At 37.2% G+C, this 91,417-nt stretch carries 79 protein-coding genes, 1 tRNA gene, 3 rRNA genes, 2 pseudogenes and 4 riboswitches; of the genes and pseudogenes, 70 read left to right on the forward strand and 15 right to left on the reverse strand.

The features are described 5' to 3' along the window. From FC748_RS20580 to tsaD, 8 genes are all read left to right on the forward strand, one after another. Positions 1-117 (forward strand): 23S ribosomal RNA (locus FC748_RS20580); the annotation flags it as partial. 185 nt (positions 118-302) lie between these two features. Further along, positions 303-418: ribosomal RNA gene (gene rrf / locus FC748_RS20585) — 5S ribosomal RNA — on the forward strand. 137 nt (positions 419-555) lie between these two features. After that, positions 556-631 (forward strand) — tRNA-Asp (locus FC748_RS20590). 210 nt (positions 632-841) lie between these two features. Next, the gene (locus FC748_RS20595) at positions 842-1,171 is read left to right on the forward strand and encodes a hypothetical protein (protein ID WP_024363923.1); all 330 of its coding nucleotides are present in this window, start codon (positions 842-844) and stop codon (positions 1,169-1,171) included. A 112-nt stretch (positions 1,172-1,283) separates the two neighbouring features. After that, positions 1,284-1,736, forward strand: coding sequence for a tRNA (adenosine(37)-N6)-threonylcarbamoyltransferase complex ATPase subunit type 1 TsaE (tsaE, locus tag FC748_RS20600; RefSeq protein WP_024363924.1), 453 nt, complete (start codon positions 1,284-1,286; stop codon positions 1,734-1,736). Next, complete coding sequence (tsaB, locus tag FC748_RS20605; RefSeq protein ID WP_108031197.1) at positions 1,733-2,443, forward strand: tRNA (adenosine(37)-N6)-threonylcarbamoyltransferase complex dimerization subunit type 1 TsaB; 711 nt, start codon at positions 1,733-1,735, stop codon at positions 2,441-2,443. The genes tsaE and tsaB overlap by 4 nt, the downstream gene beginning before the upstream one ends. Continuing rightward, positions 2,433-2,885, forward strand: coding sequence for a ribosomal protein S18-alanine N-acetyltransferase (rimI, locus tag FC748_RS20610; protein ID WP_024363926.1), 453 nt, complete (start codon positions 2,433-2,435; stop codon positions 2,883-2,885). The genes tsaB and rimI overlap by 11 nt, the downstream gene beginning before the upstream one ends. Then, positions 2,885-3,904: a tRNA (adenosine(37)-N6)-threonylcarbamoyltransferase complex transferase subunit TsaD gene (gene tsaD / locus FC748_RS20615; protein WP_029747360.1), complete on the forward strand. Its 1,020-nt coding sequence runs from the start codon at positions 2,885-2,887 to the stop codon at positions 3,902-3,904. The genes rimI and tsaD overlap by 1 nt, the downstream gene beginning before the upstream one ends. 644 nt (positions 3,905-4,548) lie before the next feature. Here tsaD and FC748_RS20620 read toward each other — a convergent pair. Beyond that, entirely contained in the window at positions 4,549-6,492 is a 1,944-nt protein-coding gene (locus FC748_RS20620; protein WP_108031199.1) for an ABC transporter ATP-binding protein, read from the reverse strand. A 295-nt stretch (positions 6,493-6,787) separates the two neighbouring features. Here FC748_RS20620 and FC748_RS20625 point away from each other — a divergent pair, with 295 nt between their 5' ends. From FC748_RS20625 to tatC, 3 genes are all read left to right on the forward strand, one after another. After that, entirely contained in the window at positions 6,788-7,423 is a 636-nt protein-coding gene (locus FC748_RS20625; RefSeq protein WP_024363929.1) for a redox-sensing transcriptional repressor Rex, read from the forward strand. 116 nt (positions 7,424-7,539) lie between these two features. Continuing rightward, a complete protein-coding gene (locus FC748_RS20630; protein ID WP_024363930.1) occupies positions 7,540-7,755 on the forward strand; it encodes a twin-arginine translocase TatA/TatE family subunit in 216 nt (71 codons plus the stop codon). Between the two features lie 20 nt (positions 7,756-7,775). Next, entirely contained in the window at positions 7,776-8,597 is an 822-nt protein-coding gene (tatC, locus tag FC748_RS20635; protein ID WP_024363931.1) for a twin-arginine translocase subunit TatC, read from the forward strand. A 38-nt stretch (positions 8,598-8,635) separates the two neighbouring features. Here the strand turns inward: tatC and FC748_RS20640 are convergent, their stop codons facing one another. Continuing rightward, positions 8,636-9,400, reverse strand: coding sequence for a CPBP family intramembrane glutamic endopeptidase (locus FC748_RS20640; protein WP_024363932.1), 765 nt, complete (start codon positions 9,398-9,400; stop codon positions 8,636-8,638). A gap of 173 nt (positions 9,401-9,573) precedes the next feature. Here FC748_RS20640 and groES point away from each other — a divergent pair, with 173 nt between their 5' ends. From groES to FC748_RS20670, 5 genes are all read left to right on the forward strand, one after another. Next, positions 9,574-9,858 (forward strand): co-chaperone GroES, encoded by a 285-nt coding sequence (groES, locus tag FC748_RS20645; protein ID WP_024363933.1) that lies wholly within the window; start codon positions 9,574-9,576, stop codon positions 9,856-9,858. Between the two features lie 56 nt (positions 9,859-9,914). Beyond that, a complete protein-coding gene (gene groL, locus FC748_RS20650; protein ID WP_024363934.1) occupies positions 9,915-11,549 on the forward strand; it encodes a chaperonin GroEL in 1,635 nt (544 codons plus the stop codon). A 269-nt stretch (positions 11,550-11,818) separates the two neighbouring features. Next, a complete protein-coding gene (locus FC748_RS20655; RefSeq protein ID WP_024363935.1) occupies positions 11,819-12,505 on the forward strand; it encodes a response regulator transcription factor in 687 nt (228 codons plus the stop codon). After that, complete coding sequence (locus tag FC748_RS20660) at positions 12,492-14,543, forward strand: HAMP domain-containing sensor histidine kinase (RefSeq protein WP_227665385.1); 2,052 nt, start codon at positions 12,492-12,494, stop codon at positions 14,541-14,543. Before FC748_RS20655 ends, FC748_RS20660 begins: the two co-directional genes overlap by 14 nt. A 728-nt stretch (positions 14,544-15,271) precedes the next feature. Beyond that, positions 15,272-16,750 carry an MDR family MFS transporter gene (locus tag FC748_RS20670; RefSeq protein WP_108031201.1) on the forward strand — a complete coding sequence of 493 codons (1,479 nt, stop codon included), beginning with the start codon at positions 15,272-15,274 and terminating at the stop codon, positions 16,748-16,750. 177 nt (positions 16,751-16,927) lie between these two features. Here FC748_RS20670 and FC748_RS20675 read toward each other — a convergent pair whose 3' ends face one another. The 4 genes from FC748_RS20675 to FC748_RS20690 all read right to left on the reverse strand — a co-directional run bounded on the left by FC748_RS20675 (position 16,928) and on the right by FC748_RS20690 (position 24,012). Further along, positions 16,928-17,683 (reverse strand): GNAT family N-acetyltransferase, encoded by a 756-nt coding sequence (locus tag FC748_RS20675; RefSeq protein ID WP_025220692.1) that lies wholly within the window; start codon positions 17,681-17,683, stop codon positions 16,928-16,930. Positions 17,684-17,919: 236 nt separating this feature from the next. Continuing rightward, on the reverse strand, positions 17,920-21,096 hold the full coding sequence (locus tag FC748_RS20680; protein WP_025220691.1) for a non-ribosomal peptide synthetase family protein: 3,177 nt from the start codon (positions 21,094-21,096) through the stop codon (positions 17,920-17,922). A 184-nt stretch (positions 21,097-21,280) separates the two neighbouring features. After that, entirely contained in the window at positions 21,281-23,029 is a 1,749-nt protein-coding gene (locus FC748_RS20685; protein ID WP_024363940.1) for a methyl-accepting chemotaxis protein, read from the reverse strand. Between the two features lie 503 nt (positions 23,030-23,532). After that, on the reverse strand, positions 23,533-24,012 hold the full coding sequence (locus tag FC748_RS20690) for a hypothetical protein (protein ID WP_108031203.1): 480 nt from the start codon (positions 24,010-24,012) through the stop codon (positions 23,533-23,535). A 170-nt stretch (positions 24,013-24,182) separates the two neighbouring features. Between FC748_RS20690 and FC748_RS20695 the strand changes: the two genes are divergently transcribed. From FC748_RS20695 to FC748_RS20760, 14 genes are all read left to right on the forward strand, one after another. Continuing rightward, a complete protein-coding gene (locus FC748_RS20695) occupies positions 24,183-25,520 on the forward strand; it encodes an AAA family ATPase (RefSeq protein WP_025220689.1) in 1,338 nt (445 codons plus the stop codon). Next, positions 25,513-26,247, forward strand: coding sequence for a hypothetical protein (locus FC748_RS20700; RefSeq protein ID WP_024363943.1), 735 nt, complete (start codon positions 25,513-25,515; stop codon positions 26,245-26,247). The genes FC748_RS20695 and FC748_RS20700 overlap by 8 nt, the downstream gene beginning before the upstream one ends. 326 nt (positions 26,248-26,573) lie before the next feature. After that, positions 26,574-27,083 carry an RNA polymerase sigma factor gene (locus tag FC748_RS20705; RefSeq protein ID WP_167492705.1) on the forward strand — a complete coding sequence of 170 codons (510 nt, stop codon included), beginning with the start codon at positions 26,574-26,576 and terminating at the stop codon, positions 27,081-27,083. Then, positions 27,083-27,487, forward strand: coding sequence for a hypothetical protein (locus FC748_RS20710; protein WP_108031207.1), 405 nt, complete (start codon positions 27,083-27,085; stop codon positions 27,485-27,487). Before FC748_RS20705 ends, FC748_RS20710 begins: the two co-directional genes overlap by 1 nt. Positions 27,488-27,625: 138 nt before the next feature. Beyond that, entirely contained in the window at positions 27,626-28,180 is a 555-nt protein-coding gene (locus FC748_RS20715; protein WP_024363946.1) for a hypothetical protein, read from the forward strand. Positions 28,181-28,481: 301 nt separating this feature from the next. After that, entirely contained in the window at positions 28,482-29,771 is a 1,290-nt protein-coding gene (locus FC748_RS20720; protein WP_238600230.1) for a glycoside hydrolase family 18 protein, read from the forward strand. 125 nt (positions 29,772-29,896) lie between these two features. Next, positions 29,897-32,125 carry a YcdB/YcdC domain-containing protein gene (locus tag FC748_RS20725; RefSeq protein WP_108031208.1) on the forward strand — a complete coding sequence of 743 codons (2,229 nt, stop codon included), beginning with the start codon at positions 29,897-29,899 and terminating at the stop codon, positions 32,123-32,125. A 133-nt stretch (positions 32,126-32,258) separates the two neighbouring features. Then, complete coding sequence (locus FC748_RS20730) at positions 32,259-32,726, forward strand: YusW family protein (protein WP_024363949.1); 468 nt, start codon at positions 32,259-32,261, stop codon at positions 32,724-32,726. Between the two features lie 195 nt (positions 32,727-32,921). Continuing rightward, a complete protein-coding gene (locus FC748_RS20735; RefSeq protein ID WP_024363950.1) occupies positions 32,922-33,356 on the forward strand; it encodes a MarR family winged helix-turn-helix transcriptional regulator in 435 nt (144 codons plus the stop codon). A gap of 51 nt (positions 33,357-33,407) precedes the next feature. Next, positions 33,408-34,391, forward strand: coding sequence for a ring-cleaving dioxygenase (locus tag FC748_RS20740; protein ID WP_025220684.1), 984 nt, complete (start codon positions 33,408-33,410; stop codon positions 34,389-34,391). 110 nt (positions 34,392-34,501) lie between these two features. Next, positions 34,502-35,119, forward strand: coding sequence for a nitroreductase family protein (locus FC748_RS20745; protein ID WP_108031210.1), 618 nt, complete (start codon positions 34,502-34,504; stop codon positions 35,117-35,119). A gap of 63 nt (positions 35,120-35,182) precedes the next feature. After that, positions 35,183-35,725 carry an NADPH-dependent FMN reductase gene (locus FC748_RS20750; protein WP_024363953.1) on the forward strand — a complete coding sequence of 181 codons (543 nt, stop codon included), beginning with the start codon at positions 35,183-35,185 and terminating at the stop codon, positions 35,723-35,725. 291 nt (positions 35,726-36,016) lie between these two features. Further along, on the forward strand, positions 36,017-37,381 hold the full coding sequence (locus FC748_RS20755) for a sensor histidine kinase (RefSeq protein WP_108031212.1): 1,365 nt from the start codon (positions 36,017-36,019) through the stop codon (positions 37,379-37,381). 6 nt (positions 37,382-37,387) lie between these two features. Beyond that, positions 37,388-38,080 carry a response regulator transcription factor gene (locus tag FC748_RS20760; RefSeq protein ID WP_108031214.1) on the forward strand — a complete coding sequence of 231 codons (693 nt, stop codon included), beginning with the start codon at positions 37,388-37,390 and terminating at the stop codon, positions 38,078-38,080. 317 nt (positions 38,081-38,397) lie between these two features. On the opposite strand, the gene FC748_RS20765 is transcribed toward FC748_RS20760, so the two are convergent. Further along, positions 38,398-39,012: a YdhK family protein gene (locus FC748_RS20765; protein ID WP_108031215.1), complete on the reverse strand. Its 615-nt coding sequence runs from the start codon at positions 39,010-39,012 to the stop codon at positions 38,398-38,400. Positions 39,013-39,164: 152 nt separating this feature from the next. Further along, positions 39,165-39,358: riboswitch (cobalamin riboswitch) on the forward strand. A 148-nt stretch (positions 39,359-39,506) separates the two neighbouring features. Between FC748_RS20765 and FC748_RS20770 the strand changes: the two genes are divergently transcribed. The 5 genes from FC748_RS20770 (at position 39,507) to FC748_RS20790 (ending at position 44,576) form a co-directional block, all read left to right on the forward strand. Next, the gene (locus FC748_RS20770) at positions 39,507-40,553 is read left to right on the forward strand and encodes a FecCD family ABC transporter permease (protein WP_108031217.1); all 1,047 of its coding nucleotides are present in this window, start codon (positions 39,507-39,509) and stop codon (positions 40,551-40,553) included. A 5-nt stretch (positions 40,554-40,558) separates the two neighbouring features. Beyond that, positions 40,559-41,356 (forward strand): ABC transporter ATP-binding protein, encoded by a 798-nt coding sequence (locus FC748_RS20775; RefSeq protein WP_108031265.1) that lies wholly within the window; start codon positions 40,559-40,561, stop codon positions 41,354-41,356. A gap of 86 nt (positions 41,357-41,442) precedes the next feature. After that, a complete protein-coding gene (locus FC748_RS20780) occupies positions 41,443-41,613 on the forward strand; it encodes a hypothetical protein (RefSeq protein ID WP_193768823.1) in 171 nt (56 codons plus the stop codon). Between the two features lie 117 nt (positions 41,614-41,730). Next, complete coding sequence (locus FC748_RS20785) at positions 41,731-42,852, forward strand: endonuclease Q family protein (protein ID WP_238600231.1); 1,122 nt, start codon at positions 41,731-41,733, stop codon at positions 42,850-42,852. A gap of 104 nt (positions 42,853-42,956) precedes the next feature. Next, complete coding sequence (locus FC748_RS20790) at positions 42,957-44,576, forward strand: S-layer homology domain-containing protein (protein WP_108031223.1); 1,620 nt, start codon at positions 42,957-42,959, stop codon at positions 44,574-44,576. Between the two features lie 259 nt (positions 44,577-44,835). On the opposite strand, the gene FC748_RS20795 is transcribed toward FC748_RS20790, so the two are convergent. Further along, complete coding sequence (locus tag FC748_RS20795; protein WP_024363960.1) at positions 44,836-45,123, reverse strand: DUF2653 family protein; 288 nt, start codon at positions 45,121-45,123, stop codon at positions 44,836-44,838. After that, positions 45,111-45,587 (reverse strand): hypothetical protein, encoded by a 477-nt coding sequence (locus FC748_RS20800; RefSeq protein ID WP_024363961.1) that lies wholly within the window; start codon positions 45,585-45,587, stop codon positions 45,111-45,113. The genes FC748_RS20795 and FC748_RS20800 overlap by 13 nt, the downstream gene beginning before the upstream one ends. Positions 45,588-45,772: 185 nt before the next feature. Here FC748_RS20800 and FC748_RS20805 point away from each other — a divergent pair, with 185 nt between their 5' ends. The 11 genes from FC748_RS20805 to FC748_RS20855 all read left to right on the forward strand — a co-directional run bounded on the left by FC748_RS20805 (position 45,773) and on the right by FC748_RS20855 (position 61,902). After that, complete coding sequence (locus FC748_RS20805) at positions 45,773-46,786, forward strand: YdcF family protein (protein WP_024363962.1); 1,014 nt, start codon at positions 45,773-45,775, stop codon at positions 46,784-46,786. A 73-nt stretch (positions 46,787-46,859) separates the two neighbouring features. Continuing rightward, on the forward strand, positions 46,860-48,146 hold the full coding sequence (locus FC748_RS20810) for an SEL1-like repeat protein (RefSeq protein WP_024363963.1): 1,287 nt from the start codon (positions 46,860-46,862) through the stop codon (positions 48,144-48,146). 677 nt (positions 48,147-48,823) lie between these two features. Then, on the forward strand, positions 48,824-50,113 hold the full coding sequence (locus tag FC748_RS20815) for a globin-coupled sensor protein (protein ID WP_108031225.1): 1,290 nt from the start codon (positions 48,824-48,826) through the stop codon (positions 50,111-50,113). 155 nt (positions 50,114-50,268) lie between these two features. Beyond that, on the forward strand, positions 50,269-51,663 hold the full coding sequence (gene hemG / locus FC748_RS20820; RefSeq protein ID WP_108031227.1) for a protoporphyrinogen oxidase: 1,395 nt from the start codon (positions 50,269-50,271) through the stop codon (positions 51,661-51,663). Positions 51,664-51,782: 119 nt separating this feature from the next. Beyond that, positions 51,783-51,882, forward strand: a riboswitch (SAM riboswitch). An 89-nt stretch (positions 51,883-51,971) separates the two neighbouring features. Next, on the forward strand, positions 51,972-53,819 hold the full coding sequence (locus FC748_RS20825) for a bifunctional homocysteine S-methyltransferase/methylenetetrahydrofolate reductase (RefSeq protein WP_024363966.1): 1,848 nt from the start codon (positions 51,972-51,974) through the stop codon (positions 53,817-53,819). Continuing rightward, positions 53,812-57,243, forward strand: a complete 3,432-nt coding sequence (gene metH, locus FC748_RS20830; RefSeq protein ID WP_024363967.1) for a methionine synthase — start codon at positions 53,812-53,814, stop codon at positions 57,241-57,243. Before FC748_RS20825 ends, metH begins: the two co-directional genes overlap by 8 nt. Before the next feature lie 216 nt (positions 57,244-57,459). Continuing rightward, the gene (locus tag FC748_RS20835; protein WP_025220674.1) at positions 57,460-57,960 is read left to right on the forward strand and encodes a GNAT family N-acetyltransferase; all 501 of its coding nucleotides are present in this window, start codon (positions 57,460-57,462) and stop codon (positions 57,958-57,960) included. A 193-nt stretch (positions 57,961-58,153) separates the two neighbouring features. After that, positions 58,154-59,185, forward strand: a complete 1,032-nt coding sequence (gene desA / locus FC748_RS20840; protein ID WP_024363969.1) for a Delta(5) desaturase DesA — start codon at positions 58,154-58,156, stop codon at positions 59,183-59,185. Positions 59,186-59,332: 147 nt separating this feature from the next. Continuing rightward, positions 59,333-60,478 (forward strand): sensor histidine kinase, encoded by a 1,146-nt coding sequence (locus FC748_RS20845; protein ID WP_024363970.1) that lies wholly within the window; start codon positions 59,333-59,335, stop codon positions 60,476-60,478. Between the two features lie 16 nt (positions 60,479-60,494). Next, the gene (locus FC748_RS20850; RefSeq protein ID WP_103978022.1) at positions 60,495-61,100 is read left to right on the forward strand and encodes a response regulator transcription factor; all 606 of its coding nucleotides are present in this window, start codon (positions 60,495-60,497) and stop codon (positions 61,098-61,100) included. A gap of 85 nt (positions 61,101-61,185) precedes the next feature. Next, positions 61,186-61,902 (forward strand): 3-ketoacyl-ACP reductase, encoded by a 717-nt coding sequence (locus tag FC748_RS20855; protein WP_024363972.1) that lies wholly within the window; start codon positions 61,186-61,188, stop codon positions 61,900-61,902. Positions 61,903-62,179: 277 nt separating this feature from the next. Here the strand turns inward: FC748_RS20855 and FC748_RS20860 are convergent, their stop codons facing one another. The 3 genes from FC748_RS20860 to FC748_RS20870 all read right to left on the reverse strand — a co-directional run bounded on the left by FC748_RS20860 (position 62,180) and on the right by FC748_RS20870 (position 64,710). Next, positions 62,180-63,154 carry a proline dehydrogenase family protein gene (locus FC748_RS20860; RefSeq protein ID WP_024363973.1) on the reverse strand — a complete coding sequence of 325 codons (975 nt, stop codon included), beginning with the start codon at positions 63,152-63,154 and terminating at the stop codon, positions 62,180-62,182. Between the two features lie 75 nt (positions 63,155-63,229). After that, positions 63,230-63,982, reverse strand: coding sequence for an ABC transporter permease (locus FC748_RS20865; protein WP_024363974.1), 753 nt, complete (start codon positions 63,980-63,982; stop codon positions 63,230-63,232). Then, a complete protein-coding gene (locus FC748_RS20870; protein WP_024363975.1) occupies positions 63,979-64,710 on the reverse strand; it encodes an ABC transporter ATP-binding protein in 732 nt (243 codons plus the stop codon). Before FC748_RS20870 ends, FC748_RS20865 begins: the two co-directional genes overlap by 4 nt. A 119-nt stretch (positions 64,711-64,829) precedes the next feature. On the opposite strand from FC748_RS20870, the gene FC748_RS20875 reads away from it, so the two are divergent. Then, on the forward strand, positions 64,830-65,330 hold the full coding sequence (locus FC748_RS20875) for a methylated-DNA--[protein]-cysteine S-methyltransferase (RefSeq protein WP_025220671.1): 501 nt from the start codon (positions 64,830-64,832) through the stop codon (positions 65,328-65,330). A 93-nt stretch (positions 65,331-65,423) separates the two neighbouring features. Here FC748_RS20875 and FC748_RS20880 read toward each other — a convergent pair whose 3' ends face one another. Then, a complete protein-coding gene (locus FC748_RS20880) occupies positions 65,424-66,719 on the reverse strand; it encodes an ammonium transporter (protein ID WP_108031229.1) in 1,296 nt (431 codons plus the stop codon). 13 nt (positions 66,720-66,732) lie between these two features. Further along, positions 66,733-67,074 carry a P-II family nitrogen regulator gene (locus tag FC748_RS20885; protein WP_024363978.1) on the reverse strand — a complete coding sequence of 114 codons (342 nt, stop codon included), beginning with the start codon at positions 67,072-67,074 and terminating at the stop codon, positions 66,733-66,735. Between the two features lie 311 nt (positions 67,075-67,385). On the opposite strand from FC748_RS20885, the gene FC748_RS20890 reads away from it, so the two are divergent. The 16 genes from FC748_RS20890 (at position 67,386) to FC748_RS20965 (ending at position 84,842) form a co-directional block, all read left to right on the forward strand. Next, positions 67,386-68,855, forward strand: a complete 1,470-nt coding sequence (locus tag FC748_RS20890) for a nicotinate phosphoribosyltransferase (RefSeq protein ID WP_108031231.1) — start codon at positions 67,386-67,388, stop codon at positions 68,853-68,855. A 15-nt stretch (positions 68,856-68,870) separates the two neighbouring features. Beyond that, positions 68,871-69,695, forward strand: a complete 825-nt coding sequence (gene nadE, locus FC748_RS20895) for an NAD(+) synthase (protein WP_108031233.1) — start codon at positions 68,871-68,873, stop codon at positions 69,693-69,695. 155 nt (positions 69,696-69,850) lie between these two features. Further along, positions 69,851-70,171, forward strand: a complete 321-nt coding sequence (locus FC748_RS20900) for a hypothetical protein (RefSeq protein ID WP_024363981.1) — start codon at positions 69,851-69,853, stop codon at positions 70,169-70,171. Positions 70,172-70,498: 327 nt separating this feature from the next. Then, entirely contained in the window at positions 70,499-71,143 is a 645-nt protein-coding gene (locus FC748_RS20905; RefSeq protein WP_024363982.1) for a nitrous oxide reductase accessory protein NosL, read from the forward strand. A gap of 60 nt (positions 71,144-71,203) precedes the next feature. Continuing rightward, a complete protein-coding gene (locus FC748_RS20910) occupies positions 71,204-72,472 on the forward strand; it encodes a right-handed parallel beta-helix repeat-containing protein (RefSeq protein ID WP_238600229.1) in 1,269 nt (422 codons plus the stop codon). Then, positions 72,469-72,921, forward strand: coding sequence for a nitrous oxide reductase accessory protein NosL (locus tag FC748_RS20915; RefSeq protein ID WP_024363984.1), 453 nt, complete (start codon positions 72,469-72,471; stop codon positions 72,919-72,921). The genes FC748_RS20910 and FC748_RS20915 overlap by 4 nt, the downstream gene beginning before the upstream one ends. After that, complete coding sequence (locus FC748_RS20920; RefSeq protein WP_227665474.1) at positions 72,921-73,730, forward strand: ABC transporter permease; 810 nt, start codon at positions 72,921-72,923, stop codon at positions 73,728-73,730. Before FC748_RS20915 ends, FC748_RS20920 begins: the two co-directional genes overlap by 1 nt. After that, entirely contained in the window at positions 73,730-74,407 is a 678-nt protein-coding gene (locus FC748_RS20925; RefSeq protein ID WP_025220668.1) for an ABC transporter ATP-binding protein, read from the forward strand. The genes FC748_RS20920 and FC748_RS20925 overlap by 1 nt, the downstream gene beginning before the upstream one ends. Before the next feature lie 218 nt (positions 74,408-74,625). After that, entirely contained in the window at positions 74,626-75,570 is a 945-nt protein-coding gene (locus FC748_RS20930) for an AAA family ATPase (protein ID WP_108031237.1), read from the forward strand. Beyond that, positions 75,567-76,748: a DUF58 domain-containing protein gene (locus tag FC748_RS20935; protein ID WP_108031239.1), complete on the forward strand. Its 1,182-nt coding sequence runs from the start codon at positions 75,567-75,569 to the stop codon at positions 76,746-76,748. Before FC748_RS20930 ends, FC748_RS20935 begins: the two co-directional genes overlap by 4 nt. Then, positions 76,745-78,952 (forward strand): transglutaminase TgpA family protein, encoded by a 2,208-nt coding sequence (locus FC748_RS20940; protein WP_108031241.1) that lies wholly within the window; start codon positions 76,745-76,747, stop codon positions 78,950-78,952. The genes FC748_RS20935 and FC748_RS20940 overlap by 4 nt, the downstream gene beginning before the upstream one ends. A 35-nt stretch (positions 78,953-78,987) precedes the next feature. Then, positions 78,988-79,089, forward strand: a riboswitch (purine riboswitch). Between the two features lie 155 nt (positions 79,090-79,244). After that, complete coding sequence (gene guaA, locus FC748_RS20945; protein ID WP_024363990.1) at positions 79,245-80,798, forward strand: glutamine-hydrolyzing GMP synthase; 1,554 nt, start codon at positions 79,245-79,247, stop codon at positions 80,796-80,798. Positions 80,799-80,949: 151 nt separating this feature from the next. Further along, entirely contained in the window at positions 80,950-81,879 is a 930-nt protein-coding gene (locus tag FC748_RS20950; protein WP_108031243.1) for a tyrosine-type recombinase/integrase, read from the forward strand. Between the two features lie 105 nt (positions 81,880-81,984). Next, positions 81,985-82,515, forward strand: coding sequence for a hypothetical protein (locus FC748_RS20955; protein WP_108031245.1), 531 nt, complete (start codon positions 81,985-81,987; stop codon positions 82,513-82,515). A gap of 175 nt (positions 82,516-82,690) precedes the next feature. Then, complete coding sequence (locus FC748_RS20960) at positions 82,691-83,878, forward strand: hypothetical protein (RefSeq protein WP_108031247.1); 1,188 nt, start codon at positions 82,691-82,693, stop codon at positions 83,876-83,878. Positions 83,879-83,981: 103 nt separating this feature from the next. Further along, complete coding sequence (locus tag FC748_RS20965; protein WP_108031249.1) at positions 83,982-84,842, forward strand: RNA helicase; 861 nt, start codon at positions 83,982-83,984, stop codon at positions 84,840-84,842. Between the two features lie 256 nt (positions 84,843-85,098). Here the strand turns inward: FC748_RS20965 and FC748_RS20970 are convergent, their stop codons facing one another. Then, positions 85,099-85,818, reverse strand: coding sequence for a hypothetical protein (locus FC748_RS20970; protein ID WP_108031251.1), 720 nt, complete (start codon positions 85,816-85,818; stop codon positions 85,099-85,101). A gap of 35 nt (positions 85,819-85,853) precedes the next feature. On the opposite strand from FC748_RS20970, the pseudogene FC748_RS20975 reads away from it, so the two are divergent. From FC748_RS20975 to FC748_RS21005, 7 genes and pseudogenes are all read left to right on the forward strand, one after another. Continuing rightward, positions 85,854-86,273 (forward strand): annotated as a pseudogene (locus FC748_RS20975) (tyrosine-type recombinase/integrase); the annotation flags it as partial. A 72-nt stretch (positions 86,274-86,345) separates the two neighbouring features. Further along, entirely contained in the window at positions 86,346-86,978 is a 633-nt protein-coding gene (locus FC748_RS20980; protein ID WP_108031255.1) for a hypothetical protein, read from the forward strand. Positions 86,979-87,459: 481 nt separating this feature from the next. Then, positions 87,460-87,537: pseudogene (locus tag FC748_RS20985) on the forward strand (GMP synthase (glutamine-hydrolyzing)); the annotation flags it as partial. A 190-nt stretch (positions 87,538-87,727) separates the two neighbouring features. Continuing rightward, entirely contained in the window at positions 87,728-88,396 is a 669-nt protein-coding gene (locus FC748_RS20990) for an MOSC domain-containing protein (RefSeq protein WP_108031257.1), read from the forward strand. Positions 88,397-88,942: 546 nt separating this feature from the next. Then, entirely contained in the window at positions 88,943-89,245 is a 303-nt protein-coding gene (locus FC748_RS22590; RefSeq protein WP_420798356.1) for a CPBP family intramembrane glutamic endopeptidase, read from the forward strand. Positions 89,246-89,402: 157 nt separating this feature from the next. Then, positions 89,403-89,504: riboswitch (purine riboswitch) on the forward strand. Positions 89,505-89,634: 130 nt separating this feature from the next. After that, positions 89,635-90,939, forward strand: a complete 1,305-nt coding sequence (locus tag FC748_RS21000; protein ID WP_108031261.1) for an NCS2 family permease — start codon at positions 89,635-89,637, stop codon at positions 90,937-90,939. A 411-nt stretch (positions 90,940-91,350) separates the two neighbouring features. After that, a 16S ribosomal RNA gene (locus tag FC748_RS21005) occupies positions 91,351-91,417 on the forward strand; the annotation flags it as partial.

A 91,417-nucleotide genomic window follows, 5' to 3' on the forward strand; every position in this document is an offset into this window, starting at 1 on the left:
ATTTCCCATTACGCAAGTAAGTAAGATCCCTCAAAGACGATGAGGTAGATAGGTTCGAGGTGGAAGTGTGGTGACACATGGAGCTGACGAATACTAATCGATCGAGGACTTAACCAAAAAGTTTGAAACATTCAATGCACCGTTTATCCAGTTTTGAAAGAACAACCTTTCATAAAAGGGTTTCAAGATACGAGTAGTTCGCGGAAGCGATTGAGAGAAGGAAGGAGCGTACGTCTGTACGTGACTGACTGAACGAATGAAGCTGACAAAGAAATACGATGTATATTGAAAGCCGTAAATAGTCTAGTGATGATGGCAAAGAGGTCACACCCGTTCCCATACCGAACACGGAAGTTAAGCTCTTTAGCGCCGATGGTAGTTGGGGGATTCCCCCTGTGAGAGTAGGACGTCGCTAGGCAATTCAAACAGTTCGCCTTGTGCTGGCTGTTTTTTTATTGCCAGATTAGAGGTATTCTTTACTATTTTTTAATAAGTAAATAAAAATAGTATTGTAATTTTATATTTTTTGTGTTATATTTATAAATGTCTTAAAGAGGTCCCGTGGTGTAGCGGTTAACATGCCTGCCTGTCACGCAGGAGATCGCCGGTTCGATCCCGGTCGGGACCGCCATTTATATGAAATTACAGTTCTTATGATTTTTATTAATCATAAGGGCTTTTTTATTTGAGTGCGTATGAAATCGCCAATAAACCGAGAGAAATCGCCAATAAAACAATGGAATCAGTAGCTTCATGAAAATAGAGGATACTAAAAGATATGCACTAAATCGTTGTCCAGTGCATATGTATAGACAGTATGAGTTTTTGCAAGGACGGAGGTATGTCCATAGCTTTTCGTTTCGGTATCTATTGGTTAATCTTTATACTTAAGGTTGCTTGTGGAGTACCCATTATTGATATTGAGGAATCAAATTCATATCATTGGCAAAAAAATATGAATGAACATGAATTTGCGCAACTGAAACAAGGTATGACGTATATGGATGTAGTTAAAATTGCTGGTGGGGACGCTAGTGAGATGATTGAAAGTAATTATTATCGTTGGAATGATGAAATCCTTATGACACAAGCCTACATAATTCAATTTAAAGATGATAAATTAGTAAATAAAGAGGTTATTGCTGTAAAGGGATATTCAACAAGAGAGTAGACACGTCTTCAATCAGAAGGACGTGTTTATTTTTTTGAAATTCACTGGATGCTTTGAACATTTGCTTGTGTTTCGGTAAACTAGAAGTAATGAGCTAGGAGAGGACATAGAGATGATATTTGAAAAAATAATGAATTCACTAGAGGATACAGAACGCTTTGCCATTAAGTTAGCAAATTTACTGATGGCTCAAGATACAATTACATTAGAAGGGGATTTAGGGGCTGGGAAAACCACATTTACAAAGGCATTAGCAAAAGGGCTAGGAGTAACAAGAACGGTTAATAGCCCTACTTTTACTATTGTAAAACAATATGAGGGACGTTTACCTTTTAATCATTTAGATGTATATCGCTTGGCAGAAAGCGATGAGGATCTTGGCTGGGATGAGCTATTTTACGGTGATGCGGTATCTGTTGTTGAGTGGGCCCATTTAATTGAACAGGATTTACCAAAGGAACGTTTAGGAATTGAAATATATCGTATTGGTGAAAACGAAAGACGATTTGTGTTAATGCCTTATGGAAAGAGATACGAGGCACTATGTGAGGAGCTAATGAGATGATTTGGTTGGGAATTGAAACAGCTAATGCGCCACTTTCTGTTGCAGTTGTAAAGGACGGAAAAGTGATGGCCGAGGTTGTACAAAATATAAAATTAACGCATTCTGCAGGAGCCATGCCAGCAATTGAAACGATACTAGCAAATGTAGGTGTAAAGCCAAATGAACTAGATGCAATTGCTGTATCAGAAGGACCTGGATCTTATACAGGCGTGCGCATTGGTGTAACGCTTGCTAAAACATTAGCGTGGACGCTTCAAAAGCCATTAGTCGGTGTTTCAAGCTTAAAAGTTTTAGCAGCAAATGCAGCACTTTTTGATGGACTAATTTGTCCTATCTTTGATGCACGTCGGGGCAATGTATATACTGCTGTTTATAAAGGGACAAAACTGGATGTTGTTATAGAAGACTATCATGATCATATAGAGGCACTGTTAACACGTTTGGAGGCTTTAAACACGCCTATACTATTTGTAGGGGCTGATGTCGATGTATTTTGGGATAAAATTGTTGAAGTACTTGGAGTAAACGCGTGTCGTGCAGCTCTTCATGAGGACTTGCCACGAGCTAGTGCAGCCATTCTTTTAGCGAGCGCAGAAGAGCTACCGAGTATCGAGGCAGTTCACCATTTTACTCCGCAATATAAACGCATTGCTGAGGCTGAAGCGAATTGGTTAAAGGAGCAAAAGGAGAAGACACATGAGCAGTAATATCGTATATCGTAAAATGGTGTCAGAGGATGTTCCAGCGGTATATGCGATTGAGCTTGCTACATTTCCTACACCATGGACATTGGATTCTTTTTACTATGAGATGCATGAAAATCAATATGCACACTATGTTTTAGCAGTAGATGAAAACAATACTATAATTGGTTTTTGTGGCATGTGGATGGTTATAGATGCGGCGCAAATAACCAATGTGGCTGTTTTAGAGACGGCTCGTGGACAAGGAATCGGAGAAGGCTTAATGCGGGAAGCGATGCGTATTGCACGTGAGCATGGAATGGACGTGATGAGCCTAGAGGTACGTGAAACCAATACTGTGGCGCAAAACCTTTACCGCAAGCTAGCATTTCAAGATGGTGGCATACGCAAAGGATACTATACAGATAACGGGGAGGATGCCCTAGTCATGTGGGTGAATTTATAATGGAAAATCGAGTTATATTAGCAATTGAATCGAGCTGTGATGAAACAGCAGCCGCGATTATTCGTAATGGTTCTGAAATTGTTTCAAATGTGGTAGCTTCACAAATTGAAAGCCATAAGCGATTTGGTGGTGTTGTACCAGAAATTGCATCACGCCATCATGTCGAACAAATTACTATTGTTATTGAAGAGGCGTTAAAACAAGCGAATATGAAGCCCTCTGACTTAGATGCAGTAGCTGTTACAGAAGGACCTGGTCTTGTAGGAGCACTTTTAATTGGCATTAATGCTGCAAAGGCGTTTGCCTTTGCCAATAATATACCGATTTTAGGTGTGCATCATATTGCTGGACATATTTATGCTAACGCACTTGTTCAACCGATGGAATTTCCACTTCTAGCCCTTGTTGTGTCAGGGGGACATACAGAGCTTGTTTATATGAAAGAGCATGGTTCGTTTGAAGTGATTGGCGAAACACGAGATGATGCAGCAGGTGAAGCATACGACAAAGTTGCACGCGTGCTAGGCTTACCATATCCTGGAGGTCCTCGTATAGATCAGTTAGCACATGAAGGGCAAGAAGCCGTTGCTTTTCCTCGTGTATGGCTTGAAGAAGGCTCGTATGATTTTAGCTTTAGTGGCTTAAAATCGGCAGTTATTAACTATAAGCACAATATGGATCAACGTGGTGAAGAAATATCACCAACTGCAGTTGCAAAGGGCTTTCAGGAAAGTGTAGTGGAAGTTCTAACAGCTAAAACATTGCGTGCAGCGCGGGAGTATAATGTTAAACAAGTCATTGCAGCTGGTGGAGTAGCTGCGAATAAAGGACTGCGCACATCCCTTGAAACGGTTTTTGCAAAAGAGGGAATTCCATTTTTTGTACCGCCATTGAAATTGTGTACAGACAATGCAGCAATGATTGGAGCAGCCGCAACACCAATGTTTGAAGCTGGTATTCGTGGAAATATGATGATGAATGGTCGCCCAGGTATGGAATTAAAATCGTGGGTTGACTAAGAGATTGAAAGAGGAGGCTCAAGTTATTCGAGCATCCTCTTTTTTTACGTATAAAATCTTGAATATTGTAAGAAAATATATACTTATAATAGAAAAAGAATAGTTGACAAATTTTTCAGAAAATTATCCACAGAACGTGTGAAAAAAACATGTGAAAAAACTGCGAACATTCGTACTTATGCACAAAATGTGGATAACTTGTGCATAAGTTGTGATTATTCTATATATAGTAGCGTATTTTACACAAAACTATGTGGATTAAATAATTTGAAATTGTGGACAGTGTGGAAAAGTCTGTTGATATGTTGATATTACTAGTTTTATAGTGTGAATAAAGTTGTGGGCATTTTTTGTCGAAAAATAGCACTTGACCAATATATATGAAAAATAAAGGCGAGTAAAGAAAAAAGCCATATGACAAGCATATGGCTAAATGTTCCATGTACTAAAACAATTCTGAAAATTATGAGGAAAAATCCACGGCAGAACGTAAGACGAAGGAATTCCGCGCGATAGCGAGGGTTGCGGCTTACGTGTGTGCCCGCGGAAAGCGAAGTGGATTTTTAAGATTTAGGAGCTTATATTATGCAAGGTATTTATGTTTAGTGCCAAGTACTTAAAAGATTATACAGTTGCTATACGATTTACAAAATAATATTTTCTAATTCTTCATTTAGCTCAAGCCATTCCATTTCAATGACTTCGTGTTGTTCTTTAACAGTAGCTAACTCATTTTGTAGTTGTGTAATTTTCTCATGGTCTGTGAAAATTTCAGAATCGCAAAGTGCTTCTTCTAAACGAGCAATTTCTACTGAAGCTTTTTGCATGTTGACTTCTAGCTCTTCAATAGTTCTTCTAATTTGGCGTTCACGCTTTTTTGCCTCTTTATCAATTGTTGAAGTAGAGGTCTTTTCAGATGCTGTTGATTGTAGTTGTGACTGAGAAGCTGCTTTCATTTGAGCAATTTCGTAAAGCTCCTGTTTTTTCTCAAGATAATAATCATAATCACCTAAATACTCAAAAGAACCTTCTCCAGATAGCTCAACAACTTTGGTAGCAATTCGGTTAATGAAATAACGGTCATGTGATACGAAAAGGAGCGTTCCAGGATAATCAATTAGGGCATTTTCTAGCACCTCTTTACTATCCAAATCTAAATGGTTGGTAGGCTCATCGAGAATTAAGAAATTCGCTTTTTGCATCATTAACTTTGCCAATGCCAGTCGAGCTTTCTCACCACCAGATAAAGAGTTTACCGTTTTATCCACATCTTCGCCGCTGAATAAAAAGCGACCAAGTACAGTGCGAATATCTTTTTCATTCATTAATGGCCATTCATCCCATAGTTCCTTTAAAACGCTCTTGTTGCTAGATAGTTTCGCCTGTTCTTGATCGTAATAGCCAATTTGCACATTAGTACCATAGCGGATTTCCCCTGCAAGTGGGGACAAATCTTTTACTATGGTTTTTAATAATGTGGATTTGCCCACCCCGTTTGGTCCGACTAATGCGATGCGATCTTCACGAAAAGTTCGTAGTGTTATGCCACTAGAAATTTGCTTGTCACCGTAGCCAACAGCTAAGGCATCAATAGAAAGTACATCATTTCCACTTTGCCGTTCAATTGTAAAACCGAAGCTAGCGGACTTTTCATCTCCTTCAGGGGAGTCCATCCATTCTGTGCGTTCAAGCATTTTGCGTCGGCTTTGTGCCATTTTGGTCGTCGAGGCACGGGCAATATTTTTTTGAATAAAATCCTCTAGCTTGGCTTTCTCATCTTGTTGGCGTTCAAACATTTTCATATCGCGCTCATAGTTTTTGGCTTTTTCATCTAAATAGGCACTATAGTTGCCTGTATATTTTGTGACGCGATGGCGAGATACTTCATAGACGATAGAAACAACTTGATCTAAGAAATAACGGTCATGGGAAACAATTAAAATAGCGCCTTCATAGCCTTTTAAATAATTCTCTAACCAAGATAGCGTTTCAATATCTAAATGGTTGGTAGGCTCATCGAGAACTAATAAATCGGGCTTGCTTAGTAGCAGCTTAGCAAGAGCTAGACGAGTTCGCTGGCCCCCTGACAAGGAGCTAATTGGTTTTTCATAATCCTCTGGGTAAAATTGCATTCCATGAAGAACAGAGCGTGTATCAGACTCGTACTGATAGCCACCTGCATCTTTAAAATCATGTTGTAATTGGTCATATTCGGACATTATCTTTGTATACATGTCAGAGTTATCATAAACGGCTGGATTAGCCATTTGTTGTTCAAGGGAACGTAATGCTTTTTCTTGTGAAAGAAGCGGTTCGAAAATTGTCATCATTTCGTCCCAAATTGACAACGTAGAATTTAGTCCAGCATGTTGTTCCAAATAGCCGACTTGTACACCTTTTGGAATGATAATATCGCCAGCATCATATGACAATTGACCAGCAATGATTTTTAGTAAAGTGGATTTACCAGCACCGTTACGTCCTACTAATGCGACACGATCACGATGTTGAACTTCTAGTTTTACGCCACTTAAAATTTCATCGGCAATAAAGGATTTATATAGTTGATTGACTTGTAATACAATCATTCTTGACACCTCAATTCATTCTTAGTGTAAATGATGAGGGATTTGCTTGCAATGTCAGTGCTTTACTTATTCCAAGCTGTCATGTAAGATTGAAACGATTTCTCTTTAGTTAGTGGCGTAAAAAACGCCGTTAACTAAAGGGAAATCCACCAGTGGATGTCACAGATTACCGCATAAGCTTGGAAAATATCTGGACGCAATTACACAGTGATGTAATTGATTTGTATAAGCATGTTTCAAAAGAATATTCAAATGCACTTCTGTGGATTTGATGTGTTTATAAGGAGGAAAAAGTTTGAAACAAGAAGTGAAAATTCCACAAGCCACAACTAAAAGACTTCCTCTTTACTATCGATTTATCCAAAACTTTGCGCAAGAAGGAATGGAACGTATTTCATCGAAGGAATTGAGCGAAGCGATGAAAATCGACTCTGCAACGATTCGTCGTGATTTCTCTTATTTTGGTGCGCTTGGGAAAAAGGGATATGGCTACGATGTACAACATCTATTGACATTTTTTAGTCAAACACTAGATCAGCATGAAACAACAAAAGTAGCATTAATCGGTGTGGGGAACTTAGGTAATGCCTTTTTAAAGTATAATTTCCAGAAAAATCATAATACGCACATTGTGGTGGCATTTGATTCGAAGGCGCCTAAGGAAGGGAAAATGATCAGCAATATTCCTGTGTATCATCCCGATTTACTAGAAGAAAAGTATGCTGAATACGGGGCAGACCTAGCTATTTTAACAGTATCTTCACGCTCTGCTCAGAAGATGGCAGATCGCTTAGCTGCAATGGACGCAAAAGGTATTTTAAACTTTACACCAGAGCGAATTACTGTACCCGATTCTATGAAATTATTAACAATAGATTTATCAGTTGAATTGCAAGCGCTTATTTATTTAATAAGAAATAGCGATAAATAAGTGCATTCACAATTTTGTAAACAGTTACAATTGATGGCGTTCAAACTATCTAAATAAATTCGCCAAACCTAAAAATTTAAGTTAAAATGATATATATATAAGAGGAGGTGGCTGTAATGGTTGTGCACTTAAGTGCTATTACACCAGTTGGCCTAGTTATTATCGGTGTGGTTGCAATTTTAATTTTCGGACCAAAGAAATTACCAGAGCTAGGTAAAGCTATGGGTTCTACACTTCGCGAATTTAAAAATGCAACAAAAGGTCTAGCTGATGACGATGATGATGCAAAAAAGAAAGTAATTGAACATAAAGAAAATGATAACGTTAAGTAAGTTAAGGATGTCAATTTAATATGAATCCAAGAGAATTAACTGTTACAGAGCATTTAGTAGAACTAAGAAAACGGCTCTTTATTTGTGCTGTTTTCTTTGTTATTGCACTTATTGTTGGCTTTTATCTAGCTGAACCAATTATTAAATATATTCAATATAGTAAAGAAGCAGAGCAACTAACTTTAAACGCGTTTAATGTGACCGATCCTCTTGTTATTTACCTACAAGTGACGGTTTTTGTAGCGTTCGTTTTAAGTTCACCATTGCTTCTTCATCAAATTTGGTTGTTTATTACGCCAGGTTTACATGAGACAGAACGTAAGGCTACTTTAAAATATATTCCTTATTCGTTTATTCTATTTATAGCAGGTGCATCATTTTCTTATTTTGTGTTGTTCCCATATGTTATGCATTTTATGATGGGCTTATCTGCAGATTTAGAAATCAAACAAACAATAGGAATTAACGCATATTTTTCATTTTTGTTTCGCCTAGTTATGCCTTTCGGAATCGTTTTTCAGTTACCTGTTGTAACGTTATTTTTAGCACGTTTAGGTATATTAAATCCTGAATTAATGGTGAAGTTCAGAAAATATGCATATTTCGTGTTAGTTGTGATAGCGGTATTCCTTGCACCACCCGACTTTATTTCAAATGTTATTGTAGCAATTCCGCTATTTGTAATTTATGAGATTAGTATTATTATAGCGCGCAGGGGCTATCGTAAATTTTTACAAGCTGAAGCAATGCAGTTAGAGGAAGAACGGATAGCAGCAGAACGTGAGCAAGTGGAGCGTTTGTTAGCTGAGCAAAAACGACAAATAGAAGAAATGAATGACTAATTTAAAAAGCTGGATGTGATGACCACATCCAGCTTTTTTTATTGCATTTTTTGCAGTTCTTGTAAAAACTTTTGCAACGGTTCAGCGTTTAATTGGATAAGCGTTACAAAGCCATTTAGCATAATGTGCGCGATAATTGATGTCCATATCCGTTTTGTTTTGTGGTATAGGAAAGCAAAGATCAAACCACAAATGGTATACAACAGGATGTGTGAAAAATCAAAATGAATCAGTGCGAAGAAAATAGCACTAACAATGGCCGCCACCCAGAAATTCGTCGTTTGAACAAGTGAGCCGAAAATAACGCGACGGAAGACAAATTCCTCTAAAATGGGACCAAAGACAACAATCGCTAAAATGGCAATGGGTGCACCTTTAGCTATCGCTACGATATCAGCAGTGTTTTGTGAGCCACCCTCGATTCCAAAAACAGCCATTTCAATAGCCGCTCCAATCATTTGACCGAAGAATACAAGGAAGAAACCTAAAACTCCCCACATAATTGTAAGCGGGATAGACTCTTTTTTACCTTGATAGACATCCCAAAACGTTTTATCGCGAGTGGTTAAAATCAAACTTATAATCAATGCAATCGCAAAACTGAGTGCGATATACCAGCCTTGTGTGATAGGAGCTGCTTGTTCGTGAGATAAGCCTGTTGTATTCATCACGAATTGATGGAACGGTAAAAGCAACCATCTACCTGATACTTGCATGATAATGTAAACGATTAAAACGTAAAGTGCAGTTTTTTTATGCTGAACGCTTTTTAGAGAATTATTCACAGTCAAAATCCTTTCCATTCATAAGCTTCCTTTCTATTGTAGAGGAATATGGAAAGAAAACAAAATTTTTCGAAGTTCTCGCTTGCAAAAAAAGAATTGATTGATTATCATAATAAATGTATTAGCACTCGTTGATATAGAGTGCTAATAAACTTTCAACTAATATTTAAATTAATAGGAGGTTGTTTTACTTGTTAAGACCACTAGGAGATCGTATTGTCATCGAACTAATCGAGGTAGAAGAAAAATCTGCATTTGGGATTGTACTACCAGACTCTGCAAAAGAAAAACCGCAAGAAGGTAAAGTAGTAGCAGTTGGGACAGGTCGTGTTTTAGAAAACGGACAACGTGTAGAGCTTGACGTTAAAGTTGACGACCACATTATTTTCTCTAAATACGCAGGTACAGAAGTTAAATATGAAGGCAATGAATACTTAATCTTACGCGAAAGCGATATTCTTGCAATTATTGGATAATTATTATTATATGAATCAAGCTTAACGAATATTCCATTTCAGGAGGGTAAATTCAAATGGCAAAAGACATTAAATTCTCAGAAGAAGCTCGTTCATTAATGCTTCAAGGTGTAGATAAATTAGCAAACGCAGTGAAAGTGACATTAGGTCCTAAAGGTCGTAATGTCGTGTTAGAAAAAAAATTCGGCTCACCATTAATTACAAATGATGGTGTAACAATTGCAAAAGAAATTGAACTTGAAAATCCATACGAAAACATGGGTGCAAAATTAGTAGCAGAAGTTGCTTCTAAAACAAATGAAATTGCTGGTGATGGTACAACGACTGCAACAGTTCTTGCTCAAGCCATTATCCGTGAAGGTTTGAAAAACGTAACAGCTGGTGCAAACCCTGTTGGCATCCGTAAAGGGATTGACAAAGCGGTAGCAGCAGCGCTGACAGAATTACACAGCATTTCTCGTCCGGTAAGCAACAAAGAAGAGATTGCACAAGTTGCGGCAATTTCAGCAGCAGACGACGAAGTAGGCCAACTAATTGCAGAAGCAATGGAACGTGTTGGTAATGATGGTGTTATTACAATCGAAGAATCTAAAGGTTTCACAACGGAGTTAGATGTAGTGGAAGGTATGCAATTCGATCGTGGTTATGCATCACACTATATGGTAACAGATACAGATAAAATGGAAGCCGTTCTTGAGAACCCATACATTTTAATTACAGATAAGAAAATTACAAATATCCAAGAAGTTTTACCACTATTAGAACAAGTGGTACAACAAGGTCGTCCACTTTTAATGATCGCAGAAGACGTTGAAGGTGAAGCTCTTGCAACGCTTGTTGTAAACAAACTACGCGGTACATTCAACGCTGTAGCAGTAAAAGCGCCAGGTTTCGGTGACCGTCGTAAAGCAATGCTAGAAGATATTGCAATCTTAACAGGTGGTCAAGTAATTACAGAAGAATTAGGTTTAGACCTTAAAACAGCTGATATTACATCACTAGGCCGTGCAGCGAAAGTTGTTGTCACAAAAGACAACACAACAATCGTAGAAGGTGTTGGCGGCGCAGATGCAATCGAAAGTCGCGTAGGCCAAATCCGTGCACAACTTGCTGAAACAACTTCAGAGTTCGATAAAGAAAAATTACAAGAGCGCTTAGCGAAATTAGCTGGTGGTGTAGCAGTGATTAAAGTTGGTGCTGCAACAGAAACAGAACTAAAAGAGCGTAAACTTCGCATTGAAGATGCACTGAACTCAACACGTGCAGCAGTTGAAGAAGGTATTGTATCAGGTGGTGGTACTGCACTTCTAAACGTCTATGCAGCAGTTGAAAAAGCAGCTGACGCATTTGATGGCGATGTAGCAACTGGTGTAAAAATCGTACTTCGTGCGTTAGAAGAGCCAGTTCGTCAAATCGCAAACAATGCAGGTCTTGAAGGTTCTATCATTGTAGACCGTTTAAAACGCGAAGAAATCGGTGTTGGTTTCAACGCAGCAACAGGCGAATGGGTAAACATGATGGAAGCAGGCGTAGTAGACCCAGCAAAAGTAACACGTTCAGCACTACAAAACGCAGCTTCTGTAGCAGCTTTATTCTTAACAACAGAAGCGGTTGTAGCAGATATTCCAGAACCAGCAGCACCAGGCATGCCTGATATGGGCGGTATGGGTGGCATGGGCGGCATGATGTAATAAGCCGTCAGCCCCTTGCTAGAAGGGTTTGTAATAGGTGAAATGCTAGGATTTTAACGAAGCCTCTCATAAGTTCATGGAACTTGTGAGAGGCTTCTTTTTTTGTATGTCCATGAAAATAGTTCTGGACAATGATCGTACATAGGAAACAATAAGAAAATCTTAAGAATTGGTGCATGAGTTTGTTAAGATTTAGTTAGTATTATATTTTTATACGAATCCAATAGGAGTGATTACAGGAACCTAAAGAGATGGAGGATTGAATGTAGTTGAACATTTTGATTTGTGATGATGATAAAGAAATTGTAAGGGCAATAAGCGTTTATTTAGAAAATGAGGGATATAAAGTATTTAAAGCGTACAATGGTGTGGAGGCAATTGATCTTATTCAAGAGCAAGTGATTCACCTAATTATTATGGATATTATGATGCCAAAAATGGATGGCATTACGGCGACCATGAAGATTCGGCAAGATAACATGATTCCATTAATTATGCTTTCTGCTAAGTCGGAGGATTATGATAAAATACTCGGATTAAATATTGGTGCAGATGATTATATGGCAAAGCCGTTTAATCCATTAGAACTGGTCGCTCGAGTGAAATCACAGTTAAGAAGGTATACGGCATTTGGCAGTCTGGAAGTAAGTAGCCATATTTTCCAAACGGGTGGTCTTATGATTGATGATGAAAAGAAAGTCATTACGGTTGATAAACAAGCTGTTCATTTGACCCCAGTACAGTATAAAATTTTAAAGCTACTTACAGCCAATACTGGAAGAGTATTTACCATTGAAGAGATTTATGAAAAGGTGTGGAATGAAAGCGCCGTTAACCCAGAAAATACGGTGGCAGTCCATATTCGGAAAATTCGAGAAAAAATTGAAATTAATCCGAAAGAGCCGAAGTATTTAAAAGTTGTGTGGGGAGTTGGGTATAAAGTTGAGAAATATTAGTCATGCACTGATTACAAAAGTGATTGTGTTTCTAATTGCTATCGCTTGTTTAACGGGTACAGCGAAGGCTATTATGGGCATGGAATTAAATGATGTTTATCTTAGTAATATCAATGAAGATAATTACTTTGAAAGTCAAGTATTCGCTGATGAAAGTTACAGCATTATAGCTTCGTTAGCGCAATTAATCGGACAATATAAAAGTGAAGAGTATATTTTAAGTGGTAAGGCACTAACAAAAGAAGATAGAAGAGCAATTGAAGAAGAGTTATATAATGATTTCCGATATTCATATAAATACAATGGGAATTTGAGTGAGTTGGAAAATAGACGCATATATGAAAAAGAGTATGCAGATGACATCAAAAGTAAAAAAGAAGAAAGTGCGAAGGAACAAGTACGTGTTTTTTATCGTTTACTCAACACTTTAGAAGCATCTGAAGGAATCGTCTATTATGCAAGTGACGGTAAACATATCTTCTCCAATAGTGAACTAAATAAAAAAGAACAATTTACATCATTTGGCGCCTATATGCTAGTTGATGATTATCAACAGAAGCTGTATCCAACAGAAGTAGGAAAAAGTAAGTACGTAGATTATGTTACACAAGAAGTGGAACAGTTAAATCCACAAACAGACGTTATTTATGTGGCGTTTGAAGAATCTTTCTTACAGCAAAAAATGCAGGAATGGCAAAAAGATAAAGCGATTGCCAAACGTTTACTGAATGAGTTTATGTTCTATCTAGCAGGATTTATTGTATCTTTTGTTTATTTAATAATTGTTATTGGCAGAACGTCATTCAAAGATAAAGAACTGCATTTACATGTTATGGACAAATTATATAATGATTTAAATATTGTAATCCTCGTATGTTTAATCTCTATGTGGATGGCTATGATTATTGAAGTGTTACGCAAGATGAACTTGCTTCTGACGGTGCCTATTTTTATAATTGCTTTGTTACTAGTCTTATCACTCGTAAAGCATATTAAAAATCGAACATTACTGCAGTACACACTTATCTATCAAATTATTAAAAAATGTTTTATTGTGGTGAAAAACATTTTTGATAATGGGAGTACAGCGGTAAAAATTGTGTTACTTGTTATCGGCTATCCTTTAATAGTAGTGGCTACATTTTTTATGTTTCCTATTACACTAGGCGTAGCAGCCTGGTTGGCTATGAAAAAGGTGAAATCGTTTAATCGCATTAAAGAAGGCGTAGAGCAGATTAAAAATGGTGACCTTCATCATCGAATTGAAGTAGATGGAAAAGGGGAGTTTAGCCAACTTGCCATGAATATTAATAGCATTACCGATGGTTTAAAAAAGTCGGTGGATAGTGAAATCAAGAGTGAGCGTTTAAAAACAGAGCTTATTACGAATGTTTCGCACGATATCAGAACGCCATTAACGTCTATTATTACGTATGTCGATTTATTAAGAATCGAAGAAGACCCGGAATTAATTGCTGAATATATTGATGTATTAGATCAAAAATCGAAAAGGCTCAAGCTTTTAACGGACGACTTGTTTGAAGCGGCTAAAGCGTCAAGTGGCAGTATGCCTGTTCAATTAGAACGAATTGATATCGTTTCGTTACTAAAACAAGGCATAGGAGAGATGGATGAGAAAATCGAAGCAGCATCCTTAGATTTTAAGTTAGCCCACCCAACAGAAAAAGTCTATGTGAAGGCTGATGGTAAGCTTCTATGGCGCGCCATTGAAAACTTATTTTCGAATATTTTTAAATACGCGCTGCCTGCATCTAGAGTATATATTGATGTTGAAGATTTAGGTAATGAACTACAAGTAACATTTAAAAATATTTCAGCGTATGAATTAAATATTTCAGTCGATGAGCTTATGGAACGTTTTACACGCGGAGATGAATCTAGATCGAGTCAAGGTAGCGGATTAGGGTTATCGATAGCTGAAAGCCTTATTCAAATCCAAGATGGAAAGTTCTTCGTTCAAGTAGATGGCGATTTATTTAAGGCGATGATTTACCTTCCAAAATTTCAAAATGAATAAAATAGTGAAGGAATAGGATGCATAAAGTGTGTCCTATTCTTTTGCAGTTGTTGTCCAACAACTATTGAAATAATTTTTTCTTGTTCTTGAAATCTTTGACTTCTGCAAATAAGTTCGTTATAATTCGTGATGTATTATAAAATGCGTAAAGGAGGACTATTAAATATGACACTACGATTCCCAACTTTGAACCAATAATTGAATATGGTCAAAGGCTCTGTTTGTGTATGCAGAGTAAACGGAATTAGTCTGTCTTGTTTTAATATACCTCATTTCATATTTGTGAAAATACAATTCCATCATTTTATGAATCTTTCCCATATATCACACTTCGAAATATAGGAACGATTGTTTAATCGATGGAAAAATATGCAATGTTAGAAAGGCGACTTTGTTCAACCTTTCTTTTATTTTTGTCTAATTACACCTTTTTTGATGGTATCAAAAGTAGGTGTTTTATGCCCTATGGCTAACTTCATAAAAATAGGACGGTTTTTTCCCTTTACTTTTGAGATCACAGGCAGATGTTTGTGATCTTTTTGTTTTCTATAGTGGGTATTATGAAAAGCTCTGACGCTAAACAAGGTGGTGAATTCCCCAATGGTATATGAACTAGGAAGGATTGGGTAGGATTTGTTTGGAATATACAAATTTTTAAGCATAGGTTACTGATCATAATGAAATCTATGAAGCATTTTTTAATATGACTATTCGTAAGGAGTAAATAAATGAATCAAAATCAAACGGTGAAATATGAATTCCTATCACAGGACCCCAATGTTAAAACATTACCCATCATGTTGTCGTTAATTATCGGTGCGTTCTTTGCTGTTTTAAACGAAACATTGTTAAACATTGCCTTAACTACATTAATGCATGAATTCCATATTACCTTGCCAACCGTTCAATGGATGGCAACAGGGTTTATGCTTGTCATGGGTATAGTCATTCCAGTCTCTGCATTGATGTTGCAGTGGTTTACAACAAGGCAATTATTTCTTGGTGTGATGGTCACGTTCACAATTGGAACGATTATTTGTGCTATTGCACCTAGTTTTCCGGTTTTATTGGTAGGGCGTTTAATACAAGCGATTGGAACAGGGTTGTTAATGCCCATTATATTTAATGTGTTTCTTTTGTTATATCCACCAGAAAAGCGCGGGAAAGTTATGGGTATTGTAGGTCTAACGTTTACGTTTGCACCGGCAATTGGACCAACTTTATCTGGGGTGATCGTAGAATATTTAGGTTGGCGCTATCTATTTATTATTGTTATTCCTTTTGCCATATTTTCAATTGTTTTTGCCTTTAAGTATTTAACAAATGTTTCGAAAGTTACAAAACCTAAAATTGATTTTCTATCATTGCTTTTTTCAACGATTGGGTTTGGAGCAATTATTTACGGGTTTAGTGCTGCTGGTGAAAAAGGTTTCCTTAGTTCTAGCGTTTATCTGACGATTATCATTGGAGTCATAGGTGTTGTCTTGTTCTCGTTAAGGCAATTTAAGCTGAAAGAGCCTGTTATGGATTTACGGGTATTCAAATATCCAATGTATACACACGCTGTATTTATGTTTGTCATTATTATTATGGCGATGTTTGCATCAGAAATTATATTACCTATATTTATGCAGGGACCATTAGCTTTGACGGCTGCAACAGCGGGGCTCGTATTACTACCAGGGAGTTTACTCAATGGGCTCATGTCGCCAATTATGGGGCAGATGTTCGATAAATTTGGACCACGTGTATTGATGATTCCAGCAACACTTGTTTTAAGTGGTACCGTATTTACTTTGAGCAGGTTAACGGCTGAAACATCGATTTGGATAATTGTAGTATGCTATATTTTATTAATGCTAAGTGTCTCGGCTATTATGATGCCAGCACAGACAAATGGTTTAAACCAACTGCCTAAATCTTTATATCCACATGGAACGGCAGTGATGACTACTTTACAGCCTGTTGTAGGCGCTATTGGTGTTGCTGTTTTTATTAGTATTATGAATACCAAACAAAATCATTTTTTACAAAAGGCAACAAATCCGAGTGATCCGTCTACAATTAGCCAAGCAATGGTAGCTGGTGTGGAACTTGTTTATCTTATTGCCTTTATTATCACGATAGTAGCGATTATTTTAGCATTTACTGTTTATCGTGCGGTGCCTAAAGAAATAGTTGAAACACACTCTGAAACGAAATCTTAGCATAATCTCGGTTGAATACTGCCCAATACTATAGTTAACGTTAAAAATAAAAGCTTCTCATCAGTTGCATCAACTTTTGAGAAGCTTTTTATTTACGCTAATTAAAGAAAAAACGGTAATCTAACAATCGCTTTTCTAGTTTGTTGTGATGCTGAATTATCGTTTAAAGACAGCTAGTTATTGACCTTCAACCTTTAAAACTTCATATTGGAAACCCCGATAAATGTAATGTTGTTTTTGATACATGTCTCTCGGTGTATCTTCACCATCTGCTACTAAAATAACGGTTTTTTGCTGAAAATTTTGCATTACATATTGCTGAAGTTGCGTACCTATTCCTTTCCGTTGATAAGCCTCTAGTACAAATAAATTATCAATTTCAACTGTCGTATCTTCTTCAATTAGCTCTGTAGAACCAACTGGGATGCCTTCATAGTAAGCAAGGAGTTGATGTTTCTTCGAATCGTGAAAACGGTGTTTGAGTAAAGCTTGTTTTTCAGTGGCAAAAGTTTCACCATATCTTAAATCTTCTTTGTACTGCAGTGTTAAAAATGCCTCTAAATTGTCGTCAGTCACAGGTCGAACTTCAACATGTTCATTTACCTTTGCAGGGAAATGGCTAGGTTCAATTGTATATAACTCTAAAAATCCAATATCATAGTTTTCATCCGTTAAATAACCGTGAATAGCGCTCGGAATTTTTTCATTAGACGGGAAAATAAATTTTAAATGTCGCTGATTATGTTGTTGGTGATAGGAGCGTAGTAAATGCTCCATTTTCTTAAATGTCGTTAATGCAGGCATTGTTTTAAATAAAATAAAATTGCTATCATAACGGCTCAGCATTTCTGGATAATGCACATGCCGATACATTTCGTCTTCATAAATGATATGGCCAATTTTTTCTATATGCTCAAAAGTAATATCGTTCATTGTAAATCTCCTTATTATGCATGACTTGAAAAAGGGTAACGATTGAAACTTTATTGCTATTAGTGTGAATACTATGGCACTTGATAGCAATAGAATTCTAAATGATGCACATCTTCGCTCCAAGGCGATAAGTAACTGACATCTAAAAAAGACAAAGGGCATCAAGAGAGTGACATCTTGATGCCTTTTGACGTACGCTTCAGCCAAGGAATAGCAGCGGAATGTTTATTAAATTCCTACATTATCGTACTTGTAACAGGCGTTGGCTCAGGGAAATAACCTAATTGAATGCCATAACCAATCATTGTACGGATAAAGGCTGGATTAGGCTCTGCGCATGTAATATCCGTATGCTTTAAAAAGTCCTGTGTTTTATCACTATTCATTCTAAATGGTGAATCGCTTGGGCCATCACCGTCAAGCTGTGCAATGGCTAATGATAAATAATCTTGTAGTTCTTCTGGATGCTCCGAGTGTAATAGCCAATCTTCATATTCTTTCGCCGTAACAATTTCTAACGCATAGCCCATATCTTTGATAGCCTCAACAAAATCGAGATAAAGTAACGGTACCGGGTTACATAGATGGAATATGTGCCCATTTGATTTTGGCTGACGGGCTAGTGCTACAAGTGCTTGGCTTGCATAATTAATTGGCGTAAAATCGACATGCCAATGAGCTGACGGGGTTTTTCCTAAGTAAAGCATTGATTTTACCAGACGATAAAATGCATTATCATCTATATTGCGTTGGAATTTCCCTGTCTGTGAATGACATGTTAAATTGCCAACACGATAAATTGAGACAGGAATACTATCATTCACTGCATTTCTAACGAGATTTTCAGCATCTAACTTACTTTGGTTATAGACATTTGAAAGTGCAACATTGTAATCGAAATCACCAAGTGCTTGTTTGTCTCCCCATTGTGTTGCCGCAAGCTCCTCAGGGATACCTATTGTTGAAACATAATGGAAATGTACACCCATTTTACATTTAGCAAGCTCCAGCAAGTATCTAGTGCCTTGCACATTGACATCGTTAAAATGACTTGCTGCTCCGAAATGTCTTACATCTGCACCGCAATGAATTATAGCGTCGATTTTTTCAGTAAGAAGCGCGTGGTCTTTAGCAGATAAATCAAGTTTTGCCTTACTTAAATCGCCTTGGATGACCGTCACTCGTTTTTGCAGCATCGGGATAATAGCATGTCCAAAATAAAATAACATGCTATCTTTTAATTTTTCATCAGGCGTTGTCTGTGCACTTTGTCGAATTAAACAATAAACATGTGCGTTCGTATTCATTAAAAGCTCATATAACACATGACTACCTAAATAACCTGTTGCGCCAGTTAACAGTACCGTTTTCATCGCTAAAGGTGTGACATTGTGAGCAGTAATAAGACGGCTTGGTTCCATTAAATCTTTCCGTACTAAATCAGTTTTTGGCTGGGATACCTCATTTGTTTCAGGTTGATAAGTACTAATATAATAATCTAATTCAGCAATCGTATGGTATTGGAAAAAGTCTTGAATTTTTAAAAATGGAATATGTTTTTTCACTTGTACTAAAATCTCAAGTATTTTTAAAGAATGTCCACCGATATGAAAGAAGTTATCGTGAATGCCGACACGTTCAACATCTAGCACTTGCTCCCAAGCACTGGCTAGTAGCTGCTGTATTGTATTTTCAGGCGCATCATAATGACTTGGTAGCGGTGTTGTTACCTTCAGGGCAGCTAATTGCTTTCGATCAATTTTGCCAGTAGGAGATAATGGCATTTCCTGCACTTCAAGTAAACGTTCAGGCACCATATAGTCTGGTAAAAGATCTGCTAAATAATGTCGAAGTGCTTCCTGTTCCACCTTCATACCACCGAATACCGTGTAATAGGCAAACAAGCTATTATTGCCATCGTCCTTTTTTTTGGCAAGGATTACAGCTTCTTGGATGTTAGGGTGATTACTTAACACCGTTTCAATTTCCCCAAGCTCAATGCGGAAACCGCGCACTTTGATTTGAGAATCTTTGCGTCCTACAAATTCAATTACGCCACTTGGCAATAAACGAGCTAAATCACCTGTTCGATACATCAACTTCCCAGATTTAGTGGACAAATGTGGGACAAACGCTTCAGCAGTTTTTTCAGGCTGATTTAAATAGCCAGCAGCTAGTCCTGCGCCAGCAATATAAAGTTCACCTGCTTCATTGGCAGGGCATAGCTGACCGTAGGTATTAATAATATACATCTCATAATTGGCAATCGGTTTGCCAATTGGAATACTAGCATGATGTTCGATAATTGTATCCGGTACTTTGTAATACGAGGATAGCACGGTACATTCTGTCGGTCCATATACATTGATGATTGCAGTAGTCGTGCCGAATTTTTCACGCCACTTTTGTATAACCGCAGGCATAAGGGCTTCCCCACCTACAGACAAATATTTAAGAGATGATAATTGATATTGGTAATCGCTGGAGAGATGCGTTGCAAGCTGCGTAAAGAATGCATTTGGAATAGTGGCTGTTGTCACTTTTTCCCTTGCAATCATCTCAGCGAATGCTTCAATCGATATGCGTTCCATACTTGTAAGCATATGTAATCGAGCGCCAGAAAAGAAAGCAGTAAATGTTTCCGTGACGGATGGATCAAAACTATAGGAGATAAATTGCGAAAAAACATCATTTTTACTTGCTTGGTAGATTCTTTGATTATCAGTAATTAAGTTAATCACAGATTCATGCTTTAGCATGACGCCTTTTGGCTTGCCTGTCGAGCCAGATGTATAAATAATATAGGCTAAATCGGCAGGGCTGAGATCAATGTAAACATTGTCTTTTGGGAATGTGATTTCCATGCGATTCAGTGTAAACACTGTACGACATTGAAAATCGTTATGTAATAAATTAGTAAGTAACGCTGTATGTTCTTCTTTTATTAATATGAATGGTGCTCCTGAATCATTTAAAAGGTATTGACAGCGTTCTTTTGGATAGCTCGGATCTATTGGAACGTAAATACCTCCTGCTTTTAGAACGCCAAGTAAACTGATAACAGTATCCTGACTACGTTCCATAACAATAGCTACTTTGTCGCCCTTTTGGAGACCATTGTCTAGTAACATATGGGCAACTTGATTGGAGCGTTCATTGAGCTGACGATAGGTGATCCGACCACCATTAAAAGACAGGGCAATTCTTTCTGCGAATCGTTCCGCTGATTGATAAAATACACTAGGGATTGTTTGATCTTTCGCATAAAAGGCTTTTGTTTGATTTAAAACTTGATATAATACTTTATCTTCCTCTGTTAACAGTTGTGTACAATTGGATGGTAACGTCTGTTGTTCTTGGGTGTTTGTTTGATAATGTGCTGTAAATAAATCAAGGTCTTGTTTTAATTTCAATCATAACAACTCCTATTTTTGAAAGTAGGGGATTGTTCCCCTTTAGTGCAATTAGAAGTAACTTTATTATTGATAGGATTAGACATTGCTATTTTTTCTTATTAAACAGCCTTGTCGATGTTTTTGCATCGACAAGGTTGTGGGATTACTTGCTCTTTGTTTATTTTCAGTGCTTTCATTACATCTATTTTACAATAAATGTATTTACAACAGTTAATAATTCACCTGATAAATCAGATAATACTTGTGCTTCTTCTGAAACTCTTTGCACGGTATTTAGCTGACTAGCGGATGTTTCGGCTACTGCTCTTGTATTGTCTCGAGAACTTACTGAGAAGTGTTCCATATCTTGAACAGCTGAAGTAACTTCTTCCATACCTGCTGCCATTTCTTCAATCGTTGCTGATAATTCTTGAATTTGCCCTGTAACATGGTGAATTGAAGTTAAAATTTGGCTAAATGATTTTTCGGAATCATTAATCATAATTAAGCCATTATCCACTTCTTCTACAGCATGTATCATGACCTTTACAGATTCATTTGTATCTTGTTGAATACGAGTAATGAGCGTAGAAATTTCTCTTGCCGAAGCTTCTGATTGTTCGGCTAGCTTCCTCACTTCATCGGCAACAACAGCAAAGCCACTTCCTGCTTCGCCTGCGCGAGCAGCTTCAATCGCAGCATTTAATGCAAGCAGATTTGTTTGGGAAGCGATACCTGTGATAATGCCGACGATTTCTTCGATTTTGCCGGAATGTTCACCAAGCATTTTTACAGATGATGCGGAATGATTAACTGCCTTACTAATAGCATTCATTTGGGCTACAGATTTGCTTGTTGAATCATTACCTTTTTCAGCTTCTTCCGATGCTAAAATAGAAGATTCAGAAATTTGATTGGATGTCATAGCAATGCGTTGAATACCAATACTCATTTCCTCAATTGTAATAGAACTTTCTTTAGCTTTTTGCACTTGTATATCAGCACCACTAGCAATTTCTTGCATTGACGAAGCTACATTATTGTATGAATCTGTTGCTTCTTGCATATTGCTTGATAAAACTTGTGCAGAGTTTGAAACACGTGAAGAAACATTTGTTGCACTTTTAATAACAGTTTTTAAGCTGTCAATCATAACATTGAAATTAGTTGTTAGTACGCCAATTTCATCATTTGAGTGAACAGGTAACGCTTCAAGCTCTAGGTTACCTTCCGCAACTTTTTTAGATTGTAAAGATAGCTGTTGGATAGGTGTTAGCTTCTTTCTTAATAGTGTATATACCACGATAGAAGAACCAATTAGGAATAGTACAGTTATTAACAGAATCCATAATGCTTCTGATAATGCTTTAGCATTTACCATAGATACATCATAATCAATGGCGTAAGCAGCTACAACGGAACCATCTTTATCTAAAATCGGCGTAAGACCTGTTTTATAGCTTCCAAACTCATCTTTATAAATATCTGTAGCTGTTGCTTCTTTTGTTTCAAACACTTCTTTTATTCTTGCAAGAAAATCTGGGGAAAGTCCCATGGCAACCATGTCTTGGTTATACTCTGCACCTACTTCAAGTACGCTTGTGGAAAGAACCGGTGCGTTAATATTTTCACCATCTACTGTAATAAGAAAGAGATTGGTAATAATGTCTGATTCCTCGTTAATGGCATCCATTTCCTTCGTTAAATGTAGGACATCATTATTGTCAGCATTTGGGCTTTCTAGTACGGATTTCAATGTCTTTTGGTCTATTGTCTTAGACAAAATCATCCCTTTATCATAGAGCGATTGGTCCATATCTTTTAAATTACTGTTTTTCACTATATAATAGGCAAATCCCGTAGTAACTAGCCCAAATAATAGTAAAATACTAACCATGATGACGGTTAATTTCTTGCTAATCGACATTTGCTGTTTCTTATTTTTCTTCATATCTCTTCCTCCTAAAATTGTATACAAGACATATTTCAAGCGAAAAAGGGACGGCCGATAATACGAAAGTCAAATGTAATGGGAATAGTACAATGTTACAATTGACTGTTATGATATTCAAATATATGGAATTACCTTATACTTTTTATCATTATTTCTTTGATTGTAAAATAATCCATTCATCCCCTAACATTAATCAACTATACTGCCAAAAAATACGATTCACAACCCAAAAATCCTCCTATTTAAAGTGTGAAATTTCGGTGAGCGAAATAATATATAGTGTTTTTATATCAATGTTTTCGGATGGTTATGCACATAATTAACAGAAAATATAATAATAATAGTATATTTTGTTTCTGGGACTAGCTGCTAAAATAAAGTGTTTATTATTCTGGACAAATATTATAACCAACATAAGCGAAAAAATTGTTGGTGGTCATTGTTATGTAAAATTAAAGGCTTTCCATTTGTTCATTGCTGAACTGATGGAATGCCCTTTTTTATCTTGGATTACCAAATATGCCAGGTAAAATATCAGAAATACCTGGAGGTGTTAAACGAGGGAATCCTGGTAATTGCCCGCCTGGAAATGGAGGAGGTGGGAATGGCTGCGGTGGATATGGACGTGGTGGATATGGTTGCGGCGGATGCGGATATGGTGGATACGGTTGCGGTGGGTACGGTTGTGGCGGATGTGGACGAGGAGGAGGATATGGTGGCGGGTAAGGGGATGGATAAGGAGGTGGATAAGGTGGCGGATATGAGCCAGGAGGCAAACCTGTCCCTGCTGCGGCAATTTGATTAACATCAACTGTAATAATTTGTCCAGAATCTAGCTGAATTTCTGCAGTTCTTCCGTCTTTTCCAAATGTTCGAATTAAAGTACCAGAATAAGTACCAGTAGGGAGTGTAACCCATATTTTCATTCCAGGTCGGAATTGCTGATTAAAATCTTCAGGGGCTAATCTTGGATAGACCAATAGAACACACCTTTCTTCATTTTTCTTTTCTAACATATGTCCCATATTATCTTTGTCATAGGCATATGGCATAAGACAAATTAGAAAGTATAGGCATTATCGCACTATTTGTTATAAAATATATCGATTTTAATTATAATAGGAAGAAATGACTGAAAAGGATGTTTGAAATGGCAATTATCAAAATGAAAAAAATAAAGATACAAAATTTAAGAAATGTACGCAATGGTGAGCTCACAATAGCGGTGAATTTTGCTTCGCTTATGACAGCGAATGTAGTGGGGGTATATGGGCAGAATGGTTCAGGGAAAACAACCATTGTCGATGCATTTAGTTTGTTGAAGACCATTATTTCTGGGTGGATTGCTGAAGTGAAATTGCCATCACAAGATAAACGATTAATTATGGCAGGGGAAAAAACTGCTAGTCTGGATTTTGAATTTCTAGTGGACAACCAATTCGGCACATTTTTTGTCAACTATTCCGTAACATTGCAAGAAGATGAAAAACGACTGTTCATAATTGCGGAGCGCTTGACTTACAGGGAAGATGAAAAAGGAAAACGCTCAAAAGTGTTAGTAAGTGTTGCAGATGAGGATGTTCAAATTCGAAAAAGCTCTTTACGAGATATGAGTGAAAAGATCCGTATAAAGACGCTTGTTGTTCAACAATTAGCACGAAAACAATATATGTCTTTTGTCTTCCATAAGGATTTAAAGCCGTTGCTACAAGAAAAGCTATTAGATTTAGAAATGGAATTGCTTCATAATATAGCAGTCGACTTTAATCGGGACTTACATGTTATTAATAACCAAAATATTGCCCCTTTATTTGAAGAGCGTATTATGCCTTTTAGTATTCATTTAGAAAAAACGCGGGGCTCGATTCCTTATGATTTGAAAGGACCAGCATTATTGCCAGAGAATGCTTTCAATGTGTTATGTGAAGTCATAGAGCAAAGCAACCAAGTACTATCGACCATTATTCCAGGGCTAACGATTAAAATTCACGTTATTACAGAGCAATTATTAGATAACGGTGAAAAAGGCATACGTTTTGAGTTTTTATCCAAACGGGGTGAGCGGGAATTACCGTTACGAACTGAATCGGAAGGAATATTGAAAATCATTGCTGTGCTTAGCGTTTTAATAGCTGTTTATAATAATCCGACTGCATGCGTCGTAATCGATGAATTAGATTCGGGTGTATTTGAATATTTGTTAGGTGAGTTGTTAACAGTGATTGATGAGGGCGGAAAAGGACAGCTTATTTTCACGTCCCATAATTTACGTGTGTTAGAGGTGCTTGCCATTAAAAATTTATGGTTTACAACAACAAATGAGGATGATCGATATATGCAGCTAAAGGGCATTAAAGAGGTCAATAATGCGCGAGATGTCTATTTGCGTGCGATACAGCTTGGCGGACAGGATGAGGAAGTGTATAAAGAAACGAAAACGTTCAAAATAAAACGTGCTTTTAGAAAAGCTGGTGTGCAACATGACTAGAAAAGTACTATTAGTGATTGTTGAAGGTCAAACGGAGCAAATCATTTTAGAAGATTTTTTGGATGAACATTTTTCTGATTCGACGATTCGCTTTGATGTACAGCGAGAGGATATTTTGACGAAGTGGGATGCAAAAAAGAGAATCCCCAACATTAAAAATAGTGTTAGCCGAGTCATTCATAACTATCTTGAAAAGTATAAGTTTTTAGCAAAAGATTTAACGGCGGTCATTCATATTACAGATGCAGATGGTTGTTTTATCGCCCCAGAGTTTGTCAAAATCAAATCAGATATGGAGCAAAATTTATTTTACACAGAGGATGCCATTTTAGTAAAAACAGAGAGGCGTAAAGAGCAAATCGAACAGCGTAATGAAATGAAAGCGAATAACGTAAAGATTTTGCTTGCCAATGACCATTTTAGTATTAATCGTTTAAAAGTACCGTATCAACTTTTTTATTTTGCTACAAATTTAGAGCATGTGTTATGGGATGAGCGCAATGAAGTTGCAACAGAAAAAGTGCAGAAAGCAGATGAATTTATGGACAATTTATCGGGCTCTATTAAAGAATATCTTGTGGAGTTTTTGCCTGTTGATGGAACATTAACTTATAGGGAAAAGATGAAAGAAAGCTGGGCGCACTTAACGAAGGGTTGTAACTCATTGCAACGAGGTACAAATGTGCCGTTATTATTTGACATGATTACGTCCAATGTAGGTGACTAATGGACAAAAAGGCTGGGACATAACTAAAAAATTTAAGGAATAGAGGAAAGGTGTTCGTAAATTTTTGCTATTATGGGAACTTTGCTACTTGCAAAAAAATAGAAGTGTTCACTAGTTGTTGGTAGCGAAGGCGGTGACTCCTGCGGAAAGCACCGCCGAAGCGGATAACAACGGCGTAGCGAAAAAGTGTTAGATTGATGGCAGTCAATCTAACACTTTTTCTCTTTTGTCCCACCCTTTTTCAATGAGCTAAAATTTTTATAAAATGTGTAACAAATATTGGATACTAACGACTTATTAAGGAATGTAGAAAGCGGGGTGAAGTATTGCATAAAAATCAATTACAGATTGAGCAACTATATGATGCCTATCATCGTGATGTCTACCATTTTGCGCTTTATTATACAAATAGCAAACAAGAAGCGGAAGATATTACGCAAGAAACTTTTTTAAAAGTACTTAAACAATTACATCATTTAAAGGATGGGGAGAAGGTAAAAACGTGGATTTTAACGATTGCACGGAATACAGCAGTAGATATACATAGAAAACAAAAGATTAAGCGTTTATTAACAGAGAAACTAACTAAACAGCCTATTTTAACAGAAGGCATAGAACCTCCTGCTATAGTTGAAAAAAACGAGCAATGGCAAATTGTACAGCAAGCATTAATGACATTAAAGTCACATGATCGAACAATCATTATATGTCGTATGTTAAAGGATTACACAATTCAAGAAACAGCAGCTATTCTTGGTATTTCAGAAGTGAAGGTACGCGTTGACTTTCATCGTGCAATGGCAAGACTTCGTAAAAAAGTAGGGAGGAGAAATTGATGGAAGATCGTGAGTTATTTGATACATTAAAAAATCGTCCCGATATTGAGCCAGAGCAAGCATTTTCAAGTAGCCTACGTCGAGAGTTAGAAAACAATCCAAAATTAAAAACAAAAAAAGTAACTGTTGCACCACTTCTCACAATCCCTATGACAATAGCTATTTTTGTTTTTTTATGGATGATTACTACAGGTCAAACGTTAGAAATAAGAAGTGCGGCATCACCTATTATCAATCAAGAGAAAACAATGGTGTTTACTGGAGGGTTGTTTGTATTACTCTCCCTAGTGTTATTTATTATTTTTGTGTTTAGCAAGGGTTATACAAAAGGGAAACTGGTCTTTATAACATTTGCCTTGTCATTGTGTGTATGGGTGGGGAACCTAGTATACGCTAATTGGTAGCGTGTAGCTGAACCGATTGTAGTACCGTCTCAACGTGATACTTATGTATCCACTGCTAGTAGATTTTTAGATAGAGACAGTGAAGTATTACTACCACTTTTCATTCGAGATATAGAACTTTGCGGGAGGGGAACGTTGATGAAAGATCCTTACAATAATTTATATAATGGGTTATGTTTTATTTTTTTAGACTTAAAATTTTTTGGACTACCTGACATTTTTCCTGATTTCTTTGGTTATATGTTTTTTGCTTATGGCATTCATTTATTGCCGTCAATTCGTAAATTGAAGTATTGGACGAGGAACTTTGCGATGGTTTTAACTGTATTGTCCTTTGTTGTGGAACTGGACCAATGGACGGGGACATTGCTGTTAGGACAAATCGGAGTACAGTTGCTGCAATTTTTATTGATACTTTTCATGTATTTTCTATTTCAACTGTTATTGCATATTCATGAAAATAAAGCTTTCGAGGCGAAAACATTTAGAACATATCAAATATATATGACGCTTATGCTATGTGGTTTTGTTATACAATCATTTGCTATTAACTTAGATGCCAATTTGCAAGAGGTGGCGCTTACTATAAGTATTCTACTACAGCTTATAGCTTTTATACTGTTCGTCTTTTATTGCCGTTCAGGTAGTAAATACTTTAAAAGCAAACAACAAAGTAATGTCCAATCATTTTAATAAATTGTTTGAGTGCCTGGCACTTACCATAGATACTTAGCATAATATCGGCTCCTGAATCGTAAAAATTCACTACGCTTTCCGCGGGCACGACGTAAGCCACAACCGTCGCTGTCGCGCCGCCTGTTGCGTCTTACGTTACGTGCGTTCCCGCAGGAGTCTTCGTAGATTTTTACTTAATTGCTTGCCGGAAGAATTCAGAATTGTTTGAGTGCCTGGCACTCTAAAGTGACATGTTTTCTTGTTTTATATCATAAGCTTTATAGCTATGGTTTCATTACGTAAAAAGGAGGCAAATCGCATTCAAATACATGTTGTGCGGGCAGGGGAGTCCTTATATGGCATTGCACAGGCATATGGTACAACCGTTCAAAGTATAGTAGATGCCAACCAAATCCCAGATCCCAATCGATTAGTTGTTGGGCAAGCGCTCGTCATTCCAATCGTAGGGAGCTTTTATTATGTGCAGCCTGGGGACAGTTTATGGTCAATAGGGCAACGCTTCGGCATTAATTATTTAACACTTGCTCAGGTCAATGGCATTCATCCAAACCAGATTTTAACAATTGGTTTGCGTCTTTATATTCCGCCAGCACCGAAAACAAAAGCAGAGACTTTGGCATATTTAGAGCCAAGAGGAACAGCGGTAAGTGAAGTGCTATTAAGCCAAGCTAGAGAAGCATCGCCATATTTAACGTATCTTGCGTTATTTAGCTATGAGGCGCAGAGGGATGGGACACTAAAAAAACCACCAATAAATGGTGTGACTGAAATTGCAAATGATACAGGTGCATCTCTGGCTATGGTTGTATCTAACTTGGAGAACTTCCAATTTAGCGGAGAACTAGCAAGAGATATATTTCAAAGTACTGCTGTGCAAGATGTACTTTTTGACAACATTCTTAATGAAGCGAGGCGCGTAGGAAGCATCAAAGATATTCATTTTGATTTTGAGAACTTACCAGCCGATCAACGAGAAGCGTATAACAATTTTTTAAGACGAGCAGTGAAGCGGTTCCATGCCGAGGGATATACGGTGTCGACAGCACTAGCACCGAAAACAAGTGCTAATCAGCGAGGTCCTTGGATTGAGGCACATGATTACAAAGCGCATGGGGAGATTGTGGACTTTGTATTGCTGATGACCTATGAGTGGGGCTATTCTGCGGGTCCACCAATGGCTGTTTCACCTATTAGGGAAGTGGAGGCTGTTGTGAAGTATGCTGTATCGGAAATGCCAGCAAGTAAAATTTTGCTCGGGCAAAATCTATATGGCTACGATTGGACATTGCCGTTTGTACAAGGGGGTCCGTATGCAGAGGCTGTAAGTCCGCAGAGGGCTATTGAGATTGCGAAAAAATATAATGCAGCGATTCAGTATGATTGGAATGCACAAGCACCTTTCTTTGACTATTACGACGAGCAAGGAAGAGCGCATGTAGTCTGGTTTGAAGATGCGCGATCGATTCAAGCGAAATTCAATTTAATTAAGCAGTACAAGCTTAGGGGTATAGGCTATTGGAAATTAGGGCTACCGTTCCCGCAAAATTGGCTATTGATAGGTTCGAATTTTGATGTGGTGAAAAAATGACAATGATAGGGATAAGGATATACCCAATCTATTGCTCACCTAATTGGAAATAATCTGTAAATACTATTCCCTAATTTGGTAATATATTATATAATTATGGTAAATTGTAATTTAGGAGGGATATTTTGGGTAAATTTAAAAAGTTAGGAATTATCTTAACGTCTACTGCATTTTCTGTCGGGGTTCTTTCTCCAATGGCACAAGCTTCTGCTAATGTTAAGGATGCTCCAGAGAGAATTGAGATTCAAGTAGCCTCTACTGAAACAAAAGTAACAAAAAGCACACTTATTAAAAAATTACGTGAGCTTTTCCCAGAAAAGTTCGATTTTTTAACAGAAAATGATTTCCATACTGGAAGTGGCCATTATTATAACGATGATAAAACTGTTCGTTATGAATTGAGCTTCCATAAAACGGTGAATGGAAAAGATATCTATGGTAGCATCACATTTAAGGGCGATAATTTAGAACTTGAACACTTCTATTACCAGCCAGCGAATGTTGCAGATGCGCTCTATCCTGCAAAATATTCAAAAGAAGATGCACAAAAAATTGCACAGGATTTCTTAAAGAAATTCCCGAATACAGCAAATTATAAGTTGCAAGAAGATGAATATGATTATATTAATGATTATAACTTCACTCGTCCATTATCAGAACCAATTACTTATTCCTATACGTATGCACCAACACAAAACGGTGTAGCAATAAGTGACCATTTCATTTCTATCGGCGTGCTTGCTAATGGAGAAGTTGTACAAGTATATCGCAACTCAGATGTATCTTCTAAAGCAACGTTCGATAGTATAGAAAAGAAAAAGAGTGAGCAAGATGTGCTTGCACAAATTCGTGAGAACTTTGATGTTGAGCTACGTTATTATGTAGACTATAATTTCCAATCTGAAAAACGCAATGTCAAACTAGTGTATGTGCCAACATCAAGCTTCTCTGGTGTAAATGCATTAACTGGTCAATGGCAAACAGCGAATGGTTTCGTATCGCAAGCACCAAAAGCAAAAGGTGTTGAAAAGCTTTCTTCAGAACAACTTGCCCCAAGAAAAAGCGGTATGAAACTTGATGAAGTTGAGGAATTTGCAAAGTCCTTCTTAAAAGTGGACCCTGATAAGGCGAAGTTGCAAATTGAGCTGATTGATGAAAGAGAAAATGAAAACGGTGAAACACTCTACTCTGTAAACTATATGTATAATTATGATAGAGGTGGCACTGGTGCGTCACTTGAAATTAACAAGGCAACTGGTGAAATTACTCAATTCTATGATGTACGTAGAGATTTCATGGTAACAGATAAAAATGCAGAAACAATTACTAAAGATGCTGCGATGGCAAAAGCAATCGACTACTTAAAAGAGTGGGCTCCGTCTTATATTCATAACTATGCAAAACCTTTAGATGATTTTGCTTATGATAGTTATGGTAAGCAATATAGTTTCTCCTTCCCACGCGTAGTCAATGGAATTGCTGTTGTTGGTGATGAAATTTATGTAAGCATCGGATCAGACGGTTCATTGCGCTCACTATCAATTAACCAACAGAAAATTGATAACTGGCCGGCTGTAAGTAAGGCTGTACCAGCAGATAAAGTGAAGGAAACATTTAGTAATGCATTAAAGTTAAAACTGCAGTACGCGAAGCAGGACAAAGAGGATAATAACCACTATGATTTAGTGTATGCACCGACTTATGAAGGTAGCCTTTTCAATCAAATTGATGCAACAACTGGCAAATGGGTGAATAGTGTGGGCGATTCAAATAGTAAACCACAAATTTCGCACCCAACGGCTGGACAGGAACTAAATTACTTATTAGCTCAAAATGTGTTGGAAGTAAAAGATCCAGCAAGCTTTAATGCTGATACATCTGTGACAAAAGGTGAGGCATTGAAAATTATGCTTAAATCATTAACATATGGATATTTCGGACCATATGGAAATGAAGATGAAGCGCCTCAATCCTTTAGTAATATTGATGCGAAACATCCGTTATACGGAGTGGTTGAGCAAGCTGTAAGAATGGGTGTATTACAACCTGCAAATGAATTTGCTGTTGATGCGAAATTGACTCGTCAGGAACTTGCAGAATGGTATATCCGTGTATTACGTTTAGAAAGTGCTGCTAAGCATAGCGATATTTACAAATTAAACTTCGCAGATGCAAGCACTATCGACCCAGCGTATACAGGATATGTTGCATTAGCAAGCGCAATGGGGTTAATTGATGCACAGCAAAATAACTTTAATGCAACTGCAGAAGTAAGTTATGCTGATTTAGCTGTGTCGACACTTCGCTTAGCTCGTGCTATTCATGAAAATAATGCTAGTCTTAATTTCTACTAGGACAATTTGAATGAATTCTTCCATCTGTTTAGGATGGAGGAAAAGGGTATCTCTTGACTTGAAGAGATACCTTTTTGCCGTTTAATTGGAGCAGTTTTAGGGAAGAATAAATGTAAGAAAAGGAGTGAAGATAATGCGAATTTATAAAAATTTATTAGTATTCTCATTAGCGACAGGTTTACTTTATGGCTGTAACAAAGATGAGGTAAAAGACGTACCTGCAAATGCTCCAACTGAGCAAAATACGAATCAACAAGCTGGTGAAAATGTCACTGACCAAGTGCCTTTTAACTTTTTGGAATTTGCATTGGATGTCGATTATTCGCCAACAGAATCTTATGAGATTGAATATGAAAATAAGAAGAACGGTTTAGAAGTTAAATTGAAAGATGACCGCAACAATGAAAGAATACAAGGTGATGAGGCGTATACGAAGGTTGAACCATTATTGAAGCAACTAACTTTTGATTCAACAACACCGAATGATGAAGTAATTGAGCAGGTTATTAAAGTATTTAATATTAAAGATGATTATCAATCCATTGAGGTAGAAGTGGAGTTTGCGGATGGAACAGAAAAAGAGTTTAAACGGTTGAAGTAGTAGCTGTGCCCTATACAGTAATATGTATAGGGCTTTTTCTACGATTTGCAACGCCTTTGTAGAAATCAATTTAAGTCCATTTTAAATGCCAGAGGAGGGTTTTAAGATAAAAGGATTGCTAGCAGGATTTTTTTATGATATTATTATCTCGAATTAAAGATATTTAATTTCGAGGTAAATAGGAGAGTGCATCTTATGAAGGAAGAAAATCGTTATTTAAAAGCTTTTACGATTATGTTCCGTGCTTATCAATCTGTCCAGGATGCAGCCAAAAAAGATTTGCTTCAATATGATTTAAACCAAACTGAATTTGGGGTACTAGATTTTTTATATCACAATGGCGAACAGCCTATTCAAGTAATTGGTAAGAAAATTTTAGTTGCAAGTAGTAGTATTACGTATGTTATTGATAAGCTGGAGCAAAAAGATTATGTTTGTCGACGAGCTTGTGCTAATGATCGTCGTGTTACGTATGCAGTGTTAACAGATGAGGGACAGGTTTTAATGGATAGAATTTTTCCGCTCCATGAACAGAAGATAAATGAAATTTTTCAAATATTGGACCAGCAGGAGTTGGAAATAATGAATATGGCTTTAAAAAAGGTCGGTCTTAATGCCATTAATAAATAAAAAATTTTACACATATATCTCGATTTCGAGATAAATAGGAGGCTTTTAATTATGAATCATTTAAAAGGGATTCACCATGTAACAGCGATCACAAGTAGTGCTGAAGAAAATTATAAATTTTTCACGTATGTACTAGGAATGCGTCTAGTAAAAAAAACAGTCAATCAGGACGATATACAAACATATCACCTATTTTTTGCAGATGATAAGGGTAGTGCAGGTACAGATATGACATTCTTTGACTTCCCGAACATACCAAAAGGTGTACATGGAACAAATGAGATTTCCAAAACATCATTTCGAGTACCAACGGATGCAGCATTAGTTTATTGGGTAAAGCGCTTTGACCGCTTAAATATCAAACATACAGGCATTAAAGAACAGTTTGGTAAGCAAACCGTATCGTTTGTTGATTTTGACGATCAACAGTATCAACTGATATCTGACGAAAACAATAAAGGTGTTGCCGCAGGTACACCTTGGCAAGATGGTCCAATCCCACTTGAATATGCCATTACAGGATTAGGGCCAATATTTGTACGTGTTGCGAATTTTACTTATTTTAAAGAAATGTTAGAAAAAGTAATGCTTTTCACAGAAATAGCAGCAGAAGGAGACTTCCATTTATTTGAGGTAGGAGAGGGAGGGAACGGTGCGCAAATCATTGTAGAATATAACACCATCTTACCTGTAGCTCGTCAAGGGTTTGGTACAGTGCACCATGCGGCATTCCGTGTAGCAGATCGAGCTGTTCTAGATGAATGGACAGAACGTTTAGAAAGCTTTGGCTTCAGTACGTCTGGTTACGTTAACCGTCACTTCTTTGAATCGCTCTATGCACGTGTAGCACCTCAAATTTTATTTGAATGGGCGACAGATGGACCTGGCTTTATGGGAGATGAACCTTATGAAACATTGGGAGAAAAATTATCATTACCACCTTTCCTAGAACCTAAGCGCGCACAAATTGAAGAACTTGTTCGTCCAATTGATACTGTTAGAAGTACGATACCATTTGAGAAAGAATATGAATAATAACTTTCCCTTGTACAATATGCAAATTGGAAAGTAAATGCTAGTTAGGTCTTTGATTATGACCGTAGACAGTACTACCGAAGCAAAATGAATGACTGGAGGACGTCAGAATGGAGTTTACAAAGTTAATTGATAAACGTCGATCGGCAAATAATTTTATAGAGGGAATTACAATGACGGAGGAGGATATCCGTCCCATTTTAGAAGATGTTAAGCTTGCACCTTCAGCATTCAACTTGCAACACGCGGAATATATTGTTGTGTTAAATCAAGAATTGAAAGAAAAAGTACGTGAGGCTGCATATGGTCAATATAAAGTACATTCAGCGTCCGGTGTTATCCTAGTATTAGGAGATAAAGAAGCTTACAAGCAAACAGCTCATATTAGTCAAGGTATGGTTGATTTAGGTATGATTACAAACTGTGAGCTTGACAATCTTATAGACGATAATACAAAGTTTTACGAAGAACGTGGCGAAGCGTTTATGAAGGAAGATGCAATTCGTAATGCATCACTTTCAGCTATGCTCTTTATGTTAGCAGCTAAAAATCGCGGCTGGGATACATGTCCGATGATTGGCTTTGATCAACAACAAATGCGTGCATTATTCAATGTGCCAGCAACACATGAAATTGTACTAATGATGACAATCGGTAAGGAAAAGGAAAGTAGTAAGGGTTTAAGAGGGTATCGTAAACCTGTTGAAGAGTTTACTACCTATTATTAATGCAGTATAAAATATAAATGCTCAACCAATATTAAAAATAGTAACCACTTAGGAGGAAATATCGTGAAAGTAGTAGCAATCGTAGGTAGTATCCGTAAAGAATCTTATAATATGCAATTAGCAAAGTTTATGCAAAAACGTTATACAGAAAAGTTTGAACTAGAGGTATTAAGCTTACGAGATTTACCAATGTACGATCAAGATATTGAAAATGAAGCACCACAAACTGTCTTAGATTTCAAAGCAAAAGTAAAAGCGGCAGACGCGGTCCTATGGATAACACCAGAATATAACGGAACGGTGCCAGGGGTGATGGTAAACGCTATAGATTGGCTATCACGAGTGGATAAAGTAATGATTGGTAAACCATCCTTTATGATGGGAGCATCTATGGGGAACTTAGGAACGGTTAAAGCGCAATTACATTTACGTGATATTTTATTCTCACCTGGCATTAATTCACCATTGCTAAGTGGTAATGATGTTTATATTGGCGCTGTCCACACAAAATTTGATGCAGAAGGTAATTTAACAGATGAGGGGACTGTCAAATTCCTTGATTCAGTAATTGAAAACTTCTTAGATTGGGTTAAAAATTATATTTAATAAAAAAGAATGCTAATAAGTATAAGACATACTTATTAGCATTCTTTTTTAGGGTTGTTGGCATTGTACGGGCTCTAAAGAGTCATGCTTTTCCAGCAGGAATCGAGGAAAACGTACCTCCTATATATTTCTCTAATATATGGCTCATTCTTATTTGCATTAAGTACTACATAGGGTGAAAAATCAATGAGCATGTAGTTTTTATTTTATACTATTTAATAGAAGTATCTTTCTTCTGCATAAAATCTTCACACTTACACGTTATCATTTTGAAATATAGGTGGTTACAGGATGAAAAAACTTTCACTAAAGCTTGGCATTATCTTTTTTATCACATTGTTTTGCATCGAAACATTTATGATGTTATTTTTGCATCTTTCTTTGACGAATTCGAGAGTTGATGAAGAACTAACAAACTTGCAGACAACGGGTAATTCGCATCGAAAGATATTGGAGCAAAATTTCGAAAAGGAAACGTTATCACATATAGTATTAATGGAATCCCAAGATAATACGGACGTTGTGATTGCAGATCGTGCTGGCAAAATTTTAGCTACTTCTTCGCCGCACCTTGATATAAAAGCATATTTACAGAGGCTTGGAGCAAGTGTACCTTATGATGGTCAGGTGCTAGAGAACAATTGGCAAGATGAAAAGTATATAGCGACCGTTAGTCCAATTCAAAAACAGCAAAAGACCATTGGCTATGTTTTTATGTTCCAAAATACAGATTCTATCCATGCCTTAATGGAGCGATTAAATAAACACTTCCTAATTGTTGGGCTTGTGTCGGGATTGGTGACCATTGTAGTGATTATTGTGTTATCTAGAAAGCTTGCTCGTCCATTAATTGAAATGAAAGAAGCAACATTAAAAATGAGTAAAGGGGATTTTACAGTAGCCCTTTCAACGAATGGTCAAGATGAATTAAGTGATCTTGCGAATGCTATTCAACTATTATCTAATGACTTAAATCATTTACGAGAGGAAAGAAAGGAATTTTTATCGAGTATTGCTCATGAGCTGCGAACACCGATTACATTTATAAAAGGTTATACAGATATTCTTTATAAACGAGATTTATCGGAACGAGATCGTCAAAAGTATTTACGTATTATTATTGAGGAAACGAATCGATTATCAAGGTTAATAAAAGACTTATTTGATTTGGCAAAAATGGATGAAAATGCATTTGTTATAAACAAAGAATGTCTTCATATGGATGACTTTGTGGCAAGTATTGAGGCAAAGTTAAGACCTGCTTTCCATGAAAAACAAATTGACCTTTTTGTGCAATGTGAAGCGGGACTAACTTTATTGGCTGATACAATAAGGTTGGAGCAAATTTTTTTGAATTTGTTAAATAATGCGCTGACTTATTGTTCCTCAGGAGATTCGACTTTCTTACAAGTGGAAAGAAACAATCATTTCGTATCAATTATTATAAAAGATACCGGAAAAGGAATTCCGCAGAAGGATTTACCTTATATTTTTGAACGTTTTTATAGGGTTGATAAATCTCGTACGCGTGCCAATGGCGGTTTAGGATTAGGACTTGCCATTGTAAAGGAGCTCGTTCATGCACATGGAGGGGAAATTACCGTTGTTAGTGAGGAAAACAAAGGGACTACTTTTAAATTATTGTTTAAGGAGTAGGAACAAATGAAAACATTATTATTAATTGACGATGAACCAAGGATGTTAGAGTTACTTACCCTTTATCTTGAACCTTCTTTTCATTGCATTGCTAGGTCGTCTGTAAGAGATGCTTTAGAATATTTAGAAGAACATCATATAGATTTAGTGCTGTTAGATATTATGATGCCTGGTATGGATGGCTGGCAAGTATGTCAGGAAATAAGGAAGTTTTGGGACGTACCGGTTATTATGCTTACGGCAAAAGGGGAACAGGCTGATATTATAAAAGGGCTAAATCTTGGAGCTGACGATTATATTTTAAAGCCTTTCGATGAGGAAGAATTGTTAGCGCGTATACAGGCTGTTTTAAGAAGAACAAAGGCTGAAGAAATCGTTATTAATTTCGAAGGGCTACGCTTAAATAAAGAATCCTTTGAGTTATCTTTTCACCAAGAGATGATTTCTTTAACGCCAAAAGAATTTTTGATGTTAGCGTTATTTCTTGATTATCAAAATAAAGTTTTCTCTAGAGAGCATTTAATCAACACTGTATGGGGATATAATGTAGCAATTGAAGACCGAACGATTGATTCACATGTCCGCAATTTACGGGATAAGCTTCGAAAAAGTGGCTTTCCAGTGGATGATTATTTACAGACAGTGTGGGGAATCGGCTATAAATGGCATAAAAGCGGTGACAAAAAGGTTTTAGAATGAGACTGGGACATAACTAAAAAAATTTAAGGAACAGAGAAAAGGTGTTCATAAATTTTTGCTATATGGAGAACTTATCTTTTCTTGCTTTTGCAATAAATAAAAAATTAGAAGTGTTCACTAGTTGTTGGTAGCGGAAGCGGTGACTCCTGCTCAGAACAGCATACAATGTAAGACGTAACAGAACGCGCGTTAGCGAGGGTTGCGGCTTACTGTGCTGAGCGGAAAGCACCGCCGTAGCGGACAACAACGGCGTAGCAAAAAAGGTGTTAGATTGACTGCCATCAATCTAACACCTTTTCTCTTTTGTCCCAACCTCATTATTTTGTCGCTAGCTCGCTATCAGTCACCCATTTATGATTTTTCATTTCTTCACCAGTAGTTGTTAAAGCAAAATCGACCATATAGACAGTCGTTTGTACGGCATCATCAATGCGTACAGTCGCATTTTCCATGCCTGTCATATGGGTAGCATCAGTTTTTACTTCTGATCCTGGTGATAAAGGTGCTTCACCTGGGTCGATTAATTCCTCATGAATCACCCATTTATGATTTTCAATTGTCTTACCACCAGTAGTAGGCTCAAATGAAATAATGTATGCTGTCGTATCGTAAGCGCCGACAATTGTCGCTTCGGCTCCTGTCATTCCTGACATATGGCCATCTGTAAGAATAGCCTTACTGCCGACAGGGAACTTTGGATTTTCGGCTGTTTTTAAAGTGGCTGGAACTTCACCAGAGCTTGAATGATTCATCATGGAATGATCCATTTCATCCCCATGATCCATTTCATCCCCATGATCCATCTCTTCGCCGTGGTCTGTTTTGTCGCTTTGAGCAGATTCTGACTTCGCTGTATTATCAGCACAAGCTGAAAGTATTAGTAAAGCAATTGCTGCTACTAACATTAGGAGCCGATTTTTATTTAATACCATATGAATTTCCTCCTTCGATTTGGATGTGTCTTTAATGTAGCAAGTAAATGTGCAGAAATGATGGATTTAGTTTGAAATGAGGAAAGATAGATTCCTAAATGAAGGAAATAATAGACTACGATAATGATGTATGATAGAATCGTCATAATTTTAAAATTTCAGATACTAATGGTGTGACGCTTGTAAACACGAGCATCACTTAAAAGGGAAGTCGGTGTAAATCCGACGCTGTCCCGCAACTGTAACGAGGAGTTCTATGATAGTGTAGCCACTGTTTTTAAATGGGAAGGCAATCGTAGATACGATGAATCGAAGCCAGGAGACCTGCCAGTTAGTTCATACCTGTAATGCCCACGAGGATGCAAGCAATTACGGACAATTGATGGATATTTCTCCTAATTTGTTTAGCTAAGGGTATTTCTATGCATGTATGCGTAGAATGCCCTTTTTTATTGCTTCGTCTTTATCATGATTGATAAGGAGTTCATAACCAAATGAATAAAAAATTTATGTTATTTTCTTTGACCCTTTTTCTAGTGCTCATTGCGTCTATGACAGTGGCCATTATGATTGGGTCTGTGTCAGTTACGCCGTTACATGTATGGAAGGTAATTCTTTCGAAAGTGCCATTATTCCCTCATGTTATAGAGGAGGATTGGAGTCGTTCGCAAGAGATTATTATATGGCAAATCCGTGTTCCTCGCGTGATTCTGGCGGCTGTTGTTGGTGCAGGCTTAGCGGTTGCTGGTGCTGCTGTTCAAGCACTAGTCCGTAATTCGATAGCCGATCCGTATATTTTAGGTATTTCTTCGGGAGCAACAGTGGGCGCAACGGCTGTCATTATTTTAGGGGCGTTTTCATTTTTAGGTATCTACGCCCTTTCAGTCTCTGCTTTTTTAGGCTCTTTTATGGCAATTGTCTTAGTATTTTTGTTGTCGCGTGTAGGAGGACGTATTTCGATTTTTCGCCTTTTACTAGCGGGGATGGCGGTGTCCTTTATCTTATCTGCCACTTCGAATTTTATGTTAATGATGTCTAAGGAAGAGGGCGGGATTAAAGCCGTTATGTATTGGATGTTAGGCAGTCTCGCAGGAGCAAAATGGAGTAATTTATTTATTCCAGTCATTGTCTTTTTTATCGTATTTGGGTTGTTGTGGCTATACTATCGAAATCTGAATTTATTACTACTTGGGGAAGAAGCAGCCGTCACGTTAGGGGTAAATCTTCAACAGTTTCGCATACAGCTAATAGTACTCGTATCTTTACTGACAGGTGTGCTCGTTGCAGTAAGTGGGTCCATCGGGTTTGTTGGTTTAATTATTCCGCATATCGTACGCTTGTTAGTTGGCTCTAATTATCAACATGTTATCCCCATAAGTGCATTGTTAGGGGGAATTTTTCTAGTTTGGGCTGATGCGTTAGCGCGTGTATTAATAGCCCCAGAAGAAATGCCGATTGGTATTATTACTGCTTTTTGTGGGGGACCATTTTTCATTTGGCTACTACGTCGAAACAATTATTCATTTGGTGAAGGGGATTAAAGGTGATGACATTAGAAGCAAAGGAAGTATCATTCTCCATTCATGATCAGTGCATATTAGAGAAAGTAAGCATTCAAATAAAAGCAAAGCAGTTTGTTGGGTTGATTGGCCCTAATGGTAGCGGAAAGTCTACACTATTAAAAAATATGTATCGTTTATTAAAGCCAGAAAGCGGTACAGTGCTATTAAATGAGCAAGATATATTTAAGCAATCAAGTAAAGTCATCGCAAAGAAATTAGCAGTTGTCAGTCAAGAAACGCCTGTGTTGTTCGACTTTCAAGTAAAAGATTTAGTGAGTATGGGAAGAACGCCACATAAAAAACTTTTTGAGATGGACAATAAGGAAGACTTTAATATTGTAAAAGAAGCCTTGTCTCAAACAGGTATTGCCCATTTAGAAACACGTAGTTTTAGTTCCCTTTCTGGAGGGGAAAAAAAGAGAGTGATGGTTGCGCGTGCACTTGCACAGCAAGCACAGATACTTATTTTAGATGAGCCGACAAATCATTTAGATATCCACCATCAATTACAACTAATGGATTTAATTCAAACACTGCATTTGACGGTTGTCGCCGCTTTACATGATTTAAATATGGCCGCGATGTACTGCGACTACATTTATGTTTTACAACAAGGTCGTATCGTTCAATATGGTACGCCAGAAGAAGTGTTAACACCTAAGCTGCTGGATGATGTTTTTGGAGTATGCGCCGACATTCAAACACATCCACTAACAGGCAAACCATATTTAACCTATTTAAGTGCCAGTCACTCAAACAATTTTCGAACAATTTCCACATAACACTGCTTAAAGAAATTATCCAATTGCCCTTTGTATAGTTGTGAGATATTCGGGGAACGTTATTTTTGAAAGGATGCGTGATGAATATGGAAGAAATAAAATTTGCACAATTAGATCACACACAGCTTGAAAAAATTAATGAACTCGAAAAGAAAATTGGCGTTACATTGGTTGCATATGATTCAGCAGCAATGCCAAACCAAGGTTCAGGTTCGTACGAGACTGATAAAGGCGCTCATCAAAACCATCCATCCTAATGCTTGAAAATACCTTGCAGCAATGTAAGGTTTTTTCATTTTATAATAAAACAAAAGGAGATGTGTACATTGTTTCATGACTATTATGCAGATTTACATATTCATATTGGACGAACAATGAGTGGGCGCGCAGTGAAAATTACTGGGAGTAAAACGTTAACATTAGCACGGATTTTAGAGATGGCTAGTGCCAAAAAAGGGCTTGATATTATTGGCATTATTGATTGTCATTCACCAGAAGTCATTGCTGAAATGAATATAATGATACAACAAGGCAAACTAAAGGAGTTATCGCAAGGTGGACTCCGATTTCAAGAAACAACGCTTATTCCAGGTTCTGAAATCGAAATATATGATGGCTCCTGCCATGGACCAATTCATGTGCTAGCTTATTTCCCTACTATTCAAGTGATGGAGAATTTTTCGAATTGGATGAGCCAGTATATGAAAAACATCCATTTAAGTTCACAGCGTATTTATTGTGAAGGCCAAACTGTACAACAAAAAGTGCGGGAATTAGGGGGGCTTTTTATTCCAGCACATGTTTTTACGCCATTTAAAAGTTTATTTGGAAAAGGTGTTCATATAAGCTTAACAGAAGTATTCAATCCACAGCTTATAGATGCTATAGAGCTTGGTTTAAGTTCTGATACCAATATGGTCAAAAACATAAAAGAACTTCAAGCCTATACATTTGTTACAAACTCTGATGCACATTCGCTTGGGAAAATGGCTCGTGAATATCAAAAACTAAAATTAATGGCGGCTAATTTTAGCGAATTAAAGATGGCGCTTCATGAACAGGATGGGCGGGCAGTAGTGGCGAATTATGGGTTAAATCCATTGCTGGGCAAATATTATCAAACTGTTTGTGCTAATTGTGGTAATCAGCTAAGTGCAGACGATACGCTTTGTACATCTTGTGCAAGCTCGAAAATTATTAAAGGTGTTGCGACACGTATTAAGGAACTATCAGAGCCGTATGTTGATGAACGTGAAAGACCACCTTACATCCATCAAGTACCACTTGATTTTATACCAGGTTTAGGTCCGAAAATGATGGAAAGATTATTACATGCATTTGGGACTGAAATGACGATTTTACACCGTATCACGACCGAGCAACTCGAGGAAATTGTGCCACAGAAAATAGCTACGATGATTGATTTAGCGAGAACGGGACAATTACATATTGAGGTTGGTGGTGGAGGTGTCTATGGAAAGGTACAGCATAAATAGAGCAGGAAAAGAATGCTAGCCAAAGTATTTACAATATAATGCACCCACTTTTATCCTTAATCTAGTAAACTAGTAATTAGTAGATGAGCAGGAGGAGTGGGTATATGCAATTTTCAAAAAAATTTCGTTTTTTAGCTGCTAGCATGCTAGCTTTACAATTAACAATACCTGTAGGTGCAAGTGCGGAAAAGAAAGAAGATCATATAGCGCCAAGCTGGGTTGTACAGGCTGATTACATAGCACTAGGCGATTCATTAGCACATGGTATGAATGAAGTCGGAGCCATTGGCTTAGGCTATACAGATTTTGTAGCACAGGCATTACAACAAGAAGGTTTACTTACATCCTATAATAAAGGGTTTGCCTATTCGGGGTATACAACTAAAAATGTGTTAAAAGACTTACAAGATGATGTAGAAAAGCCAGTGACGGGGTTTGGTTATACAAATGATCGTGCAAAGCTTAGAGCTTCAATTCAAGAGGCAGAGCTGATTACGTTAACTGCTGGTGCTAATGATTTATTGCCAATTCTAAAACAATCGTCAACAACTGGTATTGATACAGCCGCCATTATAAAGGCATCTCAAGAAGCTATAAATAATATAGCGGCAATACTCAAGGAAATAAAGAAGTTAAATCCACAGGTACAAATTTACGTGATGGGCTATTATAATTCTTTCCCTTATTATAGCGAAGACTTGCAAACACAGTTTAAAATGCTTTTAGGTATCATGAATGCTTCTATTAAAACAACTGCTGAGAAAGCAGGTGCAATATTTGTGCCAACATATGACGTAGTGGCGAAAGATGTACCTAACTTTTTGCCAAATCCAGAAAACATTCATTTAAGTGAAGCAGGTTATTTAGCAGTAGCAAAGCAGGCATTTTTACCAGCTATTAAAGCAAGTTCACTATGGGATGCTTCTTCAGCAATCCAAGTCAATGTTAATAGTAGTACAGAGGCAAATGTAAAATGGCTAGCGGCAACTGATAATGAAGGGGTTACGAACTATCATGTGTATTTGAATAATACACTCTACTCTACAGTCAATGCCAATCAAACAGCTATAACGCTCGATAGTTTAGTAGATAATACTACTTATACTGTTGCCATAAAAGCGATAGATGCGGCAGGGAATGAAAGTGTGCAAAGTCCAACTGCAACTTTTACAACAGGCAGTAAAGTGCAATTTTTAGATATAGAAAATCATTGGGCAAAGGAGTTCATTCAAAAAGCGGCTGCAAGAGGCATGATGAAGGGCTATACTGATGGTACTTTTAGACCTGAACAAAATATTACACGCGCACAGGCAGCAGCGATGCTTGTTAGAAGCTTAGGTTTAACAACAACTAGCAAAGCGCCTTTCACAGATATAGCGAGCTACGATGCCGAAACACAGTCAGAAATTGCTGCTGCTTATGCACATGGTCTTGTGAAGGGGTCGGATGGCAAGTTTAATCCAAGCCAGCCTATTACGCGCGCGCAATTAGCATTAATGATAAATCGTGCTTATGAAAAACAGTTTAACCAAACATATGTTGTGAAAAATCAAACACCGTTTACCGATATAACTAGCTACAATGATGAAACGAAAAATGCCATCACAATGCTGTATGAGCTTGGTATTGTTGCAGGAAGTGAAGGAAGATTTTCTCCTGAAGCCCCAACAAAGAGAAGCCATGCTGCTAAAATATTAGTGAACTTTAGTGAACGTTTGAAATAAACCTTCTTTAGGAACTTCTTGAAAGCGAATTAGTCAGAGGTCATTACGGTTAAGCTAACTATTAAAAAGCCGTTCAATAAATCCACTAAGAAGATTTATTGAACGGCTATTTGTTTTAATAGTGAGTAGAGGTACTCTACTTCAATAAGTCAGGGATGAGTGTTAAATCAACGCTGAACTATGAGTGGTCTTTCAGTAGATGTCACAGACTAATGCTTAAATAATCTGGACAAACTCAACAGACCAAATGGATTTTAAACTATGATAGTTTGGCAATAATGCCTTCTTCATCATCTAAAATTAGCTCAATACCAGTTGAGAAAGGATCGCCGTGTAGGACGTCTTTAATCCATACACGTAATGCGCCAATCATAGCAGCGGTATTCAATACTTCGATTTGACCGTTTGTTTCGACTTCCGCGCCGAAGCCTGTCTCATCTTCGTACGTTAGCTCAACAAGTACGTCTTCAGGGCGAACATTTAGATGGTAAGCCTGTGAAAGACAAATTGCATTGATAATATCTTGCTCGTTAATTATTTGTGCCATTGTGTAGCTTCCTGTTCTTTACGCTTTTTGTCTTTAAACATATTGATAATTTTCACGACAAGCATCACAATTACAGCGATAGCAGCGATATTAATTAATAAACCTAAAATATTACCAAGCATACCTAAACTACTAAATAGACTACCGAATAGTAAACCTGCTAAACCACCTAGCATTAAGCCCTTCATAAGGCCGCCAGAGAAAAAGCCACCTTTTTTTGCAGTAGTTGAATCTGTTTTGTTTGTAGACGTAGTATTATTTTTATTTGTTGTAGCATTATTTTGGTCTTTAGAATTATCCTGAGATTTTTGGATATTTGAGCTATTGTTGTTGTTTGAGAAGCCTTTTTTACCTGACTTATATGATTTCGCTTCTGCAGTTGGTGTGTCTGATATTAATAGTGTTGCGCCAACTGATGCAAACATTAGTGTCGCTGCAAAAAGAGCAGCAAGAATTTTTTTCATTACTTACATTCCTCCAAAATAATTTTTTGTTTTATCATAAAATAGTTCTTAATAGTAATTTTACATGAACTATAGTGAAAAATAAAATATTCACTACCTGTAATTTAGGAAATTTGCAATATATGAACAAGTAGTGTCAGCATACTGCTGAATGGGAATAGAAAGGAAGGAAAGGAGTAAATGCAGTGCTTCCAACAATGACATTATTAATTTCAATATTTTTAATGCTGTATATTACAGAAAAAAGACGCTTTATTAACGCTGTCGTTTTAGGCTTAATAGGGTTGAATGTATTTGTAGGTATGACAACACGTTATGATTTATTTATTAACGAACAAGGTATTGTGTCCAAAATGGGTATCATGACGTTGTTCGGTATTATACCAGGTATCATGTTAATACTATCCATTGCGATGTTTTTCAATAGTAAAATCCTGCTTGAAAAAGAAGGACGAAGATTTCGAAATGTATTACTAGCTGTGTTTGGCTTGGCTTTCTTTGCAATGATGATTGGCTATGTTTTCGTATTCTTTACGAATATTGAAAATCCTCTTTGGCATATTCTTTTCTTTTATGCGTTTTTGATTTTTGCTTATACAGTATTTTTATATACAAGTGTGATGGTCTACGCTATCATTTATCATTTTGCACCGATAACATATGAACCTGATTATATTCTTGTGCTGGGATCTGGCCTTATTGGTGATAAAGTTCCTCCTCTATTAGCAAGCCGTTTAGATGAGGCAGTCAAGCAATATAAAAAATATGGAGAGCGACCTTTTATTATCGTCTCGGGTGGGCAAGGGCGCGATGAACAAGTTTCAGAAGCGTTTGCGATGGAAACATATATGATAGATAAACATCAAATACCGAATCGGAAAATATTGATGGAAGATCGGTCGACAAATACAGAGCAAAATATGGCGTTCTCTAAAGCGATCATGGATGCGCACGCGCAAGGGAAAAAGTACCGTTCACTTTTTGTTACGAATAATTTTCATGTATTTCGAGCGAGTATTTATGCAAGAAGGGCAAAGCTTGATGCACAAGGTGTAGGCTCTAAAACGGCGTTATATTATATACCTAATGCTTTTACTCGTGAATTTATCGGTTTGTTAGAAATGTATAAATGGGGACATATAACGCTCTTTTTCGTCATTACGTTATTTGTAGGACTAATGTTAAGAGCATATGTGTAACCATTCTTGAACTGCCTTCCATATAATAATAGCAAGGCAGTTTTTTTACATAGTGTGCAAGGGGGGAAATGAAATGTACGGGCAATTTTTAGCAAAGCAAAATAAGGAGCGAACGGAGTCCTTACAACAATCAACAAATATACAGAATACATGGTTTGCACAAAACCTCACTTTACTCATATTGGATGAAGTACAACTGACAACCTTGCAAAAGATGCTCTATCAAGTTATTCAGGGATTGCTAAGAAAAAAACATCAGCGACACTTACAAATAGTACATCCTGAGCAAACACAAACAGTGCAAGACAATGTACTAACGCTGTTAGCAGAATATGATGATGTATTGCGTGAGGCAATCCCACTCCCGATATATATTTTAATATGGCAAATTACTTCCTTAGAGAAGTTAGCGTATACAACGGAGGTTGTTGATGATGTCCTCGATGTCCTGGAATGGTATTTTACACATCAGGACGAAACAGTTGCTGTTTTTGAAGAAGAAGATTTAGACCATGAAGAAATCATCGATTTATACAAAGCTGCGATTGAAGAACAAGATGCAGATGCCCAATTTGAACTTGGAGAATATTATAGTGCAAATGAGGATACATTTTTCCAACCGAAAAAGTCCATTAAGTGGTTTGAATTAGCGGCAAAACAAGATAATGCGAATGCCCAATATGCTCTTGGTAACTATTATTTTGAAGGAATTGGTGTAGAAGAGAGTTATGATCGTGCTTTTAAGTTATACGAAGCTGCAGCGCAACAAGGGCATGCAGATGCGGCAAATAATTTAGCGGATATGTATTTGAATGGTGAGAGTGTACCAGAAAATATGTCACTTGCTAAACATTGGTTCGAGATTGCTGCCGCACAAGGGGTGGCAGAGGCAATGTTTACATTAGGTCTTATGCATGAACAAGGGTTAGGTGTTGCAATAGATGAAGAGAAAGCATTTGCCTTTTATAAAAATTCGGCTGAGGCAGGCTATGTTGAAGCGCAATACAGACTAGGTGGGATTTATTTAGAAGGTCACTTAGGGCAAGCGCGGGATATAAATCGTGGTTTATATTGGTTTGAAAGAGCGGCTGAACAATATCATGTAGATGCATTTTATGATTTGGGCTTTATTTGGAGCAAGGGTTTAACGGGGATTCGTAATATTGAAAAAGGTATTCATTGGTTCAAGCAAGCCTCACTCCAAGGAGACCCTGAAGCAAAATTGCAGCTTGGTCATATTTATAACAAAGGTGAGGGAATACCACGTAATATTAAAGAAGCGAAAAAATGGTATGGGCTTGCGGCAGAAGCAGGTATAGAAGAAGCAACCGTTTTACTAGAAGAATTAGAAGAACTTTAAATTTGAAATTTTATGATATTGAAATTTACCCGTAACGGTTAGCTGTGAACTAGGCGTTGCGGTTTTTTATTGTGGTGGATGAGCAAATAGTGATCATACATCTATACATAGAAAAATGATATGGGAGAGAATTCGTTTTTACAGGAGTAGACTGTTAATAGAATGGTTATTTTATGCTATTTATTAACAAAATTTACAATAGTTAATTATATTCATTTTTAAATAAAAAAATAGGATAAAGGACTCTTAATAAATGGCCGAAGGGGAGATATTGAAATTACAGATACTTAATATTACATGTAGTGTTGCAGAGGGAATACGTAAATTCTAATAAATACTGTAGAAATAGCTACTGAAAAAAATTATGATAGCGTTTTATTGCAATTTAACAGTTGAAAACCATTTAGTTTACTTTTAAACTGTATGCTACTTAATGGTAAAATATAGGATATAATAAATTGACAATTATATTAAAAATGTATAATGTATATGAGTGATTTTAATAATGAAAAATAATGAATTACTGCTTATTATGATGTTATTTTGTTATATTATTTTCTTGTAAATTTATTAATGGTTGTGGTATCTTTTCATAGATTTGTCAATATATTTGGGTAAACGGAAATGGGATTTTTGCTCAGCTTTTCAAAAGAACACGTAATGAAAGAGGGAAAAGTGTGATTTTTCAAAAACAGAAAAAGGCAATGACGTTAGATTTACAGCAATACTCGGTGACAATGGATGTTCCGAACTCTCGAACACTGGTTAAGCAAATTGAAATGCTAAATTTGACAAAAGAAGATTTACAATATTTAAAAGCTTTTAAACCATTTGTTGAGGACAACATAAATCACATCGTTGACCGGTTTTATGAAATGATTGGAACTGAGCATAGTTTAGTAGATATTATTAATAAACATAGTTCTGTGGATAAATTGAAGGTCACATTGCGTCGTCACATTATTGAAATGTTTAACGGTACAATTGATGAGGAATTTTATAAAAGACGAGTAAATATCGCCAAAGTGCATGTACATATCGGACTGAGAACACAATGGTATATTTGTGCTTTCCAAGATTTAACCATGTCATTTATTGATTTAGTTGAAGAACATGTAGTGCATCCGAAAGACCAATTGAATACAATACGAGCAATTTCTAAAATTTCTAATTTCGAGCAGCAACTTGTATTAGAAGCGTTCGAAAGTACAATTGAGCAACTGAAGGAAAACGTTGAACGTGAGAAAGAAGCAGTTGAGAAAAAAATTGTGGAATCGTCAGAAGGATTAGCGACCATTTCACAAGAAACAAATGCCTCCTTCCATCTATTAAATAATCAATCACATGAAATTAAGCAATTGGCAAAAAAATCGCTTCAGGTGAGTACGTTAGCAGAAAGTCAAGCAATAGAAGGTCGCGAATGCTTACAACATCAATCTCAAAATATGTGTAATATTATTCAGTCAGTGGATGATATTACGGATAATATTAAACAATTAACGGATATGTCGAAAGAAATGGAAGCGATTATGAGTGTTGTAACGAACATTGCCAACCAAACAAATCTGCTTGCTTTAAATGCAGCTATTGAAGCAGCCCGCGCTGGAGAGGCGGGGAAAGGCTTTAGTGTTGTGGCAGAGGAAGTACGTAAATTGTCTAGTCAGACGAAAGAATCTGTTACATCCGTTGCAAAATTATTAGAAAAAACGACAGAGCGAACGTCTAAACTGGCATATTCGCTTAGTAATATTCAGGCAGAGGTTGCTTCAGGTGAGGAGAACATGGCTCAAACTGAAGGACAGTTTAATAAAATTTTAGATGCAATGACAGAAGCTAAGTGTCAAAATGACCTTATGGAAAAAGAGGTTCAGGCCGTAGCTCAGGTCCTTCATGAGCTTGGGCTAGCATTTAATGAAGTAACAAATTCAGCTGACAAATTAGCAAATGTCGCACAAAACTTAAACTAGGTGAACTTTCGGTGTCAGGCACTCAAACAATTTCGAATTGTTTGAGTGCCTGACACTTTATAGTGTTGCTAAATTTGTAATGGGTTGAACGTTATTGTTTGTGAAAAAAGTTTATACTAATAAGGAGAGAAATAACGAATTAGGGGCGATACTTTATGAAAACAATAGTTGTATTAGGTGGCGGCATTACTGGTTTATGTACGATGCATTATTTACAACGCCAAGTATTGCAAAAAAACATAGATGTCAAACTAGTGCTTGTTGAGAAAAATCCCTACTTAGGTGGTAAGTTACATTCCGCTTATGAGCAAGGATTCATTATGGAAACGGGTGCTGACTCGATTGTGGCTCGTCATAAAGGGGTCATGGAGCTGGTGCAGGAGCTTAATTTCGAACGGGAGCTAGTGTACAACGAAACAGGGGTATCTTATATCTATACAAATGACGAATTACATGCGATCCCTGCTGATTCAACATTCGGTATTCCAATGAGTTTAGCGTCTCTTGAAGCGAGTACACTAGTATCAGAAGCAGGTAAACAACAGGCATTACAAGATTTAACAATGCCGAATAAAGGCTTTACTAAGGACAGCTCAATCGGTGAGTTTTTAACATATTACTTAGGGGAAGAACTTGTACAAAATCAAATTGCACCAGTATTAGCTGGGGTATATTCGGGTGACCTCCATCAACTGTCGATAGCATCTACCTTACCGTACATAATCGACTATAAAAATGAGTACGGTAGTATTATTAAAGGTTTTGAGGCAAATCGCGAACAATTTGTAAAAGCTTCCAACAAAAAGTTTATTTCGTTTAAACAGGGCTTATCATCACTTATCCATCGTCTTGAAGAAACGTTAACAAATGTAGAAATTATTAAAGGCGTAGCGACAACCAATGTAAAAAAACATGAAGAACATTATACAATTACATTAGCAGATGGAAGCATGTTTGAGGCTGAGCACGTAGTATTAGCACTGCCAAATGAAGCCGTACAAAGCTTATTACAGGACCCATCATTGGATCGCTATTTTAAAGAATTTACTACAGCCTCTGCCATCACCATTTACCTAGGCTTTGATGTACCAGACGCAGTGCTACCGGCAGATGGGACAGGCTTTATTGTGTCACATAACTCGAATGTACAATGCAATGCCGCAACATGGACAAGCCGAAAATGGAAACATACATCTGCTAATAGCAAATTGCTCGTGCGCCTCTTTTATAAGAGCATTAACCCTGCGTATGAAACATTACGTATGATGACAGATGAAGAATTGACAGCTGTAGCATTAGAAGATGTAAAGAAAAGTTTAGGCATTGATGAAAAACCAATGGTTGTAAATGTAGCCAAGTGGATCGATCAAATGCCAAAATACGATTTGGCACATCATGAGGCGTTGAAAGGCTTAACAGCGGAGCTTACAGAACGGTATCCCAACTTATCGATAGCAGGTTGCTCATATTTCGGCGTAGGTATTGGTGCTTGTATTCAAAATGGTAAAAAAATAGGCGAAGCGCTTGCGGAAAAACTAGTATCACGGTGAAGTTAAAGCTAAAATAATATTTTTTTCGTGAGAAATCTTCTTTGTTAAGTGAAATAGTCTTGACTCTATCGCCTGTAAACGATATGATTCTTTTAATTATTTGAAAAATTCATACTATATTCTTATCAAGAGAAGCCGAGGGACTGGCCCTATGAAGCTTCAGCAACCAACTTATGTCAGGTGCTAAATCCAGAAGACCTTATTGGTCGAAGATGAGAAGGAACAACAATTGCGATTCGTTAAAGCCTTCTTTTTGTAAAAGAAGGCTTTTTATATTTTGGATACAAGGAAAGAGAGGGCTACGATTTATGGGATTGCTAGAAAAGTTAAAAACACATGTGCTTACTGCGGATGGAGCCATTGGTACAGTATTATATGGCTACGGCTTAGAGTACTGTCATGAGGAAATGAATGTACAAAGACCGGAGTTAATTGAAAAAATTCATAGAGAATATATAGCTGCTGGTGCAGATGTCATTCAGACCAATACTTACGGTGCAAATGCGATTAAATTAGCACGTTACGGCTTAGAATCACGAGTGCAACAATTTAATGAAGCGGCAATCACGATTGCAAAACGAGCGGCAGCTGATGGCGGGCAATTTGTTTTAGGGACAATTGGGGGCATCCGTGGCATTCGTAAAAGTGATGCTACATTAGAGGAAATATTATTGACTGTTGAAGAACAAGCAAATGTGTTACTTGCAGGCAATCCTGATGGTCTTTTACTTGAAACGTATTATGATTTTGAAGAGTTAAGTGCAACGTTAAAAATGTTACGCAGCAAAACAGAGCTACCAATTATTGCACAAGTATCCATGCATGAGCCGGGTGTGTTGCAAAATGGAATGACGTTAAATCAAGCATTACATGAGTTACAAGCTCTTGGTGCAGATGTAGTAGGCGTCAATTGTCGTTTAGGTCCCCATCATACAATTCAAGCATTTGAAGGTGTGGAGCTTCCTGATAAAGCATTTATGTCAGCATATCCAAATGCGTCACTACTAGATTTAGAGGATGGGCGTGTCGTTTATGAGTCAGAAGCTGATTATTTTGGCCGAGCGGCAGTTGCATTGCGTGACCAAGGTGTTCGTTTAATCGGTGGATGTTGTGGTACGACACCTAAGCATATAGCAGCTGCGAAGAAATATTTAGAAGAGTTAACGCCGGTTGAAGCAAAGTATACGAAACCTGAAAAAGTAGAGATTGTGCGGGAAGCGGAACCTGCGACATATGAACCGCTACATGAAAAGGTGAAGCGCGAACGTTCGGTTATCGTAGAGTTAGACACTCCGAGACATCTAGAAATTGACGGTTTTATTCAAGGGGCAAAAAAATTATATGAAGCAGGTGCAGATGTCGTGATGATGGCTGATAATTCGCTTGCGTCTCCCCGCATTAGTAATGTCGCTATGGGTGCGTTATTAAAGGAGACACATGGTGTACGACCGTTGACGCATATTACGTGCCGTGACCGTAACTTAATTGGTCTACAATCCCATTTAATGGGCTTAAATGCACTTGGCATTCATGATATTTTAGCGGTTACTGGAGATCCAACAAAGGTAGGAGACTTCCCAGGTGCCACAAGTGTTTATGATGTTTCATCCATGGAGCTTATTCAATTAATTAAACAGTTGAATGAGGGGATATCATTTTCCGGTAAGCCACTTCGTAAGAAAGCAAATTTTTCTGTTGCGGCAGCATTTAACCCCAATGTTCGTGTATTAGATCGTGCAGTAGCACGCTTAGAGAAAAAGATTGAACATGGTGCGGATTATTTTATTTCTCAACCTGTTTATACAAAAGAAAAAATTGTGGAAATTTATGAAGCAACAAAGCATTTAGACGCCCCAATTTATATTGGTATTATGCCAGTAACGAGCTATAAAAGCGCCGAGTTTTTACATCATGAAGTACCAGGGATTAAATTATCAGACGATGCACTATCACGTATGAAGGCGTGTGGTGAAGATAAAGAACGTTCAACATTAGAAGGGATTGCAATTGCCAAAGAGTTAGTAGAAGTAGCGGCAGAATATTTTAATGGTATTTATTTAATTACACCGTTTTTACGCTATGATATGACGCTTGAATTAATGAAATTTATCGGACAATTGGATGAACAGAAAAAAGGAGTAAGTATAGATGGCTAAGCACTTGATTGAAGAGCAACTAGAGAAACGAATTTTAATTCTGGATGGCGCAATGGGTACAATGCTTCAAAATGAAAACTTATCAGCAGAAGATTTTGGTGGTGAGGAGCTTGATGGATGTAACGAGAATCTTGTATTAACTAGACCCGATGTGCTTGAAAAGGTTCATCGAAAATATTTAGAAGCTGGTGCGGATATCATTTGTACAAATACGTTTGGCGGTACACCTCTCGTATTAAATGAATATAATCTTGGGGCTAAGGCGGAAGAGATTAATAAACGTGCTGTGGAAATTGCACGCAAAGTAGTGGATGAGTTTTCTACTCCAGAATGGCCACGTTTCGTTGCCGGAGCGATGGGCCCAACGACGAAAACATTATCAGTCACTGGCGGTATTACCTTTGATGAACTAGAAGAAAACTTTTATGTACAGGCAAAGGCTCTAATTGAAGCAGGTTCAGATGTACTGCTACTTGAAACGAGTCAAGATATGCTCAATGTAAAAGCGGGGACACTAGGGGTGTCACGTGCGTTTAAAGAGACGGGCAAAGAATTACCGGTGATGATATCCGGCACGATTGAACCGATGGGTACAACATTAGCAGGGCAAACAATTGATGCTTTTTACATATCAATCGAACATATTAAGCCGCTTTCAGTCGGTTTAAACTGTGCAACTGGTCCAGAATTTATGACCGACCATATTCGTTCACTAGCAGAGCTTTCTACTGGCTATATTAGCTGTTATCCGAATGCAGGTTTACCGGATGAGGAAGGTTGCTATCATGAATCACCCGAATCCCTATCACAAAAATTAAAAGGTTTTGCGGAAAAAGGCTGGCTGAATATTGTCGGTGGTTGTTGTGGGACAACACCAGCCCATATTGCAGCAATTAGAGAAGTACTGAAGGATGCAAAGCCACGTCAATTACCTGAAGCTACACATGGTCATGTCGTATCGGGTATTGAACCTTTAGTGTACGATGATTCAATGCGTCCATTATTTATTGGGGAACGAACAAATGTTATTGGCTCTCGAAAATTTAAAAATTTAATTATTGATGGTAAATATGAGGAAGCGGCAGAAATTGCACGTGCGCAAGTGAAAAATGGTGCACATGTTATTGATATTTGTTTAGCGAACCCTGACCGAGATGAATTGGCGGATATGCGTGGATTTATGCAGGAAGTTGTGAAAAAAGTTAAGGTTCCACTGGTTATCGACTCCACAGATGAAAAAGTAATCGAGGAAGCATTGAAATTTTCTCAAGGGAAAGCCATCATTAACTCTATTAACCTAGAGGATGGAGAGGAACGTTTTGACGCCGTAATGCCATTAGTGAAAAAATATGGTGCTTCTTTAGTTGTCGGTACGATTGATGAGCAGGGGATGGCAGTAGATCGTCATCGTAAATTAGAAATTGCTGAGCGTTCTTATCAATTATTAACGGAGAAATGGGGCTTGGCTCCTGAAGATATTATTTTTGACCCGTTAATGTTCCCGGTAGGTACTGGAGATGAACAATATATTGGATCAGCACTTGAAACAATTGAGGGCATTCGTCTTATCAAAGAAAAAATGCCACGTACGTTAACGGTACTCGGTGTCAGTAATATTTCTTTCGGCTTACCACCAGTTGGCCGTGAAGTTCTGAACGCTGTTTATTTATATCACTGTACACAGGCGGGCTTGGATTACGCGATTGTAAATACAGAGAAATTAGAGCGTTATGCATCGATTCCTGAAGCGGAAATTAAGCTAGCAAATGATTTATTGTTTAATACAAATGATGAAACATTAGCGGTTTTCACTGATTTTTATCGTGATAAAAAGAAAGAGAAAACAGAAGCGGATATTCCGAAAACGGTGGAAGGGCGCTTAGCTTACTATATTTTAGAAGGAACAAAAGAGGGGCTTATTGAAGACTTAGATGCCGCTCGTGAAATTTTTGAGGCGCCGCTTGATATTATTAATGGGCCGCTGATGGAAGGGATGGCTGAGGTTGGCCGTTTATTCAACGATAATCAGCTTATCGTAGCAGAAGTATTACAATCAGCGGGTGTTATGAAGGCTGCTGTAGCACATCTTGAGCAATTTATGGAAAAAAATGAGGACAGTTCTGGTAAAGGTAAAATGGTGCTCGCTACTGTAAAAGGTGATGTGCATGATATCGGTAAAAACCTAGTAGATATTATTTTAAGTAATAATGGCTACAAAGTCGTTGATTTAGGTATTAAAGTAACGCCAGCTCAGTTAATTGAAGCGATTCGTAAAGAGAAGCCTGATTTCATCGGACTATCTGGCTTACTCGTTAAATCTGCTCAGCAGATGGTGATCACTGCGCAAGACTTTAAGGCTGCTGGTATTGATGTGCCGATACTAGTAGGAGGGGCGGCGTTGTCTCGACGCTTTACTGAAACGAAAATTGCTAATGAATATGAAGGACCTGTCATTTACTCAAAAGATGCGATGCAAGGGCTAGAGCAAGTGAATCTGTTAATGGGTAGTGAGACGCGAGAAAACTTTTTAGCTGAAATAGCAGAGTCCCGCCAAAAACGATTAGAAGCAGATGAAAAACGTGCAGCACGACCTGCTAAAGAAATTACAGTGAAGCCTGTACGTACTGTGAAAGATGCACCGGTGTTCCTGCCAGCGGATGTTCGCCGTCATGTGAAAAAGGAGTACTCGGTGTCGCATCTATATCCATATGTAAATATGCGAACATTACTAGGGCATCACTTAGGGCTAAAAGGACAAGTTCAACAATTACTAGATGCAGGGGATACGCGAGCAACAGAATTAAAAGCATTGGTGGATGATTATTTACAAAGTGATATATTGAAACCTTCAGGCTTGTATCAATTCTTCCCAGCACAAGCTGATGGAGATGATGTCATCGTTTATGATCCTGCCGATAGTAAAACGGAAATTGAACGCTTTACATTCCCTCGCCAACAGGTGGAGCCATTTATGTGTTTAGCAGATTTCTTGAAAACAGTAGAAAGTGGAGAAATGGACTATATTGCATTGATGGTTGTCACAGCTGGTCAAGGTGTAATGGCGACAGCTCGTCAATTAAAAGAAGAAGGGAAGTTCCTTGAAAGTCATGCCCTTCAATCAACTGCTCTTGAGCTTGCTGAGGGCTTTGCGGAACGTATGCACCAAGAAATTCGTGATCAATGGGGCTTCCCAGACAATACAGATTTCACGATGCGAGACCGTTTTGCTGCGAAATATCAAGGGCAACGTTTCTCATTTGGCTATCCTGCATGCCCAAACTTGGAGGACCAAGAAAAATTATTTGGTTTGCTCAAGCCAGAAGATATAGGGGTTCATTTGACAGAAGGCTTTATGATGGAGCCAGAAGCTTCCGTATCAGCAATAGTTTTCGCGCATCCAGATGCGAGATATTTTAACGTGTAATTTTGCTAAAAATGCTTTATCTTTATGAAGAACACTTTAACGGTCAACGATTAAAGTACATGTGAGCGACGGATATTACTGATTGTGAACGGATGTTATCCAAACCTGTTCACAATCTGTGTTTCCTTTGTGGCTTGTCGAATGAACTATTGTGCAATGCATACCCTGCTGTTATCGGTGGGGTTCTATTTCTTTTTAGGTGAGGACGTGAACTGGATGATTCGATTTATGGAAGAAAAAGATTTACCTGAGGTTTTAGCTATTTATAACGATGTTATTTTAACAAGTAAAGCTGTATATAGGTATGAAATACAATCGTTAGATGAGAAAAAGCAATGGTTTCTTGAGCACCAAGCAGCGGGTAACCCGTTGTTAGTTTTTGAGGAAGATGGAGTAGTGGCGGGTTTTGCAAATTACAGTCAGTTCCGCCCTTATCCAGGTTATAAGCATACGATGGAGCATTCGGTATACGTACACAAGGACCATTATCAGAAAGGCATTGCCAGTAAGTTAATGCATCAATTGATTGATATCGCAGAGAAACAGGGTGTGAAGACTTTAGTTGCCGGTATCGATGGCGAAAATATTGGCAGTATTAAGGCGCACGAGAAGCTAGGCTTTGAATATGCAGGAACAATTAAAAATGCGGGATACAAATTTGGAGAATGGTTGGATTTAGTATTTTATCAACTACATTTAACGGGACCTAAAAAGTAAAAAGGCAGCGCTAATAAAGTAACAACAGCATCGCTAACGTGTTGAAATAACCTTAGCGGAGAGCGGAATTTTAAAGCGCTGGCTTTTGAGTATGACAAATGTCATATGCTTTTTATGATGTTTGCGTCTGTTGCTCGCTATACTCTTGTTTTATGATGATATCATAAGCAAAAGGAAACGAGGGAAAAAAGGAATGGCAACAGATAAAGAAAAAACGAAAAAGTTGCGCCAAGATGTAGCACCATTTGCGAAATCAGACACAGGTAAAAGTGTTTTTCAAATGGTTAACACAATAGCGCCGTTGATCGTCCTATGGATTGCTGGTTATATGTTGGTTGATATTTCGCCATGGTTAACTGCAGGTTTAAGTGTTATTGCTGCTGGTTTTGTCGTAAGAACATTTATTATTTTCCATGATTGTACCCACGGTTCATTTTTCAAAAGCAAAAAGGCAAACGACTGGGTTGGCTTATTAACTGGGGTACTAACATCGTTCCCTTATGAAAAATGGAAACGTGAGCATACAATTCACCATGCAACAAGCTCGAACTTAGATAAGCGCGGTATTGGTGATATTGATATGATGACAGTAGAAGAATATTTACAATCTTCTAAAGGTCAACGATTATGGTATCGTTTTTATCGTAATCCACTTGTAATGTTCGGCTTAGGTCCTTTATATATGGTATTAGTTTTAAATCGTTTTAACCGAAAAGATGCGAAGCAAAAAGAGCGTATGAATACGCATTTAACAAATATTATTATTGCCGGCATTTGTGCAGGGCTCATTTACACTATGGGTTGGCAAGCATTTTTATTAGTGCAGGGTGTTACTTTATTTATCGCAGGTGCATTAGGAATTTGGTTATTCTATATCCAACATACGTACGAAGATTCTTATTTCGAGCATGACACTGATTGGGATTATGTGAAAGCAGCGGTAGAAGGTAGTTCATACTACAAATTACCGAAATTATTACAATGGATAACAGGTAATATCGGCTTCCACCATGTACACCATTTAGCTCCGCGTGTACCGAACTATAATCTTGAAAAAGCGCATAAAGAAACGCCACCATTACACACGGCTACTACAATTACGTTACGTACAAGCTTAGAATCGTTACGCTATAAATTATACGATGAAGAACTTGGCAAATTTGTCTCTTTTAAAGAAGTCAATGAAATCATAAAACGAAAAACGAAAGGCAGTATCGCTGCTTAGTCGTTAACAGCCATCTCTTCTTAGGAGGTGGCTGTTTTACATAGTAAGGATAGGCTCGTAGGCAAGCCACTGTATGGCAATGGACGGGCGCAAATATGCTTTTCTTGATATAATATAGGGAAAAGTAGGAAAGAGCGTGAGATTATGATGAGGAAACGGCATAGTATCATTCCGAATAGTCCTATGCTCAGCGTTTATTTATGGATTATTTTTTGTTTTCTCCCGTTTTTCTTTATATTTAGAAAATCATCGTATATTGAAATATCAATAGGCATTACTTTTTTAATGCTCTATTTTATTTTTTACCGATTTTCTGTGAACGCTAAAAACGGGCTTGTTTATATGTGGATTAGCTTTGAGATGGTCATTAATATTACGTTGACTATTTTGTTCGGCTATGTGTATTTATCGATTTTTACAGCCTTTTTCATTGGAAATATCCGTAGACCGGTTGGCTTTTACATAATGTATGGCCTCCATATTGGTTTTACTGTGATATCTACAGGATTTGGTTTCTTTGTTGAGCTACATTTATTTTTATCACAGCTTCCATTTGTTGTTTTAACGATTTTGGCAGTGGTGCTTCTACCGTTAACAATTTATTCGAAAAACAAGCGTGAAAATTTAGAAGGGCAATTAGAAACTGCAAATGAACGTATTGCCGAATTAATTGTTTTTGAGGAACGGCAACGTATAGCAAGAGATTTACATGATACGCTCGGTCAAAAATTATCCATGATTGGCTTAAAAAGCGATTTAGCATCTAGACTTATTGCACGGGATCCTCAGCAAGCATTAATCGAGATAAAAGATATTCGTCAAACAGCTAGTATTGCTTTAAAAGAGGTTCGAGAATTAGTATCGGATATGCGGACAAATAAATTTGAAGATGAGCTTATGCGTATATCTCAAATTTTAAAAGCGGCTGAAATGGAATTTGTTTTTGAGGGGGATGTGGACTCCTTACGTGTCCCACCACTTGTAGAGAATGTGTTGTCCATGTGTTTGAAGGAAGCCGTAACAAATATTGTGAAACATAGCGGCGCAACCAAATGTGAAATAGCCTTCCACCAAAACTTTAAAGAAGTACATTTGATTGTTCGTGATAATGGACAAGGCATTACGAAAAAACAGGCATTGAAAACAGGTAACGGCTTAAAAGGGATGCGCGAACGATTAGAGTTTATTAATGGCACATTTAAAATAGAAAGTGAAAATGGCACTACTTTAACGGTATCGATTCCAGTGACCATTACACATCAAAAGGTTGCAGAAAATCTGAAGAACCTATAGAAAAGAGGGTTATGACATGATACGAATTGTAATCGCTGAAGATCAGGGGATGCTGTTAGGCGCACTTCGTTCCTTACTTAGTATGGAGGAAGATATGGAAGTTGTCGGTTTAGCCAAAAATGGTGAGGAAGCATTGGCGCTTGTAGCAGAGCACCAGCCGGATATTTGTATTATGGATATTGAAATGCCGGTGAAAACTGGGCTTGATGCGGCTGAAGAATTACATGGTTCTGACTGTAAAGTTATTATATTAACAACCTTTGCAAGACCTGGCTACTTTGAACGAGCAAGAAAAGCAGGTGTACGAGGTTACTTACTAAAGGACAGTCCTATCGAAGAATTGGTTAGTGCCATTCGAACAATTGTCGATGGCAAACGCATTTACGCACCCGAGCTGGTTGATTTTGTCTATGAGGATGATAGTGAGAATCCTTTAACTGAGCGCGAAAGTCAAGTGTTGACACTTGTGGCAGAAGGTAAAACGACGAAGGAAATTGCGGCTGAGTTATTTTTATCGGCAGGAACTGTACGTAACTATATTTCCACCATTTTAGAGAAGCTTCATGTGGGCAATCGGATTGAAGCGATTGCACGCTTTAAGGAAAAAGGATGGAATAAATAAGTCTTCTGAATGTACTTTTCAAGGATGAATAGGTATGCTAAACAACAGAGATTTTTCTATCACTACTTATAAGGGAGCAAGATATATGCAAACGATTACTGGTAAAACAGCTTTAATAACTGGTGCGGGTCGTGGTATTGGCCGTGCAACAGCCATCGCCTTTGCGAAAGAGGGCATTAATGTTGGGCTTGTGGGACGCACATTAGAAAATTTACAACAGGTTGCTGACTTATTAAAGGCGTATGATGTCAAGGTGGCATTAGCTACAGCGGATGTAGCTAATTTGCAATCAATCACAACAGCAGTAGAAAGTATTCGTGCTGAGTTAGGGCCAATCGATATTTTAGTAAATAATGCGGGTATTTCAAAATTCGGTAAGTTTTTAGAGCTTTCACCTGAAGATTGGACGAATATTGTAGATGTAAATGTCAAAGGTGTATATTACACAACACGTGCCGTCCTACCTGAAATGATTGAGCGTTCTTCCGGAGATATTATTAATATTTCATCTACCGCTGGTCAAAAGGGTGCTCCAATTACGAGTGCGTATAGTGCTTCGAAAGCGGCTGTTATTGGTATGAGTGAATCGCTGATGTTAGAAGTTCGCAAACATAACATTCGTGTTGTGACATTAACGCCAAGCACGGTTGCAACGGATATGGCAGTGGAATTACAATTAACTGATGGTAACCCAGAAAAGGTTATGCAAGCGGAAGATTTAGCAGACTTAATGGTCGCTCAATTAAAATTACATCCACGTGTTGTGTTAAAACATGCAGGTCTTTGGTCAACAAATCCTTAAAAAGTAGTTGCCCATCAGAAAAAGTGTTGGATTGATTACCATCAATTCAACACTTTTTTGCTATGCCGTTGATGTCCGCTACGGCGGACGCTTTCCGCGGGCACACACGTAAGCCGCAACCCTCGCTAACGCGCGGAATGCCCGCGTCTTACGCTGCGTGCGTTCCCGCAGGAGTCGCCACCTCCGCTACCATCAACTAGTATTATCTGCTAAGTTTTATTTACGGCAAAAGAAATAAATATGTTCTTTTTCATAATAATTAGTAATAATTTAAAAATTACTTTTTACGCTTTGTTAAACGTCCAAGTACGAATGCACCAGCTGCTACTGCAAGAACGGTATTCGTTTTTTTCGTAAATACTTGTTTCGTAACAAGGTTAAGGTTTTGCGGACGTTCCGCTAAACGACGCATAAAGTAACCGTACCAATCTTCGCCGAATGGTACATAGACACAGAAGTTATAGCCTTCTTTCGCAAGCTCTTTTTGCATATCTGTGCGGAAGCCGTACAGCATTTGGAATTCAAATTTTTCGAGTGGAATATTATTGTCTGCAACAAAGCGTTTAACATGTGCAATCACGTTATGGTCATGTGTTGCAATCGATGTAAATTTGCCATGTAATAAATGATATTCAATTAATTCGATAAAGTTTAAATCGATATCTAACTTATCTTGGAAGGCTACATCAGCAGGCTCTTTATATGCACCCTTTACGATACGTAAGCGGTAGTTTTTAAATTTTTCAATATCGTCTTTTGCACGATAAAAGTATGATTGGATAACCGTTCCAACATTGTTAAATGTTTTTGATAGCTCTTCCACCATATCAAATGATGTTTGTAGACGACCGTAATTTTCCATATCAAAGTTAACAAAAATATCATAAGCTGCTGCTTTTTCTACGATCTCATATAGATTGTCATAGCAAAAATCAACATCAATGTCTAAACCTAATTGAGATGGCTTTAACGAAATATGCGCATCCACACCATTTTCATGAATGGCTTCAATGACAGCGAGGATTTGTTCCTTAGCTTTTGTCGCTTCTTCTTCATTCGCAACAAATTCCCCTAGATTATCAACCGTGCAAGAGATATTATGTGCGTTTAAATCTTTGATGCTTGCAATTGTTTCTTCTATATTAGTACCAGCTACCACACTTTGGGCACCTAACTTTAAGCCGTATTTTTTAGCAGCACTATTTAATAGTTGGTTTTCAGATAATTGGATGAAAAAATCGCGTAATAACATGGGTCATTCTCCTCACTGCATTTTTCTTACTAGTATAACATATTTATAGTAATTGTCATGATATCACGAAAACAATTATTCAACTTCCAACAATTGTAACCTTTCGTTAAAAAGCGCAGGATAGCTTAAAAAACCTATCATTATGCTCGATAATGTTGCGGTTGTTAAAAGGGCAAAAATAATTAACAATTGAAATTGTACGGCTTGTATAGGGTCTGCACCGCCAATAATTTGACCACTCATCATACCTGGTAATTGAACAAGCCCAATCGTTTTTTGACTTTCGATGGTAGGGATCATGCTCGCTTTAATCGCATTGATTAGTTGGCGATGAATTGCTTGCTTTGGTGTACCTCCTAGCGATAAGATAAGTTCAATTTCATTTTCGTGACTTGTAATTTCCGCAGTAAAGCGATTTAAAAATAAAATAGATAGTACCATGGAGTTGCCAATTAGCATTCCGCTAATAGGAATTATATACTGTGCAGTTGTAGGAACAATGTTGAAGCCGAGTAAAACTCCTTGTGTGACAATTTCCACCATTACAAGCGTAAACACTATTTTCCACGTAATACCCTTAATACCTTTTCCCTTTTTTCGGGCATTTAAAGTGGCAGCCACAATCATCAATGCCACCATTAGAAAAATATATATAATACTCCCTTCATCAAAGACAAAATTTAAAATATAGCCGACTGCAAGCAATTGAATAATTGAGCGAATCGTTGCAATAATTGTGTCTTTTTCAAGCCCTAGCTTAAATGTCTTTGATAGTACTAGCGGGATTAAAACAAAAATCAATGTTAGCGAAAGTGAAGTATAAGTCATGCGTTTACCCCCTGTATAAATTCAGCGACTCTTGGGTTAGTAGGGGCTTTCAATAACGAGCTTTCACCTGTTTCAATCAGCTCTCCATCCATCATGACCCATGTGTAATGGCCGATCGTGAGCGCTTGCTGTAAATTGTGGGTAATCCAGATAATCGTAACATTATAGTTTTTATTTAATGATATGATAAGTGCTTCAATATCCTGTACAGATTGACGGTCCAATGCGGAAGTAATCTCATCTAACAATAATATAGAAGATTGATTAATGAGAGTACGTGCAATGGATACCTTTTGACGTTGTCCACCAGATAATTCATTAGTAGCGCGGTGTAAAAAGCTGGCATCGAGCCCGACATCTAGTAAATATTGAATGGCATCTTGTTGTGTGAGCTTTTTTCCTTGTAAAGCGAGTGGAAGAGCCAAATTGTCAAATACAGTTCCAGCAATCATAGGCGCTGCTTGAAGAGCAATTCCGACATGTTTTCTTAATGTAGTTGGTTCATAGGTAGTGATTGTTTGATTGTCAATGAATATAAGCCCGTCAGTTGGTGATAATAGTCCGTTACACATTTTTAATAAGGTCGTTTTACCAGCGCCAGATGGGCCAACGAGCGTTGTAATTTTGCCTTTAGGAAATGAACCGGTAATGGACTTTAAAATAGCCTTATCCTTTACTAAAAAGCTCACTTGTTGAAGATGGATAGCGGGCTCGTATATCGTAGTCATGTAGTTGAAACTCCTTTATGCTTATAGGTAAAATAACTGTAGCATGAAATATTTGTTAACTACAGTTATTTTACCTTTTTGCAGTATACTTCTAATCATCATGTGTAAGGAGAATTTTAATGACTATTTTATATGTAGATACACTAACATTCGCACAAGGCGAGATGTATATGATTGCGGCGAATGAAGGGCTTGTCTATCTTGGCACACCCAATACCGCATTTGATGAGGTGGAAAAGTGGGCTCAAAAGCACTTTAAAGGCTACAGTTTTGAAGAAAACAGTGAAAAGCTTAAGCCTTATGTTAAGCAATTCACAGCCTATTTTAATCGAGAGCTGACTGAATTTAATTTACCAATGCATGTGAAAGGAACAGCATTTCAACTAGCTGTCTGGGATGCACTCAAAGAACTTCCTTATGGAACAACCACAACATATGCTGCTATTGCAGAGCGAATAGGCAATCCAAAGGCTGTGAGGGCTGTTGGAAGTGCAATCGGTGCGAACCCGATATTAGCGATTATTCCGTGCCACCGTGTAATTGGGAAGAACGGTAAGCTAACAGGCTTTCGCAGTGGGTTAACGATGAAACAGTTCTTACTTGATTTAGAGAGAGAATAAATATAACAAAAAAGAAACTGCTAGAGATCCGCGCAAATTGATACGGATAGCTAACAGTTTCTAGTGCCTTTTAATGGATAACGTATCTAATTTTTAGACATGTTTTTCGGTCACGTTTGTTTGTGTTTTGCCGATGTGAGTTAAACGTTGAGCAAATGTTTCACCTTGTATAGCGGAGCTTTTAAAAATCTCTTGGTATTCATAAGCAGGTGTACCATGTTCGATCACATCTAGACCTGTAATCTCTTCTTCTGCTGATACACGTAAAGGGACAAATGCTTTAATGATGTATAAGCCTGCTGTGACAGTAACGCTAACCCAAGCAATTGTAGCAATCACACCTATAGCCTGAATACCTAGTAAGCTAATGCCACCACCGTAGAACAGACCTTGACCACCAACATCAAATAGCCCAACTGCAAGTGTACCCCAAATACCACAAATACCGTGGACAGCAATTGCACCAACAGGATCATCTACTTTTAACTTCCATTCAATAAAACGGACACCTTCTACTAATAATGGTGCTGCGATTAAACCAATAATAAGTGAACCAACAATGCTGACGTTTGCGGCACCAGCTGTAATGCCTACTAGACCTGCTAATGCACCGTTGAGAGTTAGTGAGCCATCAATATGACCGTAGCGGAATTTAGTATAGAATGCAGTGGCAGCAACGCCAGCTGCTGCTGCGAAAAATGTATTAGCAATTACTTTTGGAACAAGTGCAGGGTCTGCTGCTAACGTAGAGGCACCATTAAAGCCGAACCAACCGAACCAAAGTAAGAACACACCTAATGCGCCGATAGGAATACTATGACCAGTAATAACGTTAACACGTCCGTTTTCGTATTTACCTAGACGTGGACCAACCATTATGGCTGCTATAAACGCAGCTACTGCACCAGTTAAATGGACAACAGTAGAACCAGCAAAATCGATAAAGCCGAGGTCAGTTAACCAACCTTGACCGCTCCACACCCAATGACCTACTACAGGATAAACAAGTATTGTCATTAGTATGATAACACCGATATAAGCAAAAATATTTGTACGTTCTGCTACTGCACCCGATAAGATAGTCGCACCTGTGGCAGCAAACATTGTTTGGAAAATAAAGAAGGAGAGGTCATCTACACCGTTTAAAGCGAAACCACTTGTTCCGAAGAAGCCTCCTGCTGTGTCGCCGAACATAATGGCATATCCACATAGGAAATAAACAATCCCACCAAGCGAAATGGTTAAGAAATTTTTCATAATAATGTTAACTGCATTTTTAGAACGAGTAAAACCTGCCTCGACCATTGCAAAACCTGCGTGCATAAAGAATACTAAAATTGTCCCAAGCATAATCCAAACTAAATTTACAGATAATAGTACGTCATCCATAACTATCTCCCCCTTATTCTACAGCAATTGATCCGACTTCTTTAGTACGGATACGAATTGCCTGTTCTACTGGATAAATGAAAATTTTTCCGTCGCCAACTTTACCAGTTGCAGCATCGCGTAATAAAACTTCTACAATAGCATCAACTTTTTCATCATCGATGATCATTTCTAATTTCAATTTTGGTAAAAACTCAATTTCATAGGCATTGCCTCGAAACAAACCTGTATGACCTAATTGACGACCGCAGCCAGCGATTTCAGAAATACTTAAACCTGCAATGCCTACTTTTGCAAGTCCGTCTCGTACAGCCCCAAAAACTTCCGGACGAATAATGGCCTCTATTTTTTTCACTCACAACAGCTCCTTGCGTAAATTTAATTTACATATTATAGCGAGTAGATAAATGGCGCAATGTTTTTTTTGATTAGTATGTTAGGTTATATTACATGGTATATTTCGTCTTTCGTAGTAGTTTACTAAAAAGCTATTTATAAAAGGAATGTAAGCGGTACTAAAATTTGTGTCAGAAATGTGAACAGTTCAAAATTTTCTGACTATATATGTTAGGAAACATAACATGGAAACAGAAAAGTGTAAAACGCAAGATTTTGGGTATATAGTGTATACTAGGACTAATTATGAAAGTGGAAGAAGGGATTCCTATGAGATCGAACTATGCTGACGATAGCTTAGCGCTACACACGGACTTGTATCAAATTAATATGGCAGAGTCTTATTGGGCTGATGGCATACATAATAGAAAAGCGATTTTTGAATTATATTTTAGAAAATTACCATTTGGAAATGGCTTTGCCGTATTTGCTGGACTGGAACGCATGCTTGAGTATTTGCGAGATTTTCGCTTTAGTGAGTCAGATATCGCGTATTTACGTGAAGAGGTTGGATATAAAGAAGACTTCATTGACTATTTAAAAAATATTCGCTTTACAGGCGATATGTATTCAATGGTGGAAGGGGAGCTCGTTTTTGCCAATGAGCCAATTGTACGTATTGAGGCACCTTTAGTTGAAGCACAACTAATCGAGACGGCTCTATTGAATATTGTCAATTATCAAACACTAATTGCCACTAAAGCAAGTCGTATTAAGCAAATCGTTAAAGATGAAATGGCAATGGAGTTTGGTACACGTCGAGCGCAAGAAATGGATGCGGCTATCTGGGGAACTCGTGCAGCCTTTATAGGAGGGTTTGCTTCAACTAGTAATGTGCGTGCAGGAAAACTATTTAACATTCCGGTAGCTGGTACTCATGCTCATGCACTTGTACAGGCTTATAAAAATGATTATGATGCATTCCACGCTTATGCGAAACGTCATCGCAACTGCGTATTTTTAGTGGACACCTATAACACGCTGAAATCTGGAGTGCCGAATGCGATAAAAGTGGCAAAAGAACTTGGCGATAAAATTAATTTCATTGGTATTCGTTTAGATAGTGGGGATATTGCTTTCTTGTCAAAAGAAGCACGTCGTATGTTAGATGAAGCAGGCTTCCATGATGCCAAAATTGTTGTCTCCAATGATTTAGATGAATATACAATTTTAAACTTGAAAGCTCAAGGTGCCCGCGTAGATATGTGGGGAATTGGTACAAAATTAATTACAGCTTACGATCAGCCAGCATTAGGGGCTGTCTATAAAATGGTCGCTATAGAAAATGATGAAGGTCAGCTAGAGGATACGATTAAAATTTCTGCTAATGCTGAAAAAGTTTCAACTCCTGGCTTAAAAAGTGTTTATCGTATTATTGACCGTAAAAACGGTAAAGCAGAGGGTGATTACATTACGATGTATGACGAAGACCCTCAATCCGAAGAGCGAATAAAGATGTTCCACCCTGTGCATACATTCGTATCAAAATTTGTCACGAATTTTGAGGCGAAAAACTTGCATCAGCATGTGATTAATAAAGGGGACGTAATTTATGACAATCCAACTTTAGAAGAGATGCGTAATTATGCAGCTGACAATTTAGAACTGCTGTGGGATGAATATAAACGTGCCATGAATCCAGAGGAATATCCAGTCGATTTAAGCCAAAAATGCTGGGATAATAAAATGCGAAATATTGAAGAAGTACGAGAAATGGTCGATCGAATTGTAATAGACTAAGGAGTGGAAGATGTTATGGCATTACAACAGCAAATTATTACCGAATTAAAAGTTTTGCCAACAATTGATGCACAGGAAGAAATTCGTAAATCCATTGATTTTTTGAAGGCATATGCACAAAAATATAGCTTTGTTAAAGGGTTTGTACTTGGTATATCAGGTGGTCAAGACTCTACTTTAACCGGTAAATTAGCTCAACTAGCAGTTAATGAGTTAAATGAGGAAGCAGGCGAGCAGAAGTATTCATTTTGGGCAGTGCGTTTACCATATGGTATTCAAAAGGATGAACAAGACTGTCAGGACGCTATTGATTTTATTAAGCCTACGACTACCTACACGGTCAATATTAAGGAAGCGGTTGATGCAAGTGTTCGTGCTCTAGCTGATGCTGGAGTTGTGCTTAGTGATTTTGTAAAAGGGAATGAAAAAGCACGGGAGCGCATGAAAGTACAATTCTCTATCGCTGCTATGAATAGTGCTGTTGTGTTAGGAACAGACCACGCTGCGGAGGCAATTACAGGTTTCTTTACAAAATATGGTGACGGCGGAGCCGATTTAATGCCTATTTTTCGTCTGAATAAGCGTCAGGGGAAACAATTATTAGCAGCGCTCGATTGTCCAACGCATCTGTATTTAAAGGTTCCGACTGCTGACTTGGAAGAACATCGTCCATCATTGCCAGATGAAGTGGCGCTTGGAGTAACTTATGAGCAAATTGATGATTATTTAGAAGGGAAGCAAATTCCTGACGATGCTCGTGAACGATTAGAGCAACATTATTTACGCTCTCAACATAAACGCCATATGCCAATTACAATTTTTGATGATTTTTGGAAGTAATGCTTATGAGAATAGAGTTGTTCAAAAGTGATAGATACTTTTTGAATAATTCTATTCTTTTTTTATATATTTGGTTCTGTTTGCTTAATTTTTTGCATATAATGTCGATATAAATACCTATAAAGTAAGTAAAATGAAAAGGAGGGTAACTAATTATGAGGACTTCTAGAGTAAATGCGACGACAGGTAGCACTTTTCGTAATGAACAACAGTATTTACATGCTGGTGATATTAGTCATAACTTTAGCCACCATACACAGCAACAATTTAAAAAAAGTTTGCAAAAAAATAAAGAGAAAAAGCAATCAAGTAATAAGAGGCCGATGCAGCAACAACGTCATAATCAACTAGAATCTATTTTTGCAGAAAGCGGAGGCTCTGTTCAAATTCACAATGAACTAAATGAAACAGCTGGAAAATTGAGCCGTCTAAGTAAGCTAAAGAAGCGCCACAATAGTTACCGTACCTCTATATAGCAAAATCAAGTTCGAGAATATAGTTGTTGATTGTGGCGACTCTACTAAAGAACGCACAACCAATCGCTAGTAAAAGTCAGAGAATCAAAGACCCGCCCGTAGCGGACAACAACGGCAAGTGTTAGATTGATTGCAGTCAATCTAACACTTTTTCTCTTTTGTCCTCGCTTTTTTAATCGTTTTAGTTTGTACGAGAATACTTTGACTTCAAGACGTTCGCAAAGTAGTCATATAGATTTTTCCGAATCTTCACAGAGGTTTTCATCTTATTTCACATCTTATCTGTAAAATACTAGGTAGTAACAGAAAAGAATTGGGGGAGCAATAGTGAAAAAATTATGGTTACCAGTACTAGCTACGTTACTAATATTGACAGCGTGTGGTACTGAAAAGGCAGAAGTGAAGGAAGAAAAAGCGAATTCAGAAGTTGCATCGAAAGAGTCTGAAGTGAAAGATGAATCAGTGCAAGTTGCTTCTTTAGTAGATTCACGATTACAAGAACCACAAGAAGATACAGTTTGCGAAATGTGTAATATGAAGGTTTATATGAAAGACCATGAAATGGGTGTATTTTCTGCTCAAGCGATTAAAGCAGATGGTACAATTGCGTTTTATGATGACATTGGCTGTTTAGTCAATGCAGAGGTTGCGAATAACGAGAAAAATGATAAGTTTGTACGTGATTATAATACAAAAGATTGGGCGAAGGTCGAAGATGTCACAATCGTTAAAACAGATTTAAAATCACCAATGAACTGGGGATATATCTATTTCATTAACAAAGCTGATGCAGATAAGTATTTAGCTGAAAATCCAAAAGCGCATGTAGAAGAATTACAAAAAATTAAAGACGATGCATTAGAGCGCCGTAAAAAGAAAATGCAAGAAAACGCTGAAAAGGAAGCTAATGGAGAATCAGATAAAATGAATATGGAAGAGATGAATCATGAAAGTGATGACCATAATCATTAATACAGAAGGGCTAGGGGAATTTCCTCTAGTCTTTTCTTACTGAACTTGGAGGTACTAAAGGTGAAAAAAATAGGATGTGTCTTATTGTTTTTGCTATGTATAAGTTCGACTGCCTATGCAAAATTTGATATACAGGAGGCAATCGACAGAGCGGAACCTGGTGCCGTCATCAACATTCCAGCAGGTTATTATAAAGGAAATTTGATCGTGACAAAAAACATTACATTGCGTGGAGAAAAAGGCACAGAGATTGCAGCCGTTGGGGAAAAACCAGCAATTCGTATTGAAGGTGCAGACGCAGTAATGATTGACAATATGACGCTATCGGGAAAAAAGGGAATTGTTGCTAGTGAGGTGGAAGGTCTTGCGCTACGACAATTGAAAATTAACGACGTGCATAGTGCTGTGCATATTCAACACGGCGAAAATGTACACATCCAACATGTTGAAATAGTTGGCACACAGGCGCATTATTCAAAAAAAGGTAATGGTATTGCTATTTATCAAAGCGAGAAGATAGTGGTTGAAGATAGTAATATTAAACATGTGCAAGATGGTATTTACGTAGAAGAGGTTGACGGCATTGTTGTGCAACGTAATACGGTAGAGAATAGCCGTTATGGTACGCATTTTATGTATACTGAAAATGCCAAGGCTCTAAACAATACGTATGCGAGCAATGTAACAGGATTGATGGTGATGATGACTAGCGGTATTACGATTAAGGACAATGTAGTCATCCATCATAACGATATGAATGGCAGCGGAGCATTGCTATATGATGTGCAGCGTGCAGACCTTGCTTTTAATACGATGAAGAACAATCGAACGGCCATTGCATTACAAAAAAGTGCAGAGGTTCAAATTATGCATAATAATTTTCAAATGAATCAAACGGCCATTGAAGGGACAAAGGTAGATGACCAAACAGTTGTGTACAATAATCAGTTTACTGGCAATATATTAACAGCTCGCTCCGATCAACAAGGCATTCAATTATCGAGTAATTATTATGATGATTATGTTGGAACGGATTTAAAAAATGATGGTACTGGCGATGTTCCATATGTCGCTGTATCTAGCTTTGGACAATGGATGGTCCGACAGCCAGTGTATCAATATTTTTTAGAGTCACCAAGCGTTGTTTTACTAACTTCCCTCGATCAGCAAATCAATAAAAGCGCGAGGACGGTGCTTGTTGATGAAACGCCGAAACTGATGAAAGACCAAAGTGTTAAAAAAGTAGATATGGATATAGCACAGTTTTTGCTAGGTCTATTTTTTATTTTAAGTAGTGTATGGCTATGGAAAAGAGGTTTGATGGAATGAAAAAGTGGATACTAATAATTTGCGTTAGTTGTTTACTGGCTGTAGGGTGTAGTGAAAAAACGTTTAAACCACGTGACATTGTCAATGAAACCGATGTTTGTAAAGTTTGTAACATGTCAATTGTGCATAACGAGTATGCCGGACAAATTGCCTTGAAAAATGGTGACTATGAAATGTTTGATGATATTGGGTGTTTAATTGAGTATATTGCGGCAAATGGAGACGAAGAGGTTGGAGCTGCATTCATTAAGGATGCAAAAGAGAATAAATGGATTGATGTTTCGAAGGCGACGTTTGTCTACAACAAAGATTATTGGACGCCGATGAATTATGGTGTACTTGCTTTCGAAACACAAGAAGCTGCGCAATCTTGGATGGCTACTGAAGGTAAGGGACAAGTGCTTACTTATGAGGATTTAAGCGATTTTAATTGGGGGATTCATCAGTGATGTACAGCATGCTCATCAAACTTGAATTGAAACAAATGTTGCGCAGTCGGTGGATGCAGTTAGTTGGCTTACTCTTCACTTTTGTTTTTACATCGATTATTGTTATCCAGCAAATGGCACTGCCTGATGTAGAAGGTTTTACTCGTCAAACAGCTTCTTTTTTAAATGTCCTTTTGTTTTTATTGCCTCTATTTATTTTGACAATTGGCAGTATGAGCATTGCTGGTGATATAGAAACAGGGTGGTTTTCTTTATTAAAAACCTATCCGATGACGCGTAAACAATATATTTTTGGAAAGTATTTAGCTACTGTTATTGCCTTTTTATTAATCGTGATGGTAGCGTTTGGTGTTGTTTTAGCACTTGGCGGATTACTTGGTGGCGTACGTTTGCCGTTTATTTTTATAAGTCTGACATTATTATGCATTGCTATTTTTACTTCCTTAGCGTTAGCTATTGGGGCGGTAGCGAAAACGAGATTATTTGCGCTATCGCTGTCGTTAGTTTTATGGTCATTTTTCTTATTGCTTCTGTCGTATGCCTTAATGGCAATTGGCACAGTAGTTGCAGGGCATATTTTACAAAAGCTAACGATTATTGTTATGCATATTAATCCTGTAGAATGGTTGCGCTTTGGTTACTTTATATTTACAAAACAGGCCAGCGTACTTGGTCCATCTTTTTATAATGTGACAGCATTTTATGCATCACCATTGGGCTATGTGGTATATGGATTGGTAACATGTTTGTGGGTAGCTTTACCGCTTGCCTTTACTGCAAGGAGACTAAAGAAGGGGGAGAAGCGGTAGTGTTACTAGAGGCGAATCATCTATCAAATGTCTATAAAAATAATAGGGGACTTAAAGATGTATCCTTTACTGTGCAGAAAGGGCGTATTTTAGCGTTAGCAGGTGGCAATGGAGCGGGGAAAAGTACGCTTATTCGCCTGTTAACTGGACAGGAGAAACCAATGTCAGGGGAGCTAAAATGGCAGGAGAGTCAAGCGATTCGTTATATGCCAGATGATGTAGATTTTCCCTCAATGTTAACGGCAGCAGAAGTATTGCAATTACTGTCCTCTTTGAAAAGAATAGCTAAAAAAGAGCAAGAGCAAGTATTGAAACGCGTTGGCTTGTGGGACGTTAGAAAGCAAAGGGTTCAACAGTTTTCGAAGGGAATGCGGCAACGGTTAAATCTTGCACAAAGTTTACTAGGTGCGGGGTCGCTCCTGATTTTAGATGAACCAACGAATGGACTTGACCCATTTTGGATTGCAGAGTTGAAAAAAATGATGCTTGAACAAAAGGAAATGGGCAATACAGTGATATTTTCTACACATTTACTAGGATTTGTAGAGGAAGTAGCAGACGATGTGTTAGTGTTACATGAAGGAAATATATTACTTTCAGGAGACTTAAATGCAATATTGAGGAATGAAAATGTTTCAACATTAGAGAGTTTATGGTTAAAAAAATTAAATCTGTAACATTTATGTAAATGAAACGTTATACTATTAGGTAGGTTTGTTTGATAAGAAACATCAAACAAACCTCTTTTTATAGAGGCAATAACATGTTTGTTAATTTATCATTTTAACTGGATAATGGCACATTAATTGTGTTACGAAACAGTTTTCGATATGCTTGAACTAAATTATCGTGCAATTCAAATAATTGGTTACGAAAATGGGAGGTTTTTTGTTTTATGAATTTACAAATCCAAATGGTATTAGAAAATATAGAGAAAGTAATGATAGGAAAGAGAGAGGTAGCGGAACTTAGCATTGTAGCCTTACTTGCAAGGGGGCACGTATTACTTGAGGATGTGCCAGGAGTTGGTAAGACTATGATGGTACGTGCGCTTGCTAAATCTTTCGATGCCCAATTCAAACGAATTCAATTTACTCCCGATTTACTGCCCTCCGACGTTGTAGGCGTTTCCATCTATAACCCAAAAACAATGGAATTTGAATTTCGTCCAGGACCGATTATGGGCGATGTAGTTTTGGCTGATGAAATTAATAGAACGTCACCGAAAACACAATCGGCCTTACTTGAAGCGATGGAGGAAGCATCTGTTACAATTGATGGTAATACACTTATGATTAATCAGCCATTTTTCGTTATGGCGACGCAAAATCCTATCGAACACGAGGGTACCTATCCATTACCAGAGGCACAGCTTGATCGCTTTTTACTAAAAATAAAAATGGGTTATCCAACGAGAGGGCAAGAAGTAGAAATACTGCGTCGTGCTGAAAATGGCAAGTCTATTGAAAAAATTGAAGCTGTGCTTTCGGTGGCACAATTAATTGAATTACAGCAACTTGTGCAAGGCGTTTATGTGGAAGACTCCGTTAAAAACTATATGGTTGAACTGGCTTCTCAAACAAGAGAGAATAACTACGTGTATTTAGGGGTTAGTCCTCGTGCGACAATTGCTTTGATGAAGGCGTCTCAGGCATATGCATTTATGAAAGGGCGAAGCTATGTAATACCGGACGATGTTCAATATTTAGCGCCCTATGTCTTTAGCCACAGATTAGTGCTCAAGCCAGATGCGCGTTATGATGATGTAACAGCAGAAGAGATTATTGAACGTATTATTGCGAAAACGCCTGTGCCGACGAAGAGGTTAGCAGAGCAATGAAGAAATGGCGAGCCCTTTTTGAAAAAAGTAAACATTTTCTATTAGTGAGCTTTCTGATACTTATTACGTTTTGTTATGCTATGTTTCAAGGTGGATTTGTCAGCTGGTTTGTCTTTTTTACGGTAAGTCCATTTTTGTTGTACGCTTTTATCTTCCAACTTGTGAGGGAGGAAATATACAGTGTAGAGCGTAAAATTGACCCTTCTCATATAGAAAGCGGACAATCAGTTCAAGTGACAATAAGTGTAGAAAGAAAAACGCGTTTTCCATTTGCGTATATGCTGATGGAAGAACTTGTTGGTAGCGAGATGCTAGTGCAGTCAAAGGTGCAAGAGAAAGACGCCATAAAATTTGTAGGTTTTAAAAAAACGTTTACTTGGCGTTACACACTTGAAAGCTTGTCACGTGGTGAGCATCGTTATTTAGGTGCGCAAATCATCTTCCATGATTTTTTCGGATGGGCAAAGAAGCGCATTTTGGTAGAAAAAGAACAAATCGTTCTAGTTTATCCGAGAGTGCATGATATGAAATATGCTACATTGCAAACAAAATTAGATGTTGGGTCCATGATGACCCCTTATTCAATTGTGAAGGACACATCAATGGCTATAGGTTTACGCGAATACGTACCAGGTGACCGCTTTTCGTGGATTCATTGGAAGTCATTTGCAAAAACACAAACACTTCAGTCAAAGGAATTTGAAGATCGTCAATCACAGGAATTGATGTTAATGCTCGATGTAGGTTCTTCTCCGTTATTTGAAGAGAAGGTGGAGTTGGTCGCTTCAATGCTTAGTGCGATTGTACGAGGGCGTGGGGATATTTCCTTTGTTTCAACAGGTGTAAAAACAAAAGTGTTTTCTTCTATCCAAGGTGAAAAGCAATTAGATCGGGTGATGCATCATTTAGCTTGTGTCAAACCTGTTGAAAATGCAAAATATCAATTGCGTGATACCCAAGTCCTTCAGCGTGTGGCAACGCTTCTATATGTTACGAGCGATATATCAGATGAATTACTACATACTTTAGGTAATACGGTGAAAAGTTGTATTTGTTTTGTAGTATCTCAAGAGACACAGGCACGTTCTGATGTAACAAAGCGTTATAAACATATTCAAGTCGTACATGTAAACCCAACAGATTATTACCACTTGTTCACGGAGGTGATGAAGCCGTGAAAAAATCACTAGAAAATTTTATTGAGCTAGCTTTCGCGTACGTCATTATTTTCTTTATATTACGTGAGTGGCTAACACCAGTTATGCAATTAACAAATACAGGTTTAAGTCAGTTGTTTCTAGTTTTTATCGGCTTAGCACTAGTGCTTTCTTTATTTAAAGTTCGACCGTTATTGTCTGGGCTTATAAAGTTAGGTTATATTACATGGTTTGTTATATTTGTTTATAGCGAGAATCCGTTTTTTTCAGGACACACCATTCCGTTTTTAGTGAATGAAGTGACGTGGAACATGGTGAACATTTTTTCAGGGAATTTTGGACAAGTATCAGATGCATTTAGAACAGTATTGTTTTTAGCGTTGATTTGGATGTTAATTTATTTAATTCACCATTGGATTACAGTGCATCATAATATTTTCTACTTCTTCGTATTAACCGTATTTTTCATCGCGACACTTGATACGTTTAGCGAATATAATGGAAAGCTCGCTATTATTAAAGTAATTGTGCTTGGTCTAATTATGACGGGTGTACTTTTTATTAAACGTTTAAGACTTCAGCTCGATGCACCGAGTGATATGCTTAGAAAGTGGAAAATTGTTTTACCAATGCTTATTTCGGTGGCACTTGTCAGTATGGTGGCATTCTATTTACCAAAAGCAGGACCGACATGGGCTGATCCAGTACCGTTTATCAAAAGCGTTACAGGACAAGATGGTGTAGGAGATGGACAAAGAACAGTTGGCTATAGTGATGATGACAGTAAGTTAGGTGGGCCGTATAAAGGAGATAATACATTAATTTTTACGGCAACCTCACGTGATCGCCATTATTGGCGTATCGATACTAAAGATACGTATACATCGAAAGGCTGGGTGTTATCAGGTGAATATATGGGGGAAGCTGTTTTTGAAAACGATACCCCAATTTATACATCCTTGCAGGTCGGGCCACGAGAAAATGAACGGCAAATTCAAATGGATATGGCTGTCCCTATGCCATTTTTAATTCAAACATATGGCATGTTATCCGTTTCGGCAGAGGATCCTACCTTGTATATCCAAGATGGACAAACCGAAAAAATAGTAACAAAACAACCGAGTGGTGAATTGGTGACGACGGATAATGGTAGTAATAAATTACTGTCAAATTATACGATAACTTATAGTGAGCCAAACTATAGTTTGCAACAGCTTCAAATGTCTGAACCAGCTATGTTAGAAACATTAGATCCTTCTTATAATCGTTTTTTACAATTACCTGACACACTTCCGCAGCGTGTACAAGATTTAACGCTCGATATAACGCGTGATAAAGCCTCTGTATACGAAAAAATAAAGGCAGTGGAAGGCTATTTTTCAAAGGGAAACTATAGATACGATAAAAAAGCAGCAGCTATTCCTGCTGAAAAACAAGATTATGTAGATCAATTTTTATTCGATACAAAAGTAGGTTACTGTGATAACTTTTCTACATCCATGGTTGTTATGCTCCGTTCTATCGGCATTCCCGCTCGCTGGGTGAAAGGTTTTGCACCAGGTGATGCAGGGGCGTTATCAAATGGTCTGCGTGAATATAAAGTGACGAATGACAATGCCCACTCTTGGGTAGAGGCATATGTTCCAGGTACAGGGTGGATAGAGTTTGAACCGACAATTGGCTTTTCTGGTACAGTGAATATTGATTATGATTTACAGCAAAATCAACCTCAGCAAGAAGAAGTACTACAACCAGAAAAAAAACCAGCGCAACAGCAAAAGAAAGAGCAACCAACAGAGCAAACAGCTAACAATTCAGCTTTTAGCTTAGACCGTGTATGGGCTTGGGTGAAATCGTTAAAATATGTTTGGTTCACGCTAATGGCTTTACTCATTATTATTGGTGTGGCTTTATTTGTACAACGAAAAACATGGATTCCTAAAATGCAGGTGCGTGTCTATCGCAAAAAAGAAGCGGATTGGTCAAGTTTTGATGCTTCCTATCAAGCATTAACGAAACAGTTAGGTCGCATTGGTTTAAAACGAAAACATGACGAAACATTGCGAGCGTTTGCTGAGCGGGTAGATGCATCGTTAGAGACAGAAGAGATGCAAAAGTTAACGGCCGTATACGAGCAACATATTTATGGCAAGAATGCACAAGATGTTGACTTCGTTAAACTGCGGGAAAGTTGGGAATATTTAATCAATCGCACAATCGGTTGATTTTAATGGGTACAAAGAGTAAAATGAAAAAAATTATATATGATTAGGATGGCTTTCATATAAGTTCGAAAATAGGGTTCGGATGTTTCTACGAAATCACCGTAAATGATTTCTCTATGAAGGTGAATGTTTTGGCTAGGTGAGAAGTTTTATACATCACTTTTCTTTGTTACGCATTCCCCTTTATATATCAAGAGCTTATGGACGCGTAGGAAGTTTTTTTTACTTTCATACGCGTTTTTCTTTGAACATATGAAAACGTCCTTTAAAAATAGAAGAAGAGGTGGAAATATTGTCAGCAAGCCCTTTATTAAAAGAGCAAGAAAAAATCGTCGTTCTAGACTTCGGTAGCCAATTTAACCAATTAATTACGCGTCGTATCCGTGAATTTGGTGTTTTCAGTGAATTACACCCACATACGATTACAGCAGATGAAATTAAAGACATGAATGCAGCAGGTATTATCTTTTCAGGTGGTCCTAACTCTGTTTATGATGACAATGCATTCCATGTAGATCCAGCTATTTTCGAATTAGGTTTACCAATCCTAGGTATTTGCTATGGTATGCAATTAATGGCGCATACGCAAGGCGGTAAAGTAGAAGGCGCTGAAACACGTGAATACGGTAAAGCGGAAGTTCAAGTAACGGCTGCTAATAAATTATTCGGTGATTTACCAACAGAACAAATCGTCTGGATGAGTCATGGCGACCACGTAACAGAAGTTCCTGCTGGCTTTGAAATCATTGCAACAAGTGCATCTTGTCCAATCGCTGCTATGGCAAACGCAGAACGTAAACTATATGCAGTACAATTCCACCCAGAAGTTCGTCACTCTGTATATGGTAATGATTTACTACGTCAATTCGTATTCGATATTTGTGGCGCTAAAGGCGATTGGTCAATGGCAAACTTTATCGAAATCGAAATTGCTAAAATTCGTGAAATCGTTGGCGATAAAAAAGTATTATGTGCACTTTCAGGTGGGGTAGACTCTTCTGTTGTTGCAGTACTTATTCATAAAGCAATCGGTGACCAATTGACTTGTATGTTCGTAGACCACAACCTAAACCGTAAAGGTGAAGTTGAACAGGTGATGAAAACTTTCACAGAAGATTTCGATATGAACCTAATTAAAATCGATGCACGTCAACGCTTCATGGACAAACTTGCGGGTGTATCTGATCCAGAGAAAAAACGTAAAATTATCGGTAACGAATTTATTTACGTATTCGATGAAGAAGCTTCAAAATTAGAAGGTATGGATTTCCTTGCACAAGGAACGTTATACACAGACATTATTGAATCTGGTACGTCGACTGCGCAAACAATCAAATCTCACCATAATGTAGGCGGTCTTCCAGAAGACATGCAGTTCAAATTAATTGAACCATTAAAAACATTATTCAAAGACGAAGTTCGTGCACTTGGCTTAGAACTTGGTCTAGATGAAAAAATTGTTTGGCGTCAACCATTCCCAGGTCCTGGTTTAGGTATTCGTGTACTTGGTGAAGTAACAGAAGAAAAACTTGAAATTGTTCGTGAATCTGATTTCATCTTACGTGAAGAAATCGCAAAAGCTGGTCTTGATCGTGACATTTGGCAATACTTCACGGTATTACCTGATATTCGTTCAGTAGGTGTAATGGGCGATGCTCGTACGTATGACTACGCAATCGGTATCCGTGCTGTAACGTCTATCGACGGTATGACTTCTGACTGGGCACGTATCCCTTGGGACGTACTAGAGAAAATCTCTGTACGTTTAGTAAACGAAGTAAAACACGTTAACCGCGTGCTGTATGACATCACATCGAAGCCACCAGCAACGATTGAGTGGGAATAGGTCTAAATGCCTAAAAACTCGTAATCCTAGTTGTATCAAGGGTTTAGACGTTGTTTGAGTGAGCATTTACTTGTTCACCTGCAACAATTGACTGTCAAAATAGGACTTTCCATTATTCATGTAATTCATGAAAAATGGGAGGTCTTTTTTTATGGTTAGAATTATTGAACTGATTGACGATTTTAAATTGAATCAAGAAATCATTGGTCGTAAACCTAAGTACGTGGAGATGTGTATATGGCGCTTAAAGCGTTGGCAAGAGTTCATGGAAACAGAATGTGATGTAGTAGATGGGGAAGCGGTCGAGCCGATTCATATTAAAAAATACGTGCAATACCGCCAACAAGTAGGTAATGAGAAGCCGATAACATTAAATAATAATATCGCTACGCTCAAAGTATTTTTCAACTACTTAATAGATGAGGAATACCTTGAAGAAAAGAACAATCCAATGCGCAGGATCAAAAGTTTAAAAGAGGAAAAGCGTGTCATTCTGACGTTTAATGACGCAGAAGTGAAACGTATCATTAATGATGTGAAGGAAGAAACGTACTCTAATATACGTGACAAGCTTATTTTAATTATGCTCTTTGACACAGGCATACGAGTTAGTGAACTATGTGATATTAAGGTTAGTGACATTTCGATGCGCCACATTTTGATTCATGGTAAGGGTTCTAAGCAACGTCTAGTGTACATTAGTAAGACCATGAGAAAATATATGCGAAAGTTTGAAGAAGCCAAGAAGGAGCGTTTCAAGCGTAAAGAGAGCCATGAGGTAGAAGACTATTACTTCCTAGACCAATGTGCCAAGCAATTGCACCGCTCACGTATCAATAAGATTTTAAAGGAACATTGTGACAATGTAGGAGTACGTAAGGAAGTTCGTTGTTCACCGCATGACTGTAGACATTACTTTGCTCAGAAGCAACTTAGGAATGGTATAGACGTATATAGCTTAAGTCGCTTACTCGGACATTTTGATACGCAGGAAACAACAAAATACCTAAGAGGACTTGAACAGGATAGTATTTTTGAAATTGGTAGATTGCATAGTCCATTGAATGATATTGGAATTTGACTTTAAGAGTATAAAACTATAATTTGACATTTGAATTAATTTTGTATTATTATTTGTATTACAAATCGTATTACTTAATGTATAACTAGGTGAGGGGTATTTAAATTGGAGAATAATACAAAAACAATTAGTTTTAGATTAGATGAAAAAACTCTTGAGAAGATGGAATTTTTAAAAACAAATTTATTTAGCGACAAAGAATTGAGTAATTCAGAATTAATTCGTTATTCCTTAAATTATTTAGAGGGTAGTTTTGGTAGAGGTATGGCTGATAATGAAAAATTTTATGAGCTAGTTCAATCATATATTAAGACTATTTATTTACGAGCACCATCAACTAATTTTCGTATGCTTGACGAAGTACTTTATGCGATGGAGGAAGCTTATGGGGAGTATTCAGTAGATGAAGTAGAAGAGCTTGGGAAGCTATATGATGAATTAAACCCAATAACTTTAGTAGAGTTAATTCGTTTTAAAAATAAAATTGTTCCTATTACTTTCTTAAGTATTATGGGAGTAGATGAAGATGAATTAGAGGAAATGACTGAAACCGAATTAGCAGATTTAATTATAAAGAAATTTTCAGAAGAAGAGTTTAAAAAGGAAGCGAAGAGACTGTTCTATATTGAAGTTTAATTAATACATGCTCTTTAGCGATAGTTTAGGCACTTACAGCATAAAATTTGGGGTATTATTTCTAATACCTCATGTGCCTAGTTGATTAGCGAGCAAATCAATTACTAATGTAAATAACTTAAATTAGTAGTTGAACATCTCGCAAAAAACTATTAGTTAAGAGGAGCAATCGAAATTGGAATTAACAACGTTAGAAGCTATTCGATACTGTATTGAGGAGGGTATTGAAGGAGCTGAAAAAAGATTACAGAGCTTTGAACGAAGAGGGAGAATTGATAATTCAAGTGTCCTTGAAGCATTGATTAGAGACTTAAAAATGATCCATGTAAGTGTTTCTTTGAAAACAGATGAAGAAGGAGAAATGCTTAAAGGCAAAAAACGCAGATTCCTTTTAGGTGAAAAGAGAAGTGAACGAGCGGAACGTATTGATGACCGTAAGAATAATGGAGCTATAAGGGAAGCAGGAAAGTCTCTATTAGATGAGTTAGTTTTTAAAGCTATACTTGAATTAGAAAAAACTCATTGCAATGATGATGAAGATATAGAGGTCACAACTACCCAATTAATTAAAAAGTATGCTTTCGTTAATCCTGCCACTATTGAACATAAGACAATATTAAAGCTCATTCAAGAAAATATTTTTGGTGAAGCAAATACGGTCTATGCTCACTCGATTACAGAATATATTAGAGCTTACATTAGAGATACTAATCGAAATATCTTAACAAGCTCTTTAAAAGAACTTGAAAGCACGGATAGAATAGCTTGGTCATTTAAATATTATATTTCAGATGTAACAGGTCATAATGATGTTTCTGAGGAAGATTACTTGGAAAAGCAAAGACTTATAAAAGCTGAAATTGAGGAATATAACTCACTAAATGAAACTAATTATTCTATAAACGCTTTACAAAAGATTCGAGCCAAAGAAAGTCGATTCTTGAAACCTGAAGAACGAGAGTTATTAAAATATATTAATGAGACTTGTCCTTTTATGGTGTATAGACGCAATGTTATTCGAGTATTAAAAAGAGACTGCCTTGAGGTTTCCTCAAATGAAGCACAGCAAATTTTTGCAGATATTTTATTAAAGCGAATAAAGAAAGATTATCTTGCAAATTCAAGCCAAATAGATGGTAGTTTTTTTGATAGAAACAAAAGTTTTTTACTTGCTAAGTATATTGAAACTCTTGAAGTCATACTTCCACAGTGGTGTACAGACTATTTTTCAAAATACACATCTGCATTTGGTGAGATTACTTTCCATACAGAGCTATTAACGGAAGAGGAAAAGTCCGTTATTGGATTAGGGGAATCACAACAGTTATCTTACCGAGATATTAGTGCGCAACTACCTTTCTAATGATCATGAACACATCGCAATATTGTGGTGTGTTTTTTAACTTGATGTAATAAATTTAAATAGTTATGATATTGGTAAAACTTTCCTTGAAGGGGGCATTTTTATGAGTGGAACAAATTTAATAGATATTTCTAATGAAAATGTTACAACGAATGAAGTACAGACACTTAAAGTAGGTTTAATTATGCCAATATCTAATACGGAAGGTTATCCATTGGGGCATTGGGCTGAAGTTAGGAAAATTATTGAAGAGGCATTATTGGATATTGATGATTATAAATGTAAGGTAAGTATGGTTAGTGAAGCTGAAGATGTTACTTTGATCCAAAAAAACATAATTCAACGGATTTATGAAGATGATATTGTTATTGTTGATGTAAGTTCTAAAAACCCTAATGTAATGTTTGAATTAGGTGTTAGGTTTGCATTTGATAAGGCATTTATTTTATTGAAAGACGATGATACTGATTATTCATTTGATATATCTTCTATCCATCATATTAATTATCCAAAGGATTTAAGGTATAAGGATATTGTTGAAGTGAAGGAGCAACTTAAAACAAAATTAATAGCAACCTTTAAAAAGTCTAAGAATGAAGAAAGTATGTATTTAAAGGATTTTGGAACTTACCAAGTATCAAATTTAGAAAGTACCGAGTTACCGTATAAAGAGTACATGGAAAAGATGTTTACCGACATAAAAAAGGATATTAGAAATATAAAATTAAGTGAAAATCAGGTTAAAAATCGTGGATACCTCTTAGAAAATCGTGTTTTAAATCTTGTGCAAGAATATATAGAATTAAACCCTAATGTTGACACGACTAAATTTTATAAAAAAGATCACGAAATTCAATCTATTATTCGAAATGACAAAGAAGTATCTAAACTTGTTGGTAGTTTAAAAGAACTTGATAAAGTTATAGATGACGTTTATACGAATTTGAGTATATTACCATTTTGATAAAATTACCTCATTATAATAATTAATGTTACTTTATACGATACGACAAGGATTAATCGTTTCATTCTAAGTTGAAGTGTTCTTTCTTTTTGTAGGAAGAATAGCTGACTATTTATTGCTTAAAAAATTAATGAGCTTAATAGAACAAATCTATTATTGTCATAGATAAGTAGCAATTCATATGGAGTGAACGATAGAAAAGAACGATAGGTTATGTAAAAAGGGCTTACAATAGTTTAGGTAAGCCCTTATAAAATTAAATTGTATAGTTAAATAGATTTAACCTAAAGGTACTTAACATATTTTTCATTCGAAGCTCGGGAGTGGGACTTATAATTCCCATGAAGGCAGTCGAGATGATATTTTTCTCTGCTTCAGAAATACTATCAATTAATTGAGGAGAGAAGTATATATTTTCACTAAATTCAGCCAGGCAAAACGATAGATAGCTGAATAATAAATTATCATCCGTGTTATTTTCTAATGCCTTCATAAAACCTTCGTAGCAACTATCTTCTTTAAATCTTGAAACAATCACTAATGTACTATCATTTTTGGGAATAATAGAGATGTAGACACTAGGAACAAATAATTTTTCATCATAATCATAAATATCTATTGTTTCATTACCGTTTAAATCAATATTAACTGCAACAGCTGTAGTAGCAGTGAACCCTACTTTAAAAGGTAGAACTTTTACGAAACTTTCTATATCTCCAAAATTTTTACTTTCGTATGCACTTTTAAATCTACTATACTCTATATCTACATCTTTAAGGTCTAATTCGTTATTCTTATACATACCTACTATTTCTAAATTTCGAGTAGCAAAGGGATATTTTTTAAAGAGTTGTGCATAGCTTTTCTTTAATCTATATTTTCGATGAGATTCAAAACAATGTGCTCTAAATGCAAACCAAAAATTTTGTTCTTCTGTATTTTGATAATCTACATCTTCTATTTTAGAAAAATACATCTCGTCATGATGTTTGCAAAAACCTACGTTGTGGTGACTTAGTAGGCTTGAAGGTTGAGCAGGTGAAAGGAAAAGTGTCCTTTGCAATTCGTGAAGGTAAAACGAGTAAAGAACGTACAGTGTATCTACATAGTGTAATGGCAGATATTGCTGAGTACATTGAAATGTTACCTACAGAAGCGGTGTATTTATTTCCTAGTCGCAAAGGTGACAGTCACATTACAACCACACAGGCATATCGTATTCTTACAAAAGCAGGTGATATGATAGGTCGTCATGACATTGGTACTCACACAATGCGTAAAACTTTCGGCTATCAATTCTATACGCAAACAAAGGACTTAGAGCAACTAATGACAATCCTTAATCACAGTTCACAGAAAATCACATTACGATACATTGGAATCACGAAAGAAGATGTTGAAGCAAGCATCAAGAGCGTTACTTTCTTTTAGCATAAACAGGAGGGGCATATCGGTTTGGTGTGTTCCTTACAAGGTGTATTTAAATGAAGGGAAAAGAAGTGAATGATAAAATCAAGAGGTTTTGCCAACGCAATATTATCAATTAATTTACATCAATTTGAAAGTATTAAAAACTTTTTAAATGAATTGCAACTTTTGTGGAATGAGAAATTAAGTGATTATGAAGAAATGGGTAATAAAATTGAAGATGAAGAAGAAAGAAACGAATTTTTTGATTTCTATTATGATGACTGGGTTGTGTATAGAGATGAGTACCCACGTTTAGCAAACTATAATGGATTAGTAAGTTGTTATTCTTATTTCGAGAAATTATGTTCAGATTACTATCGAAGAGTTCTTCAATTTAATCCTGATTTCAAAGAAATGAAAAAACGGAATTTATATGCCTTAGATTATATTAAATGGTTCGAGGAGAAATTTGAAAAGCAGATTCTAAATGAAGAAAAACTTGAACAGTTTAGTCACTTTCATCAAATAAGAAATAGAATAGTACACAGTAATGGTAAGGTTGATAAAATAGACTACAAAGAATTAGTGGGTATTATAAGTGAACTGAAATGGGTTGAGTTAAACAGCCATAATGAACTGGAAATTTCTATAGAGTATATAGAAGAAGCGATTGAAATGTTATCTGATTCTACAGTTTTAATACATAATTGTGTTTATGTAAAATAGTAAAATTCTCATTTTACTGAGTAGTGAGATGAAGGATTGAAACGTTATTCATGGAGCGTCACTAAGCAATTTGAGAAACGTCAGAAGCACCTGTGAGTGTTCCTGTGAGTGTCAGAATACAAAAGGTTAACATTAGTCAGAGTGTCATCTTGGGGTTGTGAGAGCGTCAAATGATGTTAGGTGAAAGTAAAGGGAGTAGTCCCTACCTTTAAACATACAGACAATAGTGTTCTCTATACTAATAGCCACTAGCCACATCTACATGGGAGGGCGGTATTTTCCGATAAATTAGTGTTGTCTATACTAATAGAAGATAGTCCTGCTACACGTCAGAAAATCGACATTGAAATCGAAACGACATGTCTATTATTCAAAATAATAACGTTGTAAATAGGGGGTTCACCTGCTACAATTGAGGACAAGAATTACATGAATTGAATGGAATATACTATTTTGAAGTACCGCGCGGAAACATTGTTATATCAACGAAGTGAAGCACGTAAACCGCGTGCTGTATGACATCACATCGAAGCCACCAGCAACGATTGAGTGGGAATAATCACTAATAGCAAGAGTCCTAAATGCCCTGATAACACAGGGGTTTAGGGCTTTTTTGTTGCGTGGGAATGACGGGTGTAACATGAAGATAGACCATAAACCATTGTAGAAGGGGGAAATTGCTGGAAAAGTGTTGGATGTAGTAAACTAAGTTTATGAAATACGTTGGCTTTTAATTGAGGGGGATGAAAATGGAGAAAAGTATTGCGACGATTCACACATTAGCTGTCGGTATGCCGAAAGAATTGAACTATAGCAACGGGCGATCAATGATAACAGGAATTGAAAAACAAGAAGTACAAGAAGTTTATTTGGGAAAGAGTGGATTTGAGGGAGATGATGTAGCAGATAAAAAACATCATGGTGGGCCTGATCGTGCTGTTTGTTTATATCCTGCAGAGCATTACATACAATGGGAGCAAGAACTAGGTAAAAAATTGCCGACTGCAACATTCGGTGAGAATTTAACGGTAACGAACATGTTGGAAGCGGATGTTTGTATAGGAGATACTTATAAAATTGGAGATGCTGTTATTCAAATTACGCAAGGGCGTATTCCGTGTAGCACGATTGATAGATATGCAAATGCAGATATATTGCTCAAACGTTTAATTGAAACGGGGTATACGGGCTACCTTGCACGTGTGCTAATCGAGGGAACAATCAGTGCAAATTCAACGATTGAATTGATTGAAAGACATCCTGCAGGTATATCTGTTTTATATTGCAACGAAGTCTATTATAAAAACAATGATGTAGGTGCGATGAAGAAAATTCAAGCGGTGGATGCGTTAGCGTTAGATTGGCAACAAAAGTTAGAAAAAAAGATTCAGTCATTACAGAGTCGAGTAGGGAAGTAAAGCACAAAAGTATCAGAACCCCCTTTAACTTTTAGGCTATAGGGGGTTCTTATTTATGTAAGGAATTTCAATGGATTAGCTTACGATCAAATGAATTGCATCCTAAATAGCATGTTATTACAATAAAATCGTCTAAAACGATAATTGTTTGTGTAGTAATGAGTAGTGAAAAAATTGAAAGGAATGGAGATAATGTTACGAAAATATAAGTATAGCGTGATTTTATTTAGTTACATATCACTGGTGCTTGTATTGCCAAAGCTTTTTAATTCGCCCGCTAATCAGACTGAATTAAATACTTTCTTATTACTATTTTGTCTTGCGCATGGAATGGTTTGTATCATAGCCTTTATATCATTACGTAGCCTAGTAATTCTTGGTTTGAAAGATATTCGAAACAAACCTTTAAAATTTATTCAATTGTTTATTGTTGGATTGTTGTTACTATATCTAGGTGTAATGTTTATAGATCCGCTAGTTGATTCTTTTGCTAACTCGTCAAATCAATCTAGCGTCAATCATGTTTTGCAGATAGCACAAGGTATAATGCTATTTGTCTTTTTGTTTCCAGTCGTTTTGCTAGGACCGGTGAATGAGGAGATAATATTTAGGGGAATCATTCTGAAAAAGTTAAAGACAAAGATAGGGGTTTATTTCTCGATTGGAATTTCAAGTTTCTTATTTGGTCTTTTACATGTACATAGTTTTTCGGAAATTGTTCAAGTGATACCTTACTTTTACTCTGGGCTCGTCTTTGGCGTCATTTACTACAAATCGAATTTTAATATCGTGTATTCAATAACCCTCCATATCTTTAACAATTGTATTGCGATGCTTTTTGCACTTTAAAAAGAACTCATAGAAAAAGAGTTCTTTTTCTTTATTTTTCTATGTTTTTTCCAAAAACTGAACATTAATTCCGTATTTTATACGAACTTTCGTATTTTTTTTATAAGAAATGTTCGGAAATGGGGTTGAAATCTAAAAAACGAAATGATATATTACGATTGTAAATTAAATAAGTCGTCGTATAATGTCGGGGATAAGGCCCGTGAGTTTCTACCAAGTTACCGTAAATAACTTGACTACGATTTTAGTTTTATACGAATGTATAGTAACTAATTTATTTCACACATTATGAGTGCTGAAATGTATCGTAGACATGCGACTAGTAGAGTAGTCAGCGTGTCTTTTTTGTTTTCGGTATTGAAGACGACAATACGGAGGATCTTTAAAAAATGAAAAAATATTTCATGTTCGATGAATTAGGTACTAATTATCGCCGCGAAATAATTGGTGGTATTACAACATTCCTTGCCATGGCTTATATTTTAGCAGTTAACCCAGGCATTCTGGAAAATGCAGGAATGGATAAAGGTGCTGTATTCGTAGCAACAGCATTAGCAGCAGCAGTCGGTTCTTTGATTATGGGTATTTTCGCTAAATTCCCAATCTCATTAGCCCCAGGTATGGGATTGAATGCATTCTTTGCTTTCACTGTAGTAGGAGCATATGGTATTCCTTGGCAAACTGGGTTAACAGGTGTGTTTTTCTCAGGGATTATTTTTATTATCCTTTCACTTACAGGTATTCGTGAAACAGTTATTAATGCAATTCCAGCACAACTTAAATATGCAGTATCAGCTGGTATTGGTTTATTTATTACATTCGTAGGGTTACAAGGAGCGGGTATCGTTGTAGATAGTCCAGCAACTTTAGTAACATTAGGTGCATTTACAGGTTCCACTCTTTTAGCAGTGTTTGGTATTATTATTTCTGTCATTCTTATCTTAAAATTCCGCAGCGTCGGTATTTTCTTAGGAATGGTTATTACAGCAGTCGTTGGTATGATGACAGGTGTCATTACACCGCCTGAATCTGTTGTATCAGCAATTCCAAGTGTAGATTCAACTTTTATGGTTGCACTTGACCCAATTTTCCATGACTTTGGTTCTTTATTAAATGTTAAATTTTTAGTCGTAGTACTAACATTTTTATTCGTTGACTTTTTCGATACAGCAGGTACATTAATGGCTGTTGCTACTCAAGCTGGTCTAGTAAAAGATGATAAATTACCACGCGCAAGCCGTGCGCTTATGGCGGATGCATTAGCTACAACAATTGGTTCTTTATTCGGAACTTCAACAACTACTGCATATGTAGAATCAACTTCAGGTGTAGCAGCAGGTGCTCGTTCAGGTTTTGCTGCAGTTGTTACAGCGGTGCTATTCATAATCGCGCTATTCTTCTCGCCATTACTTGCTGTTGTTACTTCAGCGGTAACAGCACCAGCACTTGTTATCGTAGGTGTGTTAATGGTTTCATCATTGCGTTTAATTGAATGGGATAAATTCGAAATTGCAGTTCCAGCGTTCTTCACAGTATTAATGATGCCACTTGGTTATTCAATTGCAACAGGGATTGCAATTGGTTTCGTATTCTATCCTGTAACAATGCTTTTAGCAGGTCGTAAAAAAGAAATTCACCCAATGATGTACGGATTGTTCTTTGTCTTCCTTGCATACTTTATCTGGGTTCGATAATGTAAAGACGAAAAAGCTCCTCTTTGTGAAAACGAAGAGGAGCTTTTTATTCGAAATTGTTTGAGTGCCTGACACTTAATATACTATAGAAGAAACTACTAGTTATTATTGACTGAATAGTTTTATTTCAATTAAACACTTGCAAACTATGTTACGAGATGTTATATTTAAACACGTTGTTACGAAACATGTGAACAACACACTGTAAGAAAATAATAGTTGACATCATATTGAATGTATGTTAAATTATAAAAAGTTACTTACTAGTAACTAACAAAATGAACCTTGAAAACTGAACAAGCAAAACGTAATCAATATAGTTTTTTACTAGCTAACTTAGTTAGTGAACGAAACAAAATTTTGGACATCAAAATTGATGCCAGCAAAACAATTTGAGCTAATCAAATTTCTTTTATGGAGAGTTTGATCCTGGCTCAGGACGAACGCTGGCGGCGTGCCTAATACATGCAAGTCGAGC

It is taken from the genome of Lysinibacillus sphaericus (assembly GCF_005217585.1).
Classification (GTDB): domain Bacteria; phylum Bacillota; class Bacilli; order Bacillales_A; family Planococcaceae; genus Lysinibacillus; species Lysinibacillus sphaericus.

Coding starts and splice junctions, on each gene's coding strand:
- FC748_RS20595 (WP_024363923.1), top strand. CDS start 842: ATGTCCATAGCTTTTCGTTTCGGTATCTATTGGTTAATCTTTATACTT.
- tsaE (WP_024363924.1), top strand. CDS start 1,284: ATGATATTTGAAAAAATAATGAATTCACTAGAGGATACAGAACGCTTT.
- tsaB (WP_108031197.1), top strand. CDS start 1,733: ATGATTTGGTTGGGAATTGAAACAGCTAATGCGCCACTTTCTGTTGCA.
- rimI (WP_024363926.1), top strand. CDS start 2,433: ATGAGCAGTAATATCGTATATCGTAAAATGGTGTCAGAGGATGTTCCA.
- tsaD (WP_029747360.1), top strand. CDS start 2,885: ATGGAAAATCGAGTTATATTAGCAATTGAATCGAGCTGTGATGAAACA.
- FC748_RS20620 (WP_108031199.1), bottom strand. CDS start 6,492: ATGATTGTATTACAAGTCAATCAACTATATAAATCCTTTATTGCCGAT.
- FC748_RS20630 (WP_024363930.1), top strand. CDS start 7,540: ATGGTTGTGCACTTAAGTGCTATTACACCAGTTGGCCTAGTTATTATC.
- tatC (WP_024363931.1), top strand. CDS start 7,776: ATGAATCCAAGAGAATTAACTGTTACAGAGCATTTAGTAGAACTAAGA.
- FC748_RS20640 (WP_024363932.1), bottom strand. CDS start 9,400: ATGGAAAGGATTTTGACTGTGAATAATTCTCTAAAAAGCGTTCAGCAT.
- groL (WP_024363934.1), top strand. CDS start 9,915: ATGGCAAAAGACATTAAATTCTCAGAAGAAGCTCGTTCATTAATGCTT.
- FC748_RS20670 (WP_108031201.1), top strand. CDS start 15,272: ATGAATCAAAATCAAACGGTGAAATATGAATTCCTATCACAGGACCCC.
- FC748_RS20675 (WP_025220692.1), bottom strand. CDS start 17,683: ATGAACGATATTACTTTTGAGCATATAGAAAAAATTGGCCATATCATT.
- FC748_RS20685 (WP_024363940.1), bottom strand. CDS start 23,029: ATGAAGAAAAATAAGAAACAGCAAATGTCGATTAGCAAGAAATTAACC.
- FC748_RS20695 (WP_025220689.1), top strand. CDS start 24,183: ATGGCAATTATCAAAATGAAAAAAATAAAGATACAAAATTTAAGAAAT.
- FC748_RS20700 (WP_024363943.1), top strand. CDS start 25,513: ATGACTAGAAAAGTACTATTAGTGATTGTTGAAGGTCAAACGGAGCAA.
- FC748_RS20710 (WP_108031207.1), top strand. CDS start 27,083: ATGGAAGATCGTGAGTTATTTGATACATTAAAAAATCGTCCCGATATT.
- FC748_RS20715 (WP_024363946.1), top strand. CDS start 27,626: ATGAAAGATCCTTACAATAATTTATATAATGGGTTATGTTTTATTTTT.
- FC748_RS20730 (WP_024363949.1), top strand. CDS start 32,259: ATGCGAATTTATAAAAATTTATTAGTATTCTCATTAGCGACAGGTTTA.
- FC748_RS20735 (WP_024363950.1), top strand. CDS start 32,922: ATGAAGGAAGAAAATCGTTATTTAAAAGCTTTTACGATTATGTTCCGT.
- FC748_RS20740 (WP_025220684.1), top strand. CDS start 33,408: ATGAATCATTTAAAAGGGATTCACCATGTAACAGCGATCACAAGTAGT.
- FC748_RS20745 (WP_108031210.1), top strand. CDS start 34,502: ATGGAGTTTACAAAGTTAATTGATAAACGTCGATCGGCAAATAATTTT.
- FC748_RS20755 (WP_108031212.1), top strand. CDS start 36,017: ATGAAAAAACTTTCACTAAAGCTTGGCATTATCTTTTTTATCACATTG.
- FC748_RS20760 (WP_108031214.1), top strand. CDS start 37,388: ATGAAAACATTATTATTAATTGACGATGAACCAAGGATGTTAGAGTTA.
- FC748_RS20765 (WP_108031215.1), bottom strand. CDS start 39,012: ATGGTATTAAATAAAAATCGGCTCCTAATGTTAGTAGCAGCAATTGCT.
- FC748_RS20770 (WP_108031217.1), top strand. CDS start 39,507: ATGAATAAAAAATTTATGTTATTTTCTTTGACCCTTTTTCTAGTGCTC.
- FC748_RS20775 (WP_108031265.1), top strand. CDS start 40,559: ATGACATTAGAAGCAAAGGAAGTATCATTCTCCATTCATGATCAGTGC.
- FC748_RS20780 (WP_193768823.1), top strand. CDS start 41,443: ATGGAAGAAATAAAATTTGCACAATTAGATCACACACAGCTTGAAAAA.
- FC748_RS20785 (WP_238600231.1), top strand. CDS start 41,731: ATGAGTGGGCGCGCAGTGAAAATTACTGGGAGTAAAACGTTAACATTA.
- FC748_RS20790 (WP_108031223.1), top strand. CDS start 42,957: ATGCAATTTTCAAAAAAATTTCGTTTTTTAGCTGCTAGCATGCTAGCT.
- FC748_RS20795 (WP_024363960.1), bottom strand. CDS start 45,123: ATGGCACAAATAATTAACGAGCAAGATATTATCAATGCAATTTGTCTT.
- FC748_RS20800 (WP_024363961.1), bottom strand. CDS start 45,587: ATGAAAAAAATTCTTGCTGCTCTTTTTGCAGCGACACTAATGTTTGCA.
- FC748_RS20810 (WP_024363963.1), top strand. CDS start 46,860: ATGTACGGGCAATTTTTAGCAAAGCAAAATAAGGAGCGAACGGAGTCC.
- hemG (WP_108031227.1), top strand. CDS start 50,269: ATGAAAACAATAGTTGTATTAGGTGGCGGCATTACTGGTTTATGTACG.
- FC748_RS20825 (WP_024363966.1), top strand. CDS start 51,972: ATGGGATTGCTAGAAAAGTTAAAAACACATGTGCTTACTGCGGATGGA.
- metH (WP_024363967.1), top strand. CDS start 53,812: ATGGCTAAGCACTTGATTGAAGAGCAACTAGAGAAACGAATTTTAATT.
- FC748_RS20835 (WP_025220674.1), top strand. CDS start 57,460: ATGATTCGATTTATGGAAGAAAAAGATTTACCTGAGGTTTTAGCTATT.
- desA (WP_024363969.1), top strand. CDS start 58,154: ATGGCAACAGATAAAGAAAAAACGAAAAAGTTGCGCCAAGATGTAGCA.
- FC748_RS20845 (WP_024363970.1), top strand. CDS start 59,333: ATGAGGAAACGGCATAGTATCATTCCGAATAGTCCTATGCTCAGCGTT.
- FC748_RS20850 (WP_103978022.1), top strand. CDS start 60,495: ATGATACGAATTGTAATCGCTGAAGATCAGGGGATGCTGTTAGGCGCA.
- FC748_RS20855 (WP_024363972.1), top strand. CDS start 61,186: ATGCAAACGATTACTGGTAAAACAGCTTTAATAACTGGTGCGGGTCGT.
- FC748_RS20860 (WP_024363973.1), bottom strand. CDS start 63,154: ATGTTATTACGCGATTTTTTCATCCAATTATCTGAAAACCAACTATTA.
- FC748_RS20865 (WP_024363974.1), bottom strand. CDS start 63,982: ATGACTTATACTTCACTTTCGCTAACATTGATTTTTGTTTTAATCCCG.
- FC748_RS20870 (WP_024363975.1), bottom strand. CDS start 64,710: ATGACTACGATATACGAGCCCGCTATCCATCTTCAACAAGTGAGCTTT.
- FC748_RS20875 (WP_025220671.1), top strand. CDS start 64,830: ATGACTATTTTATATGTAGATACACTAACATTCGCACAAGGCGAGATG.
- FC748_RS20880 (WP_108031229.1), bottom strand. CDS start 66,719: ATGGATGACGTACTATTATCTGTAAATTTAGTTTGGATTATGCTTGGG.
- FC748_RS20890 (WP_108031231.1), top strand. CDS start 67,386: ATGAGATCGAACTATGCTGACGATAGCTTAGCGCTACACACGGACTTG.
- nadE (WP_108031233.1), top strand. CDS start 68,871: ATGGCATTACAACAGCAAATTATTACCGAATTAAAAGTTTTGCCAACA.
- FC748_RS20900 (WP_024363981.1), top strand. CDS start 69,851: ATGAGGACTTCTAGAGTAAATGCGACGACAGGTAGCACTTTTCGTAAT.
- FC748_RS20915 (WP_024363984.1), top strand. CDS start 72,469: ATGAAAAAGTGGATACTAATAATTTGCGTTAGTTGTTTACTGGCTGTA.
- FC748_RS20920 (WP_227665474.1), top strand. CDS start 72,921: ATGTACAGCATGCTCATCAAACTTGAATTGAAACAAATGTTGCGCAGT.
- FC748_RS20930 (WP_108031237.1), top strand. CDS start 74,626: ATGAATTTACAAATCCAAATGGTATTAGAAAATATAGAGAAAGTAATG.
- FC748_RS20935 (WP_108031239.1), top strand. CDS start 75,567: ATGAAGAAATGGCGAGCCCTTTTTGAAAAAAGTAAACATTTTCTATTA.
- FC748_RS20950 (WP_108031243.1), top strand. CDS start 80,950: ATGGTTAGAATTATTGAACTGATTGACGATTTTAAATTGAATCAAGAA.
- FC748_RS20965 (WP_108031249.1), top strand. CDS start 83,982: ATGAGTGGAACAAATTTAATAGATATTTCTAATGAAAATGTTACAACG.
- FC748_RS20970 (WP_108031251.1), bottom strand. CDS start 85,818: ATGTATTTTTCTAAAATAGAAGATGTAGATTATCAAAATACAGAAGAA.
- FC748_RS20980 (WP_108031255.1), top strand. CDS start 86,346: ATGATAAAATCAAGAGGTTTTGCCAACGCAATATTATCAATTAATTTA.
- FC748_RS20990 (WP_108031257.1), top strand. CDS start 87,728: ATGGAGAAAAGTATTGCGACGATTCACACATTAGCTGTCGGTATGCCG.
- FC748_RS22590 (WP_420798356.1), top strand. CDS start 88,943: ATGCTATTTGTCTTTTTGTTTCCAGTCGTTTTGCTAGGACCGGTGAAT.
- FC748_RS21000 (WP_108031261.1), top strand. CDS start 89,635: ATGAAAAAATATTTCATGTTCGATGAATTAGGTACTAATTATCGCCGC.